Annotated in this window: 101 protein-coding genes, 1 pseudogene and 1 riboswitch (1 of these 103 cut by a window edge); of the genes and pseudogenes, 53 read left to right on the top strand and 49 right to left on the bottom strand. The window is 65.2% G+C overall.

Annotated features, from left to right (window positions below):
* Positions 1-183 precede the first annotated feature (183 nt).
* The 3 genes from ACVIGB_RS39650 to ACVIGB_RS39640 all read left to right on the top strand — a co-directional run bounded on the left by ACVIGB_RS39650 (position 184) and on the right by ACVIGB_RS39640 (position 4805).
* Positions 184-1455, top strand: coding sequence for a cytochrome P450 (locus tag ACVIGB_RS39650; RefSeq protein ID WP_456718589.1), 1272 nt, complete (start codon positions 184-186; stop codon positions 1453-1455).
* 177 nt (positions 1456-1632) lie between these two features.
* Positions 1633-2907, top strand: a complete 1275-nt coding sequence (locus ACVIGB_RS39645; protein ID WP_092116477.1) for a cytochrome P450 — start codon at positions 1633-1635, stop codon at positions 2905-2907.
* Between the two features lie 149 nt (positions 2908-3056).
* Positions 3057-4805 carry a methyltransferase domain-containing protein gene (locus tag ACVIGB_RS39640; protein WP_456718590.1) on the top strand — a complete coding sequence of 583 codons (1749 nt, stop codon included), beginning with the start codon at positions 3057-3059 and terminating at the stop codon, positions 4803-4805.
* A 264-nt stretch (positions 4806-5069) separates the two neighbouring features.
* On the opposite strand, the gene ACVIGB_RS39635 is transcribed toward ACVIGB_RS39640, so the two are convergent.
* The gene (locus ACVIGB_RS39635) at positions 5070-5702 is read right to left on the bottom strand and encodes a MarR family winged helix-turn-helix transcriptional regulator (RefSeq protein ID WP_456749289.1); all 633 of its coding nucleotides are present in this window, start codon (positions 5700-5702) and stop codon (positions 5070-5072) included.
* Here ACVIGB_RS39635 and ACVIGB_RS39630 point away from each other — a divergent pair.
* From ACVIGB_RS39630 to ACVIGB_RS39615, 4 genes are all read left to right on the top strand, one after another.
* Positions 5686-6585 carry an alpha/beta fold hydrolase gene (locus ACVIGB_RS39630; RefSeq protein ID WP_456718592.1) on the top strand — a complete coding sequence of 300 codons (900 nt, stop codon included), beginning with the start codon at positions 5686-5688 and terminating at the stop codon, positions 6583-6585. The genes ACVIGB_RS39635 and ACVIGB_RS39630 overlap by 17 nt on opposite strands.
* A gap of 69 nt (positions 6586-6654) precedes the next feature.
* Positions 6655-7458 carry an isocitrate lyase/PEP mutase family protein gene (locus ACVIGB_RS39625; RefSeq protein ID WP_456718593.1) on the top strand — a complete coding sequence of 268 codons (804 nt, stop codon included), beginning with the start codon at positions 6655-6657 and terminating at the stop codon, positions 7456-7458.
* 257 nt (positions 7459-7715) lie between these two features.
* Complete coding sequence (locus ACVIGB_RS39620) at positions 7716-8276, top strand: thiamine pyrophosphate-binding protein (protein WP_456718594.1); 561 nt, start codon at positions 7716-7718, stop codon at positions 8274-8276.
* Positions 8276-8869, top strand: coding sequence for a thiamine pyrophosphate-dependent enzyme (locus ACVIGB_RS39615; protein ID WP_456718595.1), 594 nt, complete (start codon positions 8276-8278; stop codon positions 8867-8869). Before ACVIGB_RS39620 ends, ACVIGB_RS39615 begins: the two co-directional genes overlap by 1 nt.
* 13 nt (positions 8870-8882) lie before the next feature.
* On the opposite strand, the gene ACVIGB_RS39610 is transcribed toward ACVIGB_RS39615, so the two are convergent.
* Complete coding sequence (locus tag ACVIGB_RS39610; RefSeq protein WP_092116489.1) at positions 8883-9806, bottom strand: LysR family transcriptional regulator; 924 nt, start codon at positions 9804-9806, stop codon at positions 8883-8885.
* 152 nt (positions 9807-9958) lie between these two features.
* On the opposite strand from ACVIGB_RS39610, the gene ACVIGB_RS39605 reads away from it, so the two are divergent.
* The 4 genes from ACVIGB_RS39605 to hisC all read left to right on the top strand — a co-directional run bounded on the left by ACVIGB_RS39605 (position 9959) and on the right by hisC (position 14472).
* Positions 9959-11128: an acyl-CoA dehydrogenase family protein gene (locus ACVIGB_RS39605; protein WP_456718596.1), complete on the top strand. Its 1170-nt coding sequence runs from the start codon at positions 9959-9961 to the stop codon at positions 11126-11128.
* 11 nt (positions 11129-11139) lie between these two features.
* Positions 11140-12237, top strand: coding sequence for a CaiB/BaiF CoA transferase family protein (locus ACVIGB_RS39600; RefSeq protein ID WP_456718597.1), 1098 nt, complete (start codon positions 11140-11142; stop codon positions 12235-12237).
* Between the two features lie 224 nt (positions 12238-12461).
* A complete protein-coding gene (locus tag ACVIGB_RS39595) occupies positions 12462-13316 on the top strand; it encodes an FAS1-like dehydratase domain-containing protein (protein ID WP_456718598.1) in 855 nt (284 codons plus the stop codon).
* A gap of 103 nt (positions 13317-13419) precedes the next feature.
* Positions 13420-14472: a histidinol-phosphate transaminase gene (gene hisC / locus ACVIGB_RS39590; protein ID WP_456718599.1), complete on the top strand. Its 1053-nt coding sequence runs from the start codon at positions 13420-13422 to the stop codon at positions 14470-14472.
* Positions 14473-14501: 29 nt separating this feature from the next.
* On the opposite strand, the gene ACVIGB_RS39585 is transcribed toward hisC, so the two are convergent.
* From ACVIGB_RS39585 to ACVIGB_RS39570, 4 genes are read right to left on the bottom strand one after another with little or no spacing between them, the layout of a single operon-like run.
* Positions 14502-14795, bottom strand: coding sequence for a putative quinol monooxygenase (locus ACVIGB_RS39585; protein WP_092116499.1), 294 nt, complete (start codon positions 14793-14795; stop codon positions 14502-14504).
* Positions 14796-14831: 36 nt separating this feature from the next.
* Positions 14832-16199: an epoxide hydrolase family protein gene (locus tag ACVIGB_RS39580; RefSeq protein ID WP_456718600.1), complete on the bottom strand. Its 1368-nt coding sequence runs from the start codon at positions 16197-16199 to the stop codon at positions 14832-14834.
* The gene (locus tag ACVIGB_RS39575) at positions 16196-16846 is read right to left on the bottom strand and encodes an isochorismatase family cysteine hydrolase (protein ID WP_456718601.1); all 651 of its coding nucleotides are present in this window, start codon (positions 16844-16846) and stop codon (positions 16196-16198) included. The genes ACVIGB_RS39580 and ACVIGB_RS39575 overlap by 4 nt, the downstream gene beginning before the upstream one ends.
* A 57-nt stretch (positions 16847-16903) precedes the next feature.
* Positions 16904-17509, bottom strand: coding sequence for a VOC family protein (locus tag ACVIGB_RS39570; RefSeq protein ID WP_456718602.1), 606 nt, complete (start codon positions 17507-17509; stop codon positions 16904-16906).
* Between the two features lie 113 nt (positions 17510-17622).
* On the opposite strand from ACVIGB_RS39570, the gene ACVIGB_RS39565 reads away from it, so the two are divergent.
* From ACVIGB_RS39565 to mdlC, 4 genes are all read left to right on the top strand, one after another.
* On the top strand, positions 17623-18129 hold the full coding sequence (locus ACVIGB_RS39565) for a winged helix-turn-helix transcriptional regulator (RefSeq protein ID WP_456718603.1): 507 nt from the start codon (positions 17623-17625) through the stop codon (positions 18127-18129).
* Positions 18130-18242: 113 nt separating this feature from the next.
* A complete protein-coding gene (locus tag ACVIGB_RS39560; protein ID WP_456718604.1) occupies positions 18243-18626 on the top strand; it encodes a tautomerase family protein in 384 nt (127 codons plus the stop codon).
* Positions 18627-18755: 129 nt separating this feature from the next.
* Entirely contained in the window at positions 18756-19643 is an 888-nt protein-coding gene (gene blaBJP / locus ACVIGB_RS39555) for a BJP family subclass B3 metallo-beta-lactamase (RefSeq protein ID WP_456718605.1), read from the top strand.
* Between the two features lie 297 nt (positions 19644-19940).
* Positions 19941-21569, top strand: a complete 1629-nt coding sequence (gene mdlC / locus ACVIGB_RS39550) for a benzoylformate decarboxylase (RefSeq protein WP_456718606.1) — start codon at positions 19941-19943, stop codon at positions 21567-21569.
* Between the two features lie 107 nt (positions 21570-21676).
* Here the strand turns inward: mdlC and ACVIGB_RS39545 are convergent, their stop codons facing one another.
* Positions 21677-23224 (bottom strand): 4-hydroxyphenylacetate 3-hydroxylase family protein, encoded by a 1548-nt coding sequence (locus tag ACVIGB_RS39545; protein WP_456718607.1) that lies wholly within the window; start codon positions 23222-23224, stop codon positions 21677-21679.
* Between the two features lie 81 nt (positions 23225-23305).
* Between ACVIGB_RS39545 and ACVIGB_RS39540 the strand changes: the two genes are divergently transcribed.
* On the top strand, positions 23306-23926 hold the full coding sequence (locus ACVIGB_RS39540) for a TetR family transcriptional regulator (protein WP_456718608.1): 621 nt from the start codon (positions 23306-23308) through the stop codon (positions 23924-23926).
* A gap of 160 nt (positions 23927-24086) precedes the next feature.
* On the opposite strand, the gene ACVIGB_RS39535 is transcribed toward ACVIGB_RS39540, so the two are convergent.
* Both ACVIGB_RS39535 and trhA read right to left on the bottom strand, forming a co-directional pair.
* A complete protein-coding gene (locus tag ACVIGB_RS39535) occupies positions 24087-24881 on the bottom strand; it encodes an SDR family oxidoreductase (RefSeq protein WP_456718609.1) in 795 nt (264 codons plus the stop codon).
* Positions 24882-24990: 109 nt separating this feature from the next.
* Positions 24991-25683, bottom strand: a complete 693-nt coding sequence (gene trhA / locus ACVIGB_RS39530) for a PAQR family membrane homeostasis protein TrhA (RefSeq protein WP_092125993.1) — start codon at positions 25681-25683, stop codon at positions 24991-24993.
* Positions 25684-25865: 182 nt separating this feature from the next.
* On the opposite strand from trhA, the gene ACVIGB_RS39525 reads away from it, so the two are divergent.
* Positions 25866-27329 carry a YcjX family protein gene (locus ACVIGB_RS39525; protein ID WP_456718610.1) on the top strand — a complete coding sequence of 488 codons (1464 nt, stop codon included), beginning with the start codon at positions 25866-25868 and terminating at the stop codon, positions 27327-27329.
* On the top strand, positions 27326-28357 hold the full coding sequence (locus tag ACVIGB_RS39520) for a YcjF family protein (protein WP_456718611.1): 1032 nt from the start codon (positions 27326-27328) through the stop codon (positions 28355-28357). The genes ACVIGB_RS39525 and ACVIGB_RS39520 overlap by 4 nt, the downstream gene beginning before the upstream one ends.
* A gap of 115 nt (positions 28358-28472) precedes the next feature.
* On the opposite strand, the gene ACVIGB_RS39515 is transcribed toward ACVIGB_RS39520, so the two are convergent.
* Complete coding sequence (locus tag ACVIGB_RS39515; protein WP_456724969.1) at positions 28473-29990, bottom strand: glycosyltransferase family 39 protein; 1518 nt, start codon at positions 29988-29990, stop codon at positions 28473-28475.
* Positions 29991-30207: 217 nt separating this feature from the next.
* On the opposite strand from ACVIGB_RS39515, the gene ACVIGB_RS39510 reads away from it, so the two are divergent.
* The 5 genes from ACVIGB_RS39510 to ACVIGB_RS39490 all read left to right on the top strand — a co-directional run bounded on the left by ACVIGB_RS39510 (position 30208) and on the right by ACVIGB_RS39490 (position 34570).
* The gene (locus ACVIGB_RS39510; protein ID WP_456718612.1) at positions 30208-31953 is read left to right on the top strand and encodes an adenylate/guanylate cyclase domain-containing protein; all 1746 of its coding nucleotides are present in this window, start codon (positions 30208-30210) and stop codon (positions 31951-31953) included.
* 163 nt (positions 31954-32116) lie between these two features.
* Positions 32117-32344, top strand: coding sequence for a hypothetical protein (locus tag ACVIGB_RS39505; RefSeq protein ID WP_456718613.1), 228 nt, complete (start codon positions 32117-32119; stop codon positions 32342-32344).
* Positions 32345-32563: 219 nt separating this feature from the next.
* Complete coding sequence (gene sorA / locus ACVIGB_RS39500; protein ID WP_456718614.1) at positions 32564-33763, top strand: SorA family sulfite dehydrogenase catalytic subunit; 1200 nt, start codon at positions 32564-32566, stop codon at positions 33761-33763.
* A gap of 11 nt (positions 33764-33774) precedes the next feature.
* Entirely contained in the window at positions 33775-34086 is a 312-nt protein-coding gene (gene sorB, locus ACVIGB_RS39495) for a SorB family sulfite dehydrogenase c-type cytochrome subunit (protein WP_456718615.1), read from the top strand.
* Positions 34087-34369: 283 nt separating this feature from the next.
* Positions 34370-34570: a cold-shock protein gene (locus tag ACVIGB_RS39490; protein ID WP_021079749.1), complete on the top strand. Its 201-nt coding sequence runs from the start codon at positions 34370-34372 to the stop codon at positions 34568-34570.
* Positions 34571-34885: 315 nt separating this feature from the next.
* Here ACVIGB_RS39490 and ACVIGB_RS39485 read toward each other — a convergent pair whose 3' ends face one another.
* Entirely contained in the window at positions 34886-35536 is a 651-nt protein-coding gene (locus ACVIGB_RS39485) for a hypothetical protein (RefSeq protein ID WP_092116523.1), read from the bottom strand.
* A gap of 91 nt (positions 35537-35627) precedes the next feature.
* Positions 35628-36092: an Lrp/AsnC ligand binding domain-containing protein gene (locus ACVIGB_RS39480; RefSeq protein ID WP_456718616.1), complete on the bottom strand. Its 465-nt coding sequence runs from the start codon at positions 36090-36092 to the stop codon at positions 35628-35630.
* Between the two features lie 135 nt (positions 36093-36227).
* Here ACVIGB_RS39480 and putA point away from each other — a divergent pair, with 135 nt between their 5' ends.
* Complete coding sequence (gene putA / locus ACVIGB_RS39475; protein WP_456718617.1) at positions 36228-39239, top strand: bifunctional proline dehydrogenase/L-glutamate gamma-semialdehyde dehydrogenase PutA; 3012 nt, start codon at positions 36228-36230, stop codon at positions 39237-39239.
* A 214-nt stretch (positions 39240-39453) separates the two neighbouring features.
* Positions 39454-40660: pseudogene (locus ACVIGB_RS39470) on the top strand (CaiB/BaiF CoA transferase family protein).
* Between the two features lie 133 nt (positions 40661-40793).
* On the opposite strand, the gene ACVIGB_RS39465 reads toward ACVIGB_RS39470, so the two are convergent.
* The 3 genes from ACVIGB_RS39465 to ACVIGB_RS39455 form a co-directional block, all read right to left on the bottom strand.
* Positions 40794-40958 (bottom strand): hypothetical protein, encoded by a 165-nt coding sequence (locus ACVIGB_RS39465; protein WP_456718619.1) that lies wholly within the window; start codon positions 40956-40958, stop codon positions 40794-40796.
* A 100-nt stretch (positions 40959-41058) separates the two neighbouring features.
* The gene (locus ACVIGB_RS39460; protein ID WP_456718620.1) at positions 41059-42606 is read right to left on the bottom strand and encodes a hypothetical protein; all 1548 of its coding nucleotides are present in this window, start codon (positions 42604-42606) and stop codon (positions 41059-41061) included.
* 90 nt (positions 42607-42696) lie between these two features.
* Positions 42697-43752: a hypothetical protein gene (locus ACVIGB_RS39455; protein WP_456718621.1), complete on the bottom strand. Its 1056-nt coding sequence runs from the start codon at positions 43750-43752 to the stop codon at positions 42697-42699.
* Positions 43753-43956: 204 nt separating this feature from the next.
* Here ACVIGB_RS39455 and ACVIGB_RS39450 point away from each other — a divergent pair, with 204 nt between their 5' ends.
* The 4 genes from ACVIGB_RS39450 (at position 43957) to ACVIGB_RS39435 (ending at position 47353) form a co-directional block, all read left to right on the top strand.
* Positions 43957-44331 (top strand): Crp/Fnr family transcriptional regulator, encoded by a 375-nt coding sequence (locus ACVIGB_RS39450; RefSeq protein ID WP_456718622.1) that lies wholly within the window; start codon positions 43957-43959, stop codon positions 44329-44331.
* Positions 44328-45137: an MBL fold metallo-hydrolase gene (locus ACVIGB_RS39445; RefSeq protein WP_456718623.1), complete on the top strand. Its 810-nt coding sequence runs from the start codon at positions 44328-44330 to the stop codon at positions 45135-45137. The genes ACVIGB_RS39450 and ACVIGB_RS39445 overlap by 4 nt, the downstream gene beginning before the upstream one ends.
* 123 nt (positions 45138-45260) lie before the next feature.
* The gene (locus tag ACVIGB_RS39440; protein ID WP_456718624.1) at positions 45261-46574 is read left to right on the top strand and encodes an MFS transporter; all 1314 of its coding nucleotides are present in this window, start codon (positions 45261-45263) and stop codon (positions 46572-46574) included.
* A 164-nt stretch (positions 46575-46738) separates the two neighbouring features.
* Complete coding sequence (locus ACVIGB_RS39435; protein ID WP_456718625.1) at positions 46739-47353, top strand: glutathione S-transferase family protein; 615 nt, start codon at positions 46739-46741, stop codon at positions 47351-47353.
* 205 nt (positions 47354-47558) lie between these two features.
* On the opposite strand, the gene ACVIGB_RS39430 is transcribed toward ACVIGB_RS39435, so the two are convergent.
* The 3 genes from ACVIGB_RS39430 to ACVIGB_RS39420 are packed head-to-tail and all read right to left on the bottom strand — an operon-like array spanning position 47559 to position 49594.
* Positions 47559-48056, bottom strand: coding sequence for a TPM domain-containing protein (locus tag ACVIGB_RS39430; protein ID WP_456718626.1), 498 nt, complete (start codon positions 48054-48056; stop codon positions 47559-47561).
* Between the two features lie 4 nt (positions 48057-48060).
* Positions 48061-48957 carry a TPM domain-containing protein gene (locus ACVIGB_RS39425; protein WP_456724970.1) on the bottom strand — a complete coding sequence of 299 codons (897 nt, stop codon included), beginning with the start codon at positions 48955-48957 and terminating at the stop codon, positions 48061-48063.
* A 22-nt stretch (positions 48958-48979) separates the two neighbouring features.
* Entirely contained in the window at positions 48980-49594 is a 615-nt protein-coding gene (locus ACVIGB_RS39420) for a LemA family protein (protein ID WP_092116544.1), read from the bottom strand.
* A gap of 158 nt (positions 49595-49752) precedes the next feature.
* Between ACVIGB_RS39420 and ACVIGB_RS39415 the strand changes: the two genes are divergently transcribed.
* The 4 genes from ACVIGB_RS39415 to ACVIGB_RS39400 all read left to right on the top strand — a co-directional run bounded on the left by ACVIGB_RS39415 (position 49753) and on the right by ACVIGB_RS39400 (position 54206).
* Positions 49753-50610: an enoyl-CoA hydratase gene (locus tag ACVIGB_RS39415; RefSeq protein ID WP_456718627.1), complete on the top strand. Its 858-nt coding sequence runs from the start codon at positions 49753-49755 to the stop codon at positions 50608-50610.
* A gap of 5 nt (positions 50611-50615) precedes the next feature.
* On the top strand, positions 50616-51761 hold the full coding sequence (locus tag ACVIGB_RS39410; protein ID WP_456718628.1) for an acyl-CoA dehydrogenase family protein: 1146 nt from the start codon (positions 50616-50618) through the stop codon (positions 51759-51761).
* Positions 51762-51774: 13 nt separating this feature from the next.
* The gene (locus tag ACVIGB_RS39405; RefSeq protein WP_456718629.1) at positions 51775-52971 is read left to right on the top strand and encodes an acyl-CoA dehydrogenase family protein; all 1197 of its coding nucleotides are present in this window, start codon (positions 51775-51777) and stop codon (positions 52969-52971) included.
* Between the two features lie 137 nt (positions 52972-53108).
* Positions 53109-54206 (top strand): ISAs1 family transposase, encoded by a 1098-nt coding sequence (locus tag ACVIGB_RS39400; RefSeq protein WP_456718630.1) that lies wholly within the window; start codon positions 53109-53111, stop codon positions 54204-54206.
* Positions 54207-54376: 170 nt separating this feature from the next.
* Here ACVIGB_RS39400 and ACVIGB_RS39395 read toward each other — a convergent pair whose 3' ends face one another.
* The 6 genes from ACVIGB_RS39395 to ACVIGB_RS39370 all read right to left on the bottom strand — a co-directional run bounded on the left by ACVIGB_RS39395 (position 54377) and on the right by ACVIGB_RS39370 (position 64837).
* Positions 54377-56701, bottom strand: coding sequence for a xanthine dehydrogenase family protein molybdopterin-binding subunit (locus tag ACVIGB_RS39395; RefSeq protein WP_456718631.1), 2325 nt, complete (start codon positions 56699-56701; stop codon positions 54377-54379).
* 111 nt (positions 56702-56812) lie between these two features.
* Complete coding sequence (locus tag ACVIGB_RS39390; RefSeq protein WP_456718632.1) at positions 56813-57688, bottom strand: dihydrodipicolinate synthase family protein; 876 nt, start codon at positions 57686-57688, stop codon at positions 56813-56815.
* On the bottom strand, positions 57681-58637 hold the full coding sequence (locus ACVIGB_RS39385) for an NAD-dependent epimerase/dehydratase family protein (protein ID WP_456718633.1): 957 nt from the start codon (positions 58635-58637) through the stop codon (positions 57681-57683). The genes ACVIGB_RS39390 and ACVIGB_RS39385 overlap by 8 nt, the downstream gene beginning before the upstream one ends.
* Before the next feature lie 23 nt (positions 58638-58660).
* Positions 58661-60301 carry a phosphoglucomutase (alpha-D-glucose-1,6-bisphosphate-dependent) gene (gene pgm / locus ACVIGB_RS39380; RefSeq protein ID WP_456718634.1) on the bottom strand — a complete coding sequence of 547 codons (1641 nt, stop codon included), beginning with the start codon at positions 60299-60301 and terminating at the stop codon, positions 58661-58663.
* 138 nt (positions 60302-60439) lie between these two features.
* Positions 60440-62092: an acetolactate synthase large subunit gene (locus tag ACVIGB_RS39375; RefSeq protein ID WP_456718635.1), complete on the bottom strand. Its 1653-nt coding sequence runs from the start codon at positions 62090-62092 to the stop codon at positions 60440-60442.
* Between the two features lie 78 nt (positions 62093-62170).
* Entirely contained in the window at positions 62171-64837 is a 2667-nt protein-coding gene (locus tag ACVIGB_RS39370) for a M1 family metallopeptidase (RefSeq protein ID WP_456718636.1), read from the bottom strand.
* 247 nt (positions 64838-65084) lie between these two features.
* On the opposite strand from ACVIGB_RS39370, the gene ACVIGB_RS39365 reads away from it, so the two are divergent.
* On the top strand, positions 65085-66539 hold the full coding sequence (locus tag ACVIGB_RS39365) for a GH1 family beta-glucosidase (RefSeq protein ID WP_456718637.1): 1455 nt from the start codon (positions 65085-65087) through the stop codon (positions 66537-66539).
* Position 66540: 1 nt separating this feature from the next.
* On the opposite strand, the gene ACVIGB_RS39360 is transcribed toward ACVIGB_RS39365, so the two are convergent.
* Both ACVIGB_RS39360 and ACVIGB_RS39355 read right to left on the bottom strand, forming a co-directional pair.
* Positions 66541-67608 carry a maleylacetate reductase gene (locus ACVIGB_RS39360; RefSeq protein ID WP_456718638.1) on the bottom strand — a complete coding sequence of 356 codons (1068 nt, stop codon included), beginning with the start codon at positions 67606-67608 and terminating at the stop codon, positions 66541-66543.
* A 20-nt stretch (positions 67609-67628) separates the two neighbouring features.
* Positions 67629-68609 (bottom strand): helix-turn-helix domain-containing protein, encoded by a 981-nt coding sequence (locus tag ACVIGB_RS39355; protein WP_456718639.1) that lies wholly within the window; start codon positions 68607-68609, stop codon positions 67629-67631.
* 155 nt (positions 68610-68764) lie between these two features.
* On the opposite strand from ACVIGB_RS39355, the gene ACVIGB_RS39350 reads away from it, so the two are divergent.
* On the top strand, positions 68765-69490 hold the full coding sequence (locus ACVIGB_RS39350; protein ID WP_456718640.1) for an alpha/beta hydrolase: 726 nt from the start codon (positions 68765-68767) through the stop codon (positions 69488-69490).
* On the opposite strand, the gene ACVIGB_RS39345 is transcribed toward ACVIGB_RS39350, so the two are convergent.
* Both ACVIGB_RS39345 and ACVIGB_RS39340 read right to left on the bottom strand, forming a co-directional pair.
* The gene (locus ACVIGB_RS39345) at positions 69487-70980 is read right to left on the bottom strand and encodes a flavin-containing monooxygenase (RefSeq protein WP_456718641.1); all 1494 of its coding nucleotides are present in this window, start codon (positions 70978-70980) and stop codon (positions 69487-69489) included. The two genes, ACVIGB_RS39350 and ACVIGB_RS39345, sit on opposite strands and share 4 nt — an antisense overlap.
* Before the next feature lie 116 nt (positions 70981-71096).
* The gene (locus tag ACVIGB_RS39340; RefSeq protein ID WP_456718642.1) at positions 71097-71546 is read right to left on the bottom strand and encodes a cupin domain-containing protein; all 450 of its coding nucleotides are present in this window, start codon (positions 71544-71546) and stop codon (positions 71097-71099) included.
* A gap of 263 nt (positions 71547-71809) precedes the next feature.
* On the opposite strand from ACVIGB_RS39340, the gene ACVIGB_RS39335 reads away from it, so the two are divergent.
* Positions 71810-72823 carry an AraC family transcriptional regulator gene (locus ACVIGB_RS39335; RefSeq protein ID WP_456718643.1) on the top strand — a complete coding sequence of 338 codons (1014 nt, stop codon included), beginning with the start codon at positions 71810-71812 and terminating at the stop codon, positions 72821-72823.
* Positions 72824-72947: 124 nt separating this feature from the next.
* Here the strand turns inward: ACVIGB_RS39335 and ACVIGB_RS39330 are convergent, their stop codons facing one another.
* The 5 genes from ACVIGB_RS39330 to ACVIGB_RS39310 form a co-directional block, all read right to left on the bottom strand.
* Entirely contained in the window at positions 72948-73163 is a 216-nt protein-coding gene (locus ACVIGB_RS39330; protein WP_456718644.1) for a hypothetical protein, read from the bottom strand.
* 336 nt (positions 73164-73499) lie between these two features.
* Positions 73500-74129: an enoyl-CoA hydratase/isomerase family protein gene (locus ACVIGB_RS39325; RefSeq protein WP_456718645.1), complete on the bottom strand. Its 630-nt coding sequence runs from the start codon at positions 74127-74129 to the stop codon at positions 73500-73502.
* A gap of 3 nt (positions 74130-74132) precedes the next feature.
* Complete coding sequence (locus tag ACVIGB_RS39320; RefSeq protein ID WP_456718646.1) at positions 74133-74315, bottom strand: hypothetical protein; 183 nt, start codon at positions 74313-74315, stop codon at positions 74133-74135.
* A gap of 22 nt (positions 74316-74337) precedes the next feature.
* Positions 74338-75081, bottom strand: a complete 744-nt coding sequence (locus tag ACVIGB_RS39315) for an outer membrane protein (RefSeq protein ID WP_456718647.1) — start codon at positions 75079-75081, stop codon at positions 74338-74340.
* 64 nt (positions 75082-75145) lie between these two features.
* Positions 75146-76780, bottom strand: a complete 1635-nt coding sequence (locus ACVIGB_RS39310; protein ID WP_456718648.1) for an outer membrane beta-barrel protein — start codon at positions 76778-76780, stop codon at positions 75146-75148.
* Between the two features lie 429 nt (positions 76781-77209).
* On the opposite strand from ACVIGB_RS39310, the gene ACVIGB_RS39305 reads away from it, so the two are divergent.
* The 7 genes from ACVIGB_RS39305 to ACVIGB_RS39275 all read left to right on the top strand — a co-directional run bounded on the left by ACVIGB_RS39305 (position 77210) and on the right by ACVIGB_RS39275 (position 82807).
* On the top strand, positions 77210-77800 hold the full coding sequence (locus ACVIGB_RS39305) for a hypothetical protein (protein ID WP_456718649.1): 591 nt from the start codon (positions 77210-77212) through the stop codon (positions 77798-77800).
* 343 nt (positions 77801-78143) lie between these two features.
* Positions 78144-79772: a DUF4118 domain-containing protein gene (locus ACVIGB_RS39300; protein WP_456749288.1), complete on the top strand. Its 1629-nt coding sequence runs from the start codon at positions 78144-78146 to the stop codon at positions 79770-79772.
* Entirely contained in the window at positions 79765-80478 is a 714-nt protein-coding gene (locus tag ACVIGB_RS39295; protein WP_456718652.1) for a response regulator, read from the top strand. The genes ACVIGB_RS39300 and ACVIGB_RS39295 overlap by 8 nt, the downstream gene beginning before the upstream one ends.
* Before the next feature lie 86 nt (positions 80479-80564).
* Positions 80565-80690, top strand: a complete 126-nt coding sequence (locus tag ACVIGB_RS39290) for a hypothetical protein (protein WP_456718653.1) — start codon at positions 80565-80567, stop codon at positions 80688-80690.
* Between the two features lie 104 nt (positions 80691-80794).
* Positions 80795-81661 carry a S1C family serine protease gene (locus ACVIGB_RS39285; protein ID WP_456718654.1) on the top strand — a complete coding sequence of 289 codons (867 nt, stop codon included), beginning with the start codon at positions 80795-80797 and terminating at the stop codon, positions 81659-81661.
* Positions 81658-82032 (top strand): response regulator transcription factor, encoded by a 375-nt coding sequence (locus ACVIGB_RS39280; protein ID WP_456718655.1) that lies wholly within the window; start codon positions 81658-81660, stop codon positions 82030-82032. Before ACVIGB_RS39285 ends, ACVIGB_RS39280 begins: the two co-directional genes overlap by 4 nt.
* 562 nt (positions 82033-82594) lie before the next feature.
* Positions 82595-82807, top strand: a complete 213-nt coding sequence (locus ACVIGB_RS39275; RefSeq protein WP_092116598.1) for a hypothetical protein — start codon at positions 82595-82597, stop codon at positions 82805-82807.
* A gap of 56 nt (positions 82808-82863) precedes the next feature.
* On the opposite strand, the gene ACVIGB_RS39270 is transcribed toward ACVIGB_RS39275, so the two are convergent.
* A complete protein-coding gene (locus ACVIGB_RS39270; RefSeq protein ID WP_456725309.1) occupies positions 82864-84225 on the bottom strand; it encodes a metallophosphoesterase family protein in 1362 nt (453 codons plus the stop codon).
* Between the two features lie 176 nt (positions 84226-84401).
* Here ACVIGB_RS39270 and ACVIGB_RS39265 point away from each other — a divergent pair, with 176 nt between their 5' ends.
* From ACVIGB_RS39265 to ACVIGB_RS39235, 7 genes are all read left to right on the top strand, one after another.
* Positions 84402-85820, top strand: coding sequence for a M20 family metallopeptidase (locus ACVIGB_RS39265; RefSeq protein WP_456718656.1), 1419 nt, complete (start codon positions 84402-84404; stop codon positions 85818-85820).
* Positions 85821-86231: 411 nt separating this feature from the next.
* On the top strand, positions 86232-88022 hold the full coding sequence (locus tag ACVIGB_RS39260; RefSeq protein ID WP_456718657.1) for a peptide ABC transporter substrate-binding protein: 1791 nt from the start codon (positions 86232-86234) through the stop codon (positions 88020-88022).
* Between the two features lie 243 nt (positions 88023-88265).
* Positions 88266-89222 carry an ABC transporter permease gene (locus tag ACVIGB_RS39255; RefSeq protein WP_092116606.1) on the top strand — a complete coding sequence of 319 codons (957 nt, stop codon included), beginning with the start codon at positions 88266-88268 and terminating at the stop codon, positions 89220-89222.
* Complete coding sequence (locus ACVIGB_RS39250; RefSeq protein WP_092116608.1) at positions 89188-90105, top strand: ABC transporter permease; 918 nt, start codon at positions 89188-89190, stop codon at positions 90103-90105. Before ACVIGB_RS39255 ends, ACVIGB_RS39250 begins: the two co-directional genes overlap by 35 nt.
* Positions 90102-91082: an ABC transporter ATP-binding protein gene (locus tag ACVIGB_RS39245; RefSeq protein WP_456724971.1), complete on the top strand. Its 981-nt coding sequence runs from the start codon at positions 90102-90104 to the stop codon at positions 91080-91082. The genes ACVIGB_RS39250 and ACVIGB_RS39245 overlap by 4 nt, the downstream gene beginning before the upstream one ends.
* Positions 91079-92047 (top strand): ABC transporter ATP-binding protein, encoded by a 969-nt coding sequence (locus tag ACVIGB_RS39240; RefSeq protein ID WP_092116612.1) that lies wholly within the window; start codon positions 91079-91081, stop codon positions 92045-92047. The genes ACVIGB_RS39245 and ACVIGB_RS39240 overlap by 4 nt, the downstream gene beginning before the upstream one ends.
* A 409-nt stretch (positions 92048-92456) precedes the next feature.
* The gene (locus ACVIGB_RS39235; RefSeq protein WP_456718658.1) at positions 92457-93389 is read left to right on the top strand and encodes an IS110 family transposase; all 933 of its coding nucleotides are present in this window, start codon (positions 92457-92459) and stop codon (positions 93387-93389) included.
* 131 nt (positions 93390-93520) lie between these two features.
* On the opposite strand, the gene ACVIGB_RS39230 is transcribed toward ACVIGB_RS39235, so the two are convergent.
* Positions 93521-94495, bottom strand: a complete 975-nt coding sequence (locus ACVIGB_RS39230; RefSeq protein ID WP_456718659.1) for a LysR substrate-binding domain-containing protein — start codon at positions 94493-94495, stop codon at positions 93521-93523.
* A 99-nt stretch (positions 94496-94594) separates the two neighbouring features.
* On the opposite strand from ACVIGB_RS39230, the gene bla reads away from it, so the two are divergent.
* The 3 genes from bla (at position 94595) to ACVIGB_RS39215 (ending at position 98062) form a co-directional block, all read left to right on the top strand.
* On the top strand, positions 94595-95512 hold the full coding sequence (gene bla, locus ACVIGB_RS39225) for a class A beta-lactamase (RefSeq protein ID WP_456718660.1): 918 nt from the start codon (positions 94595-94597) through the stop codon (positions 95510-95512).
* 154 nt (positions 95513-95666) lie between these two features.
* Positions 95667-96581, top strand: coding sequence for an ankyrin repeat domain-containing protein (locus ACVIGB_RS39220; RefSeq protein WP_456718661.1), 915 nt, complete (start codon positions 95667-95669; stop codon positions 96579-96581).
* A gap of 83 nt (positions 96582-96664) precedes the next feature.
* Positions 96665-96750, top strand: a riboswitch (ZMP/ZTP riboswitch).
* Positions 96751-96784: 34 nt separating this feature from the next.
* Complete coding sequence (locus tag ACVIGB_RS39215) at positions 96785-98062, top strand: serine hydroxymethyltransferase (RefSeq protein ID WP_456718662.1); 1278 nt, start codon at positions 96785-96787, stop codon at positions 98060-98062.
* A 105-nt stretch (positions 98063-98167) separates the two neighbouring features.
* Here the strand turns inward: ACVIGB_RS39215 and ACVIGB_RS39210 are convergent, their stop codons facing one another.
* From ACVIGB_RS39210 to ACVIGB_RS39145, 14 genes are all read right to left on the bottom strand, one after another.
* On the bottom strand, positions 98168-98734 hold the full coding sequence (locus ACVIGB_RS39210) for a c-type cytochrome (RefSeq protein ID WP_456718663.1): 567 nt from the start codon (positions 98732-98734) through the stop codon (positions 98168-98170).
* An 89-nt stretch (positions 98735-98823) separates the two neighbouring features.
* Positions 98824-100533, bottom strand: a complete 1710-nt coding sequence (locus ACVIGB_RS39205; protein WP_456718664.1) for an outer membrane protein assembly factor BamB family protein — start codon at positions 100531-100533, stop codon at positions 98824-98826.
* A 430-nt stretch (positions 100534-100963) separates the two neighbouring features.
* The gene (locus tag ACVIGB_RS39200; RefSeq protein WP_456718665.1) at positions 100964-102454 is read right to left on the bottom strand and encodes an ABC transporter substrate-binding protein; all 1491 of its coding nucleotides are present in this window, start codon (positions 102452-102454) and stop codon (positions 100964-100966) included.
* Positions 102455-102510: 56 nt separating this feature from the next.
* The gene (locus ACVIGB_RS39195; RefSeq protein WP_456718666.1) at positions 102511-103545 is read right to left on the bottom strand and encodes an ABC transporter ATP-binding protein; all 1035 of its coding nucleotides are present in this window, start codon (positions 103543-103545) and stop codon (positions 102511-102513) included.
* On the bottom strand, positions 103542-104546 hold the full coding sequence (locus ACVIGB_RS39190; protein ID WP_456718667.1) for an ABC transporter ATP-binding protein: 1005 nt from the start codon (positions 104544-104546) through the stop codon (positions 103542-103544). Before ACVIGB_RS39190 ends, ACVIGB_RS39195 begins: the two co-directional genes overlap by 4 nt.
* A gap of 2 nt (positions 104547-104548) precedes the next feature.
* Positions 104549-105442, bottom strand: a complete 894-nt coding sequence (locus ACVIGB_RS39185) for an ABC transporter permease (RefSeq protein WP_456718668.1) — start codon at positions 105440-105442, stop codon at positions 104549-104551.
* Positions 105439-106389, bottom strand: coding sequence for an ABC transporter permease (locus tag ACVIGB_RS39180; protein ID WP_456718669.1), 951 nt, complete (start codon positions 106387-106389; stop codon positions 105439-105441). Before ACVIGB_RS39180 ends, ACVIGB_RS39185 begins: the two co-directional genes overlap by 4 nt.
* A gap of 76 nt (positions 106390-106465) precedes the next feature.
* Positions 106466-107896 (bottom strand): amidase, encoded by a 1431-nt coding sequence (locus ACVIGB_RS39175; RefSeq protein ID WP_456718670.1) that lies wholly within the window; start codon positions 107894-107896, stop codon positions 106466-106468.
* Between the two features lie 105 nt (positions 107897-108001).
* A complete protein-coding gene (locus tag ACVIGB_RS39170; protein WP_456718671.1) occupies positions 108002-108940 on the bottom strand; it encodes a carbohydrate kinase family protein in 939 nt (312 codons plus the stop codon).
* Positions 108941-108949: 9 nt separating this feature from the next.
* Positions 108950-110602, bottom strand: coding sequence for an FGGY-family carbohydrate kinase (locus ACVIGB_RS39165; protein WP_456718672.1), 1653 nt, complete (start codon positions 110600-110602; stop codon positions 108950-108952).
* Between the two features lie 27 nt (positions 110603-110629).
* Positions 110630-111403, bottom strand: coding sequence for an SDR family NAD(P)-dependent oxidoreductase (locus tag ACVIGB_RS39160; RefSeq protein WP_076866630.1), 774 nt, complete (start codon positions 111401-111403; stop codon positions 110630-110632).
* An 86-nt stretch (positions 111404-111489) separates the two neighbouring features.
* The gene (locus tag ACVIGB_RS39155) at positions 111490-112497 is read right to left on the bottom strand and encodes an ABC transporter ATP-binding protein (RefSeq protein WP_092116643.1); all 1008 of its coding nucleotides are present in this window, start codon (positions 112495-112497) and stop codon (positions 111490-111492) included.
* Between the two features lie 16 nt (positions 112498-112513).
* Complete coding sequence (locus tag ACVIGB_RS39150; RefSeq protein ID WP_092116645.1) at positions 112514-113344, bottom strand: carbohydrate ABC transporter permease; 831 nt, start codon at positions 113342-113344, stop codon at positions 112514-112516.
* Between the two features lie 4 nt (positions 113345-113348).
* On the bottom strand, positions 113349-113730 hold the end of the coding sequence (locus tag ACVIGB_RS39145) for a carbohydrate ABC transporter permease (RefSeq protein WP_171947724.1). The gene runs 491 nt beyond the window's last position; 382 of the gene's 873 nt are visible here — the last part of the coding sequence; its start codon lies off the right edge, out of view — the gene reads right to left on this strand; its stop codon occupies positions 113349-113351.

Here is a 113730-nt window from a genome sequence, read left to right as displayed (position 1 = left end):
CAGCGTTGGTCGCCGCCTTGCCCCTCCGCCGGCGAAAAGCCCGGATTCGGCCGCTTTGGCCTGACATCAATGCGGCCAAATGCGCGCTGAGAGCCCTTGCGCAAACCGCGGAATGAGAATGTAATTCGGTAAAACATGCCGCGCCGGCGATGCCCCGGCCGCGAAACGGTTGAGGAGCCGCTCATGCACGGGACCATCGATCTGGTCGACGACACCAATCTGGACGCCGCACGCGAACGCGCCAACACGCTTTCGCTCTCGGACTACGATCCCGGCCATCCCGAGCTGTTCAAGACCGATACCTTCTGGCCGTATTTCGACCGGCTGCGCCGCGAGGATCCGGTGCACTACTGCAAGGATTCGATGTTCGGACCGTACTGGTCGATCACCCGGTACAACGACATCATGGACATCGAGACCAACCACGCGGTGTTCTCCTCGGCCGCCTCGCTCGGCGGCATCACCATCCGCGACGTGCCGCCGGACCTGCGCCGCGAAAGCTTCATCGCGATGGACCAGCCGCGCCATTCGGCGCAGCGCAAGACCGTGGCGCCGATGTTCACGCCGACGCATCTTGACGAGCTCGCGATCAATATCCGCAACCGCTCGACCGAGTGCCTCGACAATCTGCCGCGCAGCGAGGTGTTCGACTGGGTCGACAAGGTCTCGATCGAGCTGACCACGCAGATGCTCGCGGTGCTGTTCGACTTCCCGTGGGAGGATCGCCGCAAGTTGACCCGCTGGTCCGACGTTGCGACCACCCTGCCCGGCGCCGGCGGCCTCGTCGCCACCGAGGACGAGCGGCAGGCCGAATTGATGGAATGCGCGACTTATTTCGCAAGACTGTGGAAGGAACGAGCTGACCAGCCGCCGAAGAGCGATCTGCTCTCGATGATGGCGCACAGCGACGCCACGCGGAACATGGACCCGAAGAATTTCCTCGGCAACCTGATCCTGCTGATCGTCGGCGGCAACGACACCACGCGCAACACGCTGTCCGGCAGCATCTACGCGCTGAGCAGGCATCCGGAGCAGTACCGCAAGCTCAAGGAGAACCCGGCGCTGATCGACAGTTTCGTGCCCGAAGTGATCCGCTGGCAGACGCCGCTCGCCCATATGCGGCGCACCGCGCTCGCCGACTTCGAGTTCCGCGGCCGCCAGATCAAGAAGGGCGACAAGGTCGTGATGTGGTATGTCTCGGGCAACCGCGACGAGGAGGCGATTGAGAAGCCCTACGAGTTCCTGATCGACCGCGCCCGGCCGCGCACCCACATCTCCTTCGGCTTCGGCATCCACCGCTGCGTCGGGCTGCGTCTCGCCGAGCTGCAGCTCAAGATCATCTGGGAGGAAATCCTCAAGCGCTTCGACACGATCGAGGTGGTGGAGGAGCCGCAGCGGGTGTATTCCAGCTTCATCAAGGGCTACGAGACGCTGCCAGTGCGCATTGCCGCCTGACGCGTGACGATTTAACTCCCTCTCCCGCTTGCGGGGGAGGGTTGGGGTGGGGGTGTCGCCACAAGTGACACTCTTCGTATGGAGAAAGCCCCCACCCGGATCGCATCTTCGATGCGATCCGACCTCCCCCGCAAGCGGGAGAGGTGGAAATCAGAACATTCACTGGAGCTAGCTGAGATGAACGTCCAGACCGCCATCCGTGCCGACCGGGCCGAGCTGCTGCGCCAGGCGCGCGAGGAAGCCTATGCGACGCCCCTCAGGGATTTTCACCCCGGCGCGCCAAAACTATTCCAGAACGACACGTTGTGGCCGTGGTTCGAGCGGCTGCGCAAGGAAGAGCCGGTGCACTACTGCACCAATTCGCCGATCGAGCCCTATTGGTCGGTCGTGAAGTACAACGACATCATGCATGTCGACACCAGCCACGGCATCTTCTCCTCGGACTCCACGCTCGGCGGCATCTCGATCCGCGACGTGCCGCCCGGCTACGACTATCCGAGCTTCATCGCGATGGACCAACCGAAGCACGCCCATCAGCGCAAGACCGTCTCGCCGATGTTCACGCCTAATCATCTCGACGAGTTGGCGAAGCTGATCCGCCAGCGCTCGGCGAGCGTGCTCGACAATCTGCCGCGCAACGAGACCTTCAATTTCGTCGAGCGCGTCTCGATCGAATTGACCACCCAGATGCTGGCGACGCTGTTCGACTTCCCCTGGGAAGAGCGGCGCAAGCTGACGCGCTGGTCCGACGTCTCCACCGCGCTGCCGAAAAGCGGCATCGTCGATTCGCCGGAACAGCGGCGGCAGGAAATGGACGAGTGCTACGCCTATTTCTCAAAGCTGTGGAATGAGCGCGTCAACGCGCCGCCGAGGAACGACCTGCTGTCGATGATGGCGCATAGCGACGCCACCCGGCACATGGACCCCGACAATCTGATGGGCAACATCATCCTGCTCATCGTCGGCGGCAACGACACCACGCGCAACACCATGAGCGGCTCGGTGCTGGCACTGCATGAGCATCCCGACCAGTTCAGGAAGCTGAAGGAGAACCCCGCGCTGATCGACACCATGGTGCCGGAGGTGATCCGCTGGCAGACGCCGCTCGCGCATATGCGGCGGACCGCGCTCCAGGACACCGAGGTCGGCGGCAAGACGATCAGGAAGGGCGACCGCGTCGTGATGTGGTACGTCTCCGGCAACCGCGACGACGAGGTGATCGACCGCCCCGACGAGTTCATCATCGATCGCGCCCGGCCGCGCATCCATCTGTCGTTCGGCTTCGGCATCCACCGCTGCGTCGGCATGCGGCTCGCCGAGCTGCAGCTCAAGATCGTCTGGCAGGAAATGCTGAAGCGCTTCGACCGCATCGAGGTGGTCGGCGAGCCGAAGCGGGTCTATTCCAGCTTCGTGCGCGGCATCGAGAACCTGCCGGTGCGGATCCCGGGCTGAGCATCGAGCCGTTTCGGCGCGCTGTACGGCAGCATCTTGCAGTTTGGGCCAGTTGACGGAACATGAACCGAAAAGAGCGGCGTGCGGCCGGTAAGCGACGGGACGAGTCCGCCGGAAACGCACCCGCTTTCGGTTCCGCAGGCATCGGCATGGCCGGCCTTGCCGCCGACGCAAGCCGCTTCTACGGGATGCGCCGCTTCAACGAGGCGCAGGAGATTTGCCGGCAAATTCTCGCGCGTGAGCCTGGCCATGTGCAGAGCCTGAACCTGCTCGGCCTGATGGCGCAGGCAGCGGGTGATCACCGATCGGCCGTGAAGACGTTCGCGAAGGCAATTGCCTCCGACGAGGTCAACGCCGCCTGCCACTACAACGCCGGAAATTCCTACCAGGCGCTGGGCACTCGCGCCAAGGCGGCCGCGCATTTCAGCAAGGCACTCGCGCTCGGCATGGATACGAGGGCCGGTAGCTTCATCCTGCAGAGCCCAACCGTCACCAGCTATGTCGGGCGGATTGCCGGCAAGTGGCCGCTGCCGGTCACGAACGCCGAACTGTTCGGCGCAGAAGGCGTCGCCCCGCTTGCCCGCGACCTCTTCCTGCGCGCGGCGATGGAAGCCACGACGCTGGCCAACATGCAGCTCGAGGTGCTGCTGGGATATGCGCGTGCCGAACTGCTGCAGCGCGCGAGCAATCAGGACGCAATGGACGACGAGATCGTCGCCTTTGCGTGCGCGCTCGCCCGGCAATGCTTCATCAACGAATATGCCTATGGACAGACCGAGAGGGAAAGCGAGCTTGCGGGCGCGCTGCGCGATCGATTGCTGCACGACCTGGCATCAGGGGCCGCGATTGCGCCGCTCACGCTCGCGGTCGTTGCGGCCTATTTCCCGCTTCATGCGCTCCCGCAGGCGGACGCGCTGCTGCGTGGGAATTGGCCTGCGGCCACAGCCGGCCTGTTGCGGGTGCAACTTCGCGAGCCGCGCGAGGAAATGGCGGAGCGCAGCACCATTGCGGCGCTTACTCCGATCAAGAACGACGTATCCGTCGAGGTGATGCGCCAGTACGAGGAAAATCCCTATCCGCGCTGGACCGTCAATCCGCTGACGGCCTTCGCGGCCGATCGGGCGCGGGGACGAACCGTCGCGACCGCAGAACAGCAAGCCAGGCTCGATATCCTGATCGCGGGTTGCGGCACCGGCTCGCACGCGATCCAGATCGCGCAGGTCTACCCGAACGCCCGCTTGCTCGCGGTCGACATCAGCATGACCAGCCTCGCCTATGCGCGCCGCAAGACGCGGGAGCTGGGCTTGCACAACATCGAATATGCGCAGGCGGATATCCTGGAATTGGGCGCGATCGGTCGCACGTTCGACAGCATCGAGTCGGTCGGCGTGCTGCACCATCTGGCCGAGCCTTTTGCCGGCTGGCGCGTACTGGTCTCGCTGCTGCGGCCTAGCGGCACGATGCGCATCGGCCTGTACAGCGATCTGGCCCGCCGCGTCGTCGTGGAGGCCCGCGCCCGCATCGCCGCGCGCAATTATCGCGCCACCGCCGACGACATCCGACGGTGCCGGCGGGACATTTTTCGCGAGGCCGAACAATGGAAGCCGCTGATCGGCGCCAAGGATTTCTACAGCATGAGCGGCTGCCGCGATCTGCTGTTCAACGTGATGGAACATCGGCTCACGATCCCCGAGATCGCGGCATTCCTCAACGAACACGGTCTGACGTTCCAGGGCTTCGAGCCGTTTGACGATCCGACGGTGCTCGAACAATTCCGCAAACAGTTTCCGGGCGCGGCCGACGAGACCAATCTGGACCAGTGGCACCGCTTCGAGGTCGATCATCCCGAGACGTTCTGGGACATGTACGTCTTCACGGTCGGCAAGACCGCAAGCTGACGGCAAGGCGCTAGCGCCTGATAAGGTCGAGTAGTTACCGCGACGGCACTGCGCTCTCTCTCCCCGTTCTTACGGGGTCGAGACGAGCGAAGCTCGCTCTTAGAGGGTTGGGGTGAGGGGCCGTCTCCGCGTATCCGGCGATAGTTGTGCTTGCGGAGGCTCCCCCTCACCCGGAACGCATCCAAGGATGCGTTCCGACCTCTCCCCGCACGCGGGGCGAGGTGAAGCGGAGCCTGCCGCTCGACTCGGAGTAGGGTCATCCCTCTAGCGAACGTGCTGGCTCTTGTTTGTCGGCAATGGGCAATTGGTGCAGACCCGGTCGTCGCACATCCGGCAGATCGTGAAGCGATCCATCTCCGATGTATCCTGCCTTGCCAGCAGTTCGCGGATCAATGTCGCAAGCTGCTTTCGTTCAGCCGACGACAGCACATCGAGCAATGACGTGACGGCCGATATCCGGGACGCCAGCAGTTCGTTGCGGGATGCAGCGCCGGTCGCCGTCAGGTGCAAGGCGACCTCGCGACCGTCTTTTCCCGGACGGCGTTCGACGAGCCGATCCGAAACCAGACGATCCACCAGCCGGACGGTTCCGGAATGCGACAGGCCGAGGATCCGCCTCAGCTTGTCGTTGGTCATGCCTTGGCCATAGCCGATGACGATGAGGGCCGCGGGCGTCTCGCCGCCGCGGCCGACCACCTCGCGGGCGCCCTGCTCGATACGATCCATGACGGCGAGCGACAGCGCGCCCAGAAGATTGGCGATTCCGTTTTCCATGCGGGAATAATATGTGCGCTGCGCACAAAAAACAACTTGACCAGATATGTGTGCTACGCACATATTTGTCCGGGAGAGTGACCACGGCAAAAGATGGAGAGTAGCGATGACGATCCGAAGCACCGCATTGGCAATGCCTGACGCCGCCGGCAGCGAACCCACGCTGAAATACGTGCAGGCCAACGGCCTGCGATTTGCCTATCTCGAACAGGGCAGCGGACCGCTTGTCATGTTCATGCACGGCTTTCCCGACAACGCCTGGTCGTATCGCAAGCAGCTGCAGGTGTTCGCGGATGCCGGGTATCGCGCGGTGGCGCCGTTCCTACGCGGCTATGCACCAACCGAGATTCCGGCCGACGGCATCTTCGATCCGATCGCGCTGGGCCAGGATCTCGAAGCGCTGATCGCGGCGCTGAGCGACGACGGACAGGCGCGCGTCGTCGGCATGGATTGGGGCGGCACGTCGACGTTCCAGGTGCTGGCCACGGCGCCGTCGGCGATCAAGGCCGCGGTTGTGATGAACACCGCGCACCCGATCACAATCGCGCGCCTCAGGAGCGATCCCGATGCCGTTCGATCGGTTTTCCATGTCTATTTTTTTACGGTGCCTGGCGCTCACTCGGCGGTCAACATCGAGGGTCTTCCCTTCGTCGACTACCTTTGGAAGTTGTGGTCGCCAACCCTGGAGAACGACGAACATCTCCGCTCGGTAAAGGAGACGCTCAGCTCTCCCGGCACCATGAAGGCGGCGCTGAAATACTACAATGGCCTGGTCGATGCGGGAGTTGCGGGCCGGCTGCCGATCAACGACATGCATACGCCGACGCTGACGATTTATGGCGGCAACGATCCGACAGCGCGGTATTCGATGAAGGAAGAGCCACTCTTCAAGGGGCCACATCAGCGCGTTGTCCTGCCCGATGTCGGGCACTTCCCGCACCTCGAGCGTGAGGCCGAGGTCAACAGTCTGATCATGGACTGGTTCAAGAGCCACGTGCCCGGCTGAATAGCCGTGCTGCAACCAGCGACCACGTCACGAAGTCTTTCAAATTCTCTCTGAACAGGAGTGCACGCAATGGACGCCACGACACAGCAGCAACACGCCGAAGCGTTTCACGGTCTTCACAGGACGGGCGATCCGCTCATCCTGTTCAACGCCTGGGACGTCGCCACCGCCAAGGCGATCGCGAAGACCTCGCCGGCCATCGCGACCAGCAGCGGCGCGGTGGCGTCCGCGCTCGGCTTTGCCGACGGTGAAAATGCCCCGCTCGACATCGTGGAAGGCCTGGTCTCGCGAATGACCGCTTCGGTCTCTGTTCCAGTATCGATCGATCTGGAGGCCGGATATGGCGACACCGCGGACGCCGCCGCGCATTCGGCGGCGAGGATCCTGGAGGCCGGCGCGATCGGCCTCAATATCGAGGACGGGCTTTTGGGCGGCAAGCGGCAGCTCGCCAGTCCCGAGCTGCATGCCGCCAAGATCAGGGCGGTGCGGGACACCGCGCAACAGCTCGGCATTCACCTCTTCATCAATGCGCGGACCGATCCGTTCCTGCTGAAATTCGGCTCGCCGGAGCAATGCCTGAATGAAGCGGCAAGGCGCGCGAGGGTCTATGCCGAGGCCGGCGCCGACGGAATTTTCGTACCGGGCTTGACCGACCTCGCGCTGATCGAGCGGCTCGTTCAACTGACGCCGCTGCCGGTCAACATCATGGTGACACGGGGCGTTCCCGAAATCCCGGAGCTTGCCCGCGCCGGCGTGCGCCGGGTCAGCCTTGGGCCGTGGCCCATGATGGCGGCGATGCGCGTCATCGGAGAGGCCGCCGCCGCGGTGGTCACGAGCAAGCAGTACGGCACGTTTCTGCAGCCGAATGGCTGAGGCGGAAGAACGCCAGCCCCCCTCGTCATTGCGAGGAGCGAAGCGACGAAGCAATCCATCCTCCATGCATGAGGAGAGATGGATTGCTTCGCGGAGCCTGTCATCGGGCGCGCGTTCGCGCGACCCGTTGGCTCGCAATGACGGGGGTATAAAATTCCGGCATAGCTGCGCGAGCCAGATGCGAAGGGAATAATACCTCCGCCTGGCCTAAGCCTTCGGGTGTGAGGACGCGCCGCTGCGCGCCCCTAGCCGAGGCCATGATGGACCAGATTGCCGTTCACCAGGACAGCGCGACCAGCCGGGACTGGCCGTTTGCGATCTACCGCACGCTGAAGGATTTTGGCGTGGCGCAGGTGTCCTACGTCCCCGACGCCGGACACTCGAAGCTGATCAAGCTGTCGCACGCCGATGCCGACATCAAGACCACGGTGCTGACGACCGAGGAGGAAGGCGTGGCGATGGCCGCCGGCGCCTGGCTCGGCGGCGACCGCGCAGTGCTGTTGATGCAATCCAGCGGCGTCGGCAATTGCGTCAACATGCTGTCGCTGATGGCGAGCTGCCGCTTTCCGCTGCTGACGCTGGTGACGATGCGCGGCGAATGGGCCGAGTTCAATCCCTGGCAGATCCCGATGGGCCGGGCCACGCCGCTGGCCTTCGAGATCATGGGCACGACCGTGCTGCGGCTGGAGAATCCCGACGACGCCGAAGAAGTGATCTCGGCCGCCGCCTCGCTCGCCTATGACGGCGACCAGCAGGTCGCGGTGCTGATCTCGCAGCGAATGATCGGCCGCAAGAAGTGGACGAAGGAGACGCATTGATGTCAGCGCCAACAGGCACTCTCGATCGCCGCGCCGCCGTGAAGGCGCTGCTCACCGAGCGCGGCGACCTGCTCGTGATCTCCGGGCTCGGCTCCTCGTCCTACGACGTATTCGACGCCGGCGAGCACCCCGGCAATTTCTATCTGTGGGGCGCGATGGGCGGCGCCGCGATGGTCGGGCTCGGCCTCGCGCTGGCGCAACCGAAGCGCCCGGTGCTGGTCGTCACCGGCGATGGCGAGCAGCTGATGGGCATCGGCAGCCTCTTGACTATCGCCACCAAGCAGCCCGGCAATCTCTCGATCGCGGTGCTCGACAACGGCCATTTCGGCGAGACCGGGATGCAGCTCAGCCATTCCGGCTTAGGGGCGAAGCTCGAGGTGATCGCAAGCGGCGCGGGCATCGGCAATGTCTCCGACATCACCGACATGGCCGGCATCGAACGCTTCCGGAATAGCTTGCGCGATCTCGGCGGCGGTCCGCGGCTGGCGCGCATCCGCATCGCAGCCGGTGAGGTCGAGCGCGCGCTGCCGCCGCGCGACGGCACCTATCTCAAGAACCGCTTCCGCGGCCATCTCGGTTTCCAGGTGAGATGATGCGAAGCCGCGCTCAGGCGAGCTGGATATCCCAGAGCCCCTCGGCGCGGCACGCGGCGACCTCGTCGCGCAGCAATTTTGCGATCAGCGTGATGGCGTTGGAGCCGGGATGCTCGACCGGCGAGGCGAGGGTCAGCTCGCGCCGCGGCGCGGGCCGTGCGATCGGCGCGGTCTCGAGCCGACCGTCGGCGACCTCGCCGCGCACCGAGGACGGCGGCAGCATGGTGTATCCGAGCCCCTCCTCGACCAAGCTTGTCAGCACGCGGAACGAATCCGCCTCGAGCTTGACGTCGAGCGTGACCTTCTTCTTCGCCGCCGCGTGCTCGATCATGGCGCGGAGCCCGTGCGAATGACTTGGCAGCACCAGGCGCTGGCGCAGCAGCCATCCGATATCGACCTGCTTCTTCTGCTTCAGCCCGCTGCCGCGCGGGCCGACCGCGACGATCGAGTCGCGACCGAGGCTCTGCACCGCCAGGTGCAGATCGACCGACGGGCCGTAGATCACCGCAAGGTCCATCTCGCCGCGATGCAGCCACTCGATCAGATGGCCGCTGTAGCTTTCGACGATGCAGAGCGAGATGCCGGGATAGCGTTCCACCGTGCGCCGCGCCAGCCGCGCCGAGATCACGCAGCTCACCGTCGGCACCAGCCCAAGCACGACACGCCCGGACGGCGCGCCGCCCGCGGACTGGATGTCGTCGCGGATCTGGTCGATCTGCCGCACGATACCGCCGGTGCGCGCCAGCAGCAGCCGGCCGGCATCGGTCAGCACCATGCCGCGGCCGTTGCGCGTGAACAATTCGGTGCGCAGCTCGTGCTCCAGCAGCTTGATCTGCCGGCTCAGCGCCGGCTGCGCGACCCGCAAGGTATCGGATGCCTTGCTCAGACTCCCGAGTTCCGCGACGCACGCAAAGGTCCTAAGCTGGCGGAAATCCATACTTGCCAATCCTGGAAGGCAGGTTCATACGCTATAACAAAACAGCATAGGGAGTTTACCGGGACCCCACAACAGCGGGCGTTTTCCCCACGCGAACCGGCTTCCGCTTCGCTCGACAACGCTCTGGCGCAATCTCTCGGCAAAGCGAAATCATGACCGCACACGATCAGCACACCGACGACCACACCGACATCCGCGACGCCGTCGCAAAGCTCTGCGCGCAGTTTCCCGGCGAATACTGGCGCAAGCTCGACCGCCAGATGGCCTATCCGAAGGAGTTCGTCGATGCGCTGACGGAGGCCGGCTATCTCTCGGTGCTGATCCCCGAGGAGTATGGCGGCGCGGGCCTGAAGCTGTCCGCGGCGGCGGCGATCCTGGAAGAGATCCAGCGCGCCGGCTGCAACGGCGGCGGCTGCCATGCCCAGATGTACACGATGGGCACCGTGCTGCGGCACGGCAACGACGCGCAGAAGGCGAAGTATCTGCCGAAGGTCGCGACCGGCGAATTGCGGCTGCAGGCGTTCGGCGTCACCGAGCCGACCAGCGGCACCGACACCTCGTCGCTGAAGACCTTCGCGCGCCGCGAGGGCGACCACTACGTCGTCAACGGCCAGAAGATCTGGACCAGCCGCGCCGAATATTCCGACCTGATGGTCCTGCTCGCGCGCACCACGCCGAAGGAGCAGTCCAAGAAGCGCACCGACGGGCTCTCGGTGTTCATCGTCGACATGCGCGAGGTCAAGGGCAAGGGGCTGGAGATCCGCCCGATCCGCACCATGATGAACCACGCCACGACCGAAGTGTTCTTCACCGACATGAAGGTGCCGGCGGCGAACCTGATCGGCGAGGAAGGCAAGGGTTTCCGCTATATCCTCTCGGGCATGAATGCCGAACGCATCCTGATCGCCGCCGAATGCGTCGGCGATGCCAAATGGTTCATCCAGAAGGCCACCAACTACGCCAAGGAGCGCAGCGTGTTCGGCCGGCCGATCGGCCAGAACCAGGGCATCCAATTCCCGATCGCCAAGGCCTATGCCTCGATGCGTGCGGCCGAATTGATGGTGAAGGAAGCCACCCGCAAATATGAAGCCGGGCTCGACTGCGGCGCCGAGGCCAACATGGCCAAGATGCTGGCCGCGGACGCCTCCTGGGAAGCGGCGAACGCCTGCGTGCAGACCCATGGCGGCTTCGGCTTCGCCGAGGAATACGACGTCGAGCGCAAGTTCCGCGAGACCCGGCTCTACCAGGTGGCGCCGATCTCGACCAATTTGATCCTGTCGTTCGTCGCCGAGCACGTGCTCGGCATGCCCCGCTCCTACTGAGTTCTCAGATCATGCTGCCGCTTGAGGGATTGACCGTCATCGCCGTCGAACAGGCGGTCGCCGCGCCGTTCTGCTCGTCACGCCTGGCCGATGCCGGCGCCCATGTCATCAAGATCGAGCGGCCGGAGGGCGATTTCGCCCGCGGCTACGACGCCGCGGCGAAGGGCCAGAGCAGCTATTTCGTCTGGCTCAACCGCGGCAAGGATTCCGCCGTGGTCGATCTCGCCACCAAGGAAGGCCGCGCGCAGCTCGAAGAGCTGATCGCGGGCGCCGACGTGCTGCTGCAGAATTTGAAGCCGGGCTCGATGGACAAGCTCGGCTTCTCGCGCGAGCGGCTGCGCAAGGACTATCCGAAGCTGATCATGTGCACCATCACCGGCTATGGCGACACCGGCCCCTACGCCGACCGCAAGGCCTATGACCTCCTGATCCAGGCCGAGAGCGGCCTCGCTTCAATTACCGGCGGCCCCGAAGGCGCCTCGCGCGTCGGCATGTCGATCGTCGACGTCGCGACCGGTGCCACCGCGCATGCGTCCATTCTTGAGGCACTGATCGGGCGCGGTCGTACCGGCCAGGGTGCCGACATCCGCATCTCGATGTTCGACGTGATGGCCGACTGGCTCACGGTGCCGCTGCTCAATGCCGAGGACGGCAAGTCGCCGAAGCGGATCGGCCTCGCCCATCCCTCGATCGCGCCCTATGGCGTGTTCCGCTCGAAGGACGGCAAGGAGATCCTGATCTCGATCCAGAGCGAGCGCGAGTGGAAGACGCTGTGCGCCAAGGTGCTCGGCCAGCCTGGCCTGCCCGACGATCCGCGCTTTGCCAACATGGTCGAGCGCGTGCGCAACCGCGCGACTACCGACCAGATCGTCGGCGACAGCTTTGGCAAGCTCACGCGTGAGGACTTGCTGGCGAAGCTCGCCGAGGCCGACATCGCCTTTGCCGAGGTCAACAGCATGGACGACCTCGCCAGGCACCCGCATCTGCGCCGCATCGAGGTCGACACGCCGAACGGCCGTGTCAGCTATCCGGCGCCGGCCGCCATCGTCGTCGGCGAGGACCGGCACTACGGCAAGGTGCCCGCGATCGGCGAGCGCATCAAACGTTAGGCTGCAATGGGATCAGGCGCGATCGCAATCAAGAACGAGCTGCGCCCCCTCTCCCGCTTGCGGGGGAGGGTTGGGGTGGGGGCTCTCTCCACGAGTCCTAACGTTGAGAGAGCCCCCACCCGGCGCTACGCGCCGACCTCCCCCGCAAGCGGGAGAGGTGTACCGAGTTTGCCGTCGCACCGACGCCATCACGCTCAGATGTCTCTCACCGAGGACAAAATCTCATGACCGATAAACTCGACCTCGATCATCTCCGCCAGTGGATCGGCAAGACCACGGAGACCTCTGACGTCGTCACGAAGTACCTCGTGATGGGGCTGCGCGCGACGCTGTTCCAGGAGATCGGCGAGCCGAAGGCCGGCGACGCCGCGCCGTGGACCACGCATTGGTGCCTGGCGCAGCCGGTGTTTCCAATGTCGCAACTTGGCCCCGACGGTCATCCGACCCGCGGCGGCTTCCTGCCGCCGGTGCCGCTGCCGCGCCGGATGTGGGCCGGCGGCGAGCTCGAATTCTTCGATAGCTTGCGCATCGGCGACGACGCCAAACGCACTTCGCGCATCGCCGACGTCACGGTGAAATCGGGCTCGACCGGCACGCTGTGCTTCGTCTCGGTCCATCACGAGGTGACGACGTCGCGCGGGCTTGCGGTCCGCGAGCGGCAGGACATCGTCTATCGCGAGATGACGAGCACACAAGCCGCAGCGCCCGCCAAAGCGGCGCCGCCTCCTCCGGCCGCGCAACATCGCGAGAGCCACGTCTCCGATCCGGTGCTCTTGTTCCGCTATTCGGCCCTGACCTTCAACGGCCACCGCATCCACTACGATCGCGACTACGTCACCAAGGTCGAGGGCTATCCGGGCCTGATCTTCCACGGCCCGCTGCAGGCCTCCTTCATCGTCGAATTCGCCGCGAAACTCCGCGGAGGCAAGCCGCCGAAGAAGCTCACCTATCGCGGCGTGCAGCCGCTGTTCGAGGGCAGCGAGTTCTCGATCAATGCCAACGACAAGGACGACGGCATGGAGCTGTGGACCGCCAATGCCGAGGGCCAGCCGACCATGAAGGGCACGGCGACCTGGTAGGTCGCGAGCGCGATACACATCAGAACGCTTGGGAATAAAGAGGCGCTTTCATCGGCGCCTCGTATTCCGTATTGTGCTCGCATTCATCCCTGGATCGCAGATCATGAGCCGCTTCTGGAGTTCGGTCGTCCACAATCTGTCGCCATACGTGCCCGGCGAGCAGCCGAAGATCGATGGCCTGATCAAGCTCAATACCAACGAGAATCCCTACCCGCCGTCGCCCCGCGCGGTGGCGGCGATCACAGCGACCACGGATCGCCTGCGGCTCTATCCGGACCCGCGCGCATCGGTCCTGCGCGAGGCGATCGCGACGCGCTACGGCGTCACGTCTGACGACGTGTTCGTCGGCAACGGCTCGGACGAGGTGCTGGCCCACGCCTTTCCGGCGCTTTTGAAGCACGACGCGCCGCTCCTGTTCCCCGACATCACCTACAGCTTCTACCCGGTCTACTGCCGCCTCTATGGCGTCGGCTACGAGACGGTCCCGCTCGATGCCGCGATGCGGATACAGCTTGCGGACTACCGGCGGCCGGGCAGCGCCATCCTGCTATGCAATCCCAACGCACCGACCGGCATCGCGCTGCCGCGCGCCGCGATCGAGGCGCTGGTCACCGAGCATCCCGACCGGCTGGTGGTGGTCGACGAGGCCTATGTCGATTTCGGCGCCGAGAGCGCCGTGCCGCTCGTCGCGCGCCACGACAATCTGCTGGTGATCCAGACGCTCTCGAAGTCGCGCGCGCTGGCGGGATTGCGGGTCGGCTTCGCCATCGGCCAGCGCCCGCTGATCGAGGCGCTGGAGCGCGTCAAGGACAGCTTCAACTCCTATCCGCTGGATTGCTTCGCGATCGCAGGTGCCGTCGCCTCGATCGAGGACGACGCATGGTTTGAGGAGACGCGGCATCGCATCATCCGGAGCCGCGAGGCGCTCGCCCGCGGCCTCACCGAGCTCGGCTTCGAAGTACTGCCGTCGCATGCGAATTTCGTGTTCGCCCGCCACGGTGGCCATCGCGGCGCGGATCTCGCCGCGAAGCTGCGCGAGCGCGGCGTCCTGGTGCGGCATTTCCAGAAGCCGCGGATCGAGGATTTCCTGCGCATCACGGTCGGCACGGACGATGAATGCGGCCGCCTGATCGGCCTGCTGCGTCAGATGGTCTGATCCCGCAGCTGCGACGGCGACGACAACGTCTACTCGGCGGGCGTGCACCATGTGCCGGCAACCTTGACGCCGAGTGCCGCGGTCTCCTCGCGAAACTGTGCGATCGATCGCGCATTGCGATGCGCCGCGAACGCGGCGTCATCCTGATAGACCTCGTAGAGCAGCAGCTTTGAAGCGTCCTCGCGGGGCACCAGGACATCGAACTGCAGCGTGCCCGGCTCATCCCTCAGGGAACGGGCGCGGTGCGCCAGCAACAGCGGCAGCACCTCATCCCGCTTGCCTGGCGCGACCTCGACGGTGGCGATGATTGCAAGCTTTGGCATGATGGATACTCCTTTCGGTTGTTTTGAATATTCAGATCAGCTGCGCAGCGGTCGAAACGCATCCCGAACCTCTCGACTGAAGATGTCGGGCTGCTCCCACGCCGCGAAATGGCCGCCGGCCTCGGCCTGATGGAAGTAGATCAGCTTGTGATAGGCCTTTTCCGCCCAGCTCCGCGGCGCGACAAAACTCTCGCCGGGGAACGCCGTCACGGCGGCGGGGATCGCGACATTGGCCGGCAGATAGAGGTTTGTCTTGTTCTCCCAGTACAGACGCGCCGAGGAAATCGCGCTGTTGGTGAGCCAGTACAGCGTGATGTTGTCGAGCACGTCGTCGCGCGTCAGCGCGCCCGCGGAATGGCCGTTGACTGCATGACCGAGCACCGCCGATGTCATCGCCGCGGCCGGCTGGGCATAGCCGTCGCCGTGATCGAGCAGCCAGGCAGCCACGCCCGCCGGCGAATCCGCAAAAGCCGCAAGCGTCTGCGGGCGCGTGCCCATGATCAGCGCATAGGCGCGCCGTTTCATGAACTGAAGCTTGATCTGGTCGAAGGCGTGCTGCTCTTCTGCTGACAGATTGTCCGGCGCGGGACCACCCGAAACGACCGCGTTGAGGACCTCGGGCGGAACGACGCCAGGCAGATTGACGTGGATGCCGAGCAGTTCGGGCGCTCCCAGCTTGGCCATTTCATTGGAGACCGGCGAACCCCAGTCGCCGCCCTGCGCCACGAACTTGCTGTAGCCGAGCCGCGTCATCAATTGAACCCAAGCCCGTGCGATGCGCTGGGGATCCCAGCCGACCGTGGTCGGTTTGCCGGAGAATCCGTAGCCCGGCATCGACGGGATCACGAGATGGAACGCATCCGACGCGCTACCGCCATGCGCGGTGGGATCGGTCAGGGGATCGATGATCTTCATCTGCTCGATGACCGAACCCGGCCAGCCATGCGTGACGATCAGCGGCAGCGCATTGTCATGCTTTGAGCGAACGTGAATGAAGCGAATGTCCAGCCCGTCGATTTCGGTGACGAACTGCGGCAGGGCGTTGAGCCGCGCCTCCACCTTCCGCCAGTCGTAGTCGGTCTGCCAGTAGCGGACGAGATCGCGCAGCATCGCCTGCGGAACGCCTTGAGAGTCGTCGTTGACGGTCTCCTTGTCGGACCATCGGGTCGCGGCCAGACGGCGGCGAAGGTCGACAAGGTCTTCTTCGGGAATGTTGATGCGGAATGGCCGGATCGCATCGCTGCTGGCCGCCGCGGCGGGATGCGCGGGAAATAGGCTGGCAGCACCGGCAGCAATCAGGCCCAACGCCGCGCCCGTCAGCAGCCTGCGCCGGTCCTGGTCGATGGCGTCCTGGTTCAATTGGCCTATCGCGATTGCAGCTGGTGTCTTCGATGTTGTGGTCATTTGACCGTCTCCTTGGAATGAGAGGCCGCCGGCAACGCCGCGATCACCTCGGCGGTCGTCAGGATGGAATGGGCGTAGGTCGGGCCATTCAACTCGTGAGCGGCGTGCATCATGTCGTGCGAGAAGGCGGCGGTGGCATCGCGCACCAGCGTCACGTGGTAGCCGAGCTCCATCGCGAAGCGGCCGGTCGACTCGATGCAGGTGTTGGCCAGCAGCCCGACCACGATCACATGCGTGATGCCTTTCTGCTTCAGCAGGAAATCAAGATTGGTGTTGGCGAACCCGCTCTGCCCCCAATGCTCCTGGGCGATCAGATCGCCGGGCTTGGGCGCAAAGTCGGGATGCCATTCCCCGCCCCATTCGCCGCGCGCAAAGCTGTGGCGCTGCATGATCAAGCGCTGGGTCGGGTTGGGATGATCCCAATCCTCGTAATCGCCCGGCTCCCAGCGGCGGTGCGGGACGATCACCACCTGGATGCCGGCGGCCCGGACCGCGCCGTCGAGCTGGCGCAGATTGTCGAGCAGCCCGACCTCGTCGGCGACCGGCTTGATGCGTGGATAGACCTTGCCGCCGTCGGACAGGAAATCATTGTAGGGATCGACAAGAAGCAGCGCGGTTCGCTCGCGTGGATAGGTGATCTGGGACATCGATCGCTCCTTGGCCATCAGGCGCCCGGTTGGATTTGCTTCAATGACGCGCTCCGTTCACTCGGGCAGCGGCTTGCCGGCCCGTTCGCGGACCATGTACTCGGCGTACCAATCGGGCCAGTTCGCATCGTGGCCGCCGGTCCGCTTCTCGTGCTCGCCATGGGCTGCTGCCGCGCGGCGCAGCGCGGCGGCGAGATCGGCCGATGAGGAGAAATTCGTGCTGTTGCCGTCGACCCGCCCGGGCAGGCGTTGCGTCACCTGCTGCAGCAGCCAGGCGTTTCCGTCGGGATCGTTGAACGTGGCGAGCGCCCCGTAGCTCGGCCGGTCCGGGTCCGGCCCCTTGATGCGGCCTTCCGCGCCGCGGTGAAACACCTCGCTGACATCCGCGCCGCGCGCGATCAGCTCGGCGCGCGCCGCTTCGATATCATTGACGATCAGAAAGCGCGGCAGCGCGGATCCCGAGCCGAGATGGATCGAGGTCGGCGAACCCGGCGGCGTCAGTTGCACGGCGCGCGAACCGTCGGGCCTGACGAAGTCGGCATCTAGCCGCCAGCCCAGGTCCTGATAGAAGCGCTTGGCGCGGTCGACATCCGAGACCGGAATGACGACGACTTCGAGCTTCAAATCGACTTTGGCCGCTGTCGGCCCCTGTTCGGTGGTCATGGCTCGCTCCTTGGTGATGACAGACCGGGCCATCAGCGGCCCATTGCATTTGCGACGATGCCGGGCCATATTACTATGTAAATCATAGTGACAAGCCTGATGAAGAAAACGTGATGACAAAAATGAAGGACAACACGGTTGACCAAACGCTGTGCCCTGTCGCTCGCGCCGAAACCGTTGTGGGCGACCGCTGGACAGTACTTGTTCTGCGCGAACTGTTCGCGCGGAATCATCGCTTCGAGGAGATCCAGGCGCAGTCCGGCGGCACGCCGCAGATGATCACGGCACGGCTGAAAAAGCTGGAAGCGAACGGTCTGGTGAGGCGACGCGTCTACAACAAGCGCCCGTTGCGCCACGAGTATCACCTCACCGAGAAGGGCGAAGCGTTTTTTCCGGTGCTGATGGCGCTCCGCGCCTGGGGCGAGACCTGGTGCAAGTCACCGCGGGAAGGCCGCGCAATGAACTACACCCATCTCGTCTGCGGCAAGCCGGCCGGGCTCGGTCCGGTCTGCGAGTCCTGCGGCGAGCCGGTGCGCCGCGCCGACATGGTGGGCGAGCGGACGCCCAAATATCAAAGAGAGCGCGATGCGCGCTGGGCGGCCTTCAAGGCGATCCGCTGAATTCCCGACGCCGCCGGCGCAAGCGGACGATGCGAAAGCATTTCGCACCGTCGCAGCGTCTCGATCACACGGGGCCGATCCGGCCGAGCCCCGCATAACAAACGGAGACCACCATGCCATTCGTTCGTATCGACCTGAAGCGCGGCAAGTCCGCGGAATATCGCAAGACCCTTGGCGAGATCGTGTACAAGGCGATGCGCGAGGTGATCAACGTGCCCGAGAATGACAAGTTTCAGATTATCACCGAGCACGACCGCGGCGATCTGAACTACGCCGAAAGCTATCTCGGCAATACCTACAGCGACGATCTCATCTTCATCCAGATCACGCTGAATGCCGGGCGTACGGTCGAGATGAAGAAGGCGTTCTACAAGCGGATCGTGGATGATTTCCAGAGCCAGCTGCAGGGACGCCCGGACGATATCTTCATCAGCCTGGTCGAGGTCGCCAAGGAAAACTGGTCGTTCGGCAACGGCGTCGCACAATACGCGAACTGAACGCGGAACAGGCATGCGCCGGACACGCGGTGGCATGTCCGGCTGCTTGCTGTCCGTATCTTGCGATCGGCCTTGCCGGCACGCATAGTGCGGCTCCGTGCACAAACAACAACAAATCGGGAGGCAACCATGAGGACGATTGCAGCCGCGCTGTGCGCGCTCGCGCTGATCGCAACCGGGGCGCAAGCACAGACGCTCAAGGATTTCATGGCTGTTGTCATGAAGAAATGGACCGCGCCATTCGAACCGTTCCAGCTGGTCGACAATATCTACTACGTGGGCACTGACGGGATCGCGGTCTATATCATCAAGACGTCGCAGGGGCTGATCCTGATGGACACGGCGATGCAGCAGTCGACCGGCATGATCAAGGACAACATCGCCAAGCTCGGCTTCAAGGAAGGCGACATCAAATATATCCTCAACACCCACGCCCATCTCGACCACACCGGCGGCTTTGCCGAGATCAAGCAGGAGGCCGGCGCGCAGCTGATCGCCGGCGAGCGCGACAAGCCCCTGCTTGAAGGCGGCTATTATCCGGGCGACGAGAGCAACGCCGATCTTGCCTTTACGCCGGTCAAGGTCGACCGCACCGTCAAGGAAGGCGACAAGGTGACGCTCGGCGACGTGACGCTGACCGCGCACACCACACCCGGCCACTCGCCCGGCTGCACCAGCTGGGAGATGACGGTGAAAGACGGCAACCAGCAACGCAACGTGCTGTTCTTCTGCAGCGGAACGGTGGCGCTGAACCGGCTGGTCGGCCGCCCGACCTATCCCGGCATCGTCGACGACTACCGCTCGACCTTTGCCAAGGTCAAGGCGATGAAGGTCGACGTGCTGCTCGGGCCGCATCCGGAGGTCTACGACATGCAGGCCAAGCGCGCGGAGATGAAGGACGGCGCGCCGAATCCGTTCGTCAAGCCGGGCGAAAACGCCAGCTATGTGGCTGGGCTGGAGCAGGATTTCGACAAGCAGCTCGCCAAGCAGACCGCTGCACTGCAGAAGGCGAATTAGGGAACACAGCGAAACAGCATCCCGTCATCCGGAGGAGCGCGAAGCGCGTCTCGAAGGATCGACGGCCCGACTCGGGCCACGCATCCTTCGAGGCTCGCTCCGCTCGCACCTCCAGCGAGGCGACGCCTTTGCGCGGGGACGACGTGGAACACGCGCCGCAGTTTTTCAGCCGTTGCCGCGGCAACTATGGGCGCAGCGGCTTGACATCGTCAGGCAATCCATCGAGAGGTGGATTGCCTTTCCGCTTTTGCTCCGGGCAATGACGGAACGTAACAAGACAGCAATGGGAGCCGCCCGATGTCCTCGCGCAAACCCGCCGCCGGCAAAAGCAAGACCGTCACCGTCAAGGACGCCACCTTCGGCCTCCTGCGCGCGTGGGGCATCAAAAAGGTGTTCGGCAATCCCGGTTCGACCGAGCTGCCGTTCCTGAGCGACTGGCCGGACGACATCGATTACGTGCTCGGCCTGCAGGAGGCCTCCGTGGTCGGCATGGCCGACGGCTATGCGCTGGCGACGCGCAATGCCGGTTTCATCAATCTGCATTCGGCGGCCGGCGTCGGCAACGCGCTCGGCAACATCTACAACGCCTATCGCAACCAGACCCCGCTCGTGATCACCGCCGGCCAGCAGGCGCGCTCGATCATGCCGCTGCAGGCGTTCCTCTATGCCGAGCGCGCCTCCGAATTCCCACGGCCTTACGTGAAATTCGCGGTCGAGCCGGCGCGCGCCGAGGACGTCCCCGCGGCGATCGCGCGCGCCTATTATGTCGCGATGCAGCCGCCCTGCGGGCCGACTTTCGTCTCGGTGCCGATCGACGACTGGGCGCATGCGACGCAGCCGCTCGACGCGCGCCAGGTCAGCCGCGAGGTCGGCCCTGATGCGGCCGCGATGCAGGCGCTGGTGGCCGCGCTCGGCGAGGCCAAGCGCCCCGCCCTCGTCGTCGGCCCCGCCGTCGATCGCGCCGAGGCTGTCGGCCTCATGGTTGACGTCGCCGAGAAGACGAAGGCTGCGGTCTGGGCCAGCCCGTTCTCGGCGCGCTGCTCGTTCCCCGAGCGGCACCCGCAATTTGCCGGCTTCCTGCATGCCGCACCTGGCCAGCTCTCCGATGCCTTGCGCGATCACGATCTTGTCGTCGTGGTCGGCGCGCCGGTCTTCACCTTCCATGTCGAGGGCCATGCCGCGATCTTCGACGGCACGACCACGATCTTCCAGATCACCGACGATCCCGATGCCGCCGCGATGACGCCGACCGGCCACAGCATCGTCGCCACCATGAAGCCGGCGCTGTCGGCGTTGCTCGAGCTGCTGCCCGAGACCAAACGCACCGCATCGCCGGGCCGCGTCCTGCCGCCGGCGCCCGCGGCCGGCGACCCGATCCCTGCCGAATACGCGCTGCATGCACTCTCGGCCGCGATGGGACCACACGATGCGCTGGTCGAGGAGGTGCCGTCGCATCGCCCGCTGATGCAGAAGGCGATGCCGATGCGCGGCCAGGACAGTTTCTACACCATGGCGAGCGGCGGCCTCGGCTACAGCCTGCCGGCCGCGGTCGGCATGGCGCTCGGCCGCAGCACAGGGCGCACAGTCTGCCTGATCGGCGACGGCTCGGCGATGTATTCGATCCAGGCGCTGTGGACCGCCGCGCAACGCAAACTGCCGCTGACGGTCGTCGTGATGAACAATTCCGGCTACGGCGCGATGCGCTCGTTCAGCCAGGTGATGCAGGTGCGCAACGTGCCGGGCCTCGACCTGCCCGGCATCGATTTCGTCAAGCTCGCCGAAGGCATGGGCTGCGATGCGGTGCGAGTGACGAAATCGGCCGAGCTTCCGGGCGCCTACCAGCGCGCTCTCTCGCATCGGGGCGCCAGCCTGATCGAGGTGATGGTGGATTCCGCAGTGCCGCTGCTCTACACGCAGAAGAGCTGAGCGGCGAGAAGGCCGATCCGTAGGATGGGTGGAGCGCAGCGAAACCCATCATCTGCGCCGCGGATGCAAATTGATGGGTTTCGCTTCGCTCTACCCATCCTACGAGACTACGACGAGAGTACGTGTTGCTCCTCCAACGCCCGCTCCGACGGCGTCGGCACCTCGCAGCCGGTGGCGCAGCAGCGGCCGGGCTGCTTCGACACCCGCTGTCCTTCGTCGACAAGGCCGCGGCCGAGCAAATTCTCGACCAGCTCGACCTTCTCCATGACCGGATAGTTGCGCCAGATCTCGCGCTTCATCGCCTCCGGCGAACCGCCGCCGTGCAGCGAGATCACGGAATACCAGCCGGCTTCGTGCGACACCGTGAGGTCCTCGATCAACCGCGCCACCTCGGCGCGCTGCTCGGCCGGAATATCGGGCCGCCCGCCCATGACAGCGGCGAGCGAGGCGCGCGTCTCCGGATTGTGGTCCTCGTCGGGACCCGGCAGCGCGACGATCAGCCCACCGGAGACGTAATGCGCGACGCGGTGCATGTCGTAGATCTTGGTCGCCAGCAGCAGCTTGCCGATGTTGGAGAATACCGCATCCGGCATCACCGAGCCGGCCGGATCCTTCGTGCAGTAGACCGAGGACGCGACACCGCAGGCATAGAAGCTCTCGGTGATGGTGATCAGCTCGACCATCGCATCGCGGATATGCGCGTGCTTCTCGGCATCGAGCCCGTTGGCCTCGATCATCAGGGCGCCGGCGCCGATCAACAGATCGCCGAAGCCGGCACGCGCGCCGATGCAGGAATGACGGTGATGCGTGGCGTAGGACGTGGTAAGGAAGCCGCCCTCCTCGGTCTCGCCGGCGAGGAAAACGCGGTCATGCGGCACGAACACGTCGTCGAACATCACGACGCCGACCGACTGGCCATACTTCGCCGAGAATTTCGCGGATGCATCGCCGGGCCGGCCCGCCGGGCGCGCAACGATGGTGACGCCGGGCGCATCGACGGGCACCGCGCAACAGACCGCAAAATCCTTGTCATCGGGCACATGGGTCCGGCACGGCATGACCAGGAATTCGTGCATGTAGGGCGCGCCTGTCACGATCGCCTTGGTGCCGCGGATCACGATGCCGTCGGGGCGCCGCTCCTTAATGTGGACATAGACGTCCGGATTGGCCTGCAAGCCCGGGCGCTTGGAACGGTCGCCCTTGGCATCGGTCATGGCAATGCCGAGCGTCAGGTCCTGGTCCTGCACCTCGTGCAGATAGTTGAGGAAGCGCTGGCTGTAGTCGGTGCCGTGGCGATCGTCGGTGAGCTTGGTCGCCTGATAGAGGCCATTGAGCGCATCGTGGCTGAGGTAACGCTGGGCGCAGCCCGACGTCCTGCACACCAGCCGCACTGCCTCGAGCTTGTAGAGCAGATCCTGCGAGCTCTCATTGATGTGGAGCATCCGGTTGACGGTCTTGCCCGAGGTGCCCTGCCGCGCCGTCATGATCGGCGCGTGCTCGGCACGATGCGCGAAATCGTAGGTCACGCCCACTCCCGCCACGCCCGGCGCCAGCAACGGCTCGTCCGCGACGCTCGCCACGGCCTCGCCGTTCACGAACACCCGCGGCTTGTAGCGGCGCAGGGATTCCCGGTAGTCCGCGGCCGTCATCAGCATGGCGCTTCTCCCTTGCTCATTTATTCTAACACCGTTAAATTATCTGACGCTGTTAGAATTGAGTCAAGAACGGATTCGCCGATGCAGATGCGCGAGAGCAGGAAGGAAGCGGTCAGCCGCCACAAGCGGGAGCTGATCCTGGATGCCGCGCGCAGCGTGTTCGCCGAGGAAGGCCTCGAGGGCGCGAGCTTGCGAGCGATCGCGACGCGGGCTGGCTACACCCCGGCGGCGCTGTATTTCCATTTCGATTCCAAGGAGGCGATCTATGCCGAGGTGCTGCGGCAATCGCTGGCCTCGCTCGGCGAAGCCGTCAGCGCTTCGGTCGCGACGACGCGCGGCGCCAAACAGAGGCTGCACGCCGCCGGCATGGGCTTCTTCCGCTATTATGCGGACCATCCGCGCGACCTTGATCTCGGCTTTTACCTGTTCCGCGGCGGCATGAAGCCGGCCGGGCTCGGCCACGACCGCGACCATGAGCTGAACGCCGCGCTGGAGGCCGCGCTGCATCCGATCGCCGGAGCCGCCGAGGCGCTCGGCGCGTCCAGGCAGAAGGCGAACACCGTGATGGTGGATTGCTTCGCGCACGCGACCGGCCTGCTGCTGTTGCTGCACACCGGCCGCATCAGGATGTTCGGTGCCTCCGCTCCCGATTTGATGGACGCCTATCTGCGCGACAAGATCGCGCAACTCGGCAAGGGGTGAGGCCCATGAGGATGGTACCGGCGCAAGTTTCGTAGCCCGGATGAAGCGGAGCGAAATCCGGGATTTGTGCGCGCACGCTCGACCCGGATTACGCTGCGCTCCAACCGGGCTACGTATCTCGAGATTCCGGGTTCGCTTCGCGCCCCGGAATGACCTTCGGTCACTTCCCGTGCGCTTCCCGCATCTTGGCTTGGATCTTGGCCATGCCGCCGATCCAGCGGTCGTAGTTCTCGGTCTTCTTGCGCATGTAGCCGAGCACCTGCGGGTGCGGCAGGATCAGGAAGGTCTCCTGCTCGATGCCCTTGAGCGCATCCTGCGCGACCTGCGCGGCGGAGAGATCGCCGTCGCCGGATTGCGGACCCCTCGGGATCGAGCGCAGCATGTTGGTATCGACGCCCTGCGGGCAGAGGATCGAGACCTTGATGTTGTCGGCGCGGTGCGAGATCGCGAGGTTTTCGGCAAAGCCGACCGCGGCGTGCTTGGTGGTCGAATAGGCCGGGCTGCCGACCTGCGACAGCAGGCCCGCCGCGGAGATCGTGTTGAGGAAATAACCGCCGCCGCGCGCCTTCATGCGCGGCACCAGATGCCGTGCGGCATAGACATGCGCCATCACATGGATCGCCCAGCTTCGCGACCACGGCTCGTCCGAGGTGCCGCCGGCATTCTTCGACAGCGGATCGAAGCCGCCGCCGATGCCGGCATTGGAGCAGAACAGCGCGATCGGGCCGAACATGCGCTCGGTCTCGTCGATCACGTGCAGGATGTTCTTCTCCTGCCCGACATCGCATTTGAACGCGGCGCCGCCGACCGAGGCCGCGACCTGCTCAGCCGCCGCATGGTCGAGGTCGACCACCACGACCTTGGACGCACCCGCGGCGTGGAACGCCTCGCACAACGCCTTGCCGATGCCATTGCCACCGCCGGTGACCACCACAACCTTACCTGCCACCTGCATGGCTATCCTCCCGATATCTTGATCCTGTGCGGACCATGATATCGCATCTTTGGCCGATGCATGATCTTTTCGAGAGGCCGGGTCCGGCCGCGAGCGCAACGCGGCCGGCTCAGCTCGCCAGCACGACGTCGAACACCGCCGTATAGTGGCAAGCCGCGCCGAGCAGCACGAAACAGTGCCAGATCGCGTTCTGGAAGCGCAGCCGCCGCCAGGAGTGGAAGATCACCCCCAAGCTGTAGAGGATGCCACCGGCCAGCACGAAGCCGAGCGCCTTCGCCGGCAGCGCCTTGACGACGGCGTCGTAGAGCATGATGCCGCTCCAGCCCATCGCAAGATAAAGCCCGACCGAGAGCCGGTCGAAGCGGCCGGGATAGGCGAGCTTCAGCCAGATTCCGACGATCGCGACACACCACACGCCGATCAGCAGCGCGATCGCGAACGTGCTGTCCTTCAGTTCCACGATGAACGGCGTGTAGGTCGCGGCGATCAACAAATAGATCGCCGAATGATCGAAGCGCCGCAGCACCCATTTGGCGCGCGACACCGGCCAGAGATTATAGGTCGCCGACAGCGTCAGCATCGCGAGCAGGCCCGCGACATAGACCGAGACCACGGCAATATCGAACGGGCCGGCATAGACCGCGGTCAGCACGATCAGCGCGGTGGCGGCAACCAGCCCGAAACAGACGCCGACGAGATGGACGACGCCGTCGGCGATCAGCTCGGCGCGGTCGTAGTTCCACAGCGCGGCGCCGGCCGCGTGGATCGAGGTCGAGATTTGCTTCAGGCGAAAGACCGTCATGCAGGCTTTCCGGTGTGCCGATTTGACCATTGGGGTGGCGTGACGCGTTCAATCCCCCTGCAATCCCTCGCCCGCAAAGGCGCCGGAAATGTGAAGCTTGATTTTGGCCCGATAATCGCCACCTTGCGGGTGATCGCCCGCCTTTTTCGGCTCCTCCTGCCCGGTCATTTCGTCAACCCTCCATGCCCCCCCGCTTCTCTGATATCGTCGAGGAAGCGCGTCTGTCGGCGCGGGCGCTGCTCGACTACAGCGAGGGCCTGTTCAAGCCGACGGTGCGGCTCGGCGTCACCGGCCTGTCGCGCGCCGGCAAGACCGTGTTCATCACCGCGCTGGTGCATGGCCTGACCCGTGGCGGCCGCTTCCCGGTGTTCGAGGCCTATACCTCGGGGCGGATCGCGCGCGCCTATCTCGCCCCGCAGCCCGACGATGCGGTGCCGCGCTTCGCCTACGAGAACCATGTCCGCACTCTGATCGAGGAGCGGACCTGGCCGAGTTCGACCACCGACATCTCCGAGCTCCGCCTCGTGATCGAGTATCAGCGGCAAAATGGCGCGGACCGCACGCTGACCCTCGACATCGTCGACTATCCCGGCGAGTGGCTGCTCGACCTGCCGCTGCTCAACAAGAGCTACGAGCAATGGTCGGCGGCGAGCCTTGCATTGTCGCGCGAGCCGTTGCGCGCGAGGCTCGCGGCGCCCTGGCACGCGCATCTCGCAACGCTGAAGCCCGAGGCCAAAGAGGACGAGCAGGCTGCGCTCACCGAGGCAAGACTGTTCACCGATTATCTGCGTGCCTGCCGCGACGAGCGTTTCGCGATGAGCTTGCTACCGCCCGGCCGCTTCCTGATGCCTGGCAACCTCGCCGATACGCCGGCGCTGACCTTTGCACCGCTCGACGTGCCCGTGGACGGCAGCGCGCCCGACGGCTCGCTGTGGGCGATGATGCGGCGGCGTTACGAGGCCTACAAGGACGTCGTGGTGCGGCCGTTCTTCCGCGATCACTTCGCGCGGCTCGATCGCCAGATCGTGCTGGCCGATGCGCTGGCCGCATTCAATGCCGGTCCCGAGGCGCTGCACGACCTCGAGGCTGCGCTCGCCGGCATCCTCGACTGCTTCCGGATCGGCCGCGGCACGATCCTGAGTGCGCTGTTCCGGCCGCGCATCGACCGCATCCTGTTCGCGGCGACCAAGGCCGACCATCTGCATCACCAGAGCCACGACCGGCTGGAAGCCGTGCTGCGGCGGATCGTGGCCAAGGCCGCCGAGCGCGCCGAATATGCCGGCGCCGCCATCGACGTGGTGGCGCTCGCCGCGGTGCGCGCCACGCGCGAAGCGCAGGTCGCGCGCGGCCGCGACCGGCTGCCCTCGATCCTCGGCACGCCGGCGGCGGGCGAGGTCGCCAATGGCGGGACGCTGGATGGCGAAACTGAAGTTGCGACCTTTCCGGGCGACCTGCCCGACAATCCCGAGGAGCTGTTCAACGGCGGATTCCGCGGCCTCTCCAGCGCAGGCGCCGAGGCCGCCGATTATCGTTTCCTGCGCTTCCGGCCACCGAAGCTGGAACGAAGCGGCGATGCGGAGCCGGCGCTGCCTCACATCCGCCTTGACCGCGCTCTCCAGTTCCTGATCGGAGACAAACTGCAATGAACGAGAAGACGCCCCCGCGGCGGCCGGCGACGTTCAAGCTCGATGATCCCGGCGTGGTCGTGATGGATCCGGACGACAGCGGCCGCCTCAGCCGCGGCACCATCCAGATCGTGCCCGAGGCCGAGCCCGCGCAGCTTCCGGTGCCGGTTGATTCGCCGCTGCTGCCCGTGCGCCGCGGCTTCCGCTGGGGCACGCTGTTCTGGAGCGCGGTCGCGGGCCTTGTGGTGCTCGGCACCGGGCTTGGCGTCCTCAACCTGGTCGAGGATCTGTTCGCGCACAACGAGGGCCTCGGCGTCCTCGGGCTCGGGCTCGCCGTCATCGCGACGGTGGCGCTCGCGGTGGTCACCACGCGCGAGCTGGTCGGCCTGGCGCGGCTGGCGACCATCGAGAAGCTGCATCTGCGGGCGGCAGAGGTGCTGATCAGCGACGACCGCACCGCGAGCCGGGCTGTTGTTGCCGACCTGCTGAAGCTCGCGCACCAGACCCCGCAGCTCGCCCGCGCCCGCAGCGCGCTGCAGAGCCACACCGACGACATCATCGACGGTGCTGACATGATCCGCCTCGCCGAGCGTGAATTAATGACGCCGCTCGACGAGGAGGCGCGACGGCTGGTGTCGACGGCCGCGCAGCGCGTCTCCGTCGTCACCGCGGTCAGCCCGCGCGCGATGATCGACGTGCTGTTCGTGTTGGTGGCGAGCTTGCGGATGATCCGGCAGCTCGCGCGGCTCTATGGCGGCCGGCCCGGCGCACTCGGCATGATCCGCCTGCTGCGCCACGTCATCGCGCATCTGGCGATCACCGGCGGCATGGCCGCGAGCGACAGCCTGATCCAGCAGATGCTCGGCCACGGCATCGCGGCAAAACTCTCGCAGCGGCTCGGCGAAGGCATGCTCAACGGCCTGTTGACCGCCCGCCTCGGCCTCGCCGCGATCGACGTCACCCGCCCGCTCCCCTTCAACGCTTTGCCGCGCCCGGCGCTGACCGATCTGGCGAAAGACCTGATCCGCAAGCGCGAGGAAGAGGAATAGCAGTCTTCGCCTCGCCCCGCTTGCGGGGAGAGGCCTGATCGCATCGCCAGATGCGATCAGGGTGAGGGGGAGTCTCCACGAGTCCGTCTTTCACCGTCCCTGCGGAGACTCCCCCTCATCCCGACCTTCTCCCCGCAGGCGGGGAGAAGGAGAAGGCCAGCACGCGCCAGCGGAAGAACGTGGTGTCCGGCGGCGGCGACAGATCGGGTGTCCAACCGCTGATCTTCTCCAGCGAGTAGGTGTCCATCACCATGCCGCGCCAGCTTCGCGTCACGCGCTCCAGCGGCTGGCGCACCGCTGATGTTTCGCTCCATAGCGGCAGGTTGTTCTCGGGCTCGCGCCCGACGTAAATGCCGACGTGATCACTGATCATGCTGATGCCGGGATCGGCAAAGCCCTGGAAGCGGCCGCGCTCGTTGACCTCGATCACCGGCACCCGTCCACGCAGCATCCAGCGCAGCATCGCGTAGGTGCGATAATCCGTGGCCGCGACCCATGTCGCGCGAGTGGCCTGCACCTGCGCCAAGGTGCGCGCAGCCACCAAATCGTAACCCGCCTCGGTGCCGATCGGATCGGTGCGGCCGATCAGATTCCACGGCGCGAACATGTAATAAAGGAAGACGCAGACGACGAAGATGATGCCCGATGTGATCGCAGTCCGCGCCCAGGAGACGGTCGACTTGACGAGCCCGACCGACCAGCCCTCGAACGGCATCCGCGTGACGTTGATGGCAACCGCCGCGAAGCCCGCCGGCCAAAGGAACATCGGCCAGGTGTCGCCGACCCGCAAGGTCAGCGACTTCCAGAGGAAATAGACGAACGGCACCAGCACCGCGGTTGCAAGCAGGATCGCGACCGGCTCGCGCCTGATATAGCCGCGCCATGCCGTCAGCACCGTCCCGAACAGCGTCACCGGCAGCAGCACGAAGCCGACGAGGCCGAACTGCATGCCGATGAACTCGCCGAGCGTACGGAACGTGAGATCGCGCTCGACGGTGGCGCGCACCGCCTGGAAGCGGAACGAGGCCCAGTCGTGCTCCGCATTCCAGATCAGCACCGGCGAGAACACGACGATCGCGATCAGCGCGGCAAGGTAGGGATACGGGCTGCGCAGCCAGCGCCAGCGCCAGTCCGGCACCAATGCAAAGGCTAGCACCGCCGGCGCGAACATGATCGCGGTGAATTTCGACAGCAGCGACAGCCCGGCGAACAGCCCCGCGGCGAGCCACCAGCGCCCGTCATTGCTTTGCGCGAGCCGCACCAGCGACCACAACATTGCAACCGAAAACGGGATCAGCGCCGTGTCGGGCGCGACCTTGGCCATTAATAATCCGTAATAAAGCGCTGCCTCCGGCAGCAGCAGCGCCAGCATCACGGCGCGGACATTGTTGGATGTTGCGCGGCGGACGATGTCCGCGAGCAGCAGCTGGGTGGCCAGCATCGCCACGATGCCACTGATGCGGACGCCAAGATTGGTGTCGCCGAGAACAGCTGTGCCAAAACGGATGAACCAGGCGACCATCGGGGGATGGTCAAGGAAGGACAGCACGTTTTCCTTCGACCAGGTCCAGTAATAGGCCTCGTCGGTGCGCAGATCGAGCGCATGGGCATAGACCAGCCGCATCGCGGTCATGGCGACGATCACGGCGATGACGCCGCGCCAATCCGGCGCGCGCGAACGGGCCGGCTTAGCGCTGATGTTATCGGCTCCGGATTGGGCTCGGGCTATCGTCACGGCGCTTTTTGTTCGACTCTTAACGGAGTGTCAACGTGCTGCAGTGCCCGCTACCGCGGCCCGTCCGGACCCGCGGTGGTGTTCAGCGCGGGAATTAAGCACTAGAATTGCCGATATGAATCACATGGCCTCCCCCTCGCGCGAACATTTGCAGGAAATGGCCCGCGGCGTCGGCCAGCGGCAGGTTCGCCTGGTCACGGGGGCGATCATGTTCGCCTACCTGATCAGCCATTTCCTCAACCACGCGCTCGGCAATATCTCGACCGACGCGATGGCGATCGGGGTGCACTACCACACCGAATTCTGGCAGTTCCTGCCGGTCGCGATCGTGTTCTACGGCGCCTGCTTGGTGCATACCGGGCTCGGCATCTGGGCGCTGTATCAGCGCCGCGAGTTCCACTGGAAGGCGATCGAGCCGCTGCAGCTGGTGCTCGGCCTGAGCATCCCGGTCTTCATCATCATCCACATCGTCGGCGTGCGGCTCGGCCAGACGATGTACGGGCACGAGAAGCTCTACCCGCAGGAGCTCTACACCTTCTTCATCGCCTCGCCGGTCCGGCTGTGGCTGATGTTTGCGGTGCTGCTGATCGCCTGGGTGCATGGCTGCATCGGGCTGTATTTCTGGCTGCGGCTGCGCGCGTTCTTCCGGTGGGCTGCGCCGTTCCTGCTGGCCACGGCCGTGCTGATCCCGACCCTGGCAATGCTCGGCATCTATCAGGGCGGCCGCGCCACGATGGAGGACTATCAGGATCCCGACTGGCGGCGCGAGGAGCTGTCGATGCAGAAGCTCGGCACGGCGGCCCAGGCTGCCACGCTCGAGAAGATCACGGGTGGCCTGACATCCGGCTATCTCGCCCTGCTCGGCCTCGTGCTGCTGGCGCGGGGCGCGCGTGCCCTGCTGGAACGCCGCGGCGGCATGATCGCGCTGTCCTACGGCAACGGCCGCACGCTGCGGGTGCCGAAGGGATTGAGCGTGCTGGAAGCGAGCCTGCGCTACAACGTGCCGCATGCGAGCGTCTGCGGCGGCCGTGCGCGCTGCTCGACCTGCCGCATCCGGATCATCGGCGATCACGCCGCCCTCCCCGAGCCTTCCCCGCGCGAAGCCTTCGTGCTGCACCGGGTCGGCACCGACGATCCGTCGATCCGGCTGGCCTGCCAGTTGCGGCCGACCAGCGACCTGGCCTTCTTTCAGCTGTTCCTGCCGCACACGATGTCGGCCAATGCGCACGCCTCCAATCCGACGCGGGTCGGCCAGGAGCGTTATCTCGTCAGCATGTTCGTCGACATGCGCGGCTCGACGCAGCTTGCCGAGAAGCGGCTGCCGTTCGACACCGTGTTCATCGTCAACCGCTTCCTCGGCGCGGTGTCGCAGGCGGTGCTGGAAGCCGGCGGCCGGCCCAACCAGTTCATCGGCGACGGCATGCTGGCGCTGTTCGGGCTCACCACCGACCGGCAGGTGGCCTGCCGCCAGGCGCTGCGCGCGGCGGCGCTGATCGCAGCCAATATCGACGAGCTGAACCAGTTTCTCAGCCACGATTTGCGCGAGCCGATCCGCTTCGGCATCGGCATCCATGGCGGCGAGGTGATCGTGGGCGACATCGGCTATCGCGACCACATGGTGTTCACCGCGCTCGGCGATGCCGTCAACGTCGCGGCACGGCTGCAGGACATGACGAAAGCGCTGGCCTGCGAGGCGGTCATCTCCGACGAGGTGCGCGTCACCGCAGGGCTCGCCGACGATGCCCTGCCGGCGCAGGAGGTCGCGATCCGCGGCCGCAACGAGCCGATGACCGTGCGCACCGTCGAGACAACGCGCGTCCTGTCCACGCTGGTCGATGACCGGCACGCCGTCGCGGCCTGACCGGTTCATCTCCCCCCTTCACCCAATGTGACCTGCCGCACATCCGAAGCTGCGTTGAGCGGAGATGCTCGAACGCGCCCGGTGCCGGATGCGACTGACTGGCGATGGGTAACACTGCAACCGCGCCGCGACAGAGCTCAACGCGCATCTGAAGGAGACGACCATGCTTCGCAAAGTCACGCTTGCTCTCGCGACTGCCGCAACGCTTGCTGCCGCCGCGCTGGCGCCGACCTCGGCTTCGGCCAAACCGTTCTTCTGGCATCCGTATCACCATCACTTCTGGAGCGGCCCGGGCATCTCCGTCGGCTTCGTCGATTCCGGCTGCTACGTCACCCGCCTGGTGCTGACGCCCTACGGCTATCGCTATCGCACCGTGAACGTCTGCTACTGATCGAACCTTCTTCTTGATGGAAATGCCCCGGTCGCCGCATGCGACCGGGGCTTTTCGTTGTTGCGACGCAGCGGCGGTGGACGCTGCGAAAGCTCAATTGACTTGCAGTTGCCCGATGCGACATTGATCGCCGCGCGCATTCCATGATGCGAAGGCGCGCAAGGCAAGGTGAGCCTGGTGATGACCAGTTCACGACAGAACAGCTTCGGAGGAAGCGGAATGCTCGATCGACGAGACTTGATGAAGCGCGCCGGCCTGGCCGCTTTGGTGACGGGGCTGGGATCGAGGGGCGCATTCGCCCTCGACGCCGTGACGCTGCCCTTCGGCAATGGCGAACGGCCGCTGGTGCGCTACCCGCAGAAGCGCCCGATGATCGGCCTAACCGCCCGGCCGCCGCAGCTGGAAACGCCGTTTGCGGTCTTCAACGACGGACCGCTCACGCCGAACAATGCTTTCTTCGTCCGCTACCACCTCGCCGGCATCCCCTACGATCTGGATCCGGACAAGTTCACGCTGGAGATCAAGGGCAAGGTCGACAAGCCCGTGAGGCTGTCGCTGAAGGAGATCCGGAAGCTGAAGGCTGTCGAGCTCGTCGCCGTCAACCAGTGCTCCGGCAACAGCCGCGGCTTCTTCAATCCGCGCGTCGCCGGCGGTCAGCTTGGCAACGGCGCGATGGGCTGCGCGCGCTGGCACGGCGTGCCGCTGAAGACTGTGCTGGACATGGCCGGCGTGCAGGCCGGCGCCAAGCAGGTCACCTTCAATGGCATGGACGGTCCGGTGATGGACACGACGCCCGACTTCGTGAAGGCGCTCGACATCGACCATGCGCGCGACGGCGAGGTGATGCTGGCCTGGGGCATGAACGGCGAGGACCTGCCATTCCTCAACGGCTTCCCGCTCCGCCTCGTGGTGCCCGGCTATTACGGCACCTATTGGGTGAAGCATCTCAACGAGATCACCGTGATCGACAACGTCTTCGAGGGCTTCTGGATGAAATCGGCCTACCGGATTCCGGACACGCCGAACAACGCCGTCGAGCCCGGCACCGCACCAAAGGGGACGATCCCGATCAACCGCTTCACGGTGCGCTCGTTCATCACCAGCGTTGCCGACGGCGCGAAGCTGAAGGCCGGCCGCACCATGCTGCGCGGCATCGCCTTCGACGGCGGCAAGGGCATCAAGGAGGTCGCGGTCTCGACCGACGGCGGCAAGAGCTGGACACCGGCCAAGCTCGGCAAGGATCTCGGCAAATACGCCTTCCGTGAATGGAAGCTGAAGGTGGCACTCCCGGCCGGCCCCTCGGACCTAAAGGTGCGCGCCACCAACAATGCCGGCGACACCCAGCCGATGGATCCGTTGTGGAATCCCGCCGGCTATCTGCGCAACGTCGTCGAAACCGTGCGCGTCACCGCGGCGTGAGGAGAAGCATCATGACCAGCAAGCTGCTTCCCTCCCTCGCCGCGATCGCCATGCTGTCGATCGGCACAGCTGTCGCCGCGCCAGTCAACTACGCGCTTCCCGAGGAGACCGCGACCTTCAAGCCCGGTCCCAACCTCGACGTGGTGCAGAACAACTGCACCGCCTGCCACTCGGCCGACTACATCAAGACCCAGCCGCAGGGCGAGAAGTTCAAGAAGGACTTCTGGCAGGCCGAGGTGACCAAGATGATCAAGGTCTACGGCGCACCGATCGACCAGGCCGACGTCGGCAAGATCGTCGAGTATCTTTCCGCGACCTATTGAGACGCGGCCTGTCCATTGCCCGCGCGCCGGCCGAACGCCCGCGCGCGGGACTATTGATCCAATTTGGTTCAGTGGAACCGATCTTTTTTGCAGCGCATCAATTGACCACGAAACAGGCAATCCGCCGCCAAAACCCTGCAAAGCGGGTTGTTTCCGGGCAAAAACACACCGTGGTTTGATCTACCCAGCTTTTTTCAAACTGCTATCCTGTGCGGTACGGACAAGCCGGTTTGTGCGGGGACCGACTGGTCTGTTTTCGATTGATTCCGCGGAGACGACTGGAATGCCCAAAGGTACAGTGAAGTGGTTCAACCCGACCAAGGGTTATGGATTCATCCAGCCCGCAACAGGCGGCAAGGACATTTTCGTTCATATTTCAGCAGTTCAGAAGGCCGGCCTTCAGAGCCTCAACGAAGGCCAGTCTGTTGAGTACGAAGAGATCGCCAATCGCGGCAAGACGTCAGCCGAGAACCTCAAGGTCTAGCGCACCGCGCAAGATCCAGCGGCGCACTCTCGGACAAGATCCGGGAGTGAGGGCCGATCCAACATCACACGACGTGACGTTCAGCGGAGCGGGCACGGTGCCCGCGCGCCACGGCGCTGAACTTTTTTCGGCCGCCACCGATCGCGTGCCGCTATTGGCCATTTGACCGTCACATCCGGCACCGCCCCATTGCTGTGGCCCGCCGCACGTCAGCCTCACCGACAATCGCGGGATGTCTCTCTCCATCATGCCGCGGGTCGTGACGGAAAAAGCTGCGCCGGGAACGGAGCGCGCGCGGCAGGAACGGTCAGCCGTTCAATCTTCCGTCACCCATTTAGCGACGGTCATGACGTCAGGCGGTTGCAGATAGCCGCGGGGCCAGAGATCGACGGCCCATTCCACCTTGGTGGCGCGTTCGAGCAGAACCGCGGTGTTGTGCGGCGTTTGCCCCAGCGAAAATCCGCGATAGTGGGGATCCCCGACGTCGTGGAACTTGAACAGGTTCCACGACTGCATCACCAGCATCAGGCTGGTCGTGTTGCGCGTCGTGTCCCAGCAATCGTAATTGTGCTTGTCGTCGTTGGCGCGGAAGTCCGCTTTCGCCACACGCTTGTCGGTGCCGAGGATCGGCCCCATCCGGCGATCGAACCAGATCACAGCCTTCTGCACGGCCGCACGTTCGGCGGCGGCGTTGGCGCGGCCCGTGGCCATGATCCTGGTCAGGGCCGCCCGGTCGGCTCCGCTGAAGTCGAGCATCTCGCGGCGCCGGCAGACGAAGCCGTAGCACACCGTCATCGCCGAGGCCGACGGCGGATAGATCGAAACCGATGTATAGAGTTGCATGATGCCTGAGCTGAACTCGGCCGCGCGAGACGGCGTCATCGCGAACAGCGACAAGACGGCTGCGCATAACGCGCCGGCAACCCCGGCTCGCTTCGCACCTATCGGCTGATTGGCATCGTCCATGTCGCGGCCCCCAAATGAGGGCAGAATTATCGCGGGTGCGTCGCGATGCCAAGACATCCTGCGCATGGCTGTGGATCATATCCGGAGCCTATCAGCCGACCGGCAGCGGCGCGTCGCGCTTGACTTCCTCCATCACGGCGTAGGTTCGCGTCTCGCGCACGCCCGGCAGCGCCAGCAGGGTCTCGCCGAGAAACCTGCGATAGGCGGTCATGTTGGCGACACGCGCCTTGACCAAATAGTCGAAGCCGCCGGCCACCATGTGACACTCCAGCACTTCCGGCGCGATCTGGACTGCCTTGGCGAAGCGCTCGAACACATCGGGCGTGGTCTTGTCGAGCAGCACCTCGACGAACACCAGGAGGCCGAGCCCGAGCCGGTGCGGGTTGAGCCGCGCGCCGTAGCCCTCCACGAAGCCGTCGCGCTGCAACCGCTTCAGCCGCTCGCCGACCGAGGTCGGCGATAGGCCGATCCTCTCGGCCAGTTCCACATTGGCAATCCGGCCATCCCCTTGCAGGATCGAGAGGATTTTGCGGTCTGTCTTGTCTATCTCTGTCATATCAACGGCAATATCTGAAATGATCCGGATTTTCTAAGGCAAATCTGGTAATTTGTCTATCGAACTGCGGTGCGACCGCGCGTAGGTGTTCCGGTGCAACCCCAAGGAATCGCCAAGGACCGCCAAGGAACCGCCATGCCAGACCCGTCGCCGCTCCCGCCCTCGTTCAGCGCGCCCTACGCCCCCGATGACACCGCGATCGCCGGCCGCCTGCGCCAGGATGCCAGGCTTGGTGCGGACCAGGAGGCCGGGGTCGACCGCACCGCGCGGCGCCTGATCGAGGCGATCAGGGCCAACGACGATCCGCTCGGCGGGGTCGAGGACATGCTGCGCGAGTTCGCGCTGTCGACCAAGGAGGGCTTGGCGCTGATGGTGCTGGCGGAGGCGCTGTTGCGGGTGCCCGACGCGCGCACTGCCGACCAGTTCATCGAGGACAAGCTCGGCCAGGGCGACTTCGTCAACCACGAGACCAGATCCAGCGCGTTCATGGTCAACGCCTCGGCCTGGGCGCTCGGCATGTCGGCGCGCGTGATTCAGCCCGGCGAGACGCCGCAGGGCACGATCGGGCGGCTGACCAAGCGGCTCGGCGCACCGGCGGTGCGCGCCGCGACGCGGCAGGCGATGCGGCTGATGGGCAGCCATTTCGTGCTCGGCGAGACCATCGAGGCGGCGCTGGCGCGGGCCCAATCACATACGGCGCGCGGCTCACGCTATTCCTTCGACATGCTTGGCGAGGGCGCCCGCACCGCCGACGATGCCCGCCGCTATTTCGAATCCTACGCCCGCGCGATCGACGCGATCGGCAAGGCGGCCGGCGATCAGCCCCTGCCCGACCGGCCCGGCATCTCCGTCAAACTCTCGGCGCTGCATCCACGCTTCGAGGCGGTCAGCCACGCCCGGGTGATGACCGAGCTGGTGCCGCAACTCATCGATCTTGCGCGCCGCGCCAAGGCGTTCGACCTCAACTTCACCGTCGATGCCGAGGAAGCTGACCGGCTGGAGCTGTCGCTCGACGTCATCGCCGCCGCGTTCGCCGACCCGTCGTTCGCCGGCTGGAGCGGCTTTGGCCTTGCGATCCAGGCCTATCAGAAGCGCGCCACTGAGGTGATCGACTATATCGATGCACTCACGCGCGCGCTCGACCGCAGGATGATGGTGCGCCTGGTCAAGGGCGCCTATTGGGACACCGAGATCAAGCGCGCGCAGGAGCGCGGCCTCGACGGCTATCCGGTGTTCACCCGCAAGGCGATGACCGATCTGAACTATGTCGCTTGCGCGCGAAAGCTGCTCGCGCTGCGGCCGCGGCTGTTTCCGCAATTCGCCACCCACAACGCACTGACGGTCGCGACCATCCTCGAACTGTCAGACGATCCCGCGAGCTTCGAATTCCAGCGGCTGCACGGCATGGGCGAAGCGCTCTACGCACAGCTCGGCGACGACAGGCCGGAGATCGCCCACCGCACCTATGCGCCGGTCGGCAGCCACCGCGACCTGCTCGCCTATCTGGTGCGCCGGCTGCTCGAGAACGGCGCCAACTCGTCCTTCGTAGCGCTGGCTGCGGATAATCGCGTATCCATCGTGGACCTGTTGCGCCGCCCGGCCGAGATCATCGGCGCCGACAGCAGCGCTGCTCACTCCGGAATTCCGTTGCCGGCCGATCTCTATCGGCCGCAGCGCGAGAATTCGCACGGCATCGAATTCGGCGAGCGAAAGGCGCTCGACGCGCTGACGTCTTCGATTGCCGTCGAACCGAAGGCGGCGTCTGGCATGGTCGCAACGTCGACGGTCGAGCAGGCGAATGCCGCGGTCGCGGCCGCCCGCGGTGGCTTCAAGGCCTGGGACGGCACGCCGGCAGCCCAACGTGCGGCGATCCTCGACATGGCCGCGGACCTGCTCGAGCAGCGCCGCGCGCACTTCCTCGCCTTGCTGCAGAGCGAAGGCGGCAAGACGCTCGACGACGCACTCTCGGAGGTGCGCGAAGCGATCGACTTCTGCCGCTACTATGCAGCGCTCGGCCGGAAGCTGTTCGGGCAAGGCGAGGCGATGCCCGGACCGACCGGCGAAAGCAACATGCTGGAGCTGCGCGGCCGCGGCGCCTTCGTCGCGATCTCGCCATGGAATTTCCCGCTCGCGATCTTCCTCGGCCAGGTGACGGCGGCGCTGATGGCCGGCAATGCGGTGATCGCGAAGCCGGCCGAACAGACCCCGCGGATCGCGGCAGAGGCCATCGCGCTGCTGCATCAGGCCGGCGTGCCGGCATCGACGCTGCATCTGGTGCAGGGCGACGGCGCGGCCGGCGCCGCGCTGGTCAGCCATCCCTCCATCGCCGGCGTGGTGTTCACCGGCTCGACGGAGGTGGCGCGCGCGATCAACCGGACGCTGGCGGCCAAGGACGGGCCGATCGTACCGCTGATCGCCGAGACCGGCGGCATCAATGCGATGATCGTGGATGCCACCGCGCTGCCCGAGCAGGTCGCCGACGATGTCGTGACCTCGGCGTTCCGTTCCGCCGGCCAGCGCTGCTCCGCGCTCCGGCTGCTGTTCGTGCAGGACGACGTTGCCGACCGGATGATCGAGATGATCGCCGGCGCCGCGCGCGAACTGAAGATCGGTGATCCCTCCGCACCGTCGACGCATATCGGACCGGTGATCGATGCGGAGGCCAAGCAGCGACTCGACGCGCATATCGCGCGGATGAAGAACGAGGCGCGGGTGCATCTCGCCGGCGAGGCGCCGGCCGGCAATTTCGTCGCGCCGCATATCTTCGAACTGTCGGCCGCAAGCCAGCTGCGTGAGGAGGTGTTCGGCCCGATCCTGCATGTCGTGCGTTACCGCGCCGAACGGCTCGGCGACGTGCTGGCCGCGATCGAGGCAACTGGATTTGGGCTGACGCTCGGCATCCATTCGCGCATCGACGACACGATCGAGCACGTGATCGACCGTCTCCAGGTCGGCAATATCTATGTCAACCGCAACATGATCGGCGCGGTCGTCGGCGTGCAACCGTTCGGCGGCAGCGGCCTCTCCGGCACCGGCCCCAAGGCCGGCGGCCCGCACTACCTCACACGCTTCGCGACCGAGCAGACAGTGACGATCAACACCGCCGCCGCGGGCGGCAATGCCGCGCTGATGGCGGGGGTGGAGTAGCAGTCGCCGTCATTGCGAGGAGCGAAGCGACGAAGCAATCCATCTATCCCCGAGTTGAGGTATGGATTGCTTCGCTCCGCTCGCAATGACGTCCCAACAAGCCGTTGCATCGTGCCCCTGAGATGGGTCAAATGGCGGTCCGATCGGGATCATCGCACACGATAATTCCAGCTACCGGAAAAACACCAACAAGCGCCACGGGAGCGACGGCACGATGGAAAAAGGCATTTTTGACGGGCTCAAGGTCCTGGACTGCGCGAGCTTCATCGCGGCGCCCGCGGCCGCCACCGTGCTGTCCGACTTCGGCGCCGACGTCATCAAGATCGAGCCGCCGGGCGCCGGTGACCCCTACCGCAATCTGCCCAATTTGCCCGGCTATCCCGCGAGCGAGCACAATTTCGCGTGGATGCTCGAGGCCCCGCAACAAGAAGAGCCTCGCGCTCGACCTCACCAAACCAGACGCGCAGCAGGTGCTCTACAAGCTCGTCGCCGAGGCCGACGTGTTCATCACCAACATGCCGCCGCAGGTGCGCCAGAAGCTCGGCATCACCTACGATCATCTTGCGCATCTCAACGACCGGCTGATCTACGCCTCCTTCACCGGTTACGGCGAGAAGGGCGAAGAGGCCAACAAGCCCGGCTTCGACTCCAACGCCTATTGGGCCCGCTCCGGCCTGATGGATCTGGTACGCGCCGACGAGGACACCACGCCGGCCCGTTCGGTCGCGGGCATGGGCGATCATCCCTGTGCGATGGCGTTCTACGGCGCGATCGTCACCGCGCTGTTCCAGCGCGAGAAGACCGGCAAGGGCTCGCATGTCTCGACCAATTTGATGGCCAACGGCGTCTGGGCCAACGGCGTGCTGGCGCAGGCCAAGCTCGCCGGCGCCAAGTTCAAGAAGCGCAAGCCGCGCGAAGAGGCGCTGAACGCGGTCACCAACCACTACAAATGCAAGGACGGCCGCTGGCTGATCCTGTCGCTGCTCAACGAGGACCGGCAGTGGCCGACGCTGGCGCGCTGCATGGGCCGTGAGGACCTCCTCGCCGACGCCCGCTTTGCCACCAAGGCGGACCGCCATGCGCGCTCGGTCGAGCTGATCAAGATCTTCGACGGGGTGTTCGCCGGCAAGGACCTTGCCGAATGGCGCAAGATCCTCGACGGCAACGGCCTGGTGTTCGGCGTCGTCGGCATCCTCGACGACATCCCGAACGACAAGCAGATGATCGAGAACGAGGTGCTGGTGCGCTTCGAGAACGACACCATGCTGACCGTCAACAGCCCGATCTTCATCGACGGCGCCAAGAAGGTGCAGCCGCGCAAGCCGCCCGAGGTCGGCGAGCACTCCGATGAGATCCTGCGCCAGGCCGGCTACGACGAGGCCACGATCCAGAAGCTGCGCGCCTCCGGCGCGGTGGCCTGAGGTCGAGCTGATGCTGCTCCTCCCTCGCCGCGCTCTTGCGGGGAGACAGGCTTCCCCCGGGAGCACAGATGCAGGTGAGACCTGTACCCCTCACCCGGATCGCGGCCGCGCCTGAAGCATTACGTGTGAGTGACTATTTTTTCATCCAGGCCCAGACCAGGGCCACGGCGATGACGGCGACGATCACCGCGAGCCCGATCGCCCAGCTGCTGACACGGACGGCGCTCACCGCCTGACGCTCGGCCTCGTTGGCCGCGATCTCGCGGTTGCGCTGCTTGTCCTGCTCGGGAGCACTCATCCGCCGGTCTCCGCTCAAGGGCTGGGCTGTTCGGGTCGTGGTTGCGAACCGCAATGTAGCATCAAATAATGACGCGCAGCCGCTTCGGTTCCGGCTGGAATTACCGGCCCTTCACGAAGCACATCCCCATCCGTGAGGTCTTCCCCGCGACCTGGCAGGCGAGGCCTTCGGCGCAGATCCAGCCGCGAAAGCTGCGGTCGGTCTCGGCCGGCCTGGCGCCCGGCAGATAGCAATGCGCGCCCCAGCCGTCGCTGTATTCGGTGCCGGCTAGCTCGGCGCTGGCGCGTAGTTGCGGCCGGTTGGAGAAGCCGCGCGAAAAGTCCGGCGCCTTGCCGTCGCGGAAACTTGCGAGAATATCGCGGCGCCGAGGTTGGTCGCCAAAGAAATGCGGCGAGGCCGGCACCACGGTGGAGTTCGACGGTTTTGCCGCCATCCAGTCGACGCCGGGGAAATGGAAGCCGCCAATGCCGCGGGTCTGGTGGCAGCCGGCGCAGGTAACGTCGTTCAGGCGCCGCTCGAAGCCGGCCAGCGACTGGACGTTTTGCAGCTTCGTTCCATCGGCCGCAGCCTTCTGCAACGCGCCGACCACGTCACCTTCCGAGAACAGCGCATTGCCTGCCGCACCCTCGCCCTGCACCAGCCCGAACTCCGGCTCCAAGTCGCTGATATCAAAACCGGTCGGCGTCGGCGCGACCGTACCGGTTGCGAGGAAGCGATCGGGGATCAGCAAAGTGCCGCGATCGAACTCGGCAAAATGCTTGGGATCGAGCAGCCATGTCTTGAAGTCACGCTTCAGCGCCTCGTCGGCCAGAATGCGATCGCGATCGATCTGGTTCTCCAGCGGCGCCTCGGCAAAGCGTTTCGCGGCGCCGTCATAGTCGAACACTTTCAGGAGATAGTCGGTGCGGAAGTCGCGCACCGCGGATTTCGGCGCGTGCGCGATCTGCAGATTGGTCTCGATCCGATCGATATTGCGTACATCGATCAGGTCGAGCGGGCCATCCTTGCCGAACAGCTTGTCCATCGCCGGCGGCGCGCTGCCGGTCGCGAGCCAGCGCCGCGCGATCTCGCGGCAGGTCAGCGACGCATCGTTGCCGTCGCCCTTCGCCTTCAGCACCAGGTTCAGCGTCATCGGCAGCCGCTGCGACACCGCGTTCTCGCCGATCAGCGGCACATCGGTGCGGGTCAGCCGGTAGATCAGCCGGATCTCGCCGCAATCTTTCGGCGCCACATAGGCGCGATCCATGCGGTTGACGATGCCGGCCAGCACGAAGCGAACGTCAGGGGATTCAAACAGCGTGCGGTCGAACAGCTGGAACGCAAAGCCGTCGCCGACCCCGATGCTCTCGTTCGGCAGGCTTTCCTTGTGCTTTCCGACATAACGATCGAACTCGCGATCGAGCGCCTCGCGCACCGGCACCATCGCAGGCAATCCGAACAGATCGCGGTTCGACAGCGGCGTCTCGGTGGAGCGTTCCGGCGAGAGCATCCGGCCGAGACTGAGGCGGCCATGATCGAGCTCGCGCAGGATCGCGGGATCGATCACCGCCGTGCCGCGCTCGAGCGCGCGATCCTCCGCGGCGCGTGCAAGCACGGCGCCACCGAGCAGAATGGACATCACCAGGAGGCATTTCAGCGCGCAGCTCATGCCCCACTAACACCGCACGGCAAACCCTATTCAAGAAAAAAGGCGCTTCACATCGCGGTGAAGCGCCTTGGTATCCTCGCGTTTGGTCGATCAGCGGGAGACGATCAGGCCCTTGCTGGTGATGACCACCCAACGGCCGTCCTGCTTGCGGATGGCGTCGACGCGGCCGAGACCCGGGACGGGATCGCCAGCATAAACCTCGTAGATGCCGCCGCGGCCCTCGATCAGCGCGCCGCCATTGCCGACGTCGCGCAGCGCCCAGCCGTCGACCACCGGCAGGCGGCCGACCTCGGGCCTCGGGGCCGCAGGTGCTGCCGCGGCAGTCGCCGGGGGGACCGAGCCCGTGACCTCGCGGGCTGGCGTCGCCGCGGCGACGGTCGTCTGCGGGGCGCGGAGCTTGTCGACGGTATCGCTGAGCTTGTTGAGCCTGGCCAGCGGCTCGGCCTGGGCCTTCTCGACCTTCTCGATCCGGTCACTGGCCTTGCTGAACTGGGCCTGGCCGGCCTTGGCGGTCTGCTCCACATTGGCCTTGAGCGCGGCGATTTCGGATTCGATCCGGGCGAAGGAGGCATCGGCGGCTTCCTTGGCGGCGGCGTCCTTTGCAGCATCCTGGGCAGCCACATCCCTGACGGAGGCAGCGGCGGGGGCGGCAAGATGGCCAAGCCCGGCGGTCGCGAGCGCGCCACCGATGGCTCCTGCCACGGTCGCCAGCGCAATTACGGCGGCCATGGCCCCGAACCGGCGCGTGCCGGCGGGTTTGGCGGCCTGCTCGGCGCCCGGCTTGGAGGCGGAGGCCTCGTGGTCCCAGGTCCGGTCACCGGGCGCCATGATCATCAGCTTGCCCGGGAAACGCGGCTCTTCCCGCTTGCCGGTCTCGACCTTGGGCACGTCCATGTTGGTCGGCTCGATCTTCGCGTCGATCCTGGCTTCAATCATGGGATCGAGCCGGGAGGGCTCAACCTTGGGGGATTCAACCTTCGGCGCGTCCATCCTGGGCGCGTCGGCCTTTGGCGACGTCTCTTCCTGCTCGGGCGCAAGCCTGACAGCCTCGACACCGGCCGCAGCCATCACGGGCTCGCTCTTCGCCGCCGTCTCGGCGCCGGCTTGACCGCTGACCGGCTCGCTCTGCTGCTCACTCACGTTCAAAGTCTCCAGACTGGGTTGACAATTCGGTAACTTTTATTGCTTGCGAAATGGTTACCCCGCTCCGCCATTACCTAAATTTTAGGGAGTTTTCCGGGCCGGATTTAGGCGATGTTGCCATGCGGCAATCTGCGTCAGCTCCGTTTGCGCGCGGCGCTTTCCCGATTAACATACCGGCGTCTTCCAGCCAGAAGGCAGGAGAGCGCCATGACGATCGAGAAATGCATCAATGAATTTGATGTCGATGACGTCATTTTTGAGGAAGGCTCGACCGGCCGCGAGCTGTTTGTCGTGCTCGACGGCACCGTCGACATCGCCAAGATCAATGGCGGAAACAAGACGGTCATCGTCAGCCTCGGCAAGGGCGAGTTCTTCGGCGAGATGGCCGTGATCGACGGCTCGGCGCGCTCGGCAACCGCGATCGCATCGGCGCCCGCGACGCGGGTGATGCGGATCAACCACGCCCGCTTCGTCTATCTGGTCAGCCAGCAGCCGGCCTTCGCGCTGATGGTGATGGATGCGCTCTCGAAACGCCTGCGCGCGTCCAACGCCGTCACTTACCGAGCGGCGGCCCCCCCATGAGCGAACGCAAGCCAAGCCCGTTCAAGACGCTGTTCGAGGCCGACGTCGCCACGCTGATCCAGGCGGCCGACGACGTCTACCAGATCCGCTTCAAGAACCGCGCGGCGAATGCCTATCTCGTGCGCGGCAGCAAGCGGACCATCATGATCGACGTCGGACTGTCGACCAACTATCCGTCGCTGGTCGCCTGTCTGAACCATCTCGGCATAACGCCCGCGATGATCGACATGGTGGTGCTGAGCCACGAGCATCTTGATCATATCGGCGCGGCCTATCATTTCCACGGCAGCGCGTACATGGCGGCGCACCGGCTCGCCGCGAACAAGATCATGCTGCGCGACGACTTCTCGATGCTGCGCAAGATGTTCAACGAACCGAACGTGCCGATCGACATCGACATCTGGCTCGAGGAAGGCAATCTGATCGACCTCGGCAATTTCCGCCTCAACGTGATGTACACGCCGGGCCATACCTCTGCCTGCATCTCGCTGTTCGATCAGGACAAGGGGCTGTTGTTCGCCGCCGACACGCTGATGCCCGGCGGCGTGATGGGCGGCGTGTTCGGCTCCGGCTCGATCGCCGACTACATCCAGTCGCTGGAACGGCTGAAGGGCCTCAATTCGAAGATCCTGCTGTCGGGTCATGGCCGGCTGTCCGACACGCCGCAGGACGACGTGCGGATCGCGCTGCAACGCTCGCATGCCCTGCTCGAGGACACCGCGCAATTGTTCGATGCGCTCGATGCACGCTCGAATTTTGAGCCGATCATGCAGTCGGTGCGCGACCTCAACAAGCTTGACGACTGACGCCCGGACCCAGCCAAGGGGCCCGTTGTGGCCTGCCATGGCTTTGCACTAGGATCGGCTCACAACGATAAGAATCACGGACTCGCGATGCAAGCCGTTGCCGACAGCGGGGAGACGAAACGAATGCAGGCTGACACGATGGCGCAGATGCGCCGCCGGGTGGTGATCTCCTCCACGATCGGCAATGCACTGGAATGGTTCGACTTCACTGTCTTTGGCCTGTTCGCCGGCATCCTGAGCAAGCTGTTCTTTCCGGCGGACAATCCGCATTCCTCGCTGCTGCTGACCTTCGCGACATTCGGAATCGCCTTTGCGGCCCGGCCGCTGGGTGGCCTGGTGTTCGGGCTCTATTCCGACAAGCACGGCCGCAAGAAGGCGCTGGTCGTGATGATATCGCTGATGGCTGTCGGCACCGGCCTGCTCGGTCTGCTGCCGACCTATGGCGCGATCGGAATCGCGGCACCGCTGCTATTGCTGCTGGCGCGGCTGATCCAGGGCTTTTCCGCCGGCGGCGAGTTCGGCAGCGCCAGCGCGATGCTGATCGAATTCGCGCCGCCCGGCCGGCGTGGCTTCTACGGCTCGTTCCAGATGGTGTCGCAATCTCTGGCGTTTGGTCTCGGTGCCGCGATGGCGATCGGTCTCAATCTCGGCCTGTCGCCCGACGCCTTCGCGAGCTGGGGTTGGCGCGTGCCGTTCATCCTCGGCATTCTGATCGGGCCGACCGGATGGTACCTGCGCCAAAGGTGCGACGAGTCTCCCGAATTCCAGGCGTATCTCGCCGAGAAGGCCGCCACAGTGCAGCCGAGCGGGCAGACCACGCTCGGCCAGCTGTTCTCCGAGCACCCACGCGAGCTGATTGCCTCGTTTTGCCTGATCGCGGCCGGTACGGCGATCAACTATGTCAATGCGATCTTTCTGCCCACCTATGCGGTCGCCGAGCTGAAGCTGCCGATCCTGAATGCACAGCTCGGCCTGCTCGTCGTCAGCGTCATCAACGCGGCGGTGGCGGTGGCCTGCGGCGCCCTCTCCGACCGGATCGGTCGTCGCGCGGTCCTCGTTCCGGCGCTGATCGTCTACAGCCTGCTGTTCTATGTGATCTTGCAGCGGCTCGTCGCCGCTCCGACCACCGCGAACCTCTGGCAGTTGCAGATCGTCGCGGTCCTGCTCGGAGCCTTGGCCGGCCCGATGCCGGCCTTCATGACCGAGATATTTCCCGTCGGCGTTCGCTCGACCGGAGCATCGCTGATGTACAATCTCGCCGTGATGCTGTTCGGCGGGCTGGCGCCGTTCATCAACACCTGGCTGGTCCAGGTGACGGGCGACAAGGCTGCTCCCGTCTACTACATCCTGTTCGCCGCGGCAGTGGGTCTCGTGGGTCTGGCGGTCTATCGCGGGCGACCGTCCGTGCCGGGAATTGCAACCCAACCAGCGCAATGACCTCCGTCGGCAGGCGACAAGCAGACCATGCGGTCGGCGCGCGACCGGTACGACGACTGACGCCGGCGCGTGCGCGACCGCACATGTGACGCTTCATTGACAAATCCGCGCGTGGCCTGTTCAACAACGGCAAGAACAACACTGAAGAACAGGGAGCGAGGACCATGAAGCTTTACGACTCGATCGGACCCAATCCGCGCATTGTGCGCATGTTCATGGCGGAGAAGGGCATCGAGATAGCCAAGCAGGCCGTCGACTTGCGCAAGGGCGAGAACCGCGAGGAAGCGCATCTGAAGCGCAATCCGCACGGCCAGATGCCGGCGCTCGAGCTCGACTGCGGCAACTACCTCTCGGAGATCACGGCGATCTGCGAATATCTCGAGGAGAAGCATCCCTCGCCCGCGATGATCGGCACCACGCCGGAAGAGCGCGCGGAATGCCGGATGTGGACGCGCCGCGTCGATCTCAATATCGCCGAGCCGCTCGCCAACGGCTATCGCTTCGGCGAGGCGCTGAAGTTCTTCGAGAAGCGCATTCCGGTCGCGCCGGAGGCCTCGCCCGGGCTGAAGATGATCGCCGCCAACCGCATCAAATGGCTTGATAACCAGATGGCCGACGGCCGCGACTACATCTGCGGCAGGCGCTTCACCCTCGCCGACATGCTGCTCTATTGCTGGCTCGATTTCGGCAACCAGGTCGGTCAACCGCTGGACCAGTCGAACGCCAACGTCGTGGCCTGGTTCAACCGCGTCGGTGAGCGGCCTTCGGTGAAGGCGTAGGGGTCTTCTTATTCTTATCCTCCCCTGGAGGGGGAGGATCGGTTTGCATGAAGCGCAGCGCAATGCGAACCGAGGTGGGGTGATCTCTCCACTCGGGCAGCGTTCACGCGGAGAGACCTTCACCCCACCTCGCCGCTCATTGCATTCGCGTCGATCCTCCCCCTCCAGGGGAGGATGAAGAGCACCGGACCAAACCATTGGTCGCTCAAATCACCACCGGCTTGTCCGGCAGCTCGTTCGGGCCTCCGGCGACATGCGGGAAATACTTCGCCAGCTCCCGCGACACCGCCTCGATCCCCTTGATCACGCCCTGCTCGAACCGGCCTGCCCGAAAATCCGTTTCCATCGCGCGGCAAATCGCTTCCCAGCCGGCGCGGCCGACCTTCGCATCAATGCCACGATCGGCGACGATCTCGACGTCGCGGTCGGCGAGCAAAAGATAAATCAGGACGCCATTGTTGTGATGGGTGTCCCAGATCCGCAAGTGCGCGAACACGTCGAGCGCCCGCTCCCGCGCCGGCTGATTGCGGAACAACGGCACGCCGTCGAGCGCACCCTCGACGACGAAGCGGATCTGGCCCGAATGCGTGGCCTCGCCGGCCTTGATCGCCTGCTCGATCGCATCGAGCACGCGCGGCGGAAACTCACGCCGCACACGCCAGCGGTGTTCGAGCAGATGCTTGCCGATGCGCTTGATGCTCATATGCCTACCAGCTCCCCGAAGCGCCGCCGCCGCCGAAGCTGCCGCCTCCGCCGCTGAAGCCGCCGCTGTCGCTCGAGCTCGAGCCGCTGCTCCAGCCCCCGCCGCCGGACCAGCCCCCGGAATAGCCGCCGCCGCGCCGGTATGGTCCCGAGCCGGCCGCCGGACCGCCAAAATTCAATCCGCCGAAGATCAGCGCCGCAACGGCAGCGAACAGCCCGACCACCAGGGCAGTGGCGAGCGAGCCGGCCACCATCCAGGCGAAGACGCCGACGATGCCGCCGGTCGCCGCCGAGCCCAGCAGACGCCCCAGCATCGCGCGCAACACGCTCGCCGCGATGATGACGACAAAGATCGTCACCGGATTGGCGAGATCGACGAGATTGGGACCCTGCCAATGCTCGGGCTCCGGCGCCGGCAGGTGCTCGCCATTGATCAGGCGGATCATGCGGTCGATGCCGGCCGAAATGCCGCCGGCGAAATCGCCGGCCTTGAATTTCGGCGTGATGTCCTCGTCGATGATGCGGTGGGTGACGACGTCGCTCAGCACGCCTTCGAGGCCGTAGCCGACCTCGATGCGCAAATGCCGGTCGTTCTTGGCGACGACGAGCAGTGCGCCGTCGTCGACCTTCTTGCGCCCGATCTTCCAGGCCTCGGCAACGCGGATCGAGAACTGCTCGATCGTTTCCTCAGCCGTGGTCGGCACGATCAGGACCGCGATCTGGCTGCCCTTGCGGGTCTCCAGATCCTTCAGTCTGTCGTTCAGCGACGCAACGTCACTCGCCGACAGCGTCCCGGTCTGATCGACGACGCGGCCGGTGAGCTGAGGCACCGCGACCTCGGCCCGCGCCGGGCATACGAAGCCCAGCAGGAAGGCGAGCAGGAAGACGCGGGCGGCTGTCATCGCGTTGGTGGGCACGCCGGCGCTATTTCGACGGCGCGGGCGCGGGCGCCGGATTGAAATCGACCTTCGGCGCGGTCGAAATCTCCTTCTCGTTCTCGACCGAGAAGTTGGGCTTCTCCTTGTAGCCGAACGCCATCGCGGTCAGATTGTTCGGGAAGGTACGGATGCCGACATTATAGTCCTGCACCGCCTTGATATAGCGGTTGCGCGCCACGGTGATGCGGTTCTCGGTGCCCTCGAGCTGCGCCATCAGATCGCGGAACAGCGCATCCGATTTCAGCTGCGGGTAGTTCTCCGTCACGACCAGGAGCCGCGACAGCGCGCTGGTCAGTTCACCCTGCGCCTGCGTGAACTTCTGGAACGCGGCCGGATCGTTCAGCACTTCGGGCGTCGCCTGGATGCTGCCGACCTTGGCGCGCGCGTTGGTGACACCGAGCAGCACGTCCTTCTCCTGCTGCGCAAAGCCCTTCACCGAATTGACGAGGTTCGGCACCAGATCGGCGCGCCGCTGGTACTGGTTCACCACCTCCGACCAGCTCGACTTGACCGTCTCGTCATTGGTCTGGATCGCGTTGTAGCCGCAGTTGGTCAGGCTCAATGTCGCCAGCGCTGCCAGCACGGTCCAAAGCTTGCGCATGAAGTTGTTCCTCCCGGTGGATTCTCGATCAGAGTAACAGATTTTCGCCCGACAATCCCGCGTGGCGGGATTCGCGGCGGATTTTGCCGATGATGGCCCTTGCCTATCCCTCCCCGCGCCGTTCATCATGCCAAGAAAATCGATCCTGGGAGGATCCATTGGCGTCTGAACAATTCGAGACGATTGTCGTCGAACGGCCCGAGCCCGCGATTGCACGGATCGTGATGAACCGCCCTGAGGCGCGCAACGCCCAGAACCTGCAGATGACCTACGACCTCAATGCCGCCTTCGACCAGGCGGTGCAGGACGACGCGGTCAAGGTCATCATCCTCGCCGGCAACGGCCCGCATTTCTCTGCCGGTCACGATCTCAGGCCGGGGGCGAAGAACCAGGCGGGCGTCGATTTCCCGCCAATCGGAAATTGGGGCGGCTTCGCCGAACCCAACGCGCATGGGCGCTTCGCGCGCGAGCAGGAGATCTACCTGCAGATCACAAGGCGCTGGCGCAATCTCGCCAAGCCCACGATCGCCGAAGTGCACGGCAAGTGCATCGCCGGCGGGCTGATGCTGGCCTGGGCCTGCGACCTGATCGTCGCGAGCAGTGACGCCGAGTTCTGCGATCCCGTGGTGACGATGGGCGTCTGCGGCGTCGAATGGTTCGTGCATCCCTGGGAACTCGGCGCGCGCAAAGCCAAGGAGATGCTGTTCACCGCCGACGTCTGGAGCGCCGACGAGGCGCATCGCCTCGGCATGGTCAATCACGTGGTGCCGCGCGGCGATCTCTCCTCCTTTACGCTGGCGATGGCGCGGCGGATCGCCGCCAAACCTGCCTTCGCGCTGAAGCTGTCCAAGGAGGCAGTGAACCGCTCGATCGACATCATGGGGCAGCCTGCTGCGATCGATCAGGCCTTCGCGCTGCATCAGCTCTGCCACGCGCACAATCTGCAGGAATTCGGCATGGTGGTGGACCCCGCGGGTCTGCATCCCTCCGTCAGAAAAACCGCCAACGTGAAGTAGACCAGATGGACCTTACTCTCAGCGACGAGCAGCGCCTGCTGCGCGAAAGTGCCGACCGCTTCGTGGCGGAGACCTTCACATCAGAGCATCGCAAGAAGGCGGCGAACGATCCGCTGGGTTATTCGCCCGCGATCTGGAAGCAGTTCGCCGAACTGGGCTGGCTGGCACTGCCGATCAGCGAAGCCCATGGCGGGCTTGGCGGCGGCGCAATCGAGATCGGGCTCTTGATGGAGGCATTCGGCCGCGGCCTGGTGTCCGAGCCATTCCTCTCCACCGTCGTGATTGGTGCTGCGCTGGTCGCCGAATGCGGCACAGAGGCGCAGCAGCAGGCGATCCTGCCCAAGGTCGCCGAGGGCGCGCTCACGCTCGCCTTTGCGCATTCGGAGCGCGCCGCGCGCTTCGACCTCGGCCATGTTGACGCGACGGCCGCCAGGACCGCCGACGGTTGGCTTTTGAGCGGCAGCAAGATCGCGGTGCTCGACGGCGCATCGGCCAACCAGATCATCGTCTCCGCCCGCGTTGCCAATGCCAACGGCGCATCCGGCAAGCTTTGCCTGTTCCTGGTGCCGGCTGGTGCGCCCGGCCTCGCTCTGCGCGACTACGCGCGGCTCGGTGGCGGGCGCGGCTGCAATCTCGATCTCAGGGATCTGCAATTGCCCGCCGATGCGCTGCTCGGCGACGGGCAGGATGTGCTGCCCGCGATCGAAACGGTGGTCGACCGCGCGATGGCCGCGCTCGGCGCCGAGGCGGTCGGCATCATGCAGACGCTGCTCGACACCACGCTCGAATACACCAAAATTCGAAAACAGTTCGGCCGGCCGCTGTCGGCCAATCAGGTGATCCGCCACCGCCTCGCCGACGTGGCGATGCAGGTCGACGAGGCGCGCTCGATGGCATTGCGCGCTGCGCTGATGGCCAATGCCGAGCCGGTCGCCCGCAGCCGCGCGGCGTCCGGCGCCAAGGCGAAGATCGGCAAATGCGCGCGCTTCGTCGCCGAACAGGCGGTGCAGCTGCACGGCGCCATGGGCGTCACGGAAGAACTCGACATCGGCGCCTATTTCAAGCGGCTGCTGGCCTTCGACACCCTGTTCGGCGGCAGCGCCCATCATTATCGCCGCCACGCCGCGCTGAGCGGCCGCGCCCACGCGTAACGGAGAGCACAAGATGGATCTCACCTTCAGTGCCGACGAACGCGCTTTCGAAAAGGAAGTCCGCGACTTCATCGCCGAGAGCCTGACGCCGGAAATGAAGCGCGCCACCGCGCTGACGCCGTCGGTGTTCTCCGACCCCGATATCGGCATGGCCTGGCAGCGCGCGCTGCACAAGAAGGGCTGGGGCGCGCCGGGCTGGCCGGTGGACCATGGCGGGCCGGACTGGACGCCGGCGCAGCGCTGGATCTTCGAGGCCGAATGCGCCCGTGCCGGCGTGCCGAATGTCAACGTGATGGGCGTGAAGATGGTTGGCCCGGTCATCATCGGCTTCGGCTCGCCCGAGCAGAAGAACTTTTACCTGCCCCGAATCCTCTCGGGTGAAGACTACTGGTGCCAGGGTTATTCCGAGCCGGGTTCGGGCTCCGATCTTTCGTCACTGAAAACCCGCGCGGTGCGCGATGGCGACGACTACGTCATCAACGGCACCAAGATCTGGACCACGCATGCGCATCACGCCAACCGCATGTTCGCGCTGGTGCGCACCAATGAGGGCGAGCGGCAGCAGGACGGCATCAGCTTCATCCTGATCGACATGAAGACGCCGGGCATCACCACGCGCCCGATCCTGACCATCGGTGGCGATCACGAGGTCAACCAGGTGTTCTTCGACGACGTCCGCGTGCCCGTCGCCAACCGCGTCGGCGAGGAAGGCAAGGGCTGGACCTACGGCAAATATCTGCTCGAGTTCGAGCGCGGCTCCGGCATCGCGTCGGCCAAGCTGCGCGAAGCGCTGAAGACGATCTCCGATCTCGCCGGCTCCGAGGTCACCGGCCGCGCCATCGAGGACCCCGACATCGCCATGCGGATGTCGGAGGTCGAGGTCGATATCGATGCGCTCGAAATGACCGAGCTCAGGGTGCTGTCGGCGCTGCAGACCGGACAGAACCCCGGCGCGGTGTCGTCGCTGATCAAGCTGCGGGTCAGCGAGATCCGCCAGGCGGTGACGCGGCTAGGCGTCGACGTGATCGGCAATGACGGTCTCGCCGTCGAGCCGGCGCGGCCGTTCTACAAGCTGAACCACGAGCCGGCGATTTCGGAAGAGCTGTTGCCGGTGGTGCCGGAATATCTCAACGGACGGGCGTATACGATCTTCGGCGGCTCGTCGGAAATACAGCGCGACATCATCGCGAAGATGGTGTTGGGGTTGTAGGCCGCGTTTGGGCGAATTCGCCGTTCCCCATACCCTCCCCTGGAGGGCAGGGGAATCGCACGTGCGCGGCTGCAAGTAGTTGCCAAATCGGGAGAAAGAGATTCTGAAGGTCGCTCCTGATCTAGAGGGAGCGGCCGATGCAACGATTTGCCGAGTGCTTTGAAGATTTGCCCGACCCGCGGGCCGACAACGCGCTGCATGACCTGACCGAGATCTTGTTCATCGCACTGATGGCGACGCTGTGCGGGGCGACGAGTTGCACCGACATGGCGCTGTTTGCCCGGATGAAGGCCTATCTTTGGCAGGATGTGCTGGAGCTCAAGAATGGCCTGCCGAGCCACGACACGTTCAGCCGGGTATTCCGGATGCTCGATCCGAAGGCGTTCGAGGTCGCGTTCCGGCGTTTTATGACGGCCTTTGCGCAAGGCGCGAAGATCAAGCGGCCGCGCGGGGTGATCGCGCTCGACGGCAAGGCGTTGCGGCGGGGTTACGAACGCGGCAGGAGCCACATGCCGCCGGTGATGGTGACCGCCTGGGCGGAGCAGACGCGCATGGCGCTCGCCAATGTGCTGGCGCCGAACAACAACGAAGCCGACGGTGCCCTGCAGTTGCTTGCGCTTCTGCAACTCAAGGGCTGCGTGGTCACGGCCGATGCCCTGCATTGCCACCGCGGGATGGCCGAAGCGATTGTGGCACGGGGCGGTGACTACGTGCTGGCGGTGAAGGCGAACCAGCCCGCTCTGTTGGAGGATGCCAAAGCCGCAATCCGCGCCGTCAAACGCAAGGGCAAGACCTCGCTGACCACCATCGATGCGGAACATGGACGCAACGAGAAGCGTGTGGCGCTGGTCGCATCGGTTCCTGGCATGGCCAAGAAGTACGACTTTCCGGGCCTCAAAGCTGTCGCCCGCATCACCAGCAAGCGGGGACAGGACGACACGGTCGAGCGCTACTTCCTGATGAGCCGCCCCTACAGCCGCAAAGAGGTCCTGCGCATCGTCCGTGCTCATTGGGGCATCGAAAATCGCCTGCACTGGCCGCTCGACGTCACCCTCGACGAGGACCTTGCCCGCAATCGCAAGGGCAACGGACCGGCCAACCTGGCCGTGCTCAGGCGTCTGGCTCTCAACGTCGCCCAAGCCCACCCGGACACGACAGTCTCCCTGCGCGGCAAGCTCAAGCGCGCCGGATGGAACGATGCATTCCTCTTCGAACTCCTCGGCCACATGCGATAGCCCTGCCCTGGAGGGGGAGGGTCGACGCGACTGAAAGGAGCGGCGGGGTGGGGTGAAAGTCCCTCCTCGCGAGCGCGCTGCCTCAGTTGAGAGATCACCCCACCCCGTCACGCATCTGACGATGCGTGACGACCCTCCCCCTCCAGGGGAGGGTGAAGGCATCGGCGTGCTTAAGTCCCCGCCTTGGCGTCCTGGATCGCCTGCCAGATCTTCACCGGGGTCAGCGGCGTATTCAGCTGGGTGATCCCGACCTCGCTCAGCGCGTCCATCACGCCATTGGTGATGCAGGGCGGCCCGCCGATCGCACCCGACTCGCCGCAGCCCTTGGAGCCCAGCGGATTGGTCTTGCACGGCGCGGAGGGATCGAGCGTCACTGACATCGGCGGAACGTCCGAGGCGCGCGGGATGCAATAGTCCTGATAGCTTGCGGTGAGAAGTTGACCTTCCTCGCTGTAAGCCACGCCTTCGTACAGCGCTTGGCCGATGCCCTGGACAACGCCGCCATGCACCTGCCCCGTCACCAGCATCGGATTGACCGCGACGCCGACGTCGTCGACCGTGGTGTAGCGCACGACCCGCGTCACGCCGGTCTCGGGATCGATCTCGACCTCGCAGATATGGGTGCCGTTCGGCCAGCTCGGCCCGTCGACATTGCCCTCACTCTCGACCGAGAGCTTGGCTCCGCTTTCCTTAGCCGCGACCTCGAACAGGCTGATGCGCTTGTCGGTGCCGACCACGGTGAGGAAGCCGTCGCGATATTCGATATCCTCGACGGAAGCTTCGAGCAGATGGGAGGCCTTGTCGCGCGCCTTGTTGATCATGTCGTTGCTGGACACCGCAACCGCGGTGCCGCCGACGAACAGCGAGCGCGAGCCGACGCTGCCGAAACCGGTGGCGAGATCCGTGTCGCCCTGGATGACGTCGACCTTGTCCATGGCAATGCCGAGCGTATCTGATATCATCTGGGTGTAGGTGGTGGCGAGGCCCTGCCCCATCGCCATGGTGCCGGAATGCAGGATGACGCGGCCTTCGGCGGTCGCGTGCAGCGAGACATTTTCGGTGTGGGCGCGGCCGCCGGTCCATTCGATGTAGCTGGTCAGGCCCCGGCCGTAGAGCAGGCCCTTCTTCTTCGCCGCCTTCTTGCGCGCGGCAAAGCCGTTCCAGTCGGCCAAATCGGACGCGCGCTCCAGCATGTGGGCGAAGGCGCCGGAGTCATACACCTGCCCGACCGCATTGGTGTAGGGCAGTTGCGCCGGCTTGATGTAGTTGACCTTGCGAATGGTGCGCGGGTCCATGCCGATCTGGCGCGCGGCCGCATCGAACAGCCGCTCGACGATGAACACCGCCTCGGGCCTGCCGGCGCCGCGATAGGCGCCGACCGGCGCGGTGTTGGTCATCACCGACTTCACCTCGAAATGCACCAGCGGCAGATCGTAGACCCCGGTCTGCACGAACGGGCCGAGCACCAGCGGAATGATGTTGGCGGTGCCCGACGAGTACGCGCCGGTGCCGCCGATCGAACGCACGCGGTAGGCCAGCACGCGGCCCTTGGCGTCGAGCGCGAACTCACCGGTCGAGGTGAGGTCGCGGCCATGCGTGCCGCCAACGAACTCGTCGGTGCGGTCGCCGCGCCAGCGTATCTTCTCGTTCAGTTTGGTCGCGGCATAGGCGACGATGCCGTCTTCGGGATAGAGGCTGGTCTTCTGGCCGAAGCCGCCGCCGATATCGCCGACCAGCACGCGCACGCTGTCCTTGGGCCGCTTCAGGATCGATTCCGCCAGGAGATCGCGGGTCGAGCCCGGGGTCTGCGACTGCACGTGGAGAATCAGCCGGCCGGTCTTCTTCTCGATCTCGGCAATGGTCGAACGCGGCTCCATCGCCGACGGCACCAGGCGCTGGCTGACCAGATCGAGCGACACCTTGTGCGCGGCGCTGGCAAAGGCTGCCTCGACCTTGGCGGCGTCGCCATAGCTCATCGCGGCCACGATGTTGTCGGGCGCCTCCGGCCAGACCGCCGGCGCGCCCGGTTTGATCGCCTCGACCGGATCGACCACCGAAGGCAGCACTTCGTAATCGACCTCGATCGCCTCGGCCGCGGTCTGCGCCAGCACGCGCGAGGTCGCGACCACAGCGGCGACGCCCTCGCCCGCGTAGCGCACCACCTCATGCGCCAGCAGGCGGCGCGGCGGCACGGTCATCGGCGAGCCATCGGGGCGCTTGAAGATCGCGAGCGTCGGCAGCGTGCCGATATCGTCCTTCACGAGATCGGCGCCGGTATAGACCGCCTTGACGCCGGGCATCTCGAGCGCCGCCTTGGCGTCGATCGACTTGATGTTGGCATGGGCATGCGGCGAGCGCAGCACGTGCAGCCAGAGCGCGCCGTCCTGCGGCTTGTCGTCGATGAAATGCCCCTTCCCGGTGAGCAGCCGCTGGTCTTCCAGACGCTTGACCGGCTGGCCCGCACCAAAACGCATATTGCCGGGAAGAATGTTCATCGGAGGGTCCTTGATTTCAGAAATTTCGGCGGGTTTTAACGGATTTTCGGCGCGAGACAACACGCCCGGAAACGACGAGGTAATGCGCCTTATGCAACGCGCAAGCCAGCTTCAGCCGAGATCGCGCAACGCGGCCTCGACCACCTTGCGCTGCTCGGCGGTGAGCGGCGCCTGTGGCGGCACGGGGTCGCCGACATCGTAGCCCTGGCTCGCGAGCCCGGCCTTGATGCAGGCGGCGAGGTTGAACCGGGCGAACGCCTCGTTGATGCGCCAGAGCTTGCGCTGCAGGGCCATCGCCTCGTCCCAGCGGGCGCGGCGGCAGAGATTGTAGAGCTCGACACTTTGGCGCGGGATGATGCAGGCCGGGCCCGCCATCCAGCCATGGCCACCGATCAGCATCACCGCGGCCGGAATATGGGCTGACGCCGAGAACACTTTCAGGCTGTCGCCGCAGCGGTTCATGATCGACAGCAGCCGGCCGGTGTTGGTCGAGGCGTCCTTGATGTAGCCGATCCGCGGATGCTGGGCGAGCCGCGCGATGACGTCGAGCGTGAGGTCGGAGCGCTGGAAATTCGGATTGGTGTAGATCACGACCGGAATGTCGACGGCGTCGGCGATGGCGCGGAAATAGGATTCCACCTGCGCGTCACTGAGCGGAAAATACGCCTCCATGATCGCGAGAATACCGGCAGCACCGCGCTTCTGATAGGCCCTGGCCTGCGCCACCGCATCCGCCGTCGAGGTCGAGGCGACGCCGGCCACCACCGGCACACGGCCCTGCGCGGCCTCGATCGTGGTCGCCACCACCTGCATACGCTGCGCATTGTTGAGATAGGCGAACTCGCCGGTCGAGCCGAGCGGCGTCAGCCCGTGGACGCCGGCCTTGACCAGATCGTCGCAGAGCCGGCCCAGCACCTCGGTGCGGACATGGCCGGCGGGGTCGACCGGGGACACCAGATACGGAAAGACGCCGTGGAAATCAGCCATTTGCAAGCCTCGTTGACGGCGAGACATAATCGGGATCGTGCGCAAAGGGAAGCGGCTCGCCGCTGCGCAGGGCGCCCAGCACCTCGGCAAAGTCGGTTACCGCGCGGAAACCGAGCAGGCGTTCGGCCTTGCCCGCGTCGTAGATCCGGCCGATCGAATGCGGCAGGTGCCAGCCCCGGCGCGCAAACAGCGCCGGCGCATCGGGGAAGCTGCGCGCAATCACGCCGGCCGCGTCCCTCTTCAAGTCAGCGACGTCGCCGCGCGCAAACGGCGTCGGCGCGCTGATCACGAACACCTCGAAGCCACGGATATTCTCCAGTGCCACGACATGGGCGTCGGCGGCATCCTCGACCGTGAGACGGCGATACAAGAGCTCGGTCGCCTTCAGGTTCTCGCCATGGATGTCGCGGATGGTGTCGTCGTCCTCGGGGAAGAAACGGCTGGTGCGCAGCACCGCGCAGTTCAGCCCATGCTCCCGACTATACAGCCGGCACAGCCCTTCGGCGGCGAGTTTTGTAACCCCGTAGATGTTGCGCGGCTCGAGCGGCCCTGTCGTCTCGTCGAGCCACACCGCCGCGTGGCCTTCCTCGTCGCGGATCGCCTGCGAGATCATCAGCGACGTCGTCGAGGTGAACACGAAGCGGTCGTGGCCGGCGGCGGTGGCCGCCTGCAGCAGATTGAGCGTGCCTGACACGTTGACGTCGACAAAGGACTGCGGCGAGAACCGCGCGATGTCAGGCTTGTGCAGGGCGCCGCCATGGATCACGGCCTCGATGCCGTGGTCGCCGAACACCCGATCGATCACCGACCGGTCGGCCACCGAGCCGACCACATTGGTCGCCTCGCCCGGGACGACGTCGAGGCCAGTCACGTCATGGCCGGCCTGTCGAAGCCGCGGCGCAAGGAAGCGGCCGAGCCAGCCGGAGGAGCCGGTCAACAATACGCGCATGAATTCCGCCCGGCCCCAACCTCTCAGAACACCTTGGCGATCGCCGCCTGCGCGTCGCCCTGGATCTGTTTCAGATGATCCGGCCCGCGGAAGCTCTCGGCGTAGACCTTGTAGACATCCTCGGTGCCGGAGGGACGCGCGGCGAACCAGCCGGCCTCGGTTTCGACCTTGATGCCGCCGAACGGCTGATCGTTGCCCGGCGCCTTGGTCCTGACCGCGCGCACGGGATCGCCGGCGAGCTGCGTCATGTTGAGCTGCTCGGGCCCGAGCGCCTTTAGCGCATTCTTCTGCTTCGGCGTCGCCGCGACATCGATGCGCTCGTAATAGGGAACGCCGAGCTCGGTCGTCAGCTCGTTGAACAATTCGCTGGGATCGCGACCGGTCCTGGCGATGATCTCCGCCGCCAGCAGGCCGAGGATGATGCCGTCCTTGTCCGTGGTCCACGCCGAGCCGTCGCGCTTGAGGAACGACGCGCCGGCGCTTTCCTCGCCGGCAAAGCCGAAGCCGCCGCTACCGAGCCCTTCGACGAACCATTTGAAGCCGACCGGCGTCTCCACGAGTTTGCGGCCCAGCTTCTTCGCCACGCGATCGATGATCGAACTCGACACGATGGTCTTGCCGATCGCGGCGTCCTTGCTCCATTGCGGCCGGTGCGCGAACAGATAGGCGATCGCGGTGGCGAGGAAGTGGTTCGGGTTCATCAGCCCGTTCGAGCGCGTCACGATGCCATGGCGATCGGCATCGGTATCGTTGGCAAAGGCGACGTCGAACCGGTCGCGCATCCCGATCAGGCTCGCCATCGCATAGGGCGATGAGCAGTCCATTCGGATCTTGCCGTCCCAATCCGCGGTCATGAAGCGGAAGGTCGGATCGACCGCATTGTTGACCACGGTGGCGTTGATGCCGTAGCGCGCGATGATCGGCTGCCAGTAATGCACCGCCGCGCCGCCGAGCGGATCGATTCCGATCCTGACGCCGGCGGACTTGATCAGCGCGAGATCGACGGTGTTGCCGAGATCGGCAACATAAGGCGTGATGTAGTCGTGCAGATGCGTGGTCGCGGCCTTGCGCGCGCGATCAAACGGCATCCGCGCGACGCCCTTGAGACCGGCCTCGATGTAACGGTTGGCGTTCTTCTCGACCACGGCAGTGACATCGGTGTCAGCCGGGCCGCCATGCGGCGGATTGTATTTATAGCCGCCGTCCTCCGGCGGGTTGTGTGACGGGGTGATGACGACACCGTCGGCAAGGCCCGTACTGCGGCCCTTGTTGTAGCTCATGATCGCGTGCGAGATCACCGGCGTCGGGGTGTAGCCACCCTGCGCGTCGATCATGATCTCGACACCGTTCGCCGCGAACACCTCGACCGCGCTCGCCAACGCCGGCTCGGCCAGCGCATGGGTATCGATGCCGATGAACAGCGGGCCGGTGAGGCCCTTCTCGCGCCGGTAATCGCAGATCGCCTGCGTGGTGGCGAGGATATGGTCCTCGTTGAAGGAATTCTTCAGCGACGAGCCGCGATGGCCCGAGGTGCCGAAAGCAACCCGCTGGGTGGGATCGCCGGCGTCGGGCTTGCCGGCAAAATAGGCCGTGACCAGCCGCGGCACATTGGCAAGCGCGGCGGGATCGATGGGTTTTCCGGCGGCAGGATTTGGTGCAGTCACGTGACCTCTCAGATCTGGTATCGCCGACTATCAGCACAACGAGTGATACTCATTGCGTAACATCCTGGCGTGCTACCATGGCGGCTTACGTTCAATCAAGCCGAGGGCTTTTCGTTCCCTGCGAAACGCAGCAATGCTCTACGACACGTCGATCTGCTGCACCCTCTCGCGCAGCTCGTCGACCAGCACCCGCTTGTTCTCGGTATAGTCGATCGGTACCACGACGAGGTGCACGCCGCCGCCGGAGAAGGCGCGCTCCAGGGTCGGGACGATCGCCTCCGTGCTCTCGATCCGCGAACCCTTGGCGCCGTAGCTTTCGGCATATTTGACGAAATCCGGATTGCCGAAGGTGAGGCCGAAATCCGGGAAGTTGTCGACCGCCTGCTTCCAGCGGATCATGCCGTACGCAGAATCTTCCAGGATCAGGATCACCAGATTGAGCTTGAGGCGGACCGCGGTCTCCATCTCCTGCGAGTTCATCATGAAGCCGCCGTCGCCGCAGACCGCGAGCACGCGGGTCTTCGGATACAGCATCGCCGCCATCATCGCCGACGGCAGGCCGGCGCCCATGGTGGCGAGCGCGTTGTCGAGCAGCAGCGAGTTTGCAAGCAGCGTGCGGTAGTTGCGCGCGAACCAGATCTTGTACATGCCGTTGTCGAGCGCGACGATGCCATCCTCTGGAATGACCTGTCGCACATCGTGCACGATGCGCTGCGGCGTGGGCGGCCAGCGGCCCTCAGTGGCGCGATCCGTGATCTTCGCCAGGATGCCCTCGCGCAGGCTGAGCAGCGCGCTGGCAGACGGCAGCTTTCCCGCGACCCGGTCGGCCAGCAGTTCGAGGCTCGGCCCGACATCGCCGATCACCTCGCATTGCGGGAAGTAGACCTGCTCGACATTCGCCGCCGTGTAGCTGACATGGATCACCTGCGGCCCCTTCGGGCCCATGATGAAGGGCGGCTTCTCGATCGTGTCGTGACCGATCGCAATGATCAGGTCGGCGCGATCGATCGCCTCATGCACATAGTCGCGCTCGCTCAGCGCGGCGGTCCCCATATATTGATTGGTGCCGCCCGATACCGTGCCTTTGCCCATCTGGGTGGTGAAGAACGGAATCTTGGTGCGCCGCACGAAGTCGCCGATCCCGGCGGTCGAGCGCGGGCGTGATGCCGCCGCGCCGAGCATGATCAGCGGACGCTGCGCCTTCAAAATCATGTCGGCGGCGCGGTCGAGCGCGGCGGCATGCGCGATCGGAATTTCGATCGGATGCGGCGGCACGATCTCGACCGGCGCTATCTCCTCGCGCGCGATATCCTCCGGCAGTTCGAGCAGCACCGGCCCCGGCCGTTCCTGCGTCGCGATCCGGAAGGCGTCGCGCACCAGCGTCGGAATGGTCGCGCCGCTGACGATCTGCAGCGACAGCTTGGTCAGCGGACGGAAGGTGTTGACGATGTCGACGATCTGGAACTTGGCCTGCCGGCTGCTCAAGATGCCCTTCTGGCCCGTGAGCATCACCATCGGCATCGCCCCGAGCAGCGCATAGGCAGCACCCGTGGTGAGGTTCAGCGCGCCCGGACCAAGCGTCGTCATGCAGACACCAGGCTTTCCGGTCAGGCGGCCATAGGTCGCCGCCATGAACGCCGCGGCCTGCTCGTGGCGGGTCACGATCAGCTTGATCGAGGATTTGCGCAGGCTCTCGACGACGTCGAGATTCTCCTCGCCGGGAACGCCGAACACCCGTTCCACGCCCTCGTTCTCGAGGGCGGCGACCAGCAAATCGGAACCTTTGACCATCTCAGCCTCGCATCGTTGATTGCATGCCGCGCATGGAGCATAGCCGCATCGCGCGCCGCCGGAAACTCCCTCGCGATCTCACGGCTTGTGCGCCCTGATCCAGGCGTCGGCGGCGGGGAGCACACGCGCGGCGAGATCGGCCGAGATCGCGATCGCCTGCAAGGAGCGCGCCACCGTCACCCGCCCGCCGCTGGTGGATTGTGACGGGGCGAACGCGGCCAGCTCTGCCGCGTGGGCCTGATCGGTAAAATTGATCATGAAGTTCGGCACGAACTGGTCGCGGAAGCTCGGCCCCTGCCTGGCCAGCAACGTCTCGAAATTCGTCTGGACGAAGTCCCAGGCAAGCTGCGGCTGCTCGCCTGCGGATGCAACCGCGTTGATCATCCCGGTGACGATCGTTTCGGGCAATTCGTCGGTCAGCGTCAACGCCAGGGTCGCGCGCGCCAGTTCCGTATCCCGGGCGCTGGCTGCGGCAAAATAATAGCGCAGCCGCTCATTGGTCGCCGTGCTGTTGCGCGCGAGCGCCAGCAATTTGTCATACGTCGCCCGATCGGCCGCGATGCCGGCAACATGAGTGACCGCGTCGCGCAGCGTGGTCGGCAGCGATTTTGGATCATCGCGGAACGCCGCAAAACGCCGCTTCGCCTCGGCGACGATGGCCGCATCACCGAGGTCGCCGAGCGTCGAGATCAGGCTCGCGCGCAACAGCGCGGTGTCGTCGTCGCCCGAGCCGCTGCCGTCCCATCCGATCCGGTCGAACACCGGGCGCAGCTTGGCGCGGGCATAGGCCTGGATCACCGGCCGTTCGCTGTGGTCGCGCGACAGGCGGTTGAGCGCAGCGAATGTCGAGATCACCTGATCCCATACCGCGCGATGGTCGCCGGCATCGAGCGCGTCGAGCAGCGCGAGATAGGACGGGGCCTCGGCGCGGCCCGCCTGCACCAGCGCCCAGCTGTCGGTGACGACATTGAGCCGGTCAACGACCTGCATTTGCGGGAAGGCGTTCAACAATGCGGCGCGGTTCTTCGGCCCGTATTCAACCCTGAAATAGCCGACGTCGCCGAGATTGACCTTGATCGCATCGTCGCATGCGCCGGCCGGGATATCGGCACTGCCCTTCAGCAGGATCTCGTCAAACGGCTTGCCCTGCGCCGGGCCGGCCGCGACCGGGATCTGCCAGCCGTGGGCCGGCAGCGGCGGATCGTTGGCCGGCGCGATCACGAAACGGTCCTGCTGCAACGTCAGGCGTTGCGCTGTGCCATCGCAGGTCGTCTCGGCCATGACCAGCGGCACGCCATCCTGCTCCGTGAAGGAGGCGGCGATGCCGATGATCATCTTGCCGCCGGACATCTCGAGCGCCTGCCAGAGATCGGCCGTGGTGGAATTGCTGTAGGCATGCGCGGCCATGTATTTGCGGATGCCGTCGCGGAACGCCTGCTCGCCGAGATAGGTCTCGAGCATGCGGATCAGCGCCTGGCCCTTGTTATAGGTGATGGCGTCGAACGCCGTGACCGCTTCGCTGTGGTCGGCGATCGGCTGCTGCACCGGATGCGAGGTGCGGCGCGCGTCGAGCGCCATGGCAAACTGCTTCGCACTGTTGCCGTTCAGCCAGCTCTGCCATTGCGGATAGAACTGCTCCGAGGCCTTGGTCGCCATCCAGCTGGCAAAGCCCTCGTTGAGCCAGAGATTGTCCCACCACGCCATGGTGACGAGATCGCCGAACCACATATGCGCCATCTCGTGCGCGATGATGCCAAAGATGCCGCGTCGCGCCGTCTCCGCATTGGTCGCGGGATCGAACAGCAGCCGGCTCTCGAAGAAGGTGATGCCGCCCCAGTTCTCCATCGCGCCGCCGAACCCGCCGGGAACGGCGATCAGGTCGAGCTTCGGCAACGGATATCTGACGCCGAAATAGTCGTTGTAATAGGCGAGCAGTTTCACCGCGCTGTCGAGCGCAAACCGACCCTGCCCGCTCTTGCTCTCCGTCGTCACCACGCCGATGGTGACGCCGCCGGCATCCGCAGTGACCCGCTCGAGCTCGCCGACGGTGAGCACGAACAGATAGCTCGACATCTTCGGTGTCGGCGCGAACGTGACCTTCTTGAGATCACCGGCGACCGGCGCCTCGCCCGCCACGGGCATGTTGCCGACCGCGAGCAGATTGCGCGGGATCACGACGGTCAATGCGAAGCTCGCCTTGAACGACGGCTCGTCCCAGCATGGAAAGATCCGCCTTGCATCGGCCGGCTCCAGCTTGCTGGAGATCAGCCGCTTGATCCCGGTCGGGGTCGGATAGTCGACCACAAACAGCCCGGTGCCGAATTTGTTGATCTGCGCCGTGAACGCGATGCGGAGCTTGTGCCGGCCCACCGCGAGCGGCTTGGCGAAGGTCAGCGTCGCGGTCTGTGCGGTGGCGTCGGTGGTCACCTCCGCGCGTTGCGCGCCGTCATCGATCGTGGCCTCGGCAAACGTCGTGTTGATCGCGTTCAGCGTCAGTTGCGCCGTCGCCTCACGCACCTCGACGTCGACGGTCTCGACACCAGGCAAAGCGAGGCTGGTGAGATTGGGCGTGAGCTCGATCGCGTAGCTCAGCGGGACAACCGTCTTCGGCAGCTTCCCGGGTGTGCCGTCGAACGAAAATGTCTGCTCGGCCTGCGCGCCTGCGGCCGTCGCCAGCAGCAAGCCGATTGCCGTGGCAAGACGACGCAGCAGCGCGGTTCGGACATGGGTCGCAGGCTTGTTCATCGCGCAGCTCCCCGGGTTCTCGGGATTTTCGGATGTCATTGCGGAAGGACGTAGCAGGCAATCTAGTAGAGAACATGTCGCCACAAAACTGACAACTCCGCGACATTGACCTCGCAACGGTGCGCATCGATTGTTGCGCCGCTCGCTACGGCGCCTCGGGCACTCGGCCCTTGTTGCTCAACGGCGGGATGGAAGGCTAACCTGCAGCTGGCATTCCAGCCGCGGCATCCGGCGACGGGAGATAACAATGTTCGGAAAGTTCTCGCGCCGGCAGTTTGCGGGCCTTGCAGGCCTCTCGGCGCTCGGCCTGTCGGCCCCGGGTCAGGCGGCGAACCACGCTCCGCGGCCGAATGGCACAAACTTTCCGGCCGGCTTCGTCTGGGGCACCGCGACCTCGTCCTACCAGGTCGAGGGCGCGGTCAATGAGGACGGCCGCGGCCAATCGATCTGGGACACGTTCACCCATACATCGGGCAAGATCGAGGACGGCTCTACCGGCGATCGCGCCAACGACCACTATCACCGCTACAAGGACGATGTTCGCCTCATCAAGGATCTCGGCGCCAGGGCCTATCGCTTCTCGATCGCCTGGCCGCGGGTGTTTCCCGACGGCACCGGCACACCGAATCCGAAGGGCCTCGACTTCTACAACCGCCTGGTCGACGAACTGCTCGCGAACGGCATCGAGCCCTACGCCACACTCTATCACTGGGACCTGCCGCAGGCGCTGCAGGACCGCGTCGGCGGCTGGCGCTCGCGGGACACGTCGAAGGCCTTCGGCGACTACGCCGGCTATGTGGCGCAGCGGCTGACCGACCGGGTCAAGAACATCTTCACCCTCAACGAGGTCGGGCGTTTCCTGCCGTTCGGCTATGCGCTCGGCGTCGACGCGCCGGGGCTGAGGCTTCCGCCAGCCGAGGTGAACCAGGCGCGCCACCATGTCGCGCTGGCGCACGGGCTCGCGGTGCAGGCGATCCGCGCCAAGGGCCGCGCCGGCACACGGGTCGGCCCCGCCGAGAACATCACGGCCTGCGTGCCCGCGATCAACACGCCGGAGAACATCCGCGCCACCGAGATCGCGACACGCGAGCTCAATGCAGGCTTTCTCGGCGTCGTGCTCGAAGGCAAGTACACCGAGGGCTTCCTGCAATATGCCGGCGCGGATGCACCCAAATTCACCGCAGAGGAACTGAAGATCATCTCGCAGCCCAACGATTTCGTCGGGCTGAACATCTACGCGCCGCAGTGCTACATCCTCGCCACCGACCATGCCCCCGGCTGGAAGCCGCTGCCGATGCCGGGCTCCTTCCCGCACATGAGTTCGGATTGGCTGCGGATCGCGCCGGAGACGATCTACTGGGCGCCGCGGATTGCCGCCAAGCTCTGGAACATCAAGAGCATCTACATCAGCGAGAACGGCACGTCCGGCGAGGACAAGGTGCAGCCGAATGGGCAGATCTACGACCTCGACCGCATCATGTTCCTGCGCAACTACCTCGCCCAATTGCAGCGCGCGACCGCCGACGGCGTCCCGGTCCACGGCTATTTCCTGTGGAGCCTGATGGACAATTTCGAATGGATCTTCGGCTACGCGAAGCGCTTCGGCCTCTATCGCGTCGATTTCGAGACCCAGGCGCGGGTGCCGAAACTGAGCGCGGCGTTCTATCGCGACGTGATCGCGCGCAACGCCATCGGGGTTTGATCTATCCCGCCTGCGGCCGAGCGCCCGACCAGGCGCGCCGGAGCAGCTCGCTGATGCCGCGCTCTTCGATCGGCCGCGGATTCCAGTAAGGGTTTTTGGTGGCGAGTGCGGCCGCCTTTGCGATGCCGTCCTCGGGCATGCCGATCTCGGCGAGCGAACGCGGCGCGCCGAGCCTTGCTGACAGATCGAACAGGCCATCGGCCGCATCAGCAACCCCGAGCGCCCGCGCGGCGCGGCCGATCGCAGCGCGCGCGGCCGGCGCGTTGTAGGCGATGGTGTGCGGCAGCAGCACCGCATGGGTTTCAGCATGCGGCAGGTCGAACAGCGCGCCGACGGTGTGGCAAAGCTTGTGATGCAGCGCCATGCCGACGGTGCCGAGACAGACCGCGCACAGCCATGCGCCGTAGAGGGCATCCGAGCGCGCATCACGATCGTGCGGCCGCGCGATCACGTCCGGCAGCGATGTCGCGAGTTTTGCAATCGCCTCTTCCGCCATCAGCGAGGTGATCGGATTGCCATCCCGCGCATACAGCGCCTCGGCCGCGTGGGCGATCGCGTTGAGGCCTGATATCGCTGAGAACTTTGCCGGCATCGAGATCGTCAGGTTGACGTCGTAGATCACGGCCTCAGGCAGGATCTTCGGCGATGACTGCGTGGTCTTGACGCCGTCGACGGTCTCGCCGAGCACCGGCGTCATCTCGGAGCCGGCATAGCTGGTCGGCACGATCAGCTGCGGCAGGTCGGTGCGCAACGCGATCGCCTTGCTGAGACCGGTCGCGGCACCGGCGCCGATCGCAACCACGCCATCGGGCTTCAACTCGCCGACCATCTGCATCGCGCGTTCGGTGACTGCGACCGGCGTGTGCACGACCGCGCCGTCGAATGCGCCAGCCATCCGGCCGCCGGTCAAGCCTTGGAGATCGCCAAGCTCGGCCTGCTGTCGTCGGCTTGCGAGCACCAGCGCGCGGCTGACGCCGAGTCGGTCGAGTTCGTCCGCCAGCGCGGCAACCGTGCCGGTCCCGAACACGACCCGCATCGGGCTGACTTGATAGGTGAATGATTGTGACATCGTGACTTCCGAACTTTGCATTAGCTCCGGCGCCAGTCGCGCGGCGTGCAGCCGAAGCGATGCCGGAAGCGACGGATGAAATGCGACAGATCGGAAAAACCCCAGTCGAAAGCGATGTCGCCGATCGCGCGCCCGGCGACCGCGGGATCCTTCAGGTCGCGCGCCGCGCCGTCGAGGCGACGGTCCATCACGTAGCTGGCGAATGTGGTGCCGGCGCGCTCGAACAATTTGTGGACGTAACGCTCGCTGATGCCGATCGCAGCAGCGACGGCAGCAACGCCGAGGCCGGGCTCGCGCAGCCTGCGGTCCACGGCGCGGCGCAGCGCGAGCCAGGTTGCATCGGCAAGACCCGCGCTCTCGGCAACGCCCGCGCGACCAGTCCGCGACAGGCTGAGCGCGACCAGGTCGAGCAGCACGCCGAACAGCCGGACGTTGTCCGTATCCGACGCGCGGAGCGCCGAATTATTCAGCACCTGCGCCGTCTCGGCGATGAGATGGCCGACGAACGGATCGTCGGAGACCCGCGCCGGCGCGACCTCCGGCGCCGACGGCAGCCGTTCATCGAGCGCATCGGCCGGCACCCAGAACGATGCGACCTGCAGCGCGGGACCGCGGTCGTGCAGCAGCGAGAACCCCTGCCCGCTGTCGAAGATTCCGACCTGTCCGGGCGAGAGGCTGATCTCGCGCCCAGCCTGCTGGATGCGGCAGCGGCCGGCGAGCTTCAGGTTGAGGTAGTAGCAGCGCCGGCTGGACGCGGCGATGTCGGCAGCCGAGCGCCGCACGACATGCTCCGGGAAACTGACCCGGTTGACCGCGCCGTCGCCGAGCCCAACGGTCTCGACCCGGGCCAGGAAGCCCGGCGTCGCCGGCGGCTCCGGCGTCAGGTTCATGAAGGCCTGGCAGATCGCCTCGCGATAATAGGCGAACTGCTCGCCCGGCCTGGTGTCCGCGGTATTCCAGCTCAGCCTGCGCGAGCGATCCGCGGCGGCGATTTGCTGCATCAGTTCACTCCGAGCCCAATCCGGTTCGGTTACAGCCAAGCGCGGTTCGCAGGCCCGGGTCAATATCCATCAGGAACCGTTTGAAACTTGGGCGTATCCCCGGGCCGTCCCGGACGTCGCAATCGATCTGAGTGAACCAAACAGGGAGGTACAACATGTCGACCTATGTTCTTGTCCATGGCGCCTGGCATACCGGCGCCGAGTTTGAGCCGGTTGCGGCCGCCATCCGCAAGGCCGGCCATGTCGTCCACACCCCGACGATCAAGGGCAACCGGCCCGGCGACCGGAAGGATACTGGTCTTGCCGAGGCCATCCAGTCGATCGTGGACTATCTCGCCGAGCACAATCTGAATGACATCGTGCTGGTCGGCCACAGCTATGGCGGCATGGTCATCACGGGTGTTGCCGACGCCGCCGCCAATCGCATCCGCCGGCTGGTGTACTGGAATGCGTTCGTGCCGAACAATGGCGAAAGCCTCAACGACATGGTGCCGCCGCACTATGTCGGCCTGTTCAATGCCATCCATGCCGAGCGCGGGGACGGCTCGGTGGTGCTGCCGTTCCCCATCTGGCGCGAGGCCTTCATCAACGACGCCGATCTCGAGACGGCGCAGCGGGCCTATGACAAGCTCAACCCGCACCCGCTCAAGACCTTCCAGGACAAGATCGCGCTGCGCAGCAATCCGGCCGAGATGCCGATCGCAAAATCCTACCTCAACTGCACCGAGGATACGGCGATGCCGCACGGCCTGCCCTGGCATCCGCGGCTGTCGGAGAAGCTCGGGCTGTTCCGCCTCGTCCAGGTGCCGGGCAGCCATGAGCTGTGCTTCTCGAATCCGGAGCGCCTGGCGCAGGCCTTCCTCGACGCCGGCCGCGATTAGGCCACGGCCTCGTACATAGGCGCGGTCGCAAGGAAGCGCGCATAGGCGTCCGCGTCCGGCGGCGTGAATTTTTCGACGAGCGGGTTGCGGCGCGACGCCTTGGTGCCGATGTCTGCCAACAGCTCGTCGAAATGCTTGAAGTGATACGGCGCGACGCACAGCCCGCCATAGACGCCCGCCGCCGGCCGCTCGACCCGCTTGAAGTTCAGCATCATCGCGATGTTGTCGTGCATCTCGGCCGCGCTCGGCTGCCGCGCGAGCTGGCCGTCGGCATAACGCACCAACCAGTTCGCCGCGAGATCCGCGCACAGCACGGTGCAGAAGCTCGAATTAAAGCCAACAAAGCCCATGTCGGGCAGATCGGGATTGGCGATCAGCCGATAGAGCCGATACTGCCCGTCGGGTTCGACCAGCTTGTTCTGATATTCCTTAGGGAGGAACGGCACACCGAGCTTGTAGCCGATCGCGAGCACCGCGACGTCGGCCGCGACACGCTGGCCGCCGCTCATCACGATGGTCTTGCCGTCATAATGGTCGAAGGTGCCCTGCACCGCCTTGATCCGGCCGTCGGCAACCATCGGATAGAAGCCGGGAGTCGCAATCGGCACCGAGCAGTTGACGCCGTCCTCGATCCGCCCCTTCGGCACCATGCCGCACTGCTTCAGCTTGAGCTGCATCGTCAGCATGCTCTCGAGCCCGCGCCAGTTCGCCCAGACAAACGGCTTTGCCACGACATGCGCGAGGCGTGCCATCGGACCGATGCCCCAGCTCGCAAACATCTGCTCCTGGGCGCGGATGTAGAGGATGCGCTTGAAGTTGACCAAGCCACCGACGAAATAGGGAATCCGCCACACCGGCTCGCGAAACACGATGGTGACTTCGCTGGCGCCCGAATTGACCGCGTTCACGGCGATGTCGGTCGCCGATTTCGAACCGCCGAGCACGACCACCTTGCGGCCCTTGGCGAGATCGGGATCGCTGTATTGCGACGAGTGCAGGATCTGGCCGCCCTGCGCCTTGAAGCCGTCCTCGCCGGCCAGCGGCAGCGTCTGCGGTTCGTTGAATTGCCCGGTGCAGACCGCGACGAAGTCGAAATCCTCATGGCCGGCGGCGCCGTCGGTCGAGCGCAGTTCGAGCGTCCAGCCCGGTCTGCCGTCGGCGCGGCGCATCATGCTCTCGACCCTGGTGTTGAACCGCATCGCACCGTCGAGCCCATGACTGCGGGCATAGTCACGCAGATAAGCATGGACCTGCGGACCCTTCGGCCATTCCGGATAGGATTCCGGCATCGCCTTGTCGGTGTAGCGATAGAGCTCCTTCGGGCTCTGGGTCTGCACGTCGGGATAGGAGCGCGCCGGCTCCCAGACCCCGCCGAGATCGCCGCTGCGCTCGATGATGGTCACCTTGTGACCGCGACCGGCAAAGGCCTTGCCGGCGGCGAGCCCGGAAATGCCGGCGCCGATGACGCACACATGCTTCTGCTTGACCATGAAACGTCTCCGCGATGAATGAACAGGCCCATTTCCTAAGCGCACGCGTCCCCGTCATCGCCGGAGCCAACACCGGCGATCGCTGTCTCGGGTGCGCTGTCTGTGTGCTCGCCGGCCTACTCGTTAGCTTCAGGCGGCAGGAAGTCCACCTCGTGCTCGGCGGAAATGCGCACCACTTCAACGGGGTCCTGCAGATTGTGCAGCTTCTCGAACAGCGCCTCGAGCTTCTGCATCGGCGACACCCAGAACAGCGCCCGCGCCGGCTTGTCGGACTTGTTGAAATAGCCGTGCGGAATGCCGCGCGGCATGCGCACGAGGTCGCCGGCCTTGGCCTGCACCCAGACGCCGTCGAGCTTGAGGTCGAGCACGCCCTCTTGCACCAGGATGAATTCGTCCTGGGTCGGGTGGACGTGCACCGGCACGAATTGGCCGGGATCGCTGTTGGTCTCGAACGCGAAGGTCGAGTCGGTGACCGCCTTCGGATAGTAGACCTGGCCCAGGATATTCCAGGTCTTGCCGCCGTAGCCGGTGCCGGTTCGGGTAATGCCTTTTTCGAGCGTGCCCATGTCAGCCTCTCCAGTTTTGATGCGTATTGCCGACACCGAGCCTGTCGCCAGCCGGTGAGGCTGTCTAGCCGATAAACGAATCCGCAGCCGGCACGATCATGCTGCAATGCGGGAGCGTCGAGCCCGGCGGCTTCTGCCCAAGGACGCCGCATCCGCCTGCGCGCCGATCGGGCAGATTGCGCGACGAAACGGCGTTCCCCTTTGTCGGCGGATGCACTAGGCTGCACGATGTTTTAGACCTCAAACAACTCCGGACGGCCGGCGTGACTGCTGTTGGCAACGAGGTTTCGGCAAGAGGAAGGCTCAAGGATTTCGCGCGCGTCGCGACGGCGCGCGTCGACGACGCGGCTGAAGCGATCGGGCGCATCTTCTGTCCGCACGAGCTGACGCCGGTCGATCGTTCGGAGCGCGCTTTCTCCGCGCATCACAATTGCGCAAGCTTCGACGGATTCTCGGTCAACTATGTCGCCTATGGCGGATCGGTCGCGATCAACCCGGGTTGCCTCGACCGCTTCTTCCTGTTGCAGATGCCGCTGTCCGGCTCCGCCACGGTGCGGACCGCCGCGCGCGAGCTCACCACTGGGCCGCAACACTGCGCCTCGCTGCTGTCGCCAACGATTCCGACTGAAATGACCTGGCGCGACGACTGCGCCCAGCTCATCCTGCTGCTCGACCGCAAGCTGGTCGAGCATCGCGCCGCCGCGCTTGGCGGCGTAGCGGTCCGGCCAGTCGAGTTCGATCCGGCCGTCGCACTGAGCGGGCCACTCGGGCAGACGCTCTCGGCCAGGATCGAGCAACTTGTGACGACCGCCGAGCAGATCGGGCCGCACAAATCCTTGTCCGCGGTCGCGGCGGCCGATTGGCGCGAGTCGTTTCTCAATGTCCTGCTCAACGAGCAGCGGCACAGCCTGAGTTCGGCGATCGATGTCTTCAACGGCCGCGCTGAGGCGCAGCCGGCAGCGCTGAAGCGCGTGCGGGCTTATCTCGAGACCCGCGCGACCGAGCCACTGGATCTCGCCGAGCTTGCGGAGATCGCAGGCACCGGTGTCCGCGCGCTGCAACTCGGCTTCCGCCGTCACTTCGGCACCACCGTTTCCGAGATGCTGCTCGACATCCGCCTCGCCCATCTCAACGCCCGTCTCAAGACGGCGCGGCCGGGCGAACGCATCGTCGATATTGCGTTCGATCTCGGCTTTACCCATTTGAGCCGGATGGCGAGCGCCTACCGCGCCAAGTTCGGCGAAAGCCCGAAGGCGACCCTGCACCGGTTGAGCTGAGCCGACCCGGGTAACGATCCGAGGCTAGAGCTTCGGTTCTAATTGAATCAGAACCGAAGCTCTAGATTCTTGTCTCGAAGCGGCTTCTTCACGCGAAGCGGTGTCCACTTCGCTCGAAAACGCTCTAGCGGTGAAATGGCGCTGTCTTCGCCTGGGCTGAAAAATCGGTGATCGGTGGTTCGATCCGCTTGGTCTGCCTGACCATATGCACGCTCGTCACCTGCTGCGAACGCTGGGCGTATTTTGTTGGTGCGCTGGCGGACGCGCCGCCGTGGGCCGCAGGTGCCATCAACACGGCAATCGCAAGGGCACTGATCATTGTGGCAAGGGACTTCAGCATCGCACCCTCCAGGAGGCTGAGACACGTCCGAACAGCAACAGGCGTTTCCGATCGACGCCTCTGCTCGGCGTCTTGTTGACGATGCGGAATGCTGGTCCCAATTTCTGTGAATCGCAACAATATTCATCAGCTGCCGATTTTTTGGACAAGCGGCCGCGTCGATCAGGAAAGCGGCACCCGACGATGAGTAGCCCATTGCGCTTGCGGACGGTGCGGGCTCCAGCGTTCGCGTCACCTGCTCCGCCCTGCCGTCCCTTCAGACGCAATGCAGCGACGGTCGTCTCCCGCGGCCGGCACCCGCGGCAGTACATCCTGCACCGACGGTCGCGTCAGGTTTCAAATAGCGGAGATATCTTCCGTCGGCAGGCGGCAGAGCTCCCGCGCCATCCGCTCCGCTTCGACCGCGGCATATCCCGGCGGAACGATCATGTCGATCAAGCCCGCTTCATAGGCTCGCTCCGCGCGCATCGACCGTCCGGGAACGAGCATCGCAAAGGCACGGTGCTGAGCAAGCCGTCGGGGAATGAGCAAGCTCATCGCGCCGTCCGGGACCAGATCATGAGATTCGAGGGGCGAGGCAAACGTCGCGGATGTGGCAGCGATGACCTCGTCGCAATAGAACACAATGGCCGTACCGATGCCTGCCGCCGCTCCCTCGACGGCGGCGATGATCGGTTTTGCATTGCTGGCGAGCGTGTGTAGGAGGCCGGTCACGCCCTGCAGCAGAAATCCTTCCGACCCGACGCCACCGACAGCACGGTGTTCTGCAGCCTCGCGGCCTGCCGCGAAGCCATCGAACCCGCCGGCGACGACGATGCAGCGGATGGCAGGATTGCGCTGCGCCGATTCGATGGCCCTCGCCATGGCGAGACACAAGTCATCTGCGCGCGCGTTGATCCCTTCCGGGCGCAGCACCGCAATCGTCCGCACCGCTGCTTGCTCGCTGACCACGACGCGCGCGGCCACCGGTCAATTCTCCGCCGGTGCTCGCCACATCGGAGATTTCGGGCCGCCGTAGTAGCGCATTTGAGAGCCGCCGACGGTGTCCCCCGTCGGCGGCGTGATGTCGCTGGCACAGCCGGCAACCGTGGCGCAGACGCCGGCGAGCACGACGACGCGCAGCAGCAGCTGTCTTGATGTCGAGATCGTCACAGCATCACCTTCTCGCGCTGCTTCAGTATTTCGCGACAACGGGACCGCCGAACTTGTAGTCGAGACCTACCGTCACGACCGAGAACGTGTTGTCGACGGTGTAGGGAATCTGGCCGTTCAGCGGCGCCGCGCGCTCGTACCGGCCGAAGTCGTAATAGCGATACTCGAACTTGCCGATCAGGTTGCTGGTGATCGCATAGGCGATACCGCCGCCCGCGGTCAGACCGCTCCTGTTGGCGTTGAACTGATCGACACCGAACACCGGATCGGTGTTGGTGTGCTGGAGCTCGCCATAAGCCCAGCCGCCGGTGAAGAACAGCAGCAAGCGGTCGACCGCGACGCCGCCGCGCGCCCGGAGGGTGAAGCCGTCGCGGAGACTGGTCGCATCGACCGAGCCGATCGGCAAGGTGCCGGCGTTGAACTGGTCGACATCGCTGCCCTTGATGCCGGACCAGAAGCCGTCGGCTTCCACGCCGACCACGATACTCCCGCTCTGGACGTTGTAGCCGATCTCGCCGCCGGCGATGCCTCCAGTGGAGGAATAGTTGATGGTGTAGTTGGCAAAGCCGGCCGGCCCGAGTGCGTTGTTGAGATTGTGGTTGCCGTATCCCCCGCCGCCGAACACGCCGACGTAGAAGCCGGACCAGTCGTAGGCCGGCGCCGCGATCGCCGGCGCCTTGGTGTAGAGGGGAAGGTCCGCGCTTCTTGCCGGAGAGGCGAGCAGCAGCGCTCCGAGTGCTGCGGTGGTGAAGAGAACGTGCTTCATTGAAGATCTCCTAATTTCTGATGAGGGCGCCACGCGATCTGGTCGACGTGGCGCCGCCTGCGGATCAGAAGTGAATGATGATGTCGGCCGAACCGATCAGAGCGAAATTCTTGGTCGGCGCGATTCCGAGATTGGAATTGCCGTTGAACGCATTCGCATCGAGCGACCTGTAGTAGGAGACCTCGGGCCGGATCTCGATCTGCGGCGAGAACCAGTGCTGCCATCCGATGCCGGTCTCGACGTAACGCGTCTTCACGCCGGTACGCTGACCCTGCTTGTCGTCATAGAACTCGATGCGATACGAGATGTTGTCGAGTGGCGACGCCTTGTAGTTCAGGTAGGCGAGATAGGTCTGCACCGACGCCGTGCAGGCGAACACCGTCGCGCTGCTGCACTGGGCGAGGCCAGGCGCATTGAACGGCAAGTATTGCGGCGAGAACGGCGTGCCGCCTGCAGCGAACGCGGCCATCGCAGCCGGATTGTTGGCGTTCAGCACATTGTTTTGATGCAGATTGTAGGTCTCGAACGAGATGTGCCACTGGTCGTTGAACTTGTGATACGCCGTCAGGCCGTACCATTGCAGATTGTTGTAGCCCCAGGTGCCGCTATTGATCGCGTCGGCGACGACGTAGACGCTGTCGTTGCCGGAGTCGCTGGTCCAGCGCACGCCGCCGGTGACGCTCGGTATCGCTCCCGGATCCTTCAGCATGGTGGTGCCGGGGAACAGCGGATTGGGGAACGGGTTGGCGATCTTGGCGCCGGCGTTCCACGGCATGGTGTCGCTGCCGACCGACACGCCCAGTTGCAGCATCCAGTTCTTGGTGACCGCGAGCGTGCTCTGCAGACCCGTGTTGGTGTAGTTGTCGAACGTATACGTCATGGAGTGCGTATACATGTAGTTGTTGGGCGCGAGCTGGGCCTCGATGTCGGGGATCGAGATGAAGCGGCCGAACCGCAGCAGGAGGCCTTCCGCGATCTGCGGAATGAAGACCTCGCCGTAGGCCATCGGCAGGTCGTAGCCGTAGTTCTTGTTCTGGTTCAGGAGCTGATTGCTCCAGAGACCATAGGCGGTCGTGTAGCGATAGTTCTCGCCGTAGATCGGCGCGAGACGAAAGCCCCAGTCGATGTGATCCCTCTGGACCGTGTCAGGCAGGCGCTCGATATAGAGGACCGCCTGGTCGAGCTGGACCGTGTTCGGGTTGTAGTCGTACGCGGCCGGCGCATTGCCGCCGCGAACCGTGTTGGAGCTCAGATTGCCGCCAGCATTGATCCAGCCATAGACCTGGATGTGCGCATCGTTCATCCACTGTCCGGCAGGCGTGGTGCCAAGCGCGGTCATCAAGGGACTGTCGATCGAGCTCGGCCTCGTCACGCCGATGCTGGTCGAGCCGCCATACGGCCATTCCGTGAACGGCATTGGCGGTGTGCTCTGTGGGGTCGTCGGCCAGCCGTCGCGGCGGGACGGCGGCGCCTTCGGATCCGACGGTGCGGCGTCGTGGCCCCACTCGAGCCGGTAATAGTTGACGAAGCGCGAGAAGAAGTCGCTGCCGAGATAGCTGTCGAGGCAGGAGTAATTCTTGTAGGGATCGCACGTGGAGGCTGGCGCCTTCAACAGCGGCGGATTGGCGTCGGCTGCATGAGCCGCGTTGAACAGGCTCACCGCCGTCAACGATACGCCCGCCAAAAAGAGTCTCTTCATGATTTTGCCCCAGGATATTGCTACGGACGCTTCGAGCGCACTCGCCTGTAACGTCTGCGTCATCATTCGTGGGGCGTTGAGAAAAAGGCGATACGGGTCTCCTCGCGCTTTCATTAAGATTAAATATCCAGAACATTCCGCGCCGCGTCGTTTGCTCGCAGAAGCATCAATTGCTCGCGCACCTGCTCAAGGACCCGGCGGAAATCTTGACGTTTTGCGACATTCGCTCGTTGCATTGCGATAGATTTCCAAAACTCTGTGTCATTTCCGCCATAGCTCTGCCGGCATCCGATCCGCGCGCTATTTTATTGCTATGCCGATCGCCCCGAAACGAGATCGAAGATATACGCGCCTCGTGGCTAAGCTCTCAGCATCGAGCGAATCCTTCGCATCGAATGCAATGGAGCGCTGCGCGTCGTGGCGAACGTTATGAATGGTGCGAACGATGTCGCTCTCGCCGGCGAGATCAACGACGTCGATCTCGGCTTTCTGCCGGCCGATCTCACGGCACAGTGCCGCAACCTGATCGAGAGCTATCACGACATTCATGGCTACGCCTGCCTGCCCGACATGCTGTGGCGAGCCCGGCTCGGGCCGTTCATCGAGCGGCATCACGAATTCAGGCAGCGGCTGCGCAAGGCTTCGACGACCCGAAGCGCCAAGAAGTCCAACCAGGGTTTTGTCGAGATCGCGACGGCGATCCTGTCGCTGGAGATTTTGGCAAGCAGCTTTGCGGGCTGGACCGCACTCTATCCGGAGGCCGGTGCGAGCGCGCATGCGGTCCTGAAGCGGCAATCCGGCGGCTCGCAGACTCCGCTGATGGATTTTTATCTCTATCCGCCGAAATATGTCAGTTCGGCCGCGATCGCCAAGCTGACCCCGCCGCGGACGAACCAGACCGGCGAATTCGGACTCTACCGCACGTCGAAGCCGGAGCTTGCCGGAGAACGGCTGGCGCTCGGCTATGTCAGCAAGATGTTGCAGAAATCGGATGATGCCGCCCTGCTCGAGCAGCACTGAAGGTGCTTCGCGCCGCCGTCTTGTACTGCTATTCGATCCGTGCGGCGGCGACGGCAATCGCGGATCTCGCGTTTCGACTATTTCTTTTATATTTCTCCCCCGCCTCAGCAGCATGGATTTTCTATCCGTTCCTGGGGAATGCTCGGATCGCTGGGTAATTGGTGACATCGGAGCAGCAGCCGACGATCGAACGTTGAACCATTCGCGAGGGCGTGCGCCAATGTGACGGCGCCGGACCCGCGTCGTCAGCGCTCCCATCGGATGTTGCCGGGGCGGATATCGTGCTGGCCACGACGGCCGTGACGAGGATCTTCCGGTGTCTTGCTCTGCGAAGGCAAAATCCTTGATCTATTCCCTGCCCCTGTTTCAACGGCTCGCGGATGTCCACGCGCGCCGTGCCGAAGCGGAGCACGTGTTCGCGCCGGGGTTCGAAGCGAAGCCGCAATTGGTCATGTGGACCGACGTCCTTCCCCTGCTGTGGTCGGTTGGATCGATCGGCGTCGTCACGGCGCTGCTGTTTGCGCTCAATGAGCCGATCGCCGCGAACCTGGTGCCGATCGCCTATCTGATCCCGATCATCTATGCGGCCACCCGATGGGGTATCTGGTCGGGCACGCTGGCATCGCTGACCGCGATCGCCGCGGCCGACTTCTTCTTTTTCACGCCGCTCTACAGCCTCCGGGTCGACAGTCCGCAGGAGGCGATCGACCTTCTCGTCTTCCTCGTCGTCGCGCTGGTGAGCAGCAATCTGGCGTCGCGCCTGCAACAGGAGACTGAAAGGTTGCGGCGCCGCGAGCGGGAGATCCAGCACCTCTACGAATTCTCCAAGCGCCTGGCCGCCTGCTTCACCATCTCCGATCTGATCGACGCCGTCAGTCACTATCTGGCCCATACGCTCGGCCAGCGGGCAGCACTGTTCGTCGCGTCCGCGGGAGGCCATTTCGAATCCTCGCCGGAATTGGGAGCCGCCCCGCCGGCCGTGCAGGAGAGCGTAGCGGCGATGACGGCGACGGTCGGCATAACAGATCGCAGCGTCATCGATGAATCGACCCAGGAGGTGTGGCTGCTCCGTGCCGTCGGATCGAAAACCCTGGTGCACGGCGTCATCGCCATCAATGCCGGGCGCGGTACGCGCGAGGCGATCGCGTTGCGCACACTCCGGATCGAGGCGGTGCTGGAGGAGGTCTCGCTGACGCTGCAACGGCTCGATATCGGCAAGGCGATGGACGATGCCAGGATGCATCTGCAGGCCGAATTGTTGCGGGACGCCTTCCATGGCACGCTCTCGCACGAACTCTGCTCGCCGCTCGCCGCGATCCAGGGATCGGTGAGCGTCATGCACGCGATGCCGGCCGTCAGCGCCGACGAACGGCTGCGCTCGCTGATCGAGGCCGTTTCGGACGAGGTCGCGCGGCTCGACGGCCACATCCGCAATCTCCTGAATGCGACGCGCGTCACGGCCGGCGGGCTGACACCTCGTCTCGAATGGTCCGACCCGCGCGACATCGTCAACGCCGCCGTCAAGGCGCGTGCGCCGCGGCTGGCGGCGCACCGCGTCGAGATCGGATTTGACGACGATCTCCCACTGCTCAACGTCGATTCCGGCCTGGTGGCGGAGGCCTGTAGCCAGCTGCTCGAGAACGCCGCCAAATACTCCCCGTCCGGGTCGACGATCTCGGTGCAGGCCCGGCACGTCCCCGGGCGTGTCGTGATGTCGATCATCGACCAGGGGGTTGGCGTCACGCCGGACGAGCAGCGCCATCTCGGCCGCAAGTCGTTCCGCAGCCCGCGGCACCAGGCAAACGTCCCCGGCTCCGGGCTCGGCTTCTGGATCGCATCGACCTTCGTCAAGGCACATGACGGCACCGTCGAGGTCGCGAGCCGCGGCCACGGCCTCGGGACGACGGCATCGATCTTGCTGCCGGCACCGCAGACCACGGATTCAGATTTGGTGACCTGCGACGATGAGTAAGCCGCGTAACCTCGTCCTGCTGATCGATGACGAACCGAAGATCCGCCGCTTCCTGCGCGCCGGGTTCGAGATTCACGGCTTCTCCGTGGTCGAGGCCGAGAACGCCGCCGACGGGTTGAAGATCGCGACCTTCAATGCGCCCGACCTCGTGATCCTCGATCTCGGTCTGCCGGACCTGCACGGCAGCGAGACGCTGGAGCGGCTGCGCTCCTGGTCCAACGTTCCGGTGATCGTGCTCTCTGTCGAATCCAACGAGGACGAGAAGGTTCACCTGCTGCAGGCCGGTGCCGATGACTATGTCGTCAAGCCGTTCGGCATGGCCGAGTTGCTGGCGCGCAGCGACGCCGCGTTGCGGCGCTATTTCAAGAGCGCCACCGAGAATCCGGTCGTCGTCGCCGGGCCACTGTCGGTCGATCTCGTCAGCCGGAGCGTCTCGCTCAACCAGGCCAGGATCAAGCTGACGCGGAAGGAGTACCGCCTGCTGCACGTGCTTGCCGTCCATATCGGCCTGGTGGTGACACACGATCAGCTGCTGAAGGAGATCTGGACCGGCAACCAGCGCGACAACATCCAGTATCTGCGCATCCTGGTGCGCAAGCTGCGCCAGAAGATCGAGGCCGACCCCAACCAGCCTCGCCTGCTGGTAACAGAGTCCGGGGTTGGCTATCGGCTGGAAAACCGCCTGGAGACCAGCGTGGCGGACTAACGTCTCCAACGCCCGCCGGCTGGCATATATACAAAAATAATATATTTCCGACCGAGAAAGCCTTAGCGTGCCCGAGAAAGGGGCACGTGGTGCAGTTCCTGATTCAACCGTTTCATTTCCTCGGCTTCGAGGGTCAGAACTGGATGCTGATCGTGGTCGCGCTGGTCGCCGGCTTCGCCCTGCTCGGCTGGAGAACCCGGGACCGGGGCTGAGCGGTTCGGGCTCCGCGGATGTTCCGCGTCCCGGCCCTGCCCATCCGGTTAGTTTCACCGCCGGCCGCAACATCCCAGATTGGGGGAAGCCAACGGAGTTTCCCATGACCGAACCGACCACCCTCGCCTCGCTGTCGTCAGCCCTTTCCGAGACCATTGCGCGCGCTGCGCCTGCGATCGTCTCCGTGCATTCACACCGCGCGCGCGCCTCCGGCTTCGTCTGGAAGACCGGCCTGATCGTCACTGCGGACGAAGCGCTCGCCGACGAGGGCGAGATCGAAATCCAGTTTGCCGACGGCAGTCGCCGACAGGCGACCGTCGCCGGACGCGACCACACCACCGACATCGCGCTGCTGCGCGTCGACGGCGACGTCGCGCCGATCAAGCTGTCGGCCGAAATCCCGGCGCTCGGATCGCTCGCGGTGATCGTCGCGGCCGACCGCGGCGCGCCGATCGCGCGGCTCGGCATGGTCTCCCGGTCAGGTGCCGCCTGGCGCAGCCTGCGCGGCGGCGAGATCGACGCGCGGATCGAGCTCGACGTCCGGCTGCGGCACAGCCAGCAGGGTGGGCTGGCGCTGAATGCCGCGGGCGTGCCGTTCGGCATGGCGGTACTCGGCCCGCGCCGCGTGCTGACGATCCCGGCTGCGACCATCGAGCGGGTCGCGGCCCAGCTCGAGAAGAGCGGTCGGATCGCGCGCGGATATCTCGGCGTCGGGCTGCAGCCGGTCCGTCTCGACGACGGCCTCGGCGCGATGGTAATGAATGTCGACAAGGTCGGCCCCGCGGCTGCCGCCGGCATCCGCCAGGGCGACGTGATCATTGCCGTCAACGGCGAGAAGCTGTCGGGCGTGCGGGCGCTGTCGCGCGGCCTCGGGCCGCAGAGCGTCGGCAGCGTGGTCGAGCTCACCGTGCATCGTGGCGGCGAGCCGTTGAACTTCAAGGTGACGGTCGGTGAAAGGCCCGAGACGTGAGCAGCGAGCCTGCCGCCGACATCATCATCGCACTCGAGATCGACGACCCCGTCCTCGCCGACCGGCTGGCGACGCTGCTCGGCAGCGTCGCCGGCCTGCGGCTCGCCGCGCCGGGCGAACAGGCGACGGCGACGATCGTCGCACGCAACCGCGAGACCGCAGGCGGCGGCGACTTCGAGCTGACGCCGCGCGAGCTGGACGTGCTGGCGCTGCTGGCCGAAGGCGCATCCAACAAGATGATCGCGCAGCGGCTCGGGATTTCGGTCCACACCGCCAAGTTTCATGTCGGCTCCCTGCTCGACAAGCTCGATGCCACCGGCCGCACCGACGCCGTCGCGCATGCGGCGCGGCGCGGGGTGATCAATTTGTGACGTCGGGACGTACAAGGTTGATGCTGGCGGATTGAGACCTATCCCTCCGTCGTCCTGGCGAAAGCCAGGACCCATAACCACCGCAGTCGGTGATGAACCGAGCTGCGGCCCCAGCGTCGCGCAACAATTGAGATTTGGGGTAGTGGGTCCTGGCTTTCGCCAGGACGACATCGAGTGGGTTGCGCAAGTTGTGAGGCACACCGCGCGTCTCAAATTCGGCCGTCGTCCCGGCGCAGGCCGGGACCCATACGCCGCAGCAGATGTTGTTGACGGGACTCGTCGTTCCAGCGGGGCATAACAATCGGCATTTGGGGTTATGGGTCCCGGCCCCCGTGCGCAATTGCGCACTAGGCCGGGACGACGGCTAGTGTGTGGCGCAGGTTGTGAGTCACACATCTGCATTCTGGCGACATGATCACGCAACCACTGGACGACGACCCCAACTCGGTGATTGCGAAAATTCCGTGATGCGGACGCTTAGACCAATTGCGTAGGTAGTCGTCCGGATACAGACGCCTCCTCGATCTGGCTATGCAATCTTCAGCCAACAAAAAGAAACGGCATGAAGAAGCTGATCGATCGTCATCGGGACATTCAATACACGCTCACCAACATCGAACCCGACCTCTGGAGCTGGTCATTCGAAATCAACGGCAAGATCAAGCAGGGTACCACACGCGCGCGGCTCGGCCTGCTGGCGCAGCGGCGGGTCTGCACGCTGATCGATCGCGAATTGAAAAGCGCGGAACGCGACAAGCCGAAGAAGCCTGACTAGGCCCCCCCCGCGTCCTGGCTCCGCTTCTCGGCCTGGCGGTCGCCGCCGACTTTGGCTCATGACAATGCGAACACGGCCGCAGCGACGTCGAGCCGTGGTCCGGCATATCGCCTGTCGTCCGGTCCATGCTGTCCGCACCCGACGCTCCAGAGCGCGGGCCACGCGAACCGCTCGAGCCCCGTCGCCGATATCGCCGCGAACGACGTCCAGCTGGTGTCACCGCGGCGTCGCCACAGCACGCCACCCGGTCCCATGTCCGGATAGAAGGCGATGTCGAGGTCGAAATCCCGCTCATCGCCGAGATCGGGACCGACCCAGTAATGCGGACTACGCCCGGGCTCGCGCCCGAGGATCAGGGTGAGCGTCTGGTTCGGCCCGCGCAGGCCGAGCCAGAGCGGCGCGATCATGTCAGGCACGGGCGTACATAGCAGCGTTTGCGGCGCGGCGCTTGCCGCGGCGGTGCGGCCCGACAATTTCAGGGCGACCACCGTCGCGGGCGCCGGCATCCCGGACAATGGCGCAGGGCTGGTCCCGCACGGCAATGGCGACCACGCGGCGTGGTCGATAGATGGCAACGGCCATGCGAGCTGCTCGCGCACGGCGCCTTCGGTGTTGAGCACCTGATAGCGAAGACCATCCTGATCGAGCGCCGCCTGCACGCAATGCAGATACTCGACGCCTTCGGGCATCCGGTGTGCGGTGCCCGCGCCCGCCGTGCAGATCTGCAGCACGCCGCGGTGGACCTGAACATCGAATGCGAGGATGTGGCCGCACAGATAGGCGGTCACGCCGGCGCTGACCAGGATCTCCCAGAAGCGCGCGCTGTATTCGTGGCCGATCTCGCGCTGATAGCTGCCGCTGAAGCCGTTGATGGGGAACACGGGATGATGACCCAGCACCAGTTTGTGGCAGGCATCCCTGTGCTGTTCGAGCACCGCTTGCAGCCAATCGGTCTCGACATGGCCCTCGCCGCCCAGCCCGCTCCACAGCGTGTGCACGAACACCATCAACAGATCGTCGCGGCGGACCCAATAGGACAGGCCCTCCTGACCCGGCGGACCGTTGCGCGGCAGCTTCAGCACCTCGCGAAACACCGCCTCGCTCATCTCGTCATAGGTGGTGTGGTTGCCGGTCGTGTGCCACAGCGGCACCGCGTGCCGGTCGAGCCAGCGCATTTCGGTGTCGAGCCAATGCCGCCACTGCGCGCGCAACGCGTCGGCATCGGCGGTGAGGCCGATGATCTCGTCGCCGGGGAAGAGTATGAATTCGGGCGCAGGATGCAGCCGGCGGACCACATTGTTGACCGACGCGAAGGTGCGCTCATGCAGCGCACCGGGAATGCCCGAGCAGGCGTCGGCATAGATCACGAACTGGTGGCCCGAATTTCTCGGCAACAGAGACGGAATTGCATCGCTCATAGCCGGATTGTAACGCGAGGCGGCGCGTCATGCGATGACCATGCCATGATCGAGAGAAAACCACACCGAGACGTGACGTTGCGGAACAGCTGATCTGCCGGCCGGCGCTAGGTGACATCATGCCAAGCTGCTAGCCTTTCGCGCTTCAGATTGCCTTAGTTAAGGGACCGAAGCAAATGGACAACCGTAATGATGTTTGGCGCGGCGTCGACACGATCAAGCCGCGTTTCATCGAATTGAGCGACCGGGTCTGGGCGATGCCCGAGGTCTGCTACACCGAGGCGCGCTCATCCGCCGAACATCTGGCCGAACTGCGCCACCAGGGTTTCCGCATCACCGAGAACCTCGCCGACATTCCGACCGCGGTGATGGGCGAATGGGGCGAGGGTGGCCCGGTCATCGCCTTCCTCGGCGAATATGACGCCCTGCCCGGCCTCAGCCAGGAGGCCGGCGTTGCCGAACCTCGCCCGGTCGAGAGCGGCGGCCACGGCCATGGCTGCGGCCACAATCTGCTCGGCTCCTCCGCGCTGCTCGCGGCGACCGCAGTGAAGGACTGGCTCGCCGCCAACAAGGTGCCGGGCCGGGTGCGCTACTACGGCTGTCCCGCCGAGGAAGGCGGCGCGGCAAAGGCCTTCATGGTGCGCTGTGGCGCGTTCGAGGACGCCGACATCGCCATCACCTGGCATCCGCACAGTTTCTGGGAGGTGGCGGTGACGCCGTCGCTCGCCAACACCCGTGCCGATTTCATCTTCACCGGGCGGACCTCGCATGCAGCGGCCTCGCCGCATCTCGGCCGCAGCGCGCTCGATGCGGTGGAATTGATGAATGTCGGCGTCAATTACATGCGCGAGCACATGCCGAGCGATGCCCGGGTGCATTACGCGCTGCTCGACACCGGCGGCATTGCGCCCAATGTGGTGCAGGCCCATGCCCGCGTGCGCTACTCGATCCGCGCCCGCGACCTTCCCGGCATGAACGAGCTGGTCGAGCGGGTGCACAAGATCGCGCAGGGCGCAGCGCTGATGACCGAGACCAAGATGGAGATGAAGATCATCTCCGCGGTCTCCAACATCCTGCCCAACACCCCGCTGGAGCAGACCCTGCACCGGATCATGGAAGATCTCGGCCCGCCGCATTTCGACGATGCCGACAAGGATTTCGCCGGCAAGATCCGCGCGACCCTGACCGACAAGGACATCGCCTCGGTCTACTATGCGATCGGCATGGAGCCGACCGACCGGCCGCTGGCCGATTTCCTGGTGCCGATCGACGCCAAGCGCAATCCGCTGATCGGCTCGACCGATGTCGGTGACGTCAGCTGGGTGGTGCCGACGGTTCAGGTCCATGCACCGACGGTTGCAATCGGCACGCCGTTCCACACCTGGCAGGTTGTGGCGCAGGGCAAGACGCCGGCCGCGCACAAGGCGATGGTGCAGGCCGCCAAGGCGATGGCCGGCCTCGGCGTCAAGGCGCTGATGGAGCCGGAGCTGATCGCGGCCGCCAAGGCCGACCTCAAGAAGCGGACCACCCGGACACCCTATATCAGTCCGCTGCCGGCGAATGTTGCACCGCCGTTGGATATGTCAGTCGCCTGAGCGGCGCATCTGCGGCCGGGCCTGCGCTTCGATGCAAGGCCCGGCCAGCGCCTATTCTGATCCGATTGGATCGGAGCGGGGGCTCTGGATTTTTGCTTTGACGCGTTTTCGTCGCGCGAACCGGCATCCGCTTCGCTCGAAAACGCGCACGCGTGACAAAAAAGCATCTCGGAACAAAGGATAACGAACAAATTTTCCGCACCGCGAGGCGCGCGCAGGCGCGCTTTGGCGTCGAAATGCCGAACCGATGTGCGGCGCGGAGCGGTTCTGCACAAGCGATAGCCAAAAGACCTAGTCGCTGAACCTCGGGAGGCGTTGACCTTCGCGGTCATTCGGTGTGCCATCTGCCGCCAGCACGGCGGCCGGTTCTAAGGCCCGCCGCAATCACACGTGAGCCGGACCGAGGGGACAATGTTCGACAACAATCTGCGCGGGATGATCGACGACGTAAGGGACGGACGGATGGACCGTCGCGCCTTCGTCAAGCGAATGATTGCCGTCGGCCTCACCGCGCCGTTGGCGAACCAGATTCTGGCGATCGGCGGCGTCGCGATGGCGCAGAGCCCCAACCCCTACAAGCCGACCAAGCGCGGCGGCGGCGGTCCGCTGAAGCTGTTGTGGTGGCAGGGCCCGACCCTGCTCAATCCGCATTTCGCCACCGGCACCAAGGACCAGGACGGCTCGCGCATCTTCTACGAGCCGCTGGCCAGCTGGGACGTCGACGGCCATCTCAACCCGATCCTCGCCGCCGAGATCCCCTCTATCCAGAATGGCGGCCTAGCCGCCGACGCCAAATCGGTGGTCTGGAAACTCAAACCCAGCGTCAAATGGCATGACGGGAAACCGTTCAGCGCCGACGACGTCGTCTTCACCTGGGAATATGCCAGCGACCCCGCGACGGCCGCGGTCTCGAGCGCGACTTACGCCGGCATGACCGTGGAGAAGGTCGACGACCTCACGGTCCGTATCAAGTTCAAGGATCCGACGCCGTTCTGGGCCAACGCGTTTGTCGGCGCCTATGGCTGCATCATTCCGAAACACCTGTTCGCGGAATTCAAGGGCGGCAAGTCGCGCGAGGCGTCGACCAATCTGAAGCCGGTCGGCACCGGACCCTACAAGTTCATCGAGTTCAAGCCGGGCGACCTGATCCGCGGCGAGATCAATCAAGATTACCACATGGCGAACCGGCCCTATTTCGACACGATCGAGATGAAGGGCGGCGGCGACGCGGTGTCGGCGGCCCGCGCGGTGATCCAGACCGGCGAATATGATTTCGCCTGGAATATCCAGGTCGAGGACGAGGTGCTGCTGCGGCTGGAGAAGGGCGGCAAGGGCAAGACGCTCTATGCCGTCGGCGGCGACATCGAGTTCATCGCCATCAACTTCACCGACCCCAACACCGAGGTCGACGGCGAACGCTCGTCGATGAAGACCAAGCATCCGATCCTGTCCGACCCGCGCGTGCGCCAGGCGCTCGCGCTGCTGGTCGACCGCGAGTCCATCAAGAAGGTGATCTACGGCCGCGCCGGCCGCGCCACCGCCAACTATCTCAACGGCCCTGAGGAGTTCGTCTCCAAGAACACCAAATGGGAGTTCTCGGTCGAGAAGGCGAGCGCGCTGCTTGAGGAGGCCGGCTGGAAGGCGGGCTCCGACGGCATCCGCGAGAAGGACGGCAAGAAGCTGAAGTTCCTGTACCAGACCTCGATCAACGGGCCGCGGCAGAAGACCCAGGCGATCGTCAAGCAGGCCTGCCAAAAGGCCGGCATCGACGTCGAGCTGAAATCGGTGGTGGCCTCGGTGTTCTTCTCCTCCGACGTCGCCAACCCCGACACCTACTCCCATTTCTATGCCGACATCGAAATGTTCCAGATCCCGATGACGCAACCCGATCCGGCCCTGCACATGCGCCGCTATCATTCGCGCAACGTCGCCACCAAGGAGAACAAGTGGCAGGGACCGAACTTCCCGCGCTGGGTCAACAAGGATTTCGACGCCGCGGTAGATGCCGCCGATACCGAGACCGATCCGATCAAGCGCGCGGATCTCTACATCAAGTGCAACGATCTGATGTGGCAGGACACGGTGATGATCCCCGTGATGCATCGGCTTGCGGTGGAAGCCTGCTCCAACACGGTGCGGCCCGCGCTCTCCGGCTGGGCCAACCAAACCGACAATCTGCAAGACTGGTATCGTGAAACCTGAGACACGGGGACGGGTTCGGAGTTGAGTGGGTGCATCTTCTCCCTCTCCCCGTTCTTGCGGGGAGCGGGGCTCCGACCGCAAATACCGTGAGAGATGAGTTCTTGGAGAGTCCCCCTCGCCCGGAATTCAAGCTGTGCTTGAATTCCGACCTCTCCCCGCACGCGGGGCGAGGTGAAGCTCGCCTTTCGACTGGAAGCAAGATCAACGTGCTCAAGGTGCGAGCGTTAGCTAGATGATCTCTCGATGAGTCAATATATCCTGCGCCGTCTGATGATCGCGATCCCGAGCCTGCTCGGGATTTCGGTCGTGCTGTTCGTCGTGCTGGCGCTCGCGCCGGGCGATCCGTTCAGCGAGCTCGCGACCAATCCGAACGTGCCGCCCGAGGTACAGGCCGCGCTGCGCACCAAGTTCGGGCTCGACGATCCGATCTACCTCCGCTATCTGCACTGGCTTGCGGCGATGGCGCAGGGCGACTGGGGCTTCTCCTTTGTCAGCCGGATCAACGTCGACACGCTGATCCTGCAGCGGCTGCCGACCACGCTCTACGTGATCGGTTCGGCGCAGCTGCTGGCACTGCTGATCGCGATCCCGGTCGGCGTCTATGCCGCCACCCGGCCCTATTCGCTGTTCGACCAGCTCGCCAACACCTTCGCCTTCATCGGCTTCTCGCTGCCGACCTTCTTCACCGGCATCCTGTTCATCCTGGTGTTCTCGGTGAAGCTGGACTGGCTGCCCTTCGTCTACACCGACGTGCCCGGCAGCGGCATCCCCTGGCTGCTGGAGATGATCCGTCAGGCCATCATGCCGGTGATGGTGCTCGGCCTGTTCCAGGCGGCGTCGATGACCCGCTTCGTGCGCTCGGCGATGCTCGACGTTATCCGGCTCGACTATGTCACCACCGCGCGCGCCAAGGGGCTCGGGCAGGCCAAGGTGATCGTCAAGCATGTGATGCGCAATGCGATGATCCCGGTCGTCACGCTCATCGCGCTCCAGATGCCTGCCGTGTTCGGCGGCGCCATCGTCACCGAGCAGATCTTCCGGATTCCCGGCATCGGTTCGCTCCTGATTTCGTCCATCCTCGCCAACGATACGCCGGTCGTGATGGCCGTGACCTTCGTGTTCGCGTGTCTCGTGGTGCTCTTCAACCTGATTGCAGATGTCCTCTATGGCTGGCTTGACCCTCGCATCTCCTTCCGCTGAGCGGCGCGGCTACTCGCCCTGGCGCGAAACCTGGCGGCGCTACCGCCGGCACAGGCCTGCCGTGGTCAGCGCTGTGCTGCTGCTGCTGCTGATCGCAGCCGTCGTGATCGGCCCGTTCGTCTGGCGGGTCTCGATGAGCGACATCGACGTCGTGGCAGGCATGCAGGGCCCCTCACTGGCGCATCCGTTCGGCACCGACGATCTCGGCCAGGACCTGCTCGCCCGCATGATCTATGGCGGCCGCATCTCGCTCGCGGTCGGCCTCGCCGCGATGCTGGTCTCGGTGTTCGTCGGCACGCTGATCGGCGCGCTCGCCGGCATGTCGCGCGGCCCGCTCGGCTACGCGCTGATGTGGCTGACCGACCTGTTCCTGTCGTTGCCGCAACTGCCGCTGCTCTTGATGCTGATCTATCTGTTCCGCGACGGGCTCAAGGCCATGTTCGGCCCCGAGGGCGGCATCTTCATCCTGATCGTGCTGGTCATCGGCGGGTTACGCTGGATGCCGGTCGCACGCCTGGTGCGCGCCCAGTTCCTGTCGCTGCGCGAAAAGGAATTCGTCGAGGCGGCGCGCGCGCTCGGCGCGAGCCCGGTGCGGCAAGTGGTGCGCCACATCCTGCCCAATGCGCTGGGACCCGTGATCATCGCCGGCACGATCGACGTCGCCGCCGCGATCATCGCCGAATCGACGCTCTCGTTCCTCGGCCTCGGCTTCCCGCCGGATACGCCGACCTGGGGCCGCATCCTCTATGACGCCAAGGACTTTCTCGATATCGGCCCGCACTGGGCGCTGTTTCCGGGCGGCGCGATCTTCATCGCGGTCGTCGCCATCAACTTCATCGGCGACGGGCTGCGCGACGCGCTCGATGCGCGCAAGGTGATCTGATGGCGCTGCTCGACATCAAGGGCCTCAAAACCCATTTCACCACCGACGACGGCATCGTCCAGGCGGTCGACGGCGTCGATATCAGCATCAACCGCGGCGAGACGCTCTGCGTGGTCGGCGAATCCGGCTGCGGCAAGACCGTCACGGCGATGTCGATCCTGAAGCTGATCGCGATGCCGCCGGGCAAGATCGTCGCAGGCGAGATCATGTTCGAGGGCCGCGATCTGGCGCCGCTGACCAGCCATCAGCTCGACGAGATCAGGGCCAAGGAGATTGGCTTCATCTTCCAGGAGCCGATGACCTCGCTCAATCCGGTACTGACCATCGGCGAGCAGATCGCCGAGAGCCTGCGCCGCCACGAGGCGGTGACCAGGAAGCAGGCGCTCGAGCGCACCATCGAGATGCTGCAGCTGGTGCAGATCCCCAATGCCGCGGGCCGCGTGCATCACTATCCGCACCAGTTCTCCGGCGGCATGCGCCAGCGCGTGATGATCGCGATGGCGCTGGCCTGCCGGCCCAAGCTCGTGATCGCGGACGAGCCGACCACCGCGCTCGACGTCACCATCCAGGCGCAGATCCTCGACCTGCTGCAGGACATGAAGGAACGCCTCGGCATGGCGGTGATGCTGATCACCCACGCGATGGGTGTGGTCGCGGAGACCGCGCAGCGCGTCGTGGTGATGTATGCCGGCAAGGTGGTGGAAGAGGCGCCGGTCGACGAATTGTTCGGTAATCCGAGCCATCCCTACACCCAGGGCCTGATCCGTTCGATCCCGCGCATCGATCTCGACGCCGAGCACAAGACCCGGCTGGAAGCGATCGGCGGCTCGGTGCCGATCCTGATCAACCCGCCGCCCGGCTGCCGGTTTGCTTCCCGCTGCAAACACGCCATGAGCATCTGCACCGACCAGGAGCCGCGGCTGCGCGAGATCGCACCCGGCCACCGCATGGCCTGCCACCTCGGAGACGCGTCATGAGCGAACCGCTGCTGCGCGTCAGCAATCTGAAGAAGCACTTTCCGGTGCTCGGTGGCCTGTTGTCGCGCGAGGTCGGGCAGGTCTATGCAGTCGACGGCGTGTCGTTTGCGGTCAACCGCGGCGAGACGCTGGGGCTGGTCGGCGAATCCGGTTGCGGCAAGTCGACCACCGGGCGTTGCGTGCTGCGGCTGATCGAGCCGACCTCCGGCGAAGTCGTGTTCGACGGCCAGAACGTGATCGGGCTCGGCGGCGGCGATCTGCGCGCCATGCGACGCAACATGCAGCTCGTCTTCCAGGACCCGTTCGCCTCGCTCAATCCGCGCATGACGGTCGGCGCGATCCTCGCCGAACCCTTCATCATTCATAACCTCGTGGCGTCAGCCAGCGAGCGCGAGGACCGCGTCGCGCGCCTTCTGGTCAAGGTCGGGCTGAAGGCCGAGCACATGCGGCGCTATCCACATGAATTCTCCGGCGGCCAGCGCCAGCGCATCGCGATCGCCCGGGCGCTGACGCTGGAGCCGAAGCTGATCGTGTGCGACGAGCCGGTCTCGGCACTCGACGTCTCGATCCAGGCCCAGGTCATCAACCTGCTCGAGGATCTGCAGGCCGAGCTGAACCTCACCTATCTGTTCGTGGCCCATGATCTCTCCGTCGTCGAGCACATCTCCGACCGCGTCGCGGTGATGTATCTCGGCCGCATCGTCGAGCTCGCCAAGGCCAGCGATCTCTACCGCAATCCGCAGCATCCCTACACGAAGGCGCTGCTCTCGGCGGTGCCGGTGGCGGATCCCAAGGCGAAAAAGCTGCGCATCCGCCTGAAGGGTGACGTGCCGAGCCCGATGAATCCGCCGAAGGGCTGCCACTTCCACACCCGCTGCCCGATCGCCGAAGAGCGCTGCCGGCAAACCGCGCCCGAGCTGCGGCAAGGCAGCAACGGGCATTCTGTGGCGTGCCATCTGGCGTAGGGCTGATTGCTCCACGGCGCGCTGTTCCCGGACCGTCACCCTTGTAAGTCAGGAGGCGCTGGATCGAATAGAGTGTCCGGTGCGGTAACGGACGGGAGACCGCTTCACCCCAGGGCTTTGAAGCCCGTGCCTCAGCGCGGCGCCCCGTCCGTTGTTCCATTGAACCCGAACAGTCGCGAGGGCCGCCTGGCGAGCCCGGTTGCGCAAGGATGGGTGCAGATGGACGCGATCTTGTAAGTCAGGAGGCGCTGGATCGAATAGAGTGTCCGGTGCGGTAACGGACGGGAGACCGCTTCACCCCAGGGCTTTGAAGCCCGTGCCTCAGCGCGGCGCCCCGTCCGTTGTTCCATTGAACCCGAACAGTCGCGAGGGCCGCCTGGCGAGCCCGGTTGCGCAAGGATGGGTGCAGATGGACGCGATCTATGTTGGCATTGATGTATCGAAAGACCGGCTGGATGTGCATTTGCATCCGAGCGGGGAAGCCTTTGCCGTGGCGCGTGACGGCAAAGGCCTGGAAGAACTTGTTGCCCGTCTTCAGACTTGCTCGCCGACGCTGGTAGCGGTGGAAGCGACAGGCGGCTTCGAGACCATTGTCGCCGCGGCGCTGGCCGGCGCCCAGTTGCCGCTGGTGGTGGTCAATCCGGCCCAGATCCGGCACTTCGCGCAGGCGGTTGGCCAGCGCGCCAAGACCGATCCGATCGATGCGGCGATCATCGCGCGGTTTGTCGAGGCGGTGAAGCCAACGCCGCGTGCGATGCCGGATCAGGAAGCCCGGCTTCTGGCCGAACTTGTCAGCCGCCGGCGGCAGATCATCGAGATGATCGTTGCCGAGCGACAGCGCGAGAAGCGGGCCGAGAATGTGCGCGTTCGCAAGAGCCTTGCCCGCCACATCAAGGTCCTCGAGAAAGAACTGCTGGAGATCGACAACGACATCGACACGCTGGTGCGCGGTTCGCCGATCTGGCGGGCCAAGGAGGAACTGCTGGTCAGCTTTCCGGGGGTGAGCAACACGCTTGCCCGCACGTTCCTGGCCGAGGTGCCTGAACTCGGCACCCTCAATCGGCGCCAGATCGCAAGCCTCGCCGGCCTTGCTCCGTTCACCCGCCAGTCCGGCCGCTGGAAGGGCAAGAGCATGATCGGCGGCGGGCGAGCTGCACTGCGCGCCGGCCTCTACATGGCCGCCCTCTCGGCAAGCCGATATCACCCCCAACTCAAGGTCTTCTATCGACGCCTGTTGGCAGCCGGAAAGCCGAAGATGGTCGCCCTCATCGCCGTCGCTCGCAAAGTCCTCACCATCCTCAACGCCATGCTCAGGGACCAAAAACTATGGCAACCCGCTTGACGAAGAACACAGTCGCTGAGGAGCGCGTAGCGCGTCTCGAAGGGTCGACGGCCACCAGCCGGGCCGTACATCCTTCGAGACGCCGCTTCGCGGCTCCTCAGGATGACGGTGTAAAGAGCCTTGCTCGAAGATTAGCGCCTCGGCTTCTTCGCGGCGTTCGTCTTGGCCTTTGATTTGGCCTTGGTGTTTGCCTTCGGCCGTGAAGCGGGCGCATCCCTCACCTCCTCCGCCTCGCTCGCCTCCGCCCGCAGCGTGTCGAGCAGCCAGTCGCGGAAGGCGCGCATGCCGGGCGTCACCTCGCGCGACTTCAGCCAGGTCAGCCAATAGGACCCCGCCGGCACTTCGGCCGCGAACGGCCGCACCAGCCGGCCGGATGCCAGCTCATTGCCAAACATCGCAGTCGGCACCAGCCCGACGCCGACGCCGCGCGCCGCGGCCTCGGCCATCGCGATCGAACTGTCGAAGATCGGTCCCTGAATCTTCGGGCATGGCGCGCCCGCCACCGCAAACCACAGCGGCCATTCCTCGGCGCGGTAGGAGCGCAGCAAGAACTCTTGCGCGAGATCGGACGGCTTGCGCAGCCGGCCCGCCACGTCAGCGCAGCACACCGGCGAGAGCGGCGCGGACAAAAGATGGATCGCCTCGGTGCCGTGCCACGAGCCGTCGCCGAACCGCAGCGCAAGATCGAGCCCGTCGCCCGCGATATCGACGCGGTTGTTGTTGGTGAGCAGGCGCAGGTCGATATAGGGATGCGCGCGCTTGAAGCGATCGACCCGCTGCAGCAGCCACCCGGTCGCAAACGTCGTGACGCAGCCGACGGTGACGACCTCGCGCGTGCCCTTGGCTTCGATGCGGTCGATCGCCGCACCGATCCGGTCGAGCGCGTCGGTCAGCACCGGCAGCAGCGCCAGCCCTTCGTCGGTGAGCACCAGCCCGCGCGGCAGACGGCGGAACAGGCTCGCGCCCAGCAGTTCCTCGAGCTGCTTGACCTGGTGGCTGATCGCGGTCTGCGTCACGCGCAGCTCCAGCCCCGCGCGGGTGAAGCTCAATAGCCGCGCGGAGGCCTCGAAGGCACGCAGCGCGTTCAGCGGGAGATGCCGGCGCACGGCGTCATGACCAAGTTTTCCTCATGCCTCGTTGTATAAATGATTGTTTGTGCGTCGTCACGCCGTTGGGCAGGTTCGCGCCGCCAACGGAGATAAGACATGCTAACGAGACGGACATTCGGATTGCGCGCGCTGGGCCTTGCGGTGTCCTGCACCCTGCGGCGGCCAAGCGCCGCGGCAGGACCGAGTGCAGCAGCGGGACCAGGCGAACCGGCGCGGCGGCTGCAGGAGGAATTTGCACGCATTGAGCTTGCGACCAGCGGCCGGCTCGGCGTCGCCGCGCTCGACATGGAGACCGGATTGCGCGCGAGCCAGCGCGGCGACGAGCGGTTCCCGATGTGCAGCACCTTCAAGGCACTGGCGTCAGCCGCGGTGCTGCACCGGGTCGACCGCGGCGAATCCAGCCTCGACCAGCGCGTGCAGGTTGAGGCCAAGGATATCTTGGCCTATGCGCCGGTGGCCAAGCAACACGTCGGATCGAGCATGACGCTGTCCGAACTCTGCGAGGCCGCCATTACCCTAAGCGACAATACCGCTGCCAACCTGCTGCTGCGCGAGATCGGCGGGCCTGCCGGCTTCACCAGCTTCTTCCGCACCATCGGCGACAATGTCAGCCGGCTCGATCGCTGGGAGGTGGCGCTGAATGAAGCGGTGCCGGGCGATCCGCGCGACACGACGAGCCCTGTCGCGATGCTGAAGAGTCTGCAGCGCGTGGTGATCGGCGAGGTCCTGCAGGCCGCTTCGCGCCAGAAGCTGGTGGACTGGATGGTCGCCAACAAGACCGGCGACGCCCGGCTGCGCGCCGGCGTGCCCCGCGACTGGCGGGTTGGCGACAAGACCGGCACCGGCGAGCGCGGCACCTATAGCGATATCGGCGTGTTCTGGCCACCCGGCCGCAAGCCGATCGTGGTGACGGTCTACCTGACCGGGGCAAGTGCTCCGATGGAGAAGTGCAACGAGGTAATCGCCAATGTCGCGCGCGCCGTCGCGCATGCGAGCACCGGCCAGACCGGCTAGAACCGCAGGAAAACGCCGCGCGGCACAACGACGCCGCGCGGCACGACTTCGCTGCGCGGCTTGAAAATCGCTGCGCGGCTTGGCAGCAACGAAGGATCATGCGACGCTCAATCCGAATGGCGATGCCGTCAGCAGGCCATACGGAGGACACGTCTTGTATCGCCGCATCGCCCTCGCCGCGCTGTTGGTTGTCGGCTGCATCCACAGCAGCCCCGCGGCGGCCGACCCCGCACGCTGCCGCGAACTGATCCGCAAGTACGAAACCGACAAGGCGCAGCTCAGCGCGGTCGAAATCTCGCTGACCTTGTTTGCGGCGGCCAATGCCGATTGCATCAATCTCGCCACCGCGCTGCTCGATGGCGGCGCCTCGGTCGATGCGCGGGACCGGCTCGGCGCAAGGCCGCTGAGCCACGCCACCCGCTCCGGCCATCTCGACATGGTCGACCTGCTGCTGGCCCGGGGCGCGCCGATCGACGCGCGCAACCTTGCGGGATCGACCGCGCTGTATCTTGCCGCCGAGCGCGGCCATGTCGCGATCGTGCAGCGGCTGATCGACCGCGGCGCCGACGTCAATCTCACCGGAAGTAGCGGCGCTTCGGCGGTCGCGGCCGCCGCCTATGCCGGCAGGGACATGGTGGTGCGCATGCTGCTCGCGCACGGCGCCGACGGCCGCAGGGCCGACGACACCGGCAAGCCGCCGGTCGTCTATGCGGCGGCCGGCGGTCAGCTCGGCATCGTCAAGCAGCTGCTCGCGCTCGACATCGACATCAACGCGCGCTACGCCAACGACCTCACGCTGCTGATGTGGGCGGCCGGACCGGATGAGACCGTGCCGGAGGCACAGGCGCTCGAGGTCGTCGTGTATCTCCTGGACGCAGGCGCCAGGGTCGACGATCGCGATGCGCGGGGACGCACGGCGCTGATGATCGCCGCCGAGGGCAACCATCCGGCGATTGCCAAGGCGCTGCTCGCCCATGGCGCCGATGCGGCGCTAGCCGACAAGGCCGGCAAGCACGCCGCCGATCTCACCATCCTGTCGGCGCTGCGCGAGGAGCTGACGCCGCGCTGAGGCATGACGCGATGGACTCATTAGTTGCGAAAGGTCCGCGGGTCGGCTAGATTTTTCTCTACGAAGAGTCTCCGTGCTCATTCGTCCTATCGCGCGACTGGCGAGCTAACGTGGAATCGACCACGGGGAAGCGCGAAGGGTTCCAACGCCGATCGCCTGGGCAACCAATCTGCTGGAAAAACAGCGTGTTGAGGAGCCCGAGCATGCCGTCATTTTACAACGAACTGTTCATCAACGATCAAGAGATCGCTGCCGCCCTTATAGGGGAAGAGCGCCGTCAACAGGACGGCGTCGAACTGATTCCGTCCGAGAATTACACGTACCCGGAGGTGCTTGAGCTGCTCGGATCGGTCTTCACCAACAAATACTCCGAGGGATATCCGGGACGCAGATACTACGGCGGCCAGCAGTATACCGACAGCATCGAGAACCTCGCACGCCAGCGGGCCTGCTCGCTTTTTCGTGCCGAGCACGCCAACGTTCAGCCGCTTTCCGGATCACCGATGAATCAGGCCGTCTATCTCGGCCTATTGCAGCCCGGCGACACGATTCTCGCCATGGACCTGTCCCACGGCGGTCATCTCACCCACGGCGCGCCGGTGTCCCACATGGGGCGCTTGTTCAACTTCGTTCGCTACAAGACGGCCCCATCAAACGGCGCGATCGATTTCGATGAATTGCGCGCGATTGCGCGTGAAGCGCGTCCGAAGATGGTGTTGTGCGGCTACAGCTCCTATCCGCGCGACCTGGACTATGCGGCGTTCAAGCATATCGCCGACGAAGTTGGCGCGCTCACGATGGCCGACGTGAGCCACTATGGCGGATTGGTTGCCGCGAATGTCATGCGCAATCCGCTTGATGCCGGCTTCGACATCATGACGACGACATCCCACAAGACACTGCGCGGCCCCCGCGGCGGGATCATCCTGTGCCGGAAGGAAAATGCCGGTCGGATCGATGCTTCCGTCTTTCCGGGTTTGCAGGGCGGACCTCACATGAACGTCGTGGCCGGGATTGCCGTGACGCTCAAGAAGGCGGCGACCTCGGATTTCCAGGTTTACGCGCGGCAGGTTCTGCACAACGCAAAGGTTCTTGCCGGCGCGCTGATGGAACGCGGGATGAAGCTGGTCACGGACGGGACGGATAATCACATGATGGTCGTCGATACAGTAGCGTCTGTCGGATTGGACGGGCGAGCAGCCGAGGACGTGCTCGATGCCATCGCCATCACCACAAACAAGCAGGTTATTCCAGACGATCCGCGCCCGCCGCTCAGGCCAAGCGGTATTCGCCTTGGGACACCGGCGGCGACCACGCGTGGCATGGGAGATTCCGAAATGCGCCGTATCGGCGAGTTCATTGCGGGGGCTCTGCAGGCGAACGGAGACGATGCGGTCGTCGCGCGTATCAGGTCGGAGTGCATCGAGATGTGCCGAGCCTTTCCTGTTCCAGGCGTGGTGTCCAGGTCTCGACCGAACTGACCGGTTGTACGGCAACCGGAACTTGACACCCAGATATGTAGAACGAGGTCCGGCGACGGCGCCCACCCTCGATCACCAAAGACGCATATGCGGTAGCCCTGCCCGCTACAGCCCCGCCAGATAGTCCACCAGGGCGGCAAGGTCGTCGGGCGACGTCGCCAGCATCAGGTCGGACATGCCGGGATTGTTGCCGCGCGCGCGGGTGCGGAAATCGGCGATGGTTTTCGCGAGGTAGTCGCGTCCCATCCCGGCGAGCCGCGGCACCGTGCCGTCGCCCTGGAAGCGATCGAGGTGGCAGGCCGGGCAGCCGACCGAGCGGCTGGCGCTGACCGCCTTCTCCGCGACGTCCTTGGGCGCGCGCGGCTGGCCGAGATCGGGCCAGGGCTTCTGCGAGAAATATTCCGCGATCGCCAGCATGTCGTCGCGCTCGAATTGCGTCGCGATCGGCTGCATGATCTCGCTCTTGCGATCGCCGCGCTTGAAATCGCGGAGCTGGATATAGAGATAGCCGGCCTGCTGGCCCCAGATCGTCGGAATGGTCTTGTCGACGGGCTTGCCGTCCTCGCCGTGGCAACCGGTGCAGACCTGCACCTTCTCCTCGATCGTCTCCGCGCGCGCTTGCGCCCCCATCAGCAGCAGCGCGGCGCTGCACATCATCAATTTACCGAACATTGGCTCATCCGAAGAAAACAGAGGCGGGACCGGACCGGTCCCGCCTCGCCGTCAATGCTTGCACGCGCGATGATGCATCCCGCCCCGGCTCAGTCGAGCGTGAAGGCGATGATGTTGTTGCCACGCTTGTAATCGAGCTGGGTGTTACCACCCGCGCCGACCACGACATATTGCTTGCCGCCGATCATGTAGCTCGACGGCGGCGCGTTGACGCCGGCGCCGGCGCGGAAGCTCCACAGCTCCTTGCCGCTCGACGAATTATAGGCCGCGAACTTGCCGTTGCCTTCGCCGGTGAACACCAGGCCGCCGGCCGTGGCGAGGATGCCGCCGATCATCGGCTCGGGCGTCTTGACCTGCCATTTGATCTTGCCGGTGTTGTAGTTGACCGCGGTGATGTTGCCCGACTGCTTCTCGCTCGGGATCACCTTGAAGGCGCCGCCCAGCCACAGCTTGCCGTTCGGATAGGCCGAGCTTTCGACGTGGTACGTCATCGGCTGGTGCAGGTTGATGGCGTAGGCCAGTTCCTGTCCCGGGTCGGTCGCGATCGGCGACCATTCGACGCCGCCATTGGCGCCGGGCAGCATGCGCGCGCCTTCCTTGGTCGGCAGCACCCACATGTTCTCCTGCGGCACCATCGCCTCGGAGAAGCGGATCAGGCTGCAGTCCTTGCGATCGTGCACATAGATGTGCCCGGTCTTGCCGGCATGAATGACGCCGGGAATGGTCTTGCCGTCCTTGTCCTTGACGTTGACCAGCACCGTCGGGCTGACCGCGTCGAGATCCCAGACGTCATGGGCGATGTACTGGAAGTGGCAGACATACTTGCCGGTGTCGAGATCGAGCGCAACCAGCGAGTTGGTGTAGAGGTTGTCGCCGGGCCGGTTCGAACCGTCGAGGTCGGGCGACGGATTGCCGACGACGAAGTAGATCCGGTTGGTCGCGAGATCGACCGACGGGTTCTGCCACACGCCGCCGCCGAGCTTGGCATAGGGATCGCCGATCTTGGCGAGCATGTCCTTCTCGGCCTGGATATTGCGATGCATGTCGCGGCCGGTGGCGTCCTTGGTCGCCCAGACGCCGACAGAGTTCTCCGGAATGGTGTCGAAATTCCACAGCTGCTTGCCGGTCTTGGCGTCATAGGCGCGCACGAAGCCGCGGATGCCGTATTCGCCGCCATTGGTGCCGATCAGCACCTTGTCCTTGACCACGGTCGGCGCCATTGTCTCGCTGTAGCCGAGCTCGGGATCGGCGATGTTGGTGGTCCAGACCACCTCGCCGGTTTTGGCGTTCAGCGCCATCAGTTTGGAATCCAGCGTCGCCAGATAGACCCGGTCGCCGAGCACCTGGACGCCGCGATTGTTGGGACCGCAGCAATAGACGGTGATCGGGCCCATCTTGTGGGCATAGTGCCAGAGCTGCTGGCCGGTCTTGGCGTCGAGCGCATAGACATGGCTGAACGACGTCGTGACATACATCACGCCGTCGACGACGATCGGCGATGTCTCGAGCGACTCCTTGACGTCGGTCTGGAAAATCCAGGCGACGTGCAGGTTCTTCACATTGTCTCGGCCGATCTGCTTGCCCGGATAAAACCGCGTCTGGGCGTAATTTCCGTTGGTGAGCAAGAAGTCCTTGGCGTTCTTGTCGGCGGCGTTGAGCTGCTCCTGAGTCACCGGAGGGACATTGGCGTTACCCAGGACCGACTGCTTCTCCTGCTTGACTTCTTGTGCGATGGCAGCACCGGACAACAGGCCAACGCCGACCGCTGCGGCGAATGCCGCAAGCCCTTTCACGTACATAGTCTCCCCCGTTATTTCTTGGTTGCAGTATCAGGGATGGTGTTTGCTACTTCCCCCTCGAGGCCTGGCCGCCGTAGCGAGCGCACACCGTGGATGGCTTTGGTTGCGCTGCAATAGATGATCAAAAAAAGACAACGACAGGTATCGATGGACGGGTTCCATGTTAGCGCTGTCCTTCACAAAGACAACCGATGCGCTCAATGCGAAGCCGGAACCGCATGCGTTCGCGCGCCCGAAGTGCTGCGACCGCGGGCTTGCATCAACCTGAGCAATATCGGTGGCTTCCGGCGCCTTCGCGCATCGCCGGACACATTCGCCTTCGCAGGCGCAGCACGCAAAATGAGACTAAGCGTCAAGCGACGGCGTCGCGCGAGGTGCGGCGCCGGCTGAGGCCATTGGTCTCCGCCGGCGCGATCGCCTTCTACCAGAATTACTCCCAAGCCCAGGTCGAGAAATCATTCTCGAACTGCGGCACGTCTTTCCACACGCCCTTCAGCTTCTTGCTGGCGATCGTGATCAATTGCGGCTGGAACAGGAAGCCGGCGACCGCATCGGTTGCCAGCATCCGCTGCGCGTCGCCGAGCAGCTTCGCGCGGCCGGCCTCGTCGGGCGTCGCCATGATCTGCTGATAGAGCGCGTTGAACGCCTCGGACTTGTAGCCGAGATAGTAATCCGGCTCGGTCAGCTTCACGAGGTCGAACGGCTCGACATGCGCGACGATGGTGAGGTCGTAATTGTGCGGGCCGGTGAAGACCTGCGACAGCCATTGCGCCCATTCGACGTTCTCGATCTTGGCAACAATGCCGACCTTGGCGAGCTGGGCCGCGAGGACCTCGCCGCCCTGCCGCGCGTAGGACGGCGGCGGCAGCTTGAGGCTGAGCTCGAGCGGCGTCTTGACGCCGGCCTCTACCAGCAGCTTCTTGGCCAGTTCAGGATCGTAGGGGTTGATGCCGGTGGTATCGACATAGCCGAGCGATCCCGGCGTGTAGAAGCTGCCGATCGGCGTGCCGAAGCCGTCGACCGCACCGTCGATCATCGCCTTGCGGTCGATCGCGGCCAGGATGGCGCGGCGAACGCGGACGTCGTCGAGCGGCTTCTTGCGCTCGTTGATGCCGACGATGGTTTTTGTTCGCGAGCCGCCGATCAGCACATTGAAGCGCGGATCGGCCTTGAACTGCGCCAGGCTGCGCGCCGCCGCAACCCGCGGAAAGGCGTCGACGTCACCCGACAGCAGCGCCGCGACCTGCGCGGCGGGATCGCCGATGAAGCGGATCGTCACCTTGACGAGCTTGATCGCGGCGGCGTTGCGATACTCCGGCCATTTGACCAGCGTGATCGACGAACCCTTGGCCCAGCTGCCGAGCGTGTAGGGTCCGGTGCCGACCGGCTGCGTCACATCGGTCGGCGCGCTCTTCGGCTCGACGATCGAGCCCGACGCCTGACCGAGCAGGAACGGCAGGTTCGGCTCGGAATACTTCAGCGCGACAACGATCGTCTCCGGGTCCGGCGCCGTCACCGACGCGAACGCCTGGTACAGGCTCCTGTCCTTGTTGGTCGAGGTTGGCGCCGCGGCGCGGTCGAACGTAAACTTGACCGCCGCGGAATCGAACGGCTCACCGTTGTGGAATTTGACGCCCTTGCGGAGCTTGAAGGTGTAGGTCTTGAGATCGGGCGAGGCTTGCCAGCTCTCGGCGAGCAGCGGCGACACCGAGCCGTCCTCGTTGATCTTGGTCAGCGTCTCATAGACGTTGTAGAGCGTGACTTCGGCGATCGCCGCGGCCGCCGCGTTGGTGGGATCGAGTCCCGGCGGCTCCAGCGTCATGCCCATCACGACGCTGTCCTTCTTGCCCTGCGCGAGGCTCGGCAGCGGCGCTGCGGCGAGCGCGACAGCGGTCGCGACGATGCACAATTTCCTCAACATTGGTCTGCTCCCCGGACGTGCTCTTTCATCAGCCTGGGCTGGTCCCGCACAATAGACTAACCGGCCTCCGCGGCCACCGGCGGCAGCGCCATCACGGCTTCGGCGTAATGGCAGGCCGCCAGATGGGCGTCTCCGACGCTGCGTAGCGCAGGCGCGGCCTCGCGACAATGCTGGTCGGCCAGGGGACAGCGCGGCGCGTAGGGACAACCGGCCGCAGCCGACGCCTGCGAACCGATCGCCTGCGCGCCGCGGCGGCGCCGGACGCGACCGGCCCGGGCGCGCGGAACCGCATCCAGCAGCGCGCGCGTATAGGGATGGGCGCTGTGGGCGAACAGATCGGCGGGCCGCCCCTGCTCGACGATCCGCCCGAGATACATCACCGCGATCTCGTCGCAGAGCAGATCGACAACGGCGAGGTCATGGCTGATCAGGATGTAGCTCAGACCGAACTCGTCCTGCAGGTCCTGCATCAGATTGAGCACCTGCGCCTGCACCGAGACGTCGAGCGCCGAGACCGGCTCATCGGCGACGATCAGCTTCGGCTGGGTGATCAGCGCCCGCGCAATCGCGATGCGCTGGCGCTGGCCGCCGGAGAATTCATGCGGAAACTTGTCCATGTCGGCATCGCGCAATCCGACCTGCCGCAGCACCTTGGCGACACGCTCGCGCAGGCTGCCGCGATCGATCCGCCCGAGCGCGGTCAACGGCTCGGCAACGATCCGCGCGATGGTCTGCCGCGGATCGAGCGAGCCGTAGGGATCCTGGAACACCATCTGGAAATCGCGGCGCGCGTGGCGCAGTTCGTCCGGCGGCATCCGGTTGAGGTCGCGGCCCAGCAACGACACCGTGCCCGATGTCGGCCGCTCCAGCGCCATCGCCAGCCGGGCAAACGTCGATTTGCCCGACCCGGACTCGCCGACGACGCCGAGGCTCTTGCCTGGCTTGACCCGCGCTGTGACGCCGTTGAGCGCGTGCACCTGCGTCGCCGGCTTGAACAGACTTTCACGCGGCAGCGTGTAGCGTTGCGCGAGATCCGTCACCTCGAGCAGCGGCGTCGCGGACGCGGACCGGGGCTGATCGAGCACGGTCATGCGCCGATGCCCCCGGCCGCCATCGAGACGTCCGTCCTGATGCAGCGCACGCCATGGCTTCCGCCGACATCGACGACAGCCGGCAGCGCCGCGCGGCAACGTCCTTCCACGATCGCGCAACGATCGGCGAAGGTGCATCCCGCGGGCAAGTCGGCCAGCTCCGGCACGGTGCCGGCGATGGTCGTGAGCCGCGTCCCCTTGCGCGCGCCAAGCCGCGGGCGGGCGCGGAACAGGCCCTGCGTATAGGGATGGCCCATCCGGGTGAACACGGCATCCGTGGCGCCGCTTTCGACCACGGTGCCGCCATACATCACCATCATGCGCTCGACATTCTCGGCGATCACGCCGAGATCGTGCGAGATCAGGATCATCGACATGCCGCGTTCCGCGACGAGATCGGCGATCAGATCGAGGATCTGGCCCTGGATCGTGACGTCGAGGGCCGTGGTCGGCTCATCGGCGATCAGCACATCGGGCTGGCAGGCCAGCGCCATCGCGATCGTGATGCGCTGGCGCTGGCCGCCGGAAAACTGGTGCGGATAGGCATCGACCCGCTTCGCCGCATCGGGTAGCCCGACGCGATCGAGCAGGGCGATGGCTTCCTGCCGCGCTTCGGTTGCCGAGACGCCGGTGTGACGCCGCAGCGGCTCGGCGACCTGATGCCCGATCGTGTGCATCGGATTGAGCGCGGTCATCGGCTCCTGGAAGATCATGCTGATGCGGTTGCCGCGCAGCTTGCAATAGGCCGCATCCGGCAGTCCGACGAGTTCCGCGCCATCGAGCCGGATGCTGCCGCTGATCACGGCGCTGTCGGGCAGCAGCCCCATCAGGGCCAGTGCGGTGACCGACTTGCCGCAACCGGATTCGCCGACCAGCCCGAGCGTCTCGCCGCGGCGAAGCGCAAAGCTGACGCCGCGGACGGCCTGCGCCGGGCCGCGGCTGGTGTTGAGCCGGACGCCCAGGTCCTTCACCTCGATCAGCGGCGCGCCTGTGTCAGCCATGCTCAACGCTCCCGCGCCAGACGGGGATCAAGCAGATCACGCAAGCCGTCGCCGAGCAGGTTGAGCCCGAGCACCGCGATCGCGATCGCAACACCGGGATAGACCGCGAGCATCGGCGACTGGAACAGCAGCGTCTGCGCATCATTGAGCATGCGGCCCCAGGATGGCTGCGGCGGCTGGGTGCCGAGCCCGAGATAGGACAGCGCGGCCTCGGCGAGGATCGCGAGCGCAAACTGGATCGTCGCCTGCACGATCAGGATCGACAGGATGTTCGGCAGCACGTGCTCGATCGTGATGCGGAAGGAGCCCTTGCCCGCGGCGCGCGCGGCCAGCACGAATTCGCGGGCCCAGATCGCATTGGCCGAGCCGCGGGTGACGCGGACGAAGGTCGGGATCTGGAAGATGCCGATCGCGGTGATCGAGGTCACCATGCCGGGGCCCGCGACGGCGGCGAGCATGATGGCCGACAGCACTGCCGGGAAAGCGAAGGTGAAGTCGCTCATCCGCATGATGAGCTCCTCGGTCCAGCCCTTGCGGGCAGCCGCGATCAGACCGAGGCCAACGCCGAAGGTCAGGCCGATGCCGACAGCGATGACGCCGACCATGATGGTGGAGCGCGCGCCGACCAGCAGCAGCGAGACGATGTCGCGGCCGAGCACGTCGGTGCCGAGCCAGTGCGCCGCCGACGGCGGGTGCAGCTTCGAGGCCACGTCGATGTCGTAAGCAGACCACGGCGTCCAGACCAGCGACAGCAGCGCCGCGCCGAGCACGAGCAGGCTGAGCACCGCACCAAGCACGAAGCTGCGATGGCGCAGCGCGCGGCGCCAGAAGCCGGTCACAGGCCTCGCCCCCGGTGCGATCGGCGCTGTGGCGGATGCGGTCAGCGGCGCGCTCACAGGTTGGCGACCTTGATGCGCGGATCGATGAAGGCATAGAGCACATCGACCACGAAATTGACTGTCACGACCATCGCGGCGAGCAGCATCACGCAGTTGCGCACCACGATCAGGTCGCGGTTGGCGATCGATTGGAAGATCAGCCGGCCGAGGCCCGGCAGATAGAAGACGTTCTCGATCACGATGGTGCCGGCCAGCAGATTGGCGAATTGCAGGCCCATGACAGTCATGACCGGGATCATGGCGTTGCGCAGCACATGGCGCCACAACACCTCGCGCTTGCCGAGCCCCTTGGCGCGCGCGGTGCGGACGAAATCCTCGCGCAGCACCTCCAGCACCGCAGAGCGGGTGACGCGGGCCAGGATCGCGGCCTGCACCACGGCAAGCGAAATCGCGGGCAGCAGTAGCGAGCGAATCCCCGCCCAGATGCCGTCATCCCAGCCGGCGAATCCGCCGGCGGACAGCAATTGCAGCTTCACCGAGAACAGCAGGATCAGGAGGATTGCGAACCAGAAATTCGGCAGCGCGATGCCGATCTGGGTCAGCGACATCACGCCGACATCGCCGAGCTTGTTGTGGTTGGCCGCGGTGTAGATGCCGGCGGACAGCGCCAGCACCACGGTGATCAGCATCGACATGATCGCGAGCGGGATCGTCAGCACCAGCCGCTCCGCGATCAGGCCGGCCACCGGCGTGCCATAGACATAGCTGTTGCCGAGATCGCCGACCGCCATGCCCTTGATCCACAGCAAATAGCGAACGGTGAGCGGCTGGTCGAGCCCGAGCTTGACGGTCAGCGCGCGCACCGCATCGGGCGAGGCGTCGGCGCCCATCAGCATCTGCGCGGCATTGCCCGGCAGCGCGTCGAGCACCAGGAAAATGATCAGCGAGGCCGCGAACAGTGTCGCCACCAGGGTCAGGATCCGCCGCAGGAAGAATACGCTCATGCCCGCCCGAAGGGTAAGGAACAGGCCGCAGGTTTCAACATGTTCGCGAACGAATGCAAGCCCTTCGCCGCGTCATTCATGATTTCAGCGCCGGCCAGCGGCCGAGCAGATCGCTCGCCTCTTCGAACAGCGCTGCAACGCGCAGCAGGTCCGCATCGGCCCGGAAGCGGCCGACCAGATGCAGGCCGATCGGCAGGCCGTCGCGGCCGAAGCCCGAGGGAATGCTGATCGCGGGATGCCCGGTCATGTTGAACAGCATCGTCCAGGGAAACCAGTGCGGCCGGACGCTGTCGAAGCTCTGGCCGTCGATGTCGATGGTGCCGAACAGATCCTGATCGATCGGCAGCGCCGTGCGGGTCAGCGTCGGCATCGCGAGCAAGTCGCCACGCGCGAACAGCGACTGCACGCGGCGGAACAGCGCGGTGCGGTCGAACATCGCCTGCTGGTAGTCGACGCCGCTCACCTTTGCGGCGAGTGCGAGTTGCTTCAGGAAGGCCGGGCTGAGGTCATCGGGATGATCGGCCGCGAGCTTCTCGAAGCGCGTGCGCCAGACGGTGTGATTGATGGCACGCCAGATCGGCTCGACGTCGAAGCCGTCGCCGGGAAACTCCTCGAGTTCCGCGCCGAGGCTGGCCAGCCGGTCGAGGCTCGCCTTGAAGCCAGCGGCGACGTCTGATGTCACCGGGCGGCCCGGCGGCGACAGGCAGAACAGCACCCGCCTCCCCCTGAGATCACCGCGCGGCGCCGCACGGTCGAGATAACCCGGCACCGGCACGCCGATCGACCAGGGATCTGACGGATCCTCGCCGGCCATCGCCTGCATCATCAGCGCGGTATCGGCGACGGTGCGGGTGGTCGGCGTGACATAGGTCTGGTTGCCGAACGCGTCTTGCACCTGGCTGTGCGGGATCACGCCGTTGCTCTGCTTGATCCCGACCACCCCGTTGCAGGCGGCGGGAATCCGGGTCGAGCCGCCGCCGTCGGTCGCAACCGCCAGCGGCGCGATGCCGCTCGCGACCGCCACCGCCGCGCCGCCGCTGGAGCCGCCGCAGGAGCGCTCGGCACTCCACGCATTGCGGGTGCGGCCGAACAGCGGCGAATCGGTCAGGCACTTGCTGCCGAACTCCGGCGTCGTGGTCTTGCCGATCAATATTCCGCCCTGCGCACGGAGCCGGGCTACCGCCACGGCGTCATGATCGGGCACATTGTTCCGGTACGGCACCGCGCCGAAGGTCGTGCGTACGCCTTTGGTGCTGACGATGTCTTTCACCGTGAAAGGGATACCGTGCAGCAGGCCGAGCGGTTCACCGGCCATGACCTGGCGTTCCGCGACCTTCGCCTGCGCCATCGCCTCGTCGGCGCACAGCGTGATGAAGCAATTCAGCTCAGGCTGCAGCCGCTCGGCGCGGGCGAGCACCGCGGCGGTGAGCTCGACGGGAGAGACCTCCTTGCGGGCGATGCGCGCACGAAGCTCAACGGCAGGCAGTAAGCAAAGATCTTCGCTCATCGGGACAAAGCGCTCGCGTCAGACGTGGTCGACGCTGAGCATCGTGCCGTGCGGCGTGTCGCAAGTCTATCGTCTTATGCGCATGGCGGCACGCGGCGCGACGGGCTACCAAGTGTCCGCGGGCAATTCCCGGCTCCGCGGCGGATCGGCGCCCGCGCGCGTGCAGGTGAAAGCGGCGCATTTGCAGGCAAACGACAGCGCGCGTGTGAGCTCGGCCGCGCTGATCTCCCGCAATTGCTGCCGCTCGATCCCGTTCAATCGATGCAATGCGGCGAGCAGCGCGGCCTGAAAACTGTCGCCGGCGCCGATCGTATCCACGACCTTTACGGCCGGCGACGCGACCTCGATCGATCCGGCCTCACGATGCCAGGCAGAGGCGCCATCATTGCCGCGCGTAATGACGACGAGCGACGCCCCGCCGGACAGCAGCGCCTCGGCCCGCGCAGCATAGGCCTCATCACCGAACAGATAGGCGAAGTCGACGTCGGACATTTTTACAATGTCGGCCTTGCCACAGAACGCCAGCATGCGGGCGCGATAGGCATCCTTGTCCTTGACAAGGTTCGGCCGGCAATTCGGATCGAGCGAGATCGTCACCTTCGCCCGCGCATCTTCGATGAAGGCCAGCGTCTCGGCCGCGCCCTTGTCATGGACCAGCGTGGTCGAGCCGGTGTGAAGGCATGTGACGCCGTCAAGCGCAATCGCCTCGCGCCGGTAGGTCCAGTTCCGCGATGCGGTGTCCGCGTCATAGAAAGCGTATTGCGTCTCGGTGCCGGTCACGCGCGCAAAGGCGAGCGTCGCCTGGCAGTCGCTGCGCGTCGCGCGGCTGAGATCGACGCCGGATGCCGCGGCGTGATCGGCGATCATCCTGCCGAAGGTATCGGTCGAGATGCCGCCGACAAAGCCGGTGGGAACATCGAGCCGGGCGTTGCCGATCGCGATGTTGAGGCAGGAGCCGCCGGCCGCCGGCGTCAGGGCCTCGCGTCCATCCGCCGTCCGCGACGGCAGGAAATCGATCAGCGCATCTCCGCAACTCAGCAGCATGCAAACACCTCAACCCGGCGCCGCACCGGGCGCCCGTTTCATCGCCTCGCGGCTGTCGCGATCAAGCTGACGCAGCATCTTGTGCACGCCGCGCTTGTTGCGGTGGAAATCGGCCAGTTCGGGCCTGGTCGGCTCGCTCAACCGCCCTAGCGCCGACATGCCGGCCATCGCCGCATTGATCGAATTGTGCGCACCACTGGCGACCGCGCCCAGCATCGCGGCGCCGAGCAAGACGGGTTCTTGCGTCTGCGGCAACGCCACTGTGTAGCCGGTGGTGTCGGCCATGATCTGGCGCACCAGGGGGCTGCGGCTCGCGCCGCCGCCGATCACGATGGTCTTGCCACTGACGCCGTGGGCCTGCAGCGCCTCGATGACGTCGGCAAGCCCATAGGCCAGCCCGCACAGGCCGGCGATGAACAACCGCTCCAGCGCCGACACATCGGTGTCGAGATCGAGCCCCGCGATCACGGCGCGCGAGCCGGGATCGGCATAGGGCGAACGGTTGCCAAGGAATTCCGGCAGGACATGAACGTTGCGCGCGAGCAGTGCTGCCGCGCCGGCATTGCCGCTGCGCGCCAGGATGCGCTTTTCGAGGTACTCGATGACATCGACGCCGTCGTTCTTCGCGGCAAGCAAGACCTCGGCATGCGCCGGATGCGATTTGAGCAGATGATCGATCGCGGCCCCTGCCGCGGATTGACCGCCCTCGTTCAGCCAGAAGCCCGGCACCATGCCTTCGAAATACGGGCCCCAGACGCCGGGCACGAAGCAAGGATCGACCGTCGTCGCCATGATGCAGGCCGACGTTCCCATGATGTAGGCGAGCCGCTGGCAGACATCGACGTCGGCGCCTGAGCCGTCACGGCCGCCGATCGCGCCGACGCCGCCGGCATGGGCATCGATCAGCGAGGCGCCGACCGCGGTTCCCGGCACCAGGCCGAGATCGCGCGCGGCATCTTCCGACAAACCGCGGCCGAGCGGCGAGCCCGGCGGCACGATCTCGGTCCCGATCCGGGCAAAGCGATCCGCAGCGAGCGCCTCGAGCCCGACGCGCTTCAGGAAAGATTCGCTCCAGCCGCCCTCACCGGCCACATAGGTCCATTTGCAGGTGACCGTGCAGGTCGAGCGCGCCAGCGAGCCGGAGGCGCGGAACGAGAGATAGTCGGCGAGGTCGAAGAAGTGACCGGCGGCCTCGAAGGTCGCGGGCAGATGCCGCTTCAGCCAGAGGATCTTCGGGATCTCCATCTCCGGCGAGATGGCGCCGCCGACATAGCGCAGCACGCGGTCGCCGGTCGCGTTGACGAATTCGGTCTCGTCCATCGCGCGGTGGTCCATCCAGACCACAACATTGCGCGCGGGATCGCCGGACGGGCTGACGGTGAGCGGCCGGCCTGCTTGGTCGAGGACGACCAGCGAGCAGGTCGCGTCGAAGCCGATGCCCTTGACGTGTTCGGCCGCGACCGCCGCCTCCCGCATCGCGTTACGCACGGAGGCGACGCAGGCCGCCCAGATGTCATCGGACGATTGCTCGACGATGTCGCCGGGCTCATGCCAGACCCGGATCGGATGCCGGGCCGAACCCAACAGCTTGCCGGCCTCGTCGAATACCCCCGCCCGGGCGCTGGTGCTCCCGACGTCCACCCCGATATAGGCTTGCCGCATGGCCGCTCCGTTATTTCCGGCGCGAGCTTACCAGCAAGTGTAGCCGCCATCGACCAGAACGATGCTTCCGGTCATCAGGCTCGCCGCCTCGGAGGCCAGAAACAGCACCACGGAGGCGATTTCATCGACCTGCCCCATCCGCGCCATCGGGGTTCCACCGATCCAGGCGTCGTACATTCGGGGGCTGTTCTTCACAAAGGCGTTCAGCGGGGTCTCGATATAGGTCGGCGCCACGGCGTTGACGCGGACCCCGCGCGCGCCCCATTCGGCCGCGAGCGATTTGGTCAAGTGATGCACCGCGGCCTTGGAGGCGTTGTAGAAGCACTGCTCCTGCGGCTTGTTGACGATGAAGCCGGACATCGAGCCGACATTGACGATGGTGCCGGACTTCGCCTTCAGCATGTGATTGCCGAACGCGCGGCAGCACCAGAAGGTGCCATTCAGATTGACGTCGATGACGTTGAGCCAATGCTCGTCGGTCACGGTCTCGGCCGGCGTCTCGCTGCGCGCGATACCGGCATTGTTGACGAGGATGTCGACCTTGCCGTACTTGCGCACCAGCTCGTCGGCGACCGCCGAGACGCGCCCGGAATCCGTCACGTCCATCAGCGCGATATCGGCGTCGAAGCCCTTAGCCTTCAGCGCCGCCTGCGCGTCATTGGCGACCTTGGCGTCGCGGTCGCCGATGATGACCTTGGCGCCGGCTTCCGCGAGCGCCTCGGCGCAGGCGAGTCCGATGCCCTGACCGGCGCCGGTGATGATGGCGGTCTTGCCGCCGAGCCTGAATTTCTCGAGATACATTTTCTTCTTCCTTTGCCTAGAGCCCGCATTTTCGCGGGCGTACCGCCCCGGCCAGAGCGAGATCAACTGCGGAGGATGTCCATGCCTTACCCGTGGATCGATTTTCCGCTGTCGTCGAAACGATGGATGCGTGCCGGATCCGGGATCAGCGACACGCGATCGCCGGGATGCAGGTCGAGCTCGCCGACATAGCGCGCGGTCAGCATTCCCAACGCCGCAGCATCGACATAGAGAAAGGTGTCGCTGCCGAGATGCTCGGCGACCGCCACCGTCCCCTGCCAGCCGCCCTGCCCGTCGCGCTCGACCTTCAAATGCTCGGGCCGCACCCCGATGGTGGTCGCGCCCTGCTGCTTTGCGAGCTCGCCGGTGACGAAATTCATCTTCGGCGAGCCGATGAAGCCTGCAACGAACAGGTTGTTAGGCTTCTCATAGAGCTCGAGCGGCGAACCATACTGCTCGATCTTGCCGCCGTTCAGCACCACGATCTTGTCGGCCATGGTCATAGCCTCGACCTGGTCGTGGGTGACGTAGATCGCCGTGGTGCCGAGCTGCTTCTGCAATCGCGTCACCTCGAGCCGCATCTGTACCCGCAGCGCGGCGTCGAGGTTCGACAGCGGCTCGTCGAACAGGAACGCCTTCGGCTCGCGCACGATGGCACGCCCGATCGCGACCCGCTGGCGCTGGCCGCCGGAGAGCTCGCGCGGCTTGCGCTCGAGGTAGGGCGTCAGGTTGAGGGTAGCCGCGGCGGCTTCGACCTTGCGGTTGATCTCGTCCTTGGCGACCCCGGCCATTTTCAAGCCGAACGCGATGTTGCCGCGCACGCTCATATGCGGATAGAGCGCGTAGGACTGGAACACCATCGACAGCCCGCGCTTGGCCGGCGGCACATCGACCACGTTGCGTCCGTCGATCAGGATGGCGCCGCCGGTGACATCCTCGAGCCCCGCGATCAGCCGCAGCAGCGTGGTCTTGCCGCAGCCCGACGGACCGACGAAGACGACAAAGGAGCCGTCAGTGATCTCGAGGTCGGCGCCCTTGATGATGTGAACCGGCCCGAACGATTTTTGCACACCCTGCAGTGTAATCTGACCCATGGCGAAAGCCTTTCTGCTACTTGACCGCGCCGAAGGTCAGGCCGCGGACGAGCTGCCGCTGACTGAACCAGCCGAGCACGAGAATGGGCGCGATCGCGAGCGTCGACGCCGCCGACAATTTCGCCCAGAACAATCCTTCCGGGCTGGAATAGGATGCGATGAACACGGTGAGCGGCGCGGCCTCGAGGGTCGACAAATTGAGGGTCCAGAACGCCTCGTTCCACGCCAGGATCAGATTGAGCAGCAAGGTCGAGGCGAGCCCCGGCACCGCCATCGGCGTCAGCACATAGATCAGCTCGCGCCCGATCGTGGCGCCGTCCATCCGCGCCGCCTCGAGGATGTCCTTCGGGATCTCCTTGAAATAGGTGAACAGCATCCAGATCACGATCGGCAGATTGCCGAGGCACAGGATGAAGATCAGGCCACTTCGGGTATCGAGCAGGCCGAACGTCCGGTAGATCAGGTAGATCGGCACCAGCACGCCGACCGGCGGCATCATCTTGGTGGAGAGCATCCAGAGCAGCACATCCTTGGTCCGCTTGGTCGGCGAGAACGCCATCGACCACGCCGCCGGAATCGCGATCAGCATCGCGATCAAGGTCGACCCGCCGGCGATGATGATCGAGTTGAGCGCATGGTGGAGGTAGTCGCTGCGCTCCTGCACCGTGACGTAGTTCTCCGTCGTCCAGTGGAAGAACAGGAACGACGGCGGGATCGCGAAGGCTTCAAGCTCGGTCTTGAAGCTCGCCAGCACCATCCAGAGGATCGGGAAGAAGATCAGGAAGCCGACCAGCCAGGCCGCCGCCGTCGAGATCACCTTGTTCCGTGTCGTGACCATCCGCGCCATGACGTTACGCCTCCAGATTCCGGCCGACGATACGAACGAGGAAGAACGCAACGATGTTGGCGAGCACCACCGCGACCAGGCCGCCGGCCGAGGCGCTGCCGACGTCGTACTGGATCAGCGCCTGAGAGTAGATCAGGAAGGCGATGTTGGTGGTCTGCAGGCCGGGGCCGCCGCCGGTGGTGACGAAGATCTCGGCGAACACCGTGAGCAGGAAGATGGTCTCGATCAGGATCACCACCGTGATCGGACGCGCCAGATGCGGCAGCGTGATGTAGATGAAGGTCGAGATCGCGCTCGCGCCGTCCATCTCGGCCGCCTCCTTTTGCTCCTCATCGAGCGATTGCAGCGCGGTGAGCAGGATTAACGTCGCGAACGGCAGCCACTGC

Source organism: Bradyrhizobium sp. USDA 4341, from assembly GCF_054063755.1.
This window is presented reverse-complemented; position numbering and strand designations above follow the sequence as displayed.

What these genes read in the sequence shown, in the direction of transcription:
- ACVIGB_RS39650 (WP_456718589.1), top strand. Translation starts at nt 184, where the DNA reads ATGCACGGGACCATCGATCTGGTCGACGACACCAATCTGGACGCCGCA.
- ACVIGB_RS39645 (WP_092116477.1), top strand. Translation starts at nt 1,633, where the DNA reads ATGAACGTCCAGACCGCCATCCGTGCCGACCGGGCCGAGCTGCTGCGC.
- ACVIGB_RS39640 (WP_456718590.1), top strand. Translation starts at nt 3,057, where the DNA reads ATGGCCGGCCTTGCCGCCGACGCAAGCCGCTTCTACGGGATGCGCCGC.
- ACVIGB_RS39630 (WP_456718592.1), top strand. Translation starts at nt 5,686, where the DNA reads ATGACGATCCGAAGCACCGCATTGGCAATGCCTGACGCCGCCGGCAGC.
- ACVIGB_RS39625 (WP_456718593.1), top strand. Translation starts at nt 6,655, where the DNA reads ATGGACGCCACGACACAGCAGCAACACGCCGAAGCGTTTCACGGTCTT.
- ACVIGB_RS39620 (WP_456718594.1), top strand. Translation starts at nt 7,716, where the DNA reads ATGATGGACCAGATTGCCGTTCACCAGGACAGCGCGACCAGCCGGGAC.
- ACVIGB_RS39615 (WP_456718595.1), top strand. Translation starts at nt 8,276, where the DNA reads ATGTCAGCGCCAACAGGCACTCTCGATCGCCGCGCCGCCGTGAAGGCG.
- ACVIGB_RS39610 (WP_092116489.1), bottom strand. Translation starts at nt 9,806, where the DNA reads ATGGATTTCCGCCAGCTTAGGACCTTTGCGTGCGTCGCGGAACTCGGG.
- ACVIGB_RS39605 (WP_456718596.1), top strand. Translation starts at nt 9,959, where the DNA reads ATGACCGCACACGATCAGCACACCGACGACCACACCGACATCCGCGAC.
- ACVIGB_RS39600 (WP_456718597.1), top strand. Translation starts at nt 11,140, where the DNA reads ATGCTGCCGCTTGAGGGATTGACCGTCATCGCCGTCGAACAGGCGGTC.
- ACVIGB_RS39595 (WP_456718598.1), top strand. Translation starts at nt 12,462, where the DNA reads ATGACCGATAAACTCGACCTCGATCATCTCCGCCAGTGGATCGGCAAG.
- hisC (WP_456718599.1), top strand. Translation starts at nt 13,420, where the DNA reads ATGAGCCGCTTCTGGAGTTCGGTCGTCCACAATCTGTCGCCATACGTG.
- ACVIGB_RS39585 (WP_092116499.1), bottom strand. Translation starts at nt 14,795, where the DNA reads ATGCCAAAGCTTGCAATCATCGCCACCGTCGAGGTCGCGCCAGGCAAG.
- ACVIGB_RS39580 (WP_456718600.1), bottom strand. Translation starts at nt 16,199, where the DNA reads ATGACCACAACATCGAAGACACCAGCTGCAATCGCGATAGGCCAATTG.
- ACVIGB_RS39575 (WP_456718601.1), bottom strand. Translation starts at nt 16,846, where the DNA reads ATGTCCCAGATCACCTATCCACGCGAGCGAACCGCGCTGCTTCTTGTC.
- ACVIGB_RS39570 (WP_456718602.1), bottom strand. Translation starts at nt 17,509, where the DNA reads ATGACCACCGAACAGGGGCCGACAGCGGCCAAAGTCGATTTGAAGCTC.
- ACVIGB_RS39565 (WP_456718603.1), top strand. Translation starts at nt 17,623, where the DNA reads ATGACAAAAATGAAGGACAACACGGTTGACCAAACGCTGTGCCCTGTC.
- ACVIGB_RS39560 (WP_456718604.1), top strand. Translation starts at nt 18,243, where the DNA reads ATGCCATTCGTTCGTATCGACCTGAAGCGCGGCAAGTCCGCGGAATAT.
- blaBJP (WP_456718605.1), top strand. Translation starts at nt 18,756, where the DNA reads ATGAGGACGATTGCAGCCGCGCTGTGCGCGCTCGCGCTGATCGCAACC.
- mdlC (WP_456718606.1), top strand. Translation starts at nt 19,941, where the DNA reads ATGTCCTCGCGCAAACCCGCCGCCGGCAAAAGCAAGACCGTCACCGTC.
- ACVIGB_RS39545 (WP_456718607.1), bottom strand. Translation starts at nt 23,224, where the DNA reads ATGCTGATGACGGCCGCGGACTACCGGGAATCCCTGCGCCGCTACAAG.
- ACVIGB_RS39540 (WP_456718608.1), top strand. Translation starts at nt 23,306, where the DNA reads ATGCAGATGCGCGAGAGCAGGAAGGAAGCGGTCAGCCGCCACAAGCGG.
- ACVIGB_RS39535 (WP_456718609.1), bottom strand. Translation starts at nt 24,881, where the DNA reads ATGCAGGTGGCAGGTAAGGTTGTGGTGGTCACCGGCGGTGGCAATGGC.
- trhA (WP_092125993.1), bottom strand. Translation starts at nt 25,683, where the DNA reads ATGACGGTCTTTCGCCTGAAGCAAATCTCGACCTCGATCCACGCGGCC.
- ACVIGB_RS39525 (WP_456718610.1), top strand. Translation starts at nt 25,866, where the DNA reads ATGCCCCCCCGCTTCTCTGATATCGTCGAGGAAGCGCGTCTGTCGGCG.
- ACVIGB_RS39520 (WP_456718611.1), top strand. Translation starts at nt 27,326, where the DNA reads ATGAACGAGAAGACGCCCCCGCGGCGGCCGGCGACGTTCAAGCTCGAT.
- ACVIGB_RS39515 (WP_456724969.1), bottom strand. Translation starts at nt 29,990, where the DNA reads ATGACCGCGATGCGGCTGGTCTATGCCCATGCGCTCGATCTGCGCACC.
- ACVIGB_RS39510 (WP_456718612.1), top strand. Translation starts at nt 30,208, where the DNA reads ATGAATCACATGGCCTCCCCCTCGCGCGAACATTTGCAGGAAATGGCC.
- ACVIGB_RS39505 (WP_456718613.1), top strand. Translation starts at nt 32,117, where the DNA reads ATGCTTCGCAAAGTCACGCTTGCTCTCGCGACTGCCGCAACGCTTGCT.
- sorA (WP_456718614.1), top strand. Translation starts at nt 32,564, where the DNA reads ATGCTCGATCGACGAGACTTGATGAAGCGCGCCGGCCTGGCCGCTTTG.
- sorB (WP_456718615.1), top strand. Translation starts at nt 33,775, where the DNA reads ATGACCAGCAAGCTGCTTCCCTCCCTCGCCGCGATCGCCATGCTGTCG.
- ACVIGB_RS39490 (WP_021079749.1), top strand. Translation starts at nt 34,370, where the DNA reads ATGCCCAAAGGTACAGTGAAGTGGTTCAACCCGACCAAGGGTTATGGA.
- ACVIGB_RS39485 (WP_092116523.1), bottom strand. Translation starts at nt 35,536, where the DNA reads ATGGACGATGCCAATCAGCCGATAGGTGCGAAGCGAGCCGGGGTTGCC.
- ACVIGB_RS39480 (WP_456718616.1), bottom strand. Translation starts at nt 36,092, where the DNA reads ATGACAGAGATAGACAAGACAGACCGCAAAATCCTCTCGATCCTGCAA.
- putA (WP_456718617.1), top strand. Translation starts at nt 36,228, where the DNA reads ATGCCAGACCCGTCGCCGCTCCCGCCCTCGTTCAGCGCGCCCTACGCC.
- ACVIGB_RS39465 (WP_456718619.1), bottom strand. Translation starts at nt 40,958, where the DNA reads ATGAGTGCTCCCGAGCAGGACAAGCAGCGCAACCGCGAGATCGCGGCC.
- ACVIGB_RS39460 (WP_456718620.1), bottom strand. Translation starts at nt 42,606, where the DNA reads ATGAGCTGCGCGCTGAAATGCCTCCTGGTGATGTCCATTCTGCTCGGT.
- ACVIGB_RS39450 (WP_456718622.1), top strand. Translation starts at nt 43,957, where the DNA reads ATGACGATCGAGAAATGCATCAATGAATTTGATGTCGATGACGTCATT.
- ACVIGB_RS39445 (WP_456718623.1), top strand. Translation starts at nt 44,328, where the DNA reads ATGAGCGAACGCAAGCCAAGCCCGTTCAAGACGCTGTTCGAGGCCGAC.
- ACVIGB_RS39440 (WP_456718624.1), top strand. Translation starts at nt 45,261, where the DNA reads ATGCAGGCTGACACGATGGCGCAGATGCGCCGCCGGGTGGTGATCTCC.
- ACVIGB_RS39435 (WP_456718625.1), top strand. Translation starts at nt 46,739, where the DNA reads ATGAAGCTTTACGACTCGATCGGACCCAATCCGCGCATTGTGCGCATG.
- ACVIGB_RS39430 (WP_456718626.1), bottom strand. Translation starts at nt 48,056, where the DNA reads ATGAGCATCAAGCGCATCGGCAAGCATCTGCTCGAACACCGCTGGCGT.
- ACVIGB_RS39425 (WP_456724970.1), bottom strand. Translation starts at nt 48,957, where the DNA reads ATGACAGCCGCCCGCGTCTTCCTGCTCGCCTTCCTGCTGGGCTTCGTA.
- ACVIGB_RS39420 (WP_092116544.1), bottom strand. Translation starts at nt 49,594, where the DNA reads ATGCGCAAGCTTTGGACCGTGCTGGCAGCGCTGGCGACATTGAGCCTG.
- ACVIGB_RS39410 (WP_456718628.1), top strand. Translation starts at nt 50,616, where the DNA reads ATGGACCTTACTCTCAGCGACGAGCAGCGCCTGCTGCGCGAAAGTGCC.
- ACVIGB_RS39405 (WP_456718629.1), top strand. Translation starts at nt 51,775, where the DNA reads ATGGATCTCACCTTCAGTGCCGACGAACGCGCTTTCGAAAAGGAAGTC.
- ACVIGB_RS39400 (WP_456718630.1), top strand. Translation starts at nt 53,109, where the DNA reads ATGCAACGATTTGCCGAGTGCTTTGAAGATTTGCCCGACCCGCGGGCC.
- ACVIGB_RS39395 (WP_456718631.1), bottom strand. Translation starts at nt 56,701, where the DNA reads ATGAACATTCTTCCCGGCAATATGCGTTTTGGTGCGGGCCAGCCGGTC.
- ACVIGB_RS39390 (WP_456718632.1), bottom strand. Translation starts at nt 57,688, where the DNA reads ATGGCTGATTTCCACGGCGTCTTTCCGTATCTGGTGTCCCCGGTCGAC.
- ACVIGB_RS39385 (WP_456718633.1), bottom strand. Translation starts at nt 58,637, where the DNA reads ATGCGCGTATTGTTGACCGGCTCCTCCGGCTGGCTCGGCCGCTTCCTT.
- ACVIGB_RS39375 (WP_456718635.1), bottom strand. Translation starts at nt 62,092, where the DNA reads ATGGTCAAAGGTTCCGATTTGCTGGTCGCCGCCCTCGAGAACGAGGGC.
- ACVIGB_RS39370 (WP_456718636.1), bottom strand. Translation starts at nt 64,837, where the DNA reads ATGAACAAGCCTGCGACCCATGTCCGAACCGCGCTGCTGCGTCGTCTT.
- ACVIGB_RS39365 (WP_456718637.1), top strand. Translation starts at nt 65,085, where the DNA reads ATGTTCGGAAAGTTCTCGCGCCGGCAGTTTGCGGGCCTTGCAGGCCTC.
- ACVIGB_RS39360 (WP_456718638.1), bottom strand. Translation starts at nt 67,608, where the DNA reads ATGTCACAATCATTCACCTATCAAGTCAGCCCGATGCGGGTCGTGTTC.
- ACVIGB_RS39355 (WP_456718639.1), bottom strand. Translation starts at nt 68,609, where the DNA reads ATGCAGCAAATCGCCGCCGCGGATCGCTCGCGCAGGCTGAGCTGGAAT.
- ACVIGB_RS39350 (WP_456718640.1), top strand. Translation starts at nt 68,765, where the DNA reads ATGTCGACCTATGTTCTTGTCCATGGCGCCTGGCATACCGGCGCCGAG.
- ACVIGB_RS39345 (WP_456718641.1), bottom strand. Translation starts at nt 70,980, where the DNA reads ATGGTCAAGCAGAAGCATGTGTGCGTCATCGGCGCCGGCATTTCCGGG.
- ACVIGB_RS39340 (WP_456718642.1), bottom strand. Translation starts at nt 71,546, where the DNA reads ATGGGCACGCTCGAAAAAGGCATTACCCGAACCGGCACCGGCTACGGC.
- ACVIGB_RS39330 (WP_456718644.1), bottom strand. Translation starts at nt 73,163, where the DNA reads ATGCTGAAGTCCCTTGCCACAATGATCAGTGCCCTTGCGATTGCCGTG.
- ACVIGB_RS39315 (WP_456718647.1), bottom strand. Translation starts at nt 75,081, where the DNA reads ATGAAGCACGTTCTCTTCACCACCGCAGCACTCGGAGCGCTGCTGCTC.
- ACVIGB_RS39310 (WP_456718648.1), bottom strand. Translation starts at nt 76,780, where the DNA reads ATGAAGAGACTCTTTTTGGCGGGCGTATCGTTGACGGCGGTGAGCCTG.
- ACVIGB_RS39305 (WP_456718649.1), top strand. Translation starts at nt 77,210, where the DNA reads ATGAATGGTGCGAACGATGTCGCTCTCGCCGGCGAGATCAACGACGTC.
- ACVIGB_RS39295 (WP_456718652.1), top strand. Translation starts at nt 79,765, where the DNA reads ATGAGTAAGCCGCGTAACCTCGTCCTGCTGATCGATGACGAACCGAAG.
- ACVIGB_RS39285 (WP_456718654.1), top strand. Translation starts at nt 80,795, where the DNA reads ATGACCGAACCGACCACCCTCGCCTCGCTGTCGTCAGCCCTTTCCGAG.
- ACVIGB_RS39275 (WP_092116598.1), top strand. Translation starts at nt 82,595, where the DNA reads ATGAAGAAGCTGATCGATCGTCATCGGGACATTCAATACACGCTCACC.
- ACVIGB_RS39270 (WP_456725309.1), bottom strand. Translation starts at nt 84,225, where the DNA reads ATGAGCGATGCAATTCCGTCTCTGTTGCCGAGAAATTCGGGCCACCAG.
- ACVIGB_RS39265 (WP_456718656.1), top strand. Translation starts at nt 84,402, where the DNA reads ATGGACAACCGTAATGATGTTTGGCGCGGCGTCGACACGATCAAGCCG.
- ACVIGB_RS39260 (WP_456718657.1), top strand. Translation starts at nt 86,232, where the DNA reads ATGTTCGACAACAATCTGCGCGGGATGATCGACGACGTAAGGGACGGA.
- ACVIGB_RS39255 (WP_092116606.1), top strand. Translation starts at nt 88,266, where the DNA reads ATGAGTCAATATATCCTGCGCCGTCTGATGATCGCGATCCCGAGCCTG.
- ACVIGB_RS39250 (WP_092116608.1), top strand. Translation starts at nt 89,188, where the DNA reads ATGGCTGGCTTGACCCTCGCATCTCCTTCCGCTGAGCGGCGCGGCTAC.
- ACVIGB_RS39240 (WP_092116612.1), top strand. Translation starts at nt 91,079, where the DNA reads ATGAGCGAACCGCTGCTGCGCGTCAGCAATCTGAAGAAGCACTTTCCG.
- ACVIGB_RS39235 (WP_456718658.1), top strand. Translation starts at nt 92,457, where the DNA reads ATGGACGCGATCTATGTTGGCATTGATGTATCGAAAGACCGGCTGGAT.
- bla (WP_456718660.1), top strand. Translation starts at nt 94,595, where the DNA reads ATGCTAACGAGACGGACATTCGGATTGCGCGCGCTGGGCCTTGCGGTG.
- ACVIGB_RS39215 (WP_456718662.1), top strand. Translation starts at nt 96,785, where the DNA reads ATGCCGTCATTTTACAACGAACTGTTCATCAACGATCAAGAGATCGCT.
- ACVIGB_RS39210 (WP_456718663.1), bottom strand. Translation starts at nt 98,734, where the DNA reads ATGTTCGGTAAATTGATGATGTGCAGCGCCGCGCTGCTGCTGATGGGG.
- ACVIGB_RS39205 (WP_456718664.1), bottom strand. Translation starts at nt 100,533, where the DNA reads ATGTACGTGAAAGGGCTTGCGGCATTCGCCGCAGCGGTCGGCGTTGGC.
- ACVIGB_RS39200 (WP_456718665.1), bottom strand. Translation starts at nt 102,454, where the DNA reads ATGTTGAGGAAATTGTGCATCGTCGCGACCGCTGTCGCGCTCGCCGCA.
- ACVIGB_RS39195 (WP_456718666.1), bottom strand. Translation starts at nt 103,545, where the DNA reads ATGACCGTGCTCGATCAGCCCCGGTCCGCGTCCGCGACGCCGCTGCTC.
- ACVIGB_RS39190 (WP_456718667.1), bottom strand. Translation starts at nt 104,546, where the DNA reads ATGGCTGACACAGGCGCGCCGCTGATCGAGGTGAAGGACCTGGGCGTC.
- ACVIGB_RS39180 (WP_456718669.1), bottom strand. Translation starts at nt 106,389, where the DNA reads ATGAGCGTATTCTTCCTGCGGCGGATCCTGACCCTGGTGGCGACACTG.
- ACVIGB_RS39175 (WP_456718670.1), bottom strand. Translation starts at nt 107,896, where the DNA reads ATGAGCGAAGATCTTTGCTTACTGCCTGCCGTTGAGCTTCGTGCGCGC.
- ACVIGB_RS39170 (WP_456718671.1), bottom strand. Translation starts at nt 108,940, where the DNA reads ATGCTGCTGAGTTGCGGAGATGCGCTGATCGATTTCCTGCCGTCGCGG.
- ACVIGB_RS39165 (WP_456718672.1), bottom strand. Translation starts at nt 110,602, where the DNA reads ATGCGGCAAGCCTATATCGGGGTGGACGTCGGGAGCACCAGCGCCCGG.
- ACVIGB_RS39160 (WP_076866630.1), bottom strand. Translation starts at nt 111,403, where the DNA reads ATGTATCTCGAGAAATTCAGGCTCGGCGGCAAGACCGCCATCATCACC.
- ACVIGB_RS39155 (WP_092116643.1), bottom strand. Translation starts at nt 112,497, where the DNA reads ATGGGTCAGATTACACTGCAGGGTGTGCAAAAATCGTTCGGGCCGGTT.
- ACVIGB_RS39150 (WP_092116645.1), bottom strand. Translation starts at nt 113,344, where the DNA reads ATGGCGCGGATGGTCACGACACGGAACAAGGTGATCTCGACGGCGGCG.